This window comes from Geobacter sp. AOG1 (genome assembly GCF_019972315.1).
Classification (GTDB): Bacteria; Desulfobacterota; Desulfuromonadia; order Geobacterales; family Geobacteraceae; genus Geomobilimonas.
In genome coordinates this window covers 2,748,207-2,863,549 of record NZ_BLIZ01000001.1, presented here as the reverse complement: position 1 = coordinate 2,863,549, position 115,343 = coordinate 2,748,207, and the positions used below count along the sequence as shown (strand labels likewise).

The window sequence follows — 115,343 nt, the reverse complement described above, 5'->3', positions numbered from 1 at the left end:
TGCTATATACATACTTGGGGGAATCGGGACGTTCGGCGGTCTGGCACTCATTGCCTTCATGGATGGCAGGGACCTGTTCGGCCTGGGGGACGGGCGGAGCATAGGCTATGTTTTTCTCTGTGTCGGCCTGGTCTTTTCGGTGCTGGGAGTCCTGTGCATGCGCATATTCCGCAACCGGAAACTGGTATGAAGGACAGGGATATCTCTGCTGCCATGACCATTCTTGGCGAGGCGGTCAGGAAATGGCAGACGCCGGCGGTCACTATCGTATCCCAGCGGGGAGGGGATCCGTTCAAGGTGCTCATCTCCTGCATCCTGTCACTCAGGACCCAGGACCGAACCACCGGTCCCGCATCGGAGAGGCTCTTCGCTCTCGCGGACACACCGGCAAAGATGGTTGAACTCCCTGCGGAAGTGATAGAGCACGCCATCTACCCTGTTGGTTTCTATCACCAGAAGGCACTCCAGATACGAGAAATCTGCCGTCTCCTTAACGAGCGTTACAACGGGCAGGTGCCGGATGAGTTGGACGAACTTCTTAAATTCAAGGGGGTGGGGCGCAAGACTGCCAATCTGACCATTACCCTCGGGTTCGGCAAGCCGGGTATCTGTGTGGATACCCATGTCCACAGGATCTGTAACCGCTGGGGGTATGTGTGCACCAGAACCCCGGAAGAAACCGAGTTTGCCCTGCGGGCCAAACTGCCTAGTGAGTACTGGCTTGTAATAAACGACCTGCTGGTTACCTTTGGCCAGAATCAGTGTCATCCCGTTTCCCCCCGCTGCTCTTCCTGCCCCCTTGCGCACCTGTGCGAACGGCGTGGTGTGACACGTTCTCGCTGACGGATTGCAGTGTAATACGTTGTTTGAGAGCAGAAGCGTTGATGCGAATTCAACACCACCTTCCCGTCGATTCTCCCCGGTTGCATACAACATTAAATTCATTATAATCTTGTTTCAAGGGTAAAGAGGTTGTAGTATTATCCAGACGATATGTCATGATGTGCTGTTATTTTTTCATACAGGGAGGACGATTATGCTGAAAAATATCGGTTTTTTGGGGTTGGGAACGGTTGGTCGGCACATGGCTGCCAATCTTACGAAGGGGCATTATCGGCTGACGGTCTATGATTCGGACCCGGATGTAGTCAACGAACTGGTCAAGCTTGGTGCCGTTGGGGCATCAACTCCCCGGGATGCTGCCAAGGGGAATGATCTGGTTATACTCATCCGGCCCGAAAAAGAGCGCCTGCGTCCAGACATCTACGGCCCCGACGGGATTTTTGCCGGTATCGACGCAGGTACCATCCTGGTGGATATGGGGACCCACTCCCTCGAAAGCACGCTAGAGATGGCGGATGAAGCTGCAAAACATCGAGTCATGTTCTTGGACGCGCCGGTCTGGGGAACCAAGGAGCATGCAGCCAACGGCCTGTTGACCATCCTCACCGGTGGTGACCAGTCCCTGGTCGGCCGTTGTCGGGAGCTCTTCTCCTATTTCGGTCTCAATATCATCCATGTGGGGGGGGTTGGTGACGCCACCAAGATGAAATTCGTCGTCAACCTCGTCCAGGCCGAGCTGATGCAGTCCTTGGCAGAGGGGCTCGTCTTTGGGGAAAAGATGGGATTCAATCCCGACAAAATCCTCGAAGTACTCGATTCGGGCGGGGTTGCATCGCCACTGTTTCACTCAAAGGGGCGCTCCATTGCGCGGGGCGACTTTAGCCGAAACCTTGCGCTAGTCTACGTCCACGAGCACCTGCAACTGGTCATGGAAGCGGCCAAGAAACTCAATCTCGACCTTCCCGCCGCCGAGGTGGCGTGCAAAATTTATGAGCAGGGTGTCAAGGATGGTCGTGGCGAAGAGGACTACTCGGCGGTTATAAAAGTACTGCGAAAGTAGGATGGATGCAGCAGAAGGTACAAGTGGGGCGTCTCATCCGGGGCGCCCTTTTTGTAGGTGCATGTTATCCCCGGCGACTCAGGAAAGGATTGTCCATGTCTCCTTCATTCCGCCCGCGTAAACCCCAGCCGGGTAAAGTCAAAACCCAGGAAGAACTGGACGCCCTGGTTCGCAGGATGAAGGCGGAACAGGCCGCACCCGACAACTATCGGCAGCGCTCCCTCAAGATACATGGCTGGATCTGTGCAAAATGCGGCCGGGAGTTCGAGCTCGACAACCTCCACCTTCTCACCGTACATCACCGGGACGGCAATCACCATAACAATCCCCCGGACGGGAGCAACTGGGAAAATCTCTGTGTCTACTGCCACGACGACGAGCACAGCCGGGCAATCCTGGCCGATTATCTGCGGGGGAGCGAAAAAAAAGAGTGACGAGTTCCGTCAGGCCTTGAGGAGAAGTGCCATGTTTTCCACGTGGGGGGTCTGGGGAAACATGTCCACCGGCTGGACCTGGACGGTCCGGTAACCGAGGCCGACGAGGATGTCCAAATCCCGTGCCAAGGTAGAAGGTGAACAGGAGACGTAGATCATACGGTCCGGGGCGAGGGCAGCAGCCTCCTGCAGCACCTGTTCATCACACCCCTTGCGGGGAGGGTTGAGAACAAGGAGATCGACCCGTTCCTGTTTCTGTCGCAACTCCGTCAGCAATCCCCCCGCGTCACCCGCCTCGAATGTACAGTTGCCTATTCCATTCAACCGGGCGTTAAGTTCTGCATCGGCAACAGCCGCTTCCACCACCTCGATCCCCAGGACCTTCTTCGCTGACGGGGCCAGAAAAAGAGATATCCCCCCGATCCCGCAGTAGAGATCCACCACGAATTCCCTTCCCGTCAGATTTGCCCATTCGCGTACTTTTCTGTAGATGATCTCTGCACTGCCGCTGTTTACCTGGAAGAAAGAGCGCGGAGAAATGGTGAACCTCGTCTCGCCAATACTGGCGTGCAGGGTTCGCTCCCGGGTGATGAAATGATCCCGGTCGCCAAGAATGATGTTCCCCGCTGAAGCGTTGACATTCTGGGCAACTACGGCCACCTGCGGTACGACGGACTGCAGGTGCTTGGCAAGATGATGAATTTCGTTGAAGCTTCGCTCGGCGGTAACGAAGACCACCATGGCGCGGTTCTCGGTTTCTGCCACCCGGATGACCAGATAGCGCAAAAGACCGCGACCGTTGCGGGGTGAGTAGATAGGAACCTTACCTTTTTTGATTCCCTCTCTCACGGCGGCAACAATGGTGTTTATGAGCGGGTTGTGAAGGGGGCAGTCACCTATTTCCAGCACCTCATGAGAGTTACGGCGATAGATGCCGATTACGGGCGAGGCAGATTTTCCGGAGATGACGAGTTTGGCTGAGTTGCGGTAATGGAGTGGCCGGGGAGAGGGGAGGACATCATGAAGCGTCAGTTCCTGGAGGGACCGATAGCGGGTGAGAGTTTTTTCCACCAGATCCCGTTTCCATGCCAGCTGGGCAGGGTATTTCATGAACATGAGGGGGCAGCCGTCGCAGTGGCCGAGCTTTTCGCAGGGGGACGACATGAGCCTCTGGGGAGCATGGCGAAGAATTCTGACTACCGTGGCGAAACATTCCCGTCGGCCGACGAACGTTATCCGTACTTGTGCCTGTTCGCCCGGCAGCACGCCGGAAACAAGGAGAGGCTTGGTGCCGGTTGTCGCCAGACCGAATCCATCTTCATTGAGGGTAGTGATGGTGACGTCAATGAGTTGGCCGACCCTGACATCTTCTTTCCCGGCCGGTCTTGTCGTGGTCGATGGTTGTTTTTTCATGTCTGCAACTAAACAGGAAAACGGCCTGCATGTCAACGGTACTTTTTACGCAGTCGCATTCGCCAGAGTATAAAATATCATTAATTGTGTATATTTTTTAGTCAAAAATGTAATCTGACGAAACGCCTCTTGTCTGGCAAAGCATAAAAAATATGCATGTATACAGCTATTTGCGTAATAAATGTGCGCCTGTGGTTAAAAACGGTGCATGTTGTGCATTATTTGTGCGCACGCAATGAAGGTTGTTGGTAGTGGTGCGTAATGGGTGAACATTTTGCTGTACTAATTTCATAATGGGGAGGCTGTATGACGACGAAGCTCGACGAAAAATTGCAAGGTATTTATCAGGACGTTCTGAAAAGAAATCCGGGTGAGGTTGAGTTCCATCAGGCCGTCGCGGAGGTTCTTGAGTCACTCGGACCGGTCGTGACCAAGCACCCGGAATATCTCGAGCGGAAAATCATCGAGCGGATCTGCGAGCCTGAGCGGCAGATTATCTTCCGGGTACCCTGGCAGGACGACAATGGTCAGGTCCACATCAACCGTGGTTTCAGGGTCGAGTTTAACAGTTCACTCGGTCCTTACAAGGGGGGGCTCCGTTTCCACCCGTCCGTATACTTGGGCATTATCAAGTTCCTTGGTTTCGAGCAGATCTTCAAGAACTCCCTCACCGGCATGCCGATCGGTGGTGGTAAGGGGGGTTCTGACTTCGACCCGAAAGGGAAGAGCGATGATGAAGTCATGCGCTTCTGTCAGAGCTTCATGACGGAACTCTATCGCCACATCGGCGAGCATACCGACGTTCCCGCTGGCGACATCGGTGTAGGTGGCCGCGAGATCGGCTACATGTTCGGCCAGTACAAGCGGATCACCAACCGCTGGGAGGCCGGTGTGCTGACTGGCAAGGGTCTCAAGTGGGGCGGATCGCTGGTCCGGACCGAGGCAACTGGCTATGGTGCCACTTTCTTCATCAATGAGGCACTCAAAGTCCGCAAGGAATCCTTCGACGGCAAGACCTGCCTGGTGTCCGGTTCCGGCAATGTTGCCATCTACACCATTGAGAAAATTCACCAACTCGGCGGTAAATGCGTGGCCTGCTCCGACTCCAACGGTGTCATCTATCACGAGAAGGGGCTTGATCTCGACCTGATCAAGCAGCTCAAGGAAGTGGAGCGGAGCCGGATCGAGGAGTATGCCAAGAAGCATAAAGATGCCAAGTACATCCCCAACGGCAACATCTGGGAGATCCCTTGCCACGTGGCCATGCCCTCCGCAACCCAGAACGAGATCAACGGCAAGGACGCCAAGACCCTGGTGAAAAATGGCTGCTTCGCCGTCGGCGAAGGAGCCAACATGCCGACCACGCCGGAAGGGGTCAAGGTTTTCCTCGACGCCAAGATCGCTTACGGTCCGGGGAAGGCCGCCAATGCCGGCGGGGTAGCGACCTCTGCCCTCGAAATGCAGCAGAATGCCGGTCGCGATTCCTGGAAGTTCGACTTCACCGAGAAGAAGCTGGAAGACATCATGGTCCGTATCCACAACAACTGCTATACCACAGCCGAAGAGTACGGCGCACCGGGCAACTATGTTCTTGGCGCCAACATCTGCGGATTTATCAAGGTGGCGGACGCCATGGTAGCGCACGGCCTCGTCTAGAAGGAGAAGCACGGCCTGTCCGCAATCATTGCGTTGATTATTGGGGGGTCTTGTACGGCGTACCCTTGGTACGCCTCTGAGTACTTCCTCGATCGCCTCGGCCTTGCGCATAAGTGAATTTCCGTTCTAAGTTGTGAAAAGCCGTCCGGTGGAAACCGGGCGGCTTTTTTCGCCCGAGCTGCCTTGACTTTTCCACGGTTAATCCGCTATTATTGCCCGCTATGAAAAAGACGACGCGACAGATTCAGGTTGGGAATGTGAAGATCGGCGGGGGGGCTCCCTGTTCGGTGCAGTCCATGTGCACTACCGATACCCGTGATGTGAGAGCGACGCTTGCCCAAGTTAAAGCGTTGGCCGACGCCGGCTGCGAACTGGTGCGTTGTGCGGTGCTCGATATGGATGCGGCGCTGGCCCTCGGACGCATCAAGGCCGAGAGTCCACTTCCCGTTATTGCCGACATTCATTTCGACTATAAGCTGGCGCTCAAGGTGTTGGAGGGCGGAATCGACGGCCTGCGGCTCAACCCCGGTAATATCGGCGAACGCTGGAAGGTAGCCGAAGTGGTGACGGCAGCCAAGGAACGCCTGGTCCCGATTCGTATCGGCGTCAATGCGGGCTCCCTGGAGAAGGAGTTGCTCGCAACGTACGGTCACCCGACGGCGGAAGCGATGGTGGAATCGGCCCTTGGGCATGTGCGGATACTGGAGGAACTTGGGTACGACCAGATCAAGATTTCGTTGAAAGCATCGGACGTGGTCAAAACGGTCGAGGCGTATCGACTTCTTTCCCAAAAGGTAGACTATCCGCTGCACATCGGCATTACGGAGGCGGGAACGATCTTTTCCGGCACCATCAAGTCGGCGGTTGGCCTTGGTATTCTGCTGTCTGACGGCATCGGCGACACCATGCGAGTGTCCCTCACCGGTGATCCGGTGGATGAGATCCGGGTCGGTTTCGAGATTCTGAAGGCGCTGGGACTGCGCCGGCGCGGTATCAACTTTGTTTCCTGTCCCACCTGCGGACGCTGCCAGATCGACCTGATCGGCGTGGCCAACGAGGTGGAGGAGCGTCTCAAAACCGTCGATGCGCCGCTTACCGTTGCAGTGATGGGGTGCGTCGTGAACGGACCCGGGGAAGCGCGGGAAGCGGATGTGGGCATAGCCGGGGGACGGGGAGAAGGTCTTCTGTTTCGCCACGGCGAGGTGGTCCGCAAGGTTAAAGAGAACGAAATGGCCGATGCCCTCGTTGCGCTCGTTGAAGAAATGGCCAGGGAACGATAGGCGCTCGACAGTAATGGTTACTATCGAATGCGAACTGAATTTACGTATAATCAAATAGATAAAGAGGCTTAATTCATGCGTTACTCCCAATATTTCATCCCCACCGTGAAGGAAACACCGGCTGATGCAGAAGTGATCTCCCATCAGCTGATGCTACGGGCCGGAATGATCCGGAAACTTGCCGCTGGCATCTACAACTATCTTCCCCTCGGGCTTCGCTCCATCCGCAAAGTGGAACAGATCGTTCGTGAGGAGATGAACCGGGCGGGGGCCATCGAACTCCTCATGCCGACGGTCCAACCGGCCGAGCTCTGGCAGGAGTCGGGGCGGTGGGAGCAGTATGGCAAGGAACTCCTCCGTATCAAGGACCGCAAGGATGCAGAATTTTGCCTCGGACCCACCCATGAGGAGGTGATTACCGATCTGGTGCGTCGGGAAGTGAAAAGTTACCGGCAGATGCCCCTGAACCTCTACCAGATCCAGGGAAAGTTCCGCGACGAGATCCGCCCCCGTTTCGGCCTCATGCGCGGCCGCGAATTCATCATGAAGGATGCCTACTCCTTTGACGTGGACAGCAACGCCGCCGACCTCTCCTACGACAAGATGTACCAGGCGTACCGCCGCATTTTCAAGCGCTGCGGCCTCAATTTCCGTGCGGTTGAGGCGGATACGGGCTCCATCGGTGGGACTGCATCCCACGAATTCATGGTGCTGGCCGAATCGGGAGAAGATGCCATCGTTTCCTGTTCCGCCTGCGAGTACGCTGCCAACGTGGAGAAAGCCGAAGCCCGCGTAGTCGAGGCGGTTGAACATGCGGAGCCGCGCCCGCTGGAAAAAGTTGCCACCCCCGGCAAAAAGACGATTGACGATGTCTGCGCGTTTCTTGATGCTCCCGCCGCATCGTCGGTCAAGATGCTGATTCTCATGGCCGACGGGAAACCGGTTGCGGCAATTCTCCGTGGCGACCATGAACTGAACGAGATCAAGCTGAAGAACTATCTGGGATGCGATACCCTGGAAATGGCTCCCGATGAGATCATTACGAAGGCGACCGGCGCTCCTGTCGGCTTTCTCGGCCCCGTTGGCGCCACCATCCGCATCGTTGCCGATCTGGCGGTTAAGGGGCTGAGGAACTTCGTCGCCGGTGCCAACGAGGTCGACTATCACTTCAAGAATGTCAATCTGGGGCGCGACTGCACCATCGGCGAGTTTGTCGATATTCGCAATGTGGCACATGGCGATCCCTGCCCCCGTTGCAGCGGCGGTACCCTGGAGATGTGGCGGGGCATCGAGGTGGGGCATGTATTCAAGCTCGGCATCAAGTATTCCAAGGCGCTCAAGGCGACCTTCCTGGATGCGGAAGGGAAGGAACAGACCATCTTCATGGGGTGTTACGGCATCGGCATCGGTCGTACCGTGGCCGCCTGCATCGAGCAGAACCACGACGGGAACGGCATTATCTTTCCGCTCCCCATTGCACCCTTTCACTGCATCATCTCGGCCCTCAACATCAAGGAGGAGCCGGTGCGGGTGGCCGCCGAAGCGATCTACGAAGAACTTCAGCAGGCCGGTGTCGAGGTGCTCCTGGACGACAGGGATGAGCGGCCGGGCTTCAAGTTCAAGGACGCCGATCTGATCGGCATCCCGCTCCGCATCGTCGTGGGAAGCAAGAATCTGGCAGAGGGGAACGTCGAGTTGAAGGATCGCAAAACCGGCTTGGTGGAACTTCTCCCGATCGCTGAAGCGGTTACGAAGGTGCAGACGCAGGTGCGCGAGGCGCTGAACCGCTGATTATACAGGCGCAACCCTCCGTGGTCGACCACGAAGAGCAGCCCTCACTCGATACATGAAGGAAGCAAAATAACATGACCAGAGATGAAGCACGTTCCAAGATACTGTTTGCACTCGACGTGGAGAGCTTTGCCGATGCCAAGCACTGGGTGTCGGTGCTCTCCGGCCACGTGGGGATGTTCAAGGTGGGGAAGCAGCTGTTTACGAGCCATGGACCCGACGTCGTCCGGATGGTGGAGAATTTCGGCGGCCAGGTGTTCCTCGACCTGAAATACCACGACATCCCCAACACCGTTGCCATGGCTTCGGTGGAGGCGGCCCGTCTCGGGGTCAAGCTCTTCAATCTCCATGCCCTCGGTGGCTACGAGATGATGGCGCGGACGGTTGAAGCCCTCGATAAGGAGTTTTCGGGAAAGGAGAGGGCCAAGGTATTGGCGGTAACCATCCTGACCTCGTCTACCGAAGAGACCCTGCGACAGGTGGGGATCGAGTATCCGGTGCGGGAGATGGTGGTACGGTTGGCGCAGCTGGCGCAGAAAGCCGGGATCGACGGGGTCGTTGCCTCCCCCCAGGAGGTGGAACTGATACGGGCAGCCTGTGGCAGCGATTTTCTGGTGGTGACGCCGGGTGTCCGTCCCGCGTTGGCTGCCACCGATGACCAGAAGCGGATCATGACGCCGGCCGAGGCGGTGCGTGCCGGAGCAGATTACCTGGTCATCGGTCGCCCCATCAGTGCAGCTGCTGATCCTCTCAGGGCTGCGGAAGCGATTGTCGAGGAGATCATGTCGGCATAAAACCTGCCTCAGCGTCATGGAGAAATCTTTTATCATGAATGATGAACTGATCTACGGCATGAACCCCGTTCTGGAGGCTCTCCGCGGCAGCAGGAGGGCCTTCGAACTTTTTGTGGCCGTCGGTGCAAACGACCGGCGTCTGGAAAAACTGTTGAAACTCGCCGCGGAAAAGGGGGTCCCGGTCCGGCAGCGCGATAAGCGGGACATCGCCCGCCTCTGTGGAACCGAACACCACCAAGGGGTTGCGCTTCGGGTCGAAGGGTTCGCCTATGCGGATCTGACGGATCTGCTCGTTACCGGCACGAATGGACTCGTGCTGGTGCTCGACGGCATACAAGACCCCCACAACCTGGGGGCACTGATCCGCACCGCTGCCTGTGCGGGGGCCAACGGTGTCATAATCCCCAAGGACCGCGCAGCAGCGGTTACCCCGACTGTGGAGAAATCGTCTGCCGGGGCGGTGGAGACGATCCCCATCGTCCAGGTTACCAATATCGCCCAGACCCTGGCAGAGTTGAAGGAAGCGGGTTTCTGGATCTACGGGGCGGTGGGTGAGGCGGCCGAACCTGTCTATCGCCAGGACATGACAGGTAACGTGGTGCTGGTCATCGGTTCGGAAGGGGAAGGGCTCCGGCCATTGGTGCGGAAAATGTGTGACCTCCTCGTCGCGATACCGCTCCAAGGGGGGGTTTCATCCCTCAACGCCTCGGTGGCTGGTGGGGTGCTCATGTTCGAGGTGGTGCGCCAGCGTCTGGAGGCGGCACAAAAAAAGGCCTGACGGAGAACCGTCAAGCCTGATTTTGTACGTGGTACCGAAGGCCGGACTCGAACCGGCATGCCCTCGCGGACGGCAGATTTTGAGTCTGCTGCGTCTACCAATTTCGCCACTTCGGCAAGCTCACGGATTATAGCCAAAGCCCCCGTGGGCGTCAAGGAAGAATTCCCTACAACCATAAAAAAGTGTTGACACCCTCGGGAGCATCTGGTATAAACGGGATTCTTGAATGGGGCTGTAGCTCAGTTGGGAGAGCGCTTGAATGGCATTCAAGAGGTCGTCAGTTCGATCCTGATCAGCTCCACCATAAAAATTGAAAGGCCGGCGAATATCGCCGGCCTTTTTTCGTTCTGGCCTTTCCTTGGGCCACATTTTTTCGTGACATTCCCTGTTCAGCGGATCATTTAAACGGCAATATGAGCAGGCGGGGGAGGGTAAGCGCGCGGGGGTCGCGAAACTCCTTGAGCCCGATGGTCATTCCTTCATGGCCCCCGTCAGGTTGGTCGCGATAGGTGCCGCAGAGCCGGTCCCACCACGGAAGATTGAAGCCATAGTTGGAGTTGGTTTCACGGGGAATTATTGAGTGGTGGACGCGGTGCATGTCCGGCGTTACCACGAGTTTGCGGAGCCAGTGGTCAACTGGTTGCGGAATCGTGATATTGCCGTGGTTGAACATTGATGTGGCATTGAGGATGATCTCGAAGGCGAGAACGGCGAGAGCCGGAGCTCCTGTCAGTAGAATGGCCGCCAGTTTGATTCCCAGAGAGATGATAATCTCAAGGGGATGGAAGCGGTTGCCACTGGTTACGTCCAGGTCGAGATCGGTGTGGTGCATGCGGTGAATGCGCCACAGTAACGGCAAGTTGTGAAAGAGGACATGCTGGAGGTAAATGACGAAATCGAGCAGCACCACACCCGCGATAACCCTGGTGCCAAGGGGGATACCCGTGATGTTGAGGATCCCCCATCCACGCTGCTCGGCGAGAAGGGCGATTCCGACCGGGAGGGTCGGAAAAAGGAGTCTGACAATGGCCGTATCAAGGCCGACCATCACCAGATTGGCGAACCAGCGCGCCCCTTTGCAGGTGGTCAGCCTCCGGCGGGGGGCGACGAGTTCCCACAGGGCGATTACGACAAAGACCCCGCAGAAAAAGGTGAGACGTATGCTGGTTTCATGACCCATAGAGATGCCGTTACCAGTAAAAAAAGCCGCCCCTAACGGGCGGCTTTTTCAGTTTGCGTAACCGTACAGATATTATGCCTTACCTTTTGGTGTCGCCTTGGCTTTGACTGTTTTCGTGGCCTTGGGCGCAGTCTTGGCCTTGGGCGCTGCTTTTGCTTTCGGTTCTGCCTTGGCGGGAGGGGACTGTTTTGCCTTCAGCTTGGCGGCCCGCACTTCCCGAGCCTTTGCCAGGTTGTCGGCCAGCCCGCGATCCTGGGCCATCTTCCGACGTGCCTCGGAAAAGTTCTTGGCGGTCAGCGACTGTCCGCTGGGAATGCCGAACTGCTTCCGGTAAGCACCCGGTTTCAGGTTGTGGACCTGGGCGAGATGGCGGGTCAGGGTTTTCATTCCCCCCTTGCCACAGATCATGCAGACAACCTGGTCAGCCTGGAACGCCTTTTTCAGGGTGATGGTCGGTTTTGACTCTTCGGCAGGAGCCCCTTCGGTACCTACTACTTCAAGTTTCTGCAGTGCAGCATGTACCTTTTGAAGTTCCAGCAACAATTCTTCACCGCTCATCTCGGTGACTGACGCGTGTGAAGATACAATGCTGGCAGTCAATTCCAGAATCGTCGATGCCATGTTACTCCTCCTTGAATGTAAACAAAATGTTATTACTGAATATTGAATTCTATTTAACGATAATATTTCATAAAATCAAGTACAAAATGTTTTTATCCAGTCAAAAAGAATTGACTGAGTTATGCATTTTTTGTTAGGTTGTAGATGTAGAGTGCTTCAGCAAGTTGCTTTTATTCAGAAGGGAAGCCTTCATGGCGAAGATCGTAATTGATGAAATACGCTGTAAGGGGTGCGGACTCTGCACGCTCGCCTGTCACGGCAAGTTGCTGTCCCTCAGCGAAAAGATAAATATTCAAGGATATACTCCCGCAGCCATAACTTTTCCGGAAAAATGTACCGGCTGTGCACTATGTGCGGAAATGTGTCCCGATGTTGCAATCACTGTCTTCAAGTAGATCATGTATCCTTCCGCATACAATTCAGAGTGATCATACTAATTTACTTAAATCCTGCTCATACATTTACACAGTAGTATTGTTCCTGTGAGCCAGGTGACTGTGTATTCAGTCAGACTTCATGGAGGACGATTTTGACGAAGCGCTTGTTCGTGAAGGGGAATGAAGCTGTAGCGATGGCTGCGATCGAAGCGGGGTGCCGTTACTATTTCGGATATCCCATTACCCCCCAGAGCGATATCCCCGAATACCTGTCGCGAGAACTGCCGCGTCTCAACGGTGAGTTCATCCAGGCGGAAAGCGAGATCGCGTCCATAAACATGCTCCTCGGGGCTTCAGCAACCGGCGTTCGTGCTATGACCTCTTCGTCCAGCCCCGGTATATCCCTCAAGCAGGAGGGGATTTCCTACATGGCAGGCTCGGAGCTTCCCGGCGTGATTGTCAATATTTCCCGTTCCGGCCCCGGCCTCGGCGGTATCGATGCTTCCCAGTCCGATTATTTCCAAGCGGTCAAGGGGGGCGGACACGGGGGGTATCATATCGTCGTGCTTGCCCCCTCGTCGGTGCAGGAGATGTATGACCTCACCATGCTGGCCTTCGATCTGGCGGACATCTACCGGATGCCGGCAATGGTGCTGGCCGATTCGGTAGTCGGGCAGATGAAAGAGCCGCTGGTGCCCAACAAGCGTCCCGCTGCCGACCTCCCGGACAAAGACTGGGCGGTGAGGGGAAAAGGGGACGGCGAACAGCGCGTGGTAAAGTCACTTTTTCTCGGGGATGGCGAGCTTGAGGCCCACAACTGGAAGCTCTATCGGAAATATCAGGAACTGAAGGCTCGTGAGTGCCGCTGGGAAGCATGTCAGACCGATGATGCCGACCTGCTGGTTGCGGCTTTCGGTTCCACTGCCAGGATCGCCAAGACCGCCATCATGATGGCGCGGGAAGAAGGATTGAAGGTTGGTCTGCTGCGGCCTATAACCTTGTTCCCCTTTCCGGAGCGGGCGTTTCTGGAAGCTACCGAACGGACCAAAAAGGTGCTGGTGGTTGAGCTCAATACCGGCCAGATGGTTGAAGACGTCCGGCTTTCCGTGGCGCGGGATGCGGAGGTGGCCTTTTACGGCCGTCCTCCCGGGGCCGGCTCCCTCCCCACACCGGAGGAACTGCTGGAACAGATTCGGCAACATTACTAGATAGGAAATTTCCCATGCAACAGGTTTTCAAACGGCCCATAAGTCTCAAAGACGTCCAGACCCATTTCTGTCCCGGATGCCACCATGGCACCATTCACCGGCTCGTGGCCGAGGCCTTGGATGAATTCGGCGTGCAGGGTCGGACTATCGGCGTTGCGTCGGTCGGATGCTCGGTTTTTCTCTACGGATACTTCGACATCGATGTTGTCGAGGCCCCCCATGGCCGGGCATCGGCCGTGGCCACCGGCGTCAAGCGCGCCAGGCCCGACAACTTTGTTTTCACCTACCAGGGAGACGGCGATCTTGCGGCCATCGGTACCGCCGAGATCATCCATGCTGCCAATAGGGGCGAAGACATCACCGTTATTTTCGTCAACAACACGACTTACGGCATGACTGGTGGTCAGATGGCGCCGACCACACTGGTCGGTCAGAAAACCTCCACTTCGCCCTACGGAAGAAACCAGCACAAGGATGGAGCCCCCATCAGGATGGCGGAGCTTCTTGCCCAGTTGGAGGGGGTGGCCTTTTCCGCCCGGGTCGCGGTCAACAATCCAAAAAACATCATCGATGCCAAACGGCAGTTCAAGAAGGCGTTCCGCTATCAGGTGGAGGGGAAGGGGTTCTCTTTCATCGAGGCCCTTTCTGCCTGTCCTACCAACTGGGGGATGAATGCAATCGCCGCAAATGAGCGGGTAGGTTCGGAGATGGCGGATTATTTCAAGCTGGGTGTGTTCAAGAACACTGACAACATGTGAAAAGTACCTTTCACTTTTCACCTTTCATGGGGTTATAAATGCGTCACGATCTGTTCATAGCCGGTTTCGGCGGCCAAGGGGTGCTGCTGGCCGGCAATCTCCTTTCCTACGCCGCCATCATCGAAGGGAAAAACGTATCGTTCTTCCCTTCCTACGGGGTGGAAAAAAGGGGAGGGGCAGCCATGTGCACGGTTGTCATCGCCGACGGCGATGTAGGATCGCCGGTTATCGGTAACCCGTCTGTCACGATTGCCCTCAACCAGACATCACTCGACAAGTTCGGATCAAAGGTCAAGCCGGGAGGAATTTGCATCGTCAACACCTCCCTGGTCAATCTGGAAGCCTTTGGCCGTCGCGACATCGAGATCATCAGGGTGCCGATGAATGACATAGCCATGGGACTGGGGGATGCCCGCATGGTCAACATGGTGGCGGTGGGTGTGTATGTGGCCAAAACCGGCGCGGTGAATTCCGCAACCCTCGAAGAAGCCCTGAAAAGCGCACTGCCGGAGCGCAACCATTCATTCATTCCCGCCAACATGAAGGCTATCGAAGCCGGCGCTGAATTTGCTAGAGCGAAAACCTCTTGACGTAATCTTCCTTTTCTGTTATTTATTCCCGTCTATTGGGGTGTCGCCAAGCGGTAAGGCACCAGACTCTGACTCTGGCATCCCGAGGTTCGAATCCTCGCACCCCAGCCATACACATACTTTACTGGACTGACTTCGAGTGTCCATTAGCGGTTTTCTGGTCCCATCGTCTAGCGGTTAGGACACCGGCCTTTCACGTCGGTAACAGGGGTTCAAGTCCCCTTGGGATCACCATTAACCCATCTGAACAGTGATTCTTATCCACAAGAGTTGCTGTTTTTTTTTTTGAGCGATGGGATATCTAGTCAGAGGTGGCATCGGATGCTCGCTGCGGTCATTTTCGATTTCGATGGCATTATTGTGGACACGGAGCCACTGCACTACAAGGCCTTCCAAGAGGTCCTCGTCCCCCTCGGGTTGGGGTATGGCTGGGATGAATACCTGGGGCATTATATCGGCTTTGACGACCGTGACGCGTTTCGTGAAGCGTTCCGAAGGAACGGCAGGGGGCTGTCTGCCGATGACCTGTACCGGTTGATCGGGGAGAAGGCCGAGGCGTTCCAGAAGATCATTGCAACGGGTGTCGAACCGTACCCCGGCGTGGTGGAAGTGATTTCCTCCCTTTCCGGAAAATTTCCCGTGGGACTCTGCAGTGGCGCCCTGCGCAGCGATATCGATCCGATCCTGGCGCAACTCGGGCTGGGGAGTGCCTTCGACTGCATGGTCACCGCTGATGAGGTTTCGGCGAGCAAGCCGGACCCGGAAAGTTATGCCCTTGCCGTACGAAGATTGTCTGAAGTATTCCCGGGGCGTTCCATCGCCGCTGCAGCCTGCCTTGCCATCGAGGATACGCCGGCCGGCATCGCTTCGGCAACCGGTGCCGGCCTCAAGGTGCTGGCCGTCAGCAACAGCTATCCAGCTGGGCGACTTGCCGGCGCGCTGAAAGTCGTCGAATCCCTCGTGGGAGTCGATATTCAAAGCCTGTCGAGCCTGTTCTAGGCCCCCTGCATGTCCACCCTTCCTATCGACGAGATCATTCCCCCGTTCCTCACAACCCTTCGGGACAATCCTGCCGTTGTCCTCCAGGCCCCCCCCGGTGCCGGCAAGACCACCCGCATACCCCTTGCACTTCTCGCTGCGGAATGGCTTTCCGGCCGGAAAATAGTCATGCTCGAACCGCGCCGCCTGGCGGCTACCAACGCTGCCCGTTGGATGGCATCCTGTCTGGGGGAAGAGGTTGGCCACCGAGTCGGCTATCAGATCCGTTACGATCGGAAGATCGGGGCGGCAACCCGCATCGAGGTGGTCACCGAAGGGGTCCTGACCCGCCGCCTGCAGCATGACCCTCTTCTGGAAGGCGTTGGGGTGGTAATTCTCGACGAATTTCACGAGCGAAGCCTCCATGCCGATCTGGCCCTTGCCCTGTGCCGCGATATCCAGACGGGGCTGCGGGACGATCTCAGGCTGGTGGTGATGTCGGCAACCCTGGATACGGCGCCGGTAGCAGCCCTGTTGGGGGATGCGCCGGTGCTGACGTGCGCGGGAAGGAGCTTTCCGGTCGATATTCGGTATGCGGAACGGGAAGACAGCGGCGAGATTACCGGTGTGGTTGTCCGCACCGTGCAGCATGTCCTTCGCGAGACGACGGGGGATCTTCTGGTGTTTCTCCCCGGCACCAGGGAGATCAGGCGCTGCGAGAGATTGCTGGAACAGTCACTGCCGGATTCCGGTTCGCTGATGATTGTTCCCCTCTACGGCGATCTTCCGTTCTCTGCCCAGGAACGCGCCATTCTCCCTGCCGAGCGGCGCAAGGTCGTGCTGGCCACCAATATCGCCGAAACCAGCCTTACCATTGAAGGGGTTACGGTGGTCATCGACAGCGGGTGGAGCCGACAGCTCCGTTTCGACCCTGCATCGGGGATCGAGCGTCTGGTCACCGCCCGCGTTTCGGCTGCGTCGGCCGATCAGCGTGCCGGTCGGGCAGGTCGTCTCGGACCGGGCACCTGTTATCGCCTCTGGACTGAGCACCAACAGCGCTCCCTTCTGCCGGCTACGACACCGGAAATCCTGGCGACCGATCTTGCACCGCTGGTTCTGGAGCTGGCGGTCTGGGGCGTTTCCGACCCCGCGCAGCTCCCCTGGCTCGATTCACCCCCTGCACCGGCCGTGGCCGAAGGCCGCAGGCTCCTGCAACTCATGGAAGCGCTTGACGACAAAGGTCGGCTCACCCCCCACGGGAAAGAGATGGCGGCATTTCCCCTCCACCCCCGTCTTGCCCATCTGCTCCTGAAGGCCCGGGAGCGCGGTCTTGTTTCTGCTGCCTGCGATCTGGCCGCCATTCTTTCGGAACGGGATATGCTTCGTCGCTCCCCGACCGCGGTGAGGGAGAAGAGCCCGAGCGATCTCCTGGACCGCTGCCAGCTTCTCGCCGGATGGCGTTCCCGTGCTCCCCATGCCGGTCTAGGTGCGCCGGTTGACCTGCAGAGCTGTCAGGCTGTGGATCGGGCGGCCCGCCAGCTGCGAAAATTCCTGAATGTGGGGACGACTGTAGGGAACTTCGATGCGGCATCGGTCGGACTCATGCTGGCCTGGGCCTTTCCCGACCGTATCGCCCGGCAGCGTTCCCCCGGCGCGGATCGCTACCTCCTGGCCAACGGAAAGGGTGGCCGGCTTTCGGACCGGAGCGCCGTGCACGACGAACCGCTCCTGGTCGCGGTCAACTGCGAAGGTGGCGACGGTGGTGACGGTGTCATTCATCTGGCGAGCGCCTTGGCGGTGGAAGTTCTACGGCGTGAATTTACGTCTATGCTTGTCCGGAAACGGGTGGTGGAGTGGGATGACCGGCAGGGAAGGGTGGTTGCCGCAGAGGAAGAGCGGTTCGGCGCCATTATTCTGGAGAGTTGGCAGGTAAAACCCGCTCCTGAGGATTTGCAGGCCGCACTCCTCCAGGGGCTTATCCGGAAGGGTGGGGTATCTGCACTTCCCTGGACACCCGCAGCCCGGGAGTTCCAGGCACGCGTCATGTTCCTGGCTCGGGAGTTTCCCGGCGAAGGGTGGCCCGACCTCTCCGAAAATTGTCTTCATGCGTCTCTGGCTGAGTGGCTCGGAGGGTGGCTCGGGGGGCTAAAAAGCATGGTCGACGTGGGACGTCTCGACATCCTCCCCCCCTTACGGTCGCTCCTCGACAGGGAACAGATGCGGCGGCTCGACGCGGAAGCTCCTCCCGACATCATCGTGCCGAGCGGCTCCCGGATTCGGTTCCACTATCCGGCTGACGGCCCACCCGTTCTGGCGGTGAAATTGCAGGAGTTGTTCGGGCTGGCGGCAACGCCGGTCGTGGCACGGGGGAGAGTGCCGGTCGTCCTCCACCTCCTTTCCCCGGCGGGTCGACCCATCCAGGTCACCCGGGACCTTCGCAATTTCTGGGACACCGTCTATCCCGAAGTAAAAAAAGAGTTAAAGGGGCGGTATCCGAAACACCCGTGGCCCGATGATCCCTGGAATGCCGAACCGACCAGGCATACGAAAAAGCGCCTCGACGGGAAACGGTAGGTTACGTGAGGGGGACGTGTTCAGGGTATGTTGGTGAAGAGGATGGAGCCGTCGGCCTGGATGGCCGTGCGGATGTTGTCGTGGTGGGATGGAGCGTATGCGCGCCCTTCGGCAGCGGAAGCCACGAAGCTATCCGTAAGATTTTCCCCACCTTTCCATGCCTCGAAGTGGAGATGGGGACCGGTTGAACGTCCGGTGGAGCCGGACAGGGCGATGGTGGTGCCGTCGGTCACCTGCGTGCCGACCCCCGCAAGATTGGTGGAGTTGTGGGCGTAGAGGGTGAGCATGCCGTCGCCGTGCTCAATGATGATCATGTAACCGTAACCGCCGCGGGCACCGCTGTAGACGACGACTCCGGGGGCAACCGGATGAACGGGTGTTCCCGTGGGGACGGCGATGTCAACTCCCTGGTGGTTGCGTAGCGTGCCGTCGATGGGATCGCGGCGCAGACCGGCGGGGGAGGTTATCCGGCCTTGAACGGGAAGGACTGTCGGTGTGGCCGGGGCGCTGTCGGTGGGAGGCGAAGTGGTGTTGTCCGTTTTTTCGGCAATGCCAGTGGCCTGAAGGTGTCCCGGTACGCTCCGTTTCGTTACCGGCGCAGGTTTCGGCTTTTCCGCCATGATGCGGGTCGCTCCGTTCCGCAGGGGGGCGTCGGTGAAGCACTCGATCCCCTCCTCATTCACGTAGCGGTAAATATCGGCACGGGCAGCGTGGCTGTTCGCCAGCAACGTTGCTGCACTGAGTAATGGTACGATAACGACTGTCGTCATGGTGCGGAGCCGGTCGATCATGGCGACTACTATAGCGAGTAACGCTGTATTTTACAAGGTAAAGTCCCGTGCGGTTTCCAGTCGGGGACGTAGCGGACGATACGAGTGGAGTGATGAATATGCGTATTGCCGTTGTTGGTGCAGGTGCTCTCGGTCTTTACTATGGAGCCGTGCTGCAGCGCGCAGGGGAGGATGTGGCTTTTCTCCTGCGCCGCGATTACGAGGCCATAATGGCAACGGGTCTGACAGTCCGTTCCATCAATGGCGATTTCCATCTGGCATCGGTTCGGGGTGCCCGCCGTCCGGAGGAGATCGGTCCTGTGGATCTGGTGATCGTCGGTCTCAAGACCTTTGCCAATGAGCATTTCTCCGACCTGATTACGCCTCTGGTTGGTGCGGGAACCTACATTCTGACCCTGCAGAACGGGCTCGGCAACGAAGAGGCTCTGGCGGACCTATTCGGCGCCGAACGTATCATGGGTGGCGTGGCATTTCTCTGTGCCAATCGGGACGAACCGGGGACCGTCCACCACCTCGGCGCGGGCAGAATCGAATTGGGGGCATTTGCCGGTGCACTTGCCGACCGAGTTGCTGAGGTGGCTGCCTCGTTCGTGCGGGGAGGGATCGATTGCCGCGTCGTTAACGACCTCCGGGCTGCCCGCTGGCGAAAGCTGGTCTGGAACATACCCTATAACGGCCTCTGTGCCCTTCTCGACCAGTCGGTCGATCGGCTCCAGGCGTTTTACCCTACCCGCGAACTGGTACGGGCTATCATGGGAGAGGTCATTGCCGCCGCCAATGCCCAGGGACTCAATTCCCCGATCGAAGCTGATTTCGCGGATAGAATGCTGCTCTTCACCGACGACATGGGGGTCTATCGACCCTCCATGCAGCTTGACCGGACGGCGGGGCGCCCCCTTGAAATCGACGCCATTCTTGCCCGGCCACTGGCGGCGGGGACCGTCCAAGGGATAGACATGCCCCGGGTGAGGATGCTTTTTGCGCTGCTATCCTGTGTCGTCAAGGATGGCACAGGTGGGAATTCCGTGGTTGCCTAAAGTGTGGGCACGGCATGTTTGAACTGTTTAAATATTATGCTACGATTCTAACTGTTCCCTTCCCTCGGGCTTCTCTCCTTTTCTAAGTTGCAGAAATTGCAGATTAAAATATTTGTTATTTTTTGGTAAGCAACTTGCAAAAGGCTTTACGACGTCTCGTTTTGTGTGAATCGCACAGCTCTTTTTTCGGGCGAATGATGTCTCCAACAGCATTTAAACTTGTGTATTGCAGTCAGGCCACATATAATCCGACATTTCAAATCCAGAGCGGGGGGTGATGATTCTTGAAAAAAGTTGAAGCGATTATAAAACCGTTCAAGCTTGACGAAGTCAAAGAGGCTCTCAATGAAATTGGCATCCAGGGGATTACGGTTTCAGAAGTGAAGGGATTCGGGCGGCAGAAGGGGCATACGGAGCTATACCGCGGGGCCGAATATGTGGTCGATTTTATTCCCAAGATCAAGATGGAAATTATCGTCAGCGACGACGTCGTGAGCAAGGTTGTGGATACCATCGAGCAGGCTGCCAAGACGGGCCGTATCGGTGACGGCAAAATTTTTGTCACCACGGTGGAGGAAGTAGTAAGGATCAGGACCGGCGAACGGGGCGAAGACGCCCTTTGATTCTGAAGTATAAAATTTGAAAGGAGATAGTAGATGACACCGAAACAAGTAGTTGAGTTTGCCAAAGAGAATGGCGCCCTGATGGTAGATTTCAAGTTTATGGATTTCGTCGGAATCTGGCAGCATTTTTCCGTCCCCATGAGTGAGTTCGACGAAGACACCTTTGAAGAGGGGCAGGGTTTTGACGGGTCCTCGATCCGTGGCTGGCAGCCGATTCATGCCTCGGACATGATCATTGTCCCTGATCCCAAATCCGCCAAGATGGATCCGTTTGTCGCAGTGCCGACCCTTTCCCTGATCTGCAACATATTCGATCCTATCACCAAGGAAGGTTACACCCGTGACCCGCGCAACATCGCACTCAAGGCTGAATCCTACCTCAAGTCCACTGGTATCGGCGACACCGCATACTTCGGACCTGAAGCAGAATTTTTCATCTTTGACGACGTCCGTTACGACTCTAGCTCCAATCAGTCCTTCTATGCGGTTGATTCTGTAGAGGGAACATGGAACACCGGTCGTGAAGAGTTCCCGAACCTCGGCTACAAACCGCGCCATAAAGAGGGTTATTTCCCGGTTTCCCCGACCGACTCCCAGAACGATTTGCGTAACGAGATGGTCCTGGAGCTTCAGAAAGTCGGTATCCGCGTTGAGTGCCAGCACCACGAGGTTGCCACCGGCGGCCAGGCCGAGATCGACATGCGTTTCAACTCTCTCGTCGATATGGCTGATGATCTGCAGTGGTTCAAGTATGTCATCAAGAATGTTGCCTACCGCAACAACAAGACCGTAACATTCATGCCGAAGCCGCTCTACGGTGACAACGGTTCCGGTATGCACTGCCATCAGTCCATCTGGAAAAACGGCACCAACCTGTTTGCCGGAGACAAATACGGCGGACTCTCACAGATGGCTCTCTGGTACATCGGCGGTATCATCAAGCACGCCAAAGCTCTCTGTGCCTTCACCAACCCGACCACCAACTCCTACAAACGTCTCGTGCCGGGCTTCGAAGCGCCGGTTAACATGGCTTATTCGGCACGTAACCGTTCGGCTTCCATCCGTATCCCGATGTTCTCGAGCAATCCGAAAGCCAAACGTATCGAATACCGTACTCCGGACCCTTCATGCAACGGTTACCTTGCATTCGCAGCCATGCTGATGGCCGGTCTCGACGGCATCGAGAACAAGATCGATCCGGGCCAGCCACTCGACAAGGACATCTACGGACTTTCTCCCGAGGAGCTCAAGGATATCCCCTCTGCTCCGGGTACCCTGGAAGAGGCGCTCAACTGCCTCAATGAAGATCACGAGTTCCTCCTCAAAGGGGATGTATTCACCCCTGACGTCATCGAGAAGTGGATAGAGTACAAAACCGAGGCCGAGGTTAATCCGGTTCGGATGCGTCCGGTTCCCCTTGAGTTCGCCCTCTATTTCGACATCTAGAAGGTGCGGCGGTATAGGTAGGAGAAAGAGGCGGGGGGAAACCCCCGCCTCTTTCATTTTTGTCAGCATTACCCGCTGCGTGCACAGAACTGCACCTCCTGCGACCCGACGTTCATTGACTTTCCACCCGCAATCTGCTAGAAAAAGAAGATTTTATCGCACGTTTCTCCGGGAGTTCCATGGAACAATTTTTTCTCAAACTGTCGATCATGCTGGTTCCCGCCCTCATGGCCATAACCTGCCACGAGGTCTCCCATGGCTACATCGCGGACAAGTTCGGCGACAATACCGCCCGCTCCATGGGGCGGCTCACTCTCAACCCCCTCAAACACCTAGATATCTTCGGCACCCTTATGGTCTTCATCGTCGGCATTGGTTGGGCAAAGCCGGTACCGGTGAATTTCAACAACCTGCGGCACCCGAAGCGTGACATGATCTGGGTTGCCGCGGCAGGGCCGATTACCAACTTCACGCTTGCCGCCCTGTCGGCTTTTGCCATGCGCGGGGTGGCTGCCTTTATGGAGCGGGCATCCGAACCGTCCTGGTTACAGATGTTTCTTGACCCCATAACCTTGATGCTTGCCTTTTCCGTCTACATCAATCTGCTTCTCGCCATATTCAACTTAATTCCGGTCCCCCCACTGGATGGCGGACGGGTGGCAGTGGGGCTGCTCCCCTATCGTCAGGCCGAGTCCTATGCGCGCATCGAACCCTATGGCATGATAATCATCATCGTACTGGTTTTCTTCACGAATCTGTTCAGTTACGTCATCACCCCCGTTCTCAACCTCGGGGTCCATCTGCTGGCTGGCCCCCAGAGCACCCTGGTGTTCAGCGTTACCCAGCTGTTGATGCGTTGAGGCGGGTTAGGCTAGTTGCACACACCCGCAGGGAAACTGGCAAAGGAGTATCATCATGAGCAACAATCGTATCGTCAGCGGCATGCGGCCGACCGGCAAACTGCACCTGGGGCATTTCCACGGTGTACTGGCCAACTGGCTTGAGCTGCAGGAAAACTTCGAATGCTTCTTTTTTGCCGCCGACTGGCACTCCCTCACCACGGAGTACGACAATACGGGGGCGATCAGGGACAATGTGGCGGAGATGGTGCTCGACTGGCTCGCCTTCGGCATCGATCCGGAGAAAAGCACGATCTTTGTCCAGAGCAGGGTCCCCCAGCATGCCGAGCTCAGCCTGATCCTTTCCATGATCACGCCGGTTTCCTGGCTTGAGCGGAACCCGACGTACAAGGAGATGCAGGAAAACCTCTCCGCCAAGGACCTTTCCACCTTCGGCTTCCTCGGTTATCCGGTCCTGATGGCCTCCGACATCATCGTCTACAAGGCGGGGAGGGTGCCGGTGGGACACGACCAGCTTCCCCACCTGGAAATCACCCGCGAGATCGCGCGCCGTTTCAACTATCTTTACGGCGAGGTCTTTCCGGAGCCGGTGGCGCTTTTGACCGAAACACCCAAGGTGCTCGGTCTGGACGGCCGCAAGATGAGCAAGTCCTACGGCAACGCCATTTTTCTTTCGGAGAGCGGTGAGGAGACCCGGAAAAAGGTCATGTCCATGGTGACCGACGTGCAGCGCCCCCGCCGAGCCGATCCCGGTGAGCCGGACCGCTGCGTTGCCTATTCCCTCAACCATATGTATCTTCCCGAGGAGAAAAAAGCCGAGATCGTTACCGCTTGCCGCGGCGCCCAGATCGGCTGCGTGGACTGCAAGAAGATCCAGGCGGAGTACCTGGTGGAAACCCTTGCCCCGTTCCGTGCCAGGCGGGAAGAGCTGACCGCCCGGCCCGGGCTGGTGGGGGAAATCCTCGATGTGGGCAATCGCCGTGCGGCGGCGGAGGCTGCCAGAACCATGGTGGACGTTATGAACGCCATCAAGCTGTGAACCTGTGCGACAGAATCGAAATATGAACTGGTCAGGAGTCCAGGAGTGACCAACCCTCAGCAAGAGAGCGCCAATCTCTTCGACGACAGCCATGGGGCCGGCTACAATGTACGTGTAGAGGCCTTCGAGGGGCCGCTCGATCTTCTTCTCCATCTCATCCGGAAAAACGAGGTGGATATCTACGATATCCCCATTGCCGCCATCACTCGTCAGTATTTGGAATACCTGGAGCTCATGAAGGAGCTCAACCTCGATGTCGCCGGGGATTTCCTGGTGATGGCTTCTACGCTCCTGCAGATCAAGTCCCGACTGCTTCTGCCGGTGCAGGCGGACGAGGAGGGGGGTGAGGAGGAGGAAGAGGATCCACGGGCCGAACTGGTGCGGCGGCTCATCGAATACCAGAAATACAAGGAAGCGGCCCAGCAGCTGGAAGTACTCCCGCTCCTGGGGCGCGATGCCTTTATCCGTTCCTGCGAACTACCGGATCTCAAAGAACTGCAGCCTGTCGATGACACCTCCGACGTGGAACTGTTCGAACTGGTAGAGGCTTTCCGGCGTGTGCTGGCCAGCATTCCCGTCCAGACTTTTCACGAGGTCGGCTCTGAGCAGATCACCATAGCCGACAGGATTAATGATATACTGTCACTGTTGCAGGAACGGGACGGTGTGACCTTCGAGGAACTCTTTTCGGAAGGGACGACCCGCGACTATCTCATCGCCACCTTTCTCGCCGTTCTGGAGATCTGCAAATTGAAAATGGTGAAACTCACCCAGAATAGCAGTTTCGGCACAATCTGGATCACCAGGGCGGTCCTGGACGCTGTCGACGCACGCGAAGGAGAGGAATCACCATGACCGGCAACCTTAAGTCGGTGGTTGAAAGCCTCATCTTCGTGGCGGAAACGCCCCTCTCGCTGGATCGCCTTGTCTCGATCCTTGAGGAGCATGAGCGGAGCGATATCCGCGCTGCGCTGGAGGAACTTCTGGCCGACTACGAGCAGTCCGGACGAGGGATCGTTCTCGTCGAAGTGGCGGGGGGGTACCAGTTCCGCAGTCGGCCTGAACATGCCGACTACCTCAAGCGCCTCTCCAAGACACGTCCCCCCAAATTCGGCCAGTCGTCCCTGGAGACCCTGGCGATCATCGCCTACCGCCAGCCCATAACCCGTGCCGAAATCGAATACCTGCGAGGGGTGGATTGCGGGGGGATACTCAAGACGCTCCTGGAAAAGAAACTCATCAAGATCCTCGGTAAGAAGGACGTCCCCGGCCGGCCTCTCATCTACGGCACCACGCGGGAATTTCTGGAGCTCTTCAGCCTCAAGAACCTGGCGAGCCTGCCGACGCTCAAGGAGATCCAGGATCTGGCCCAGCCGCCGGTTTTCGAGGAACAGGGAGAACTTCCGCTGGCCGTTGCGACGGGTGGAGGGGATACGGGGGAGTAGGGGGCGGTTCCGTCTGCCTCTCTGCCGACAAGGAGGGTGTATGCTGCGCCAACCCGCCGTTGCAGGTCAGTTCTACACGGACAATCCCCGACAGCTGCGTGCCGACCTGGAACGACTGGTCGTTCCGGCTGCCGTGAAGGAACGCCCCCTGGGGGTCATTTCGCCCCATGCGGGCTACATGTATTCCGGCACCGTCGCCGGCGAGCTGTACGGTGCGGTCGAAGTGCCTGCCACCGTCATCATACTTGGCCCCAACCACCACGGTGCCGGGCGCCGGGTGGCCCTCTCCCCGGCCGAGCAGTGGCAGACCCCCCTCGGCGCCGTAGTCGTCAACTCCCGCCTTTCCTCGCTGGTCCGCCAGCACGCCCCCCTCGTGGAAGAGGATGCGGCCGCCCATCTGTACGAGCATTCCCTCGAAGTGCAGGTTCCCTTTCTCCAGTACGTCCGTCCCGACGTATCCATCGTCCCGCTCTGTCTCGGTTTCGGTGATTTTGCCAGCTGCCGGGCTTTGGGCGAAGGGATTGCTGCGGCTATCCGGGAGTACGGCGAGGATGTCCTGATCGTAGCCAGCTCCGACATGACCCACTATGAATCGGCTGCGGCGGCGCGCCGCAAGGACGAACAGGCCATGGCCGCGGTTACGGCGCTCGACCCGCCGGGACTTCTCCGGGTCTGCCACCAGGAAGGGATAACCATGTGCGGAGTTGTACCGGCGACGGTCATGCTCGTGGCAGCCCTGGAGCTCGGGGCCACCCGGGCGCGCCTGGTCTGTTACGCCACCAGTGGCGACGTGACGGGCGACAACCGACAGGTGGTAGCCTATGCGGCATTTACGGTGATCTGATGGACGTCATTACCACCCATGTAAACGCCGATTTCGACTGCCTGGGGGCGATGGTGGCCGCCCGCAAACTCTACCCCGGCGCGCGCCTGGTTTTTTCCGGTTCCCAGGAAAAGAGCATGCGCGACTTCTTCCTCAAATCCACCAGTTACGCCCTCGATTTCACCCGCCTGAAGGACCTTGAGTTCGACAAAATCACCCGTCTTATTCTCGTCGACTGCCAGCACTCCTCCCGCATCGGCCGTTTCGCCGAGATACTTGCCCGGCCGGGAGTGGAGGTCCATATCTACGACCACCATCCCGAATCGTCGGGGGACATCGCTCCTGCCGGCGGCATCATTCGCGACAGCGGTTCCACCTGTACCATTCTGACCACTCTGCTGCGTGAGCGGAGTATGGAGGTGAATGCCACCGAGGCGACCCTCATGATGCTCGGCATCTACGAGGACACGGGGAGTCTCACCTTTCCGTCAACCACGAGTGAAGATTATCAGGCGGCCGCGTGGCTTCTGGGACGGGGGGCCAACCTCAACACGGTGGCCGATTTCATGACCCAGGAACTGACCGCCGAGCAGGTTTCGCTCCTGAACGACTTGCTCAAATCCCTCAAGACCACCACCCTTAACGGGATAGACATCTCCATAACCCATGCATCGGTGGACTATTATATCGGCGATATTGCCGTGCTGGCCCACATGATGCGGGATATGGAAAACCTGGAAGCCCTGTTTCTCGTGGTCGGGATGGGGAACCGTGTCTATATCGTCGCTCGCAGCCGCATTCCCGAAGTGAACGTTGGAGATATCCTTCGCGAACTGGGAGGGGGCGGGCATGCCACAGCTGCGTCGGCGACCATCAGGGATATGACGCTCATCCAGGTGCTCGACCGCCTTGAAATTATTCTCCGGAACAGGGTAAATCCGCGTCGGGTGGCCCGGGACATCATGTCCGCACCGGTCAAGACAATGCCGGCCGGGACAACCATAACGGAGGCGCGCGAACTGCTGACCCGCTACAATGTGAATGCCATGCCGGTCCTCGACGGAGAACGGATGGTCGGCATCATATCCCGGCGGATCGTGGAGAAGGCACTCTACCACGGACTCGGCAGCCTGCCGGTGAGCGAGTACATGCATACGGAATACATGAAGGGGACACCGGATATGCCGGTCGCCGTTATACAGGAGTACATCGTAGGTCAGAACCGTCGCCTCGTGCCGATTTTTGACGGGGACGAACTCTGCGCGGTCATTACCCGCACCGATCTGCTCCGCTCCATGTATGCCGGCGAAGCGCTCTATGACCTTGCCCGTGACAATCTGCCGATACGGAGCCGGGAGGTGATGCGTTTAATCGACAAGCAGCTTGCCCCAGGTATGGTTCACATGCTCAGGGACCTGGGGCAGGTGGGGGAAGAGCTGGACCTGCCGGTCTTCGCGGTGGGGGGATTTGTGCGCGACCTCCTTCTCGGCATCGAGAACTGCGATATCGACGTGACCGTCGAAGGGGACGGCATCCTTTTTGCGACGACCTTTGCCGCAAAATTTGGCTGCCGGGTCAAGAGCCACATTAAGTTCGGCACCGCGGTCATCGTCTTTCCGGATAGCACCAAAATAGACGTGGCGAGTACCCGGCTGGAATACTATGCCTCTCCTGGTGCGCTTCCCACGGTGGAGCGTTCATCACTCAAGATGGACCTCTATCGCCGCGACTTCACCATAAATACCCTGGCCATACGTCTCAACAGCCCGGATTTCGGTGTCCTCATCGATTACTTCGGTGCACAGCGCGACCTGCAGGAACGCGTTCTCAGGGTCCTCCACAACCTTTCGTTCGTCGAGGACCCGACGCGGGTGTTCCGCGCCATCCGTTTCGAACAACGCCTCGATTTTCATATCGCCAAACATACCGAGAATCTTATAAAGAACGCGGTCAAGATGAATTTTCTCGACAAGCTGGGTGGAAAGCGTCTCCTGGCTGAACTGGTTCACATCCTGACGGAAAACGATCCTCTCCGGGCAGTGGATCGGCTTGCCTCCCTTGGGCTGCTTCGCTTCATCCATCCCGACCTTCAACTGACAAAGCAGGTCCGACGTCACATGGAAGAGGCAGTCCGCATCGTCTCCTGGTTCGAACTCCTTTTTCTCGAGCGGCGTTACGAAAAATGGGCGGTCTATTTTCTCACCCTTACCAGCATGCTCTCCAATGACGAGTTTCTGGTCACCTGCAACCGTCTGGCAGTGAACGAGCATTACCGGGAAAAGCTCTTCGAGTCGCGCAGGCAAGCGAGTACGATTCTGGAGATCATGCAGAGGAAAGTGGGACGCGGCGTCCCGGTTCGGCGGAGCGACATCTACTTCTGGCTCAAGGAACTGCCGGTGGAGCTTCTCCTTTCCATGATGGCCCGCACCCCCAGCGCTGACGTAAAGAAATTCATTTCACTCTACATAACCCAGCTCCAGAACGTGCGGACCATTCTCAACGGCAACGACATCCAGCGGCTCGGCGTGCCGGCAGGTCCCCGGATGCGTGAACTGTTGGACCTTCTCCTTATGGCACGCCTCAACAACGAAGTGCAGAGCCGTGAAGATGAAGAATGTCTGGTCAGGAAGCGAGTGGAGAAGGTGTTGTGATTCTGCAACACTACCGCGAAACGACCGAATGGGGATAACATCCCGAAAACACAGTACAAAAAAGCTTGTCGGGTGATTTGCCAGGCGAAAAGACGTGTGAACACGACGTTGCCCGGAACGGCTGAATCGGGCGCGCAGACATCTCATGAAAAAACTTGCGTAACGTCAAGTGGTTATGGCACTGTAATATTTTTGGATGTTTTTTGGCCCCGGATTTGCATAAACCCAATCGAATAGAGCGAGCCAGGGGGTACCTATGAAGGGATTCAAGCGCGTGGTATTGGTCATTGTTTCAGTACTTCTGCTCACCAGCTGGAGTATCCCGTGTCACGCTTCTGACAACGCTTTCCGGGACATTTTTGAAAACGCCTTCTACGGTGGGCTGGCCGGTACCTTGGTGGGTGGGGCGCTTCTCGTGTTCACTCATAGACCATCCGACCATCTAGATTACCTCTCCGTAGGTGCTGCCAGCGGTGTTCTTGCCGGTGCCGCCTATGGCCTGGCCAAGTCCTCCCGGGCTTTTGCCGAAATTGACAATGGCAAGGTGAAGCTTGCCATGCCGACCATCATGCCCGAGTTCCAGGACGCAAACGCAAAGGGGTCATCGACGGTCATGCTGAAGGCCGAACTGATCAGGGGTAAATTCTAGGCCGCAGGTCTGTATCACGCACGTTATGAAGGGGTGTCTGTCGAAAACAGACACCCCTTTTTTTATGCGTCCGGGGTGGTAATGCTACGGATGGATACCTCGATGCCGTCCATGAGGAGCTTCAGTTCGGCGAGGGTGATGGCGAGGGGAGGGAAGACCACGATGGTGTTGCCAAGCGGCCTCAGGAGCAGGCCGTGTTTTTTTGCCTCCTGGCAGACCTGCATGCCGACCCGCTCTTCCCACGGGTAAGGCTCCTTGCTGACCCTGTTCCGGACCAGCTCGATCCCTCCCAGCAGGCCACGTTGCCGGACGTTTCCCACCTGTGACAGCTCTTCCAATGCATTAAGTCTTGTTTGCAAGTATTCAATTTTGGGTGGTAAAGACTCGAGCAGGCGGTCTGTTTCGAACAGGTCGAGACTTGCCAGCGCCGTCGCACAGGCAATGGGGTTGCCCGTGAAGGTGTGGCCGTGGAAAAAGGTCTTCAGTTCGCGGTAGTCGCCAAGGAAGGCATCGTAGACCTTTTGGGTGGCCATCGTTGCCGCCAGCGGAAGGTAGCCGGCGGTAATCCCCTTGGAGAGCGCCATGATGTCGGGCGTTACTCCTTCCTGCTGGCAGGCGAACATGGTCCCGGTCCGACCGAAACCGACCGCCACCTCGTCTGCTATCATGAGGATGTCATGGCGGTCGCACAACTCCCGCACCCGTTTCAGAAAGCCGGGAGGATGGACGATCATGCCACCGGCCCCCTGGACGAGGGGCTCGATCACCAGGCCGGCGGTTTCGTCGGCATGGGTCGCCATGAGCCGTTCCAGCTCCGCAAGGCAGAGACGGCTGCACCGCTCCGAATCCTGCTCCGGGCAGAGTTCGCAGCGATAACAGTAGGGAGAAGGGGCCTGGATGGTCGGAAAGAGGAGGGGGCGGAACACGCCATGGAACAGGTCGATGCCGCCGACGCTCACCGCGCCTAGGGTATCTCCGTGATAGGCATTTCTGAAGGAGATGAATCTGGTTTTTCGGGCGGCATCGCCTCCCCGGTGCTGCTGGTACTGGAACGCCATCTTGATGCCGATCTCCACGGCGGTGGAGCCGTTGTCGGAGTAGAAGACCTTGCAGAGGCCGGTCGGGGCGATCTCCACCAGACGTTTGGCGAGGATGGCCGCCTGATCGTTGGCGAGACCCAACTGGGTCGAGTGTTCAAGCCGGTCGACCTGTTTCTTGATTGCGTCATTGATCTCCCGGCGACAGTGGCCGTGGACATTGGTCCAGACCGATGCGACACCGTCCAGGTAGCGGTTGCCGTCGCTGTCGATGAGATAGCACCCCTCTCCCCGGGTAATGACGGTGGGGGGCTCCGCTTCCCAGTCACGCATCTGGGTGAAGGGGTGCCAGACATAGTTCTGATCGTATTCCTGCAGGGTTTTCGTGGTTAGTTCAGGCAATGTCTATCTCCTTCAGCAGAAAAGGTGTGAGGATATGGTTGCCGACCGCCTCAACGAGCTCCGTAACGAGCAACTGCTGGTCTGCCGCTTTCATTGCCGGAAAAACGCCGAGGATGGGTGTGCCGCAGAGGGAGCCGAGGAGGTGGGGGGCGTACTCTTCGGCCGGGTCCGGCTGAGCCGGATAGTTGTTGATGACGACCCCTTTGACGGTGAGTCCCATCTGCCGGGCGGCAAACGTGGTAAGAAGGGTGTGGTTGATCGTCCCCAGGTTCGGCCGGGTGACGACAAGGAGCGGCAGCGACAGCTGCGCTGCCAGATCGGCCATGAGGAGGCCGCCGGCCAGCGGAACCATGAGGCCGCCGGCCCCTTCGACGATGACAAAGTCGTGGCGGGCGGACAGACGGTCGTGAGCACCTTTGATGGCAGTGAAGTCGATCCGTACCCCATCCCGTTCGGCCGCCATGGAGGGGGCGAGAGGTTCGCGCAGCAGGTAGGGGGTTGTGTCCCGGTCGCACACGTCGGTGCCGGCTGCCCAGCAGAGGAGTTCCGCATCGTCCGAAACGAGCCGACCATGTACTTCGCGACACCCGCTGGTGACCGGCTTCATCACCCCGACATCTATTCCCCGCTCCCGCAGCAGGCGGGCGATCACCGCCGACACGACAGTCTTGCCGACCCCGGTGTCGGTGCCGGTTATGAAGATACCTTTAGCTGACATAACTAACATTCCTAAGCAGTGGATAGAATTAACAGGGATAGCCAGGATGGTCAGGATAAAACCTAGACAAATTAAAAGGGTTAGAATCTATAAGCCTTTAATCCTGAATATCCTGTACATCCCTGTTAATCAGGTTCTGGGTTATTGCGGCAGCTTGTTCATTCGCAGCACTTGGCAACGTCGAGTTCCAGGTCCGTGAGCATCTGCCAGTCCTGCTCCGGCGCGCGGCCGGTGGTGGTGAGGTAGTTGCCGACCATGGTGCCGCTGGCGCCGGCCAGGAACATCCACGACTGGAGATCGCGCAGGTTCTGTTCCCGGCCACCGCAAACGGAGATCTTCCGGTCAGGCAGGATGAACCGGAACAGGGCGATGGTATGGAGGCATTCCATGGGGGTGATGTTGCTGGCCCCTGCGAGGCGGGTCCCTTCGATGGGGTTGAGGAAATTGAGCGGTACCGAGTCGACTGCCAGCTCCCGCAGGGTCAGGGCCAGTTCGACCCGCTGCCGGGCGTTTTCCCCAAGGCCGAAGATTCCGCCGCAGCAGACCTTCAGTCCGGCCCGCTTGGCGACCTGCACCGTCTCCACGTCCTGTTCGTAGTCGTGGGTAGTGCAGACGCTGGGGAAGAAGCTGCGTGAGGTCTCCAGGTTGTGGTGGTAGGTTTCAACGCCCGCCTTTTTGAGAGCCGTTGCCGTCTCGTAGTCGATGATGCCGAGGGAGCAGGAGGGGGTGATGCCGGTTTCCCGCCGGATCCGCTCCACGGAGCGACAGACCCGTGCCAGTTCGTCTCCTTTGCCGATGCTGGTGCCGCTGGTTATTATGCCGTAGCAGCTGGAACCGTTCTGTTCCGCCTCTTTGGCACAGGACACGATCCTTTCCTCATCCACCAGGGGGTATACGGGGGCGGCGGTTTTGTGATGGGCCGACTGGGCGCAGAAACTGCAGTTTTCCGGACAGCGCCCCGACTTCGCGTTGATGATCGAGCAGAGAAAGACGTCGTTCCCCACAAACCGTTCCTTGATCCGACTTGCGGCGCCGAACAGGGTGTAAAGGCTTGTACCGGTTACATCACAGAGGTCGAGGGCTTCGGACTCGGCAATCTGTTCTCCGGCTAGTATGCGATCGGTCAAGGCATTGATAGTAGCGTACATGGCATTCCTCCGTTGATTCACTTACCATACAACGGAGATGCTTGTCAACCGATAGCATGATTGTGGTTAACGATAGATTGCCGACAATAGAATCATCACTGCGGGGAGGGGAGAAATGTCATGCGAAGCCATCAGGCCGGGGAATGGGAAAGACCGGTAACTTTGTTCAGTGCCTTGAGGCGGTGCTGCTCGTCACTGGGGAGTTCGACTTCGTCCATCATGAAGCCGACATGCTCGGAGAAGACGACGGCGTCATGGACGATCCTTCTGCAGTTGGATTCGTCGGTCGGTTGGAAGCTGGGGGCGTAGACCATGACCTGCTTGTCTTCGGAGAGCTGGAGGACTACGTATACCTTCCAGGCGGTGCCTTTATGGAGCGCGCAGAGGAACGCCGTGCACTTCTGGGCCGGAAAGCCTTCCGGCGTGATCCTGGCATTGTTGATGGATTTATAGAGTGTGGTGATTTCAGCCGGAGAGGTGAATGATATGCAGTTCTGGGAGCGATCCACCTTGAATGTTGTAATGGGGTCTGTTGCCTGGCCGAAGAAATCGGCATCACTCCCCTCGGTGGAGGAAAACTGTTCGAAACCGGTATTGCCCGAAAGGGCTTCGATGGTAGCTTGGCGCCGCTGTTCTGCTTCTGCAGCAGCAATCGGGTCGAAATCGGCTTCCTGTTCAATGGACGCAGCCCGATCCTCAGACCTCGCCTCTTCATCGGCCTTTTTCGCCGCCTCCCACTCCGCCAACTGACGCTCCCATGCCGCCTTTTTGTCGGCCTTGAGTTTTTCTTCAGCAGACTGTGCGGCCTCCTGCCGTTCTTCCTTGGCCTTCCCGATGGCCTTGTGTTCCCGTTCGGCCTCCGCCAGATCAGCCTCGGCCTTTTCGATTTCAGCCTGCTCAGCTGCGGCTTTGTCTGCTGCCGCTTTGTCAGCTGATCGGCGTTTTTCTTCGATTTTTGCCAGAGACAGCCGTTCCTGCTCCCTGCGTTCCGACTCCCCTTGACTGGCAATCTTCTCGGCATCTGCGGCAGGTGACAATTCCTTGCCGGGCCCGGTCTTCACCGAAGGCCTGTCCGACCGGACAGCGATCGGGGGAATCTCGGGTTCCAGGGTTTCGATCTCGAGCAATTCCGTTACTTCCTCCGCAGCCTGCCTGGCGTCCGCCCTGACATCCGTCGTGGGGCTGCTTTCCATCCGTCCGGACAGAATGGCCATGATTGCCGACTGCTCTTCGGTCGCCCGGTGTGCAGCCAGACGCGATTTTTCCGCCCATGCGGACGCAAGGTCTGCCATCTGCGTCTTCGTCGCAGCCAGTTCTTCCGCCGCCGAACGGACAGCCACCATCTTTTCGTCGATGAGACGTTCCTGCTCCTCCGTTTCGGCGAGCAACTGTTCCCGAAGTGCACGTGTCTCCTGAAGCTCCACCGCAGTGGAACCTTCCAGGGCGATGCTCTGATCCAGGAATTGCTGATTCTCGACAAGTTGCGCACCCAGTCGTTCAATCTCCGCCGTGAGCTCGGCAAGATCACGGCGAGCCGCCTCGTCTGCAGCCGCCTTTTCTCGCCCCAGTTGCTCCACTTCTGAATTTTCGGCGGACAACCGTTCGATTTCGGCACGCACCTCGGCAACCTGTTCGAAGATGGCCTGTTCTGCGGAAGATGTGTCGTGAAACGATTGCTCATGGTCAGCGGTTTCAGCAAGCAACCGTTCCAGTTCGGCGGTGATTGCCGCGAACTCCTCGGCGGCAACCTGTTCCGCCGCTGCTTTTTCCGCAGCCAGTTGCTCCATCTCCCTCAGTTCCACCGTACGGTGTTTCAGGTCGGTGCGGGCAGCGGCAAGTTTCTCGGCCAGTTGCTGCTCGGCAATCTCGCGTTCGGAGATGAGACGTTGCTGTTCCGCTGTTGCAGCCAGCAGGCGGTCGAGTTCGGCTGTAATGGCTGCCAGTTCTTGCGAAGCAGCCTTCTCCGCAGACGCCATCTCTTTCATGTGGCGATTGTGGTCGGCGCCGATCGCCGACAATCCGGTGACATCTGCCTGGGCCAGTTTCAGCCGTTCCGTCGTGGAGGCAATGGCAGCCTGGACAGCAGTTAGGTCTCTGGCCTGCTCAATCGCGGCTTTTTCCCGCTCGGCCTCGGCGGCTGCCAACTCGGCTGCGGCTCTTTCCAGCTCCTTTTTTTCTTCCTCGATGCGTTTCTTTTCAGCCTCGGCAGCCTTCTTGTCCGCTGCAAGCTTTTCCTGCCGGATCTTCTCCGCATCACTTTGCTCAGGCTGGGCCGGTTTCTCGGCAGGTTTGGGCGTGCTTTTGGGAATTGAGCCGGGGCGGGCAAGGATGCGAACGTCCTTGATGATTACCTCGCGCAGGGCCTTGCTGTAGTTGAGGTTTATCTCATGCAGCTTGAATCCCATCTCCTCGACATCGGCGGTGACTTCCTTAAGGGTTTTGGCGTATGCCGTCATATTTTCCGGCTGTTTCGCCGGAGTGTAGATGAATATCTTGTTATCCTTTGAGACGAGTCCCACGTAGATGCGGGGGAGCTCATCCTCCCTGACGCCGCAGAGGAACGCGGTGCACGGCTGCTTGGACAGACCCTCGGGGGAAGGTATTGCGGCCGTAGAGCGGTGGACTTCCAGCACATCGGCTTCAGCGACTTCGATTACTTGCAGCGTTTTGTCGAGGGTAAGCATGGTTTCACTCTTTTGGGACGATTTGACGATCCTGTGTCAACGTCCTCGGATTTTAGGGATATCGGCAAAAACGATATGTATCAGGTGCAGTAATTACAGGAAAAATAGCAAAGTGATGGTGGCAAGTCAATTCGATATTCCCGTGCGCAGGCTTTTCACTAGCAATTTATCGGCCAACCAGCTCCAAACCCCCCGAGGCGCTCAATGGTCTGGCGATCTGTACAGGCCGAATTTGCGCTTGCATCCGGCCGGAGCTGCTGATATTTTGGCCCGACACTATCCAAGGAGGATTCGAGATACATGAGCAACGACGGGAACAAGGTCATTTACTCCATGATCGGCGTGAGCAAGTTCTATGATAAAAAACCGGTCCTGAAGGATATCTATCTTTCCTATTTTTATGGCGCCAAGATCGGTGTGCTGGGCCTCAACGGGTCCGGGAAGAGTTCGCTCCTCAGGATTCTCGCCGGCGTGGACACGGAGTACAACGGCAAGGCGGTCCTTTCGGCCGGGTACACGGTCGGATTCCTCCCCCAGGAGCCGCTGCTGGACGAGAACCGGACTGTCCGGTCGGTTGTGGAGGAGGGGGTGCAGGAGACCGTCGACCTGGTGAACGAGTTCAACGAGATCAATGCCCGTTTCGCCGAGCCCATGTCCGACGACGAGATGGCCAAGCTGTGCGACCGGCAGGCGGCGGTGCAGGAGAAGCTCGACCACCTGGACGCGTGGGACCTGGATGCGCGGCTGGAAATGGCGATGGATGCCCTCCGCTGCCCGCCGGGGGACACGCCGATAAACGTCCTCTCCGGCGGCGAAAAGCGGCGGGTCGCCCTCTGCCGGCTCCTCCTCCAGAAACCCGACATACTCCTCCTGGACGAGCCGACCAACCACCTGGACGCCGAATCGGTGGCATGGCTGGAGCACCACCTGCAACGCTACGAGGGGACTATCATCGCCGTCACCCATGACCGCTACTTCCTGGACAACGTGGCGGGGTGGATTCTGGAGCTGGACCGGGGGCAGGGGATACCGTGGCAGGGGAACTACTCATCCTGGCTGGAGCAGAAACAGGCGCGGCTGGCCCAGGAGGAAAAGGCGGAGAGCGAGCGGCAGAAGACGCTGGCCCGGGAGCTGGAGTGGATCAGGATGTCCCCCAAGGGGCGCCACGCCAAGGGAAAGGCCCGTATCACCTCCTACGAGCAACTCCTTACCCAGGAAAGCGAACGGCATGCGAAAGACCTGGAAATCTATATTCCACCCGGGCCGCGGCTGGGGGATGTGGTCATCGAGGCGGACAACGTGGCCAAGGGGTATAACGACCGTCTCCTGTTCGAAGGGCTCTCCTTCCGGCTCCCCCCCGGCGGCATCGTCGGAGTCATAGGCCCCAACGGCGCCGGCAAGACCACCCTGTTCCGGATGATCACCGGTCAGGAACAAGCCGATTCCGGTACCTTCAAGATCGGCGAGACCGTGAAACTCGCCTGCGTGGACCAGAGCCGCGACCTCCTCGATCCGGAGAAATCCATCTGGGAGGAGATATCCGGCGGTCAGGACATGCTCCAACTGGGGAAGCAGCAGGTCAACTCCCGCGCCTACGTGTCCCGCTTCAACTTCTCCGGCGCCGACCAGCAGAAGAGGGTGGGGATGCTCTCCGGCGGCGAGCGGAACCGGGTCCATCTGGCCAAGATGCTCAAGGAGGGAGGGAATGTCATCCTCCTGGACGAACCGACCAATGACCTGGACGTGAACACCATGCGGGCACTGGAGGAGGCACTGGAGAACTTCGCCGGCTGCGCCGTGGTCATCTCCCACGACCGCTGGTTTCTGGACCGTATCGCCACGCACATTCTCGCCTTCGAAGGGGAGAGCAGGGTGGTCTGGTTCGACGGCAACTACTCGGAGTACGAGGAAGACCGCCGGCAGCGCCTCGGCGCCGCTGCCGACCAGCCCCATCGGATCAAGTACCGGCAGTTGACGCGGGGGTAACTGGAACGAGTGGGGATACCGTAGATACTCACATTTTAGCTGTCGGTGGTTGGAATTCCAAGATCCCATGAGCAGACTTCCGAACAAATACTGGTTCATCTATGTCACCGTCGTCATCGCCGTGTTGTTTTCTTTCGGTCACGGCATGGCTGCATCCGGCACTCTCCACGCCGCATCGTTGGCGTCGCTCGAGAAGCGAATTGCCGCGGCAAACGTCGATGACTGGCGCTTTGTTTTTTTGGGAGACAGCCGCGGAAACGATGAAAAATTCAAAGAGGCGCTTCGACGTGCAGCAGAGTTTGATCCTCTCTTCATCCTTCATGGTGGAGACATAGCGGAAAAAGGGACCGCTGCAGAATTGCTCCACTTCATGAAGGTGGTGCATGAAGTGTCAGGCTTACCGCCGCTCTTTATCGTACGGGGCAACCATGAAACAGACGTCGGGCTGTATGAAAAAATCATTGGCCCTCTAAACTTTACCCTCGACAGCCAACGACTAGGCTTTCGGCTGGTTGCAGTTGATAATGCAGGCTACGCCCTGAAGGAAAAGGAACTCGCCTATCTCGCCACGATGCTGGATCAGAGCCGACCGATCCAGGTTGTATCGATGCACATTCCTCCCCTGACCGACCGCTGGAGCAAGCATTCATTTACGGAAGGGAAGAATGAACTCGTCAGCCTGATGGCGGATCGGAAGGTGAGACTTGGGCTGTTTTCCCATATTCACCAGTTCGACAACGACGTGATCAAGGGGATACCCTGCATCGTCAGTGGTGGTGCGGGGGCGTCCTTGACCTGGTTCGGTTATTCAGGCGAGGCGGCCTATCATATCGTGGTCGTGGAAGTAAAAATGGGGAAAGTTTCCTATCGCGTGGTCCGCCTATGATTCACCCCCCTTTAAGCATACTGTAACCCTCTATTCATCCGCCGCCCTTGCTGCATCGGCAACCGCTATGGCAGCGTCGACGTTCTATCTTCCCGCCGCTCTGACCTTATCGCTTTATCCTCATTAAAACAGCACCGACAAACCTCTCTGCCATTGCTCCCATGCTTGCCGGCAATCTATCCCTGGTAATAACCACTGCACTCCAATACCTCTTTTGGAAAGGCCCACCAAGATGGGGTCAATTGTGCTCGTACCATTCGAGGGCGAAGGATTCTGTCAGTGTAACGAAATTTAAAACAGAGAACCAATTACACCTGTTAACATAGTCACCATGTTGGCGCGGTACGAGGAATATATATGTACTTTTGTCTGCGAATAAAATTGATTTCTATGTTCTACATAAACTAATGTTTTATTTATATTGACATGCTGTGAAACACAATTGTATAAAGGATCTAAGTTTTACTCTCCGAAAAGAGCAAAGCCGGGGCAACCCGGCGGCGCAGAGTCACGGGTTCCGTTAAGGGACGGCCGGGCCGCCGAAGAGGGTGATTTTTACACTGCAGGTGTATCCTGCAGCGAAACGCCCCTATTCGGTCGACCGAATAGGGGCGTCGTTGTTTTCAGGGGAAACCAGGGTTGACGTACCTCCACGCTTCATGATGACCTGCCGACACAAGGGGGAGGGAAAAGATGCGTGCAGCGGTGAGATCCGGACGGGCTGGTGGCATGGTCACGAGAGTGGCGAGAATGGTGGCGACCGTTCTTGTAGCAACGCTCGTCGCCCTCGGTGCGCATCAAGCAGCAGACGCAGTATTCCATGCCGGCTGGACCGGCAACTGCGACGGCTGCCATGGCTCTTCTTCTCCCGTCGACGGGACGAGCGTCGGGCTGAGCCTCACTCCGAGCGAGATATGTCTGCGCTGTCACGCGGCTGCAAAGCCGACCGACCACCAGGTCGCGACCCATCCACCACCGCCGCCAGGCGTACCCCCTGCCGCTCTGACGCCGGGGGGAGACTTTGCCTATCTGCAGAAACTGTATTACTGGACCGACTCTGCCGCCGGCAGCTCGTTCAGTCCGGGAGAGCGGCATGGTCACAATATCGTCGCTCCTGCATATGGTTACGTTGCTGACGTAACATTCTCCGCCTCTCCGGGCGGGACCTACCCCTCCGCGGTACTTTCCTGCATCAGTTGCCATGACCCCCACGGCAACTACCGACTTCTCGACTCCGCCGGCACGATTGTCCGAAGCGGCAATCCCATTATCGATTCCGGATCATACGGCACCCCACCCACGGCGACGGAAGCTGTCGGAACCTACCGGTTGCTGGCAGGCAAGGGATACGGCACCAAATCTGCCGCTCACACCTTCCAGTACGATCCGCCGATTGCCGTCGTGCCGCGAAATTACAACAGGGCTGAGGTCGATGTGGATACCAGGGTCGCCTATGGGAAGGGGACCAGCGAATGGTGCCTGAACTGCCACGAGGTTTTTGCGAACCGGGGAGGCGGCAAAAGCCATATGCACGCGGCCGGTGCGGAACTTGGCGGTACGATTGCCGGAAATTACAATCACTATGTCAAAACCGGCGATCTCAACGGCAGTCAGTCCACCGCTTTTACTTCCCTGGTGCCTTTCCAGAGCGGGGAGGTGGGGAATGTGCAGCAACTTGCCGCAGTGGCAATGTCCTTCGACGGGGCACGGCCGGAGGACAAAATCATGTGTCTTACCTGTCACCGGGCACACGCGTCGGCCTGGCACGGCATGACCCGCTGGAACACCAAGGGGAGCTTTTTACTCGTTAATGGGGATTATCCCGGCATAGATGCCACCGGCAAAGGGGGGGACGGCACGAACGCTGGGGGTAAAACCAGGGCCGAGTACAAAAAGGCGATGTACGATCGGGATCCGTCACGATTTGCCTTTTTCCAGCGGTCACTCTGCAACAAATGCCATGCCAAAGACTGAGCGTGCGATGTGCATAATCAGGCACGACTTTCATCATGAGCGGTACTGGCGACGTACTGGTCTATCTTATGGTGATCCCCCCGCGTCAAGCCGGTGAACTGGACCCCGTATTTATATCCGCCATCCATCGTTCTTTCGTAGCGCATCACCTCGCCCCTTGTCTCAATCGAGCCAAAATCCGGGAGTGAAAAGTAGCAGGTGATCTGCTCGCGGAGCTCGATCTTCTCTTCGGTTTCAAGCAGAATACCGGTGACACTGACATCATGGGAGACGCCGTAGAATCCGACCCCGTCCCGGATGGTTTTTACCCGTACACGCAGGGGGACGCGCTTCTCCCTGAGCATCTTGGCAGAAGCGAAGTCACCAACAGCCTTAAGCAGCTGCACCGGTCGGACAGGCTTGGTAATACAATAGTTTGCCGTGCTTTTTTCGACGCGTTCTATGTCAGCAGGGATGTCACGACAGACCATGATAAAGGAGAAATCACCCCGACCGGGTGACTGCCGAAGGAGGGTACAGAGCTCATCGCCACCCATGTCGTCAAGTTGTAGTTCGCTGATAACAATGTCGACAGGATTATTCTGGTGATGGTGGAGAGCTTCTGTACCGGATGCAACAGCGGTTATCTGGAAATCGGACCTGATGAGGAGGTGGGCATTTCTTTCCCGAAAGCTCTCTGATGGGCTGACAAGCAGAATATTCTTCATGAGAACGGATTCTACCGGGATTCCCGGCGTTTGTAAAGAAGGCATTGGCCCTTGTCGCTCTGTCGGGCCCGGTTCACCTTCAGGGAGAGGGTGATTACTGCCACCCCGCCAGAAGGGCACCTGCCTCAAAAGTAAACACGGCATCATGAGGATAGTTGATGGTGAAACGTGTATCCACAAGCCATGTGGATAAAACCTCCCTAGCTGTGGATAAGTTGCAAAAATGCAATGTTACAACGAGTGCTTTTGCATTTTGCACAGCAGATAGGCAGCCTGTCTAACTACTTGTAATAACGTGTCAATAGTTATTTTTGTATTCAGTGCATTTATTGCAGATAGACATCAATCTGAACACCGGTAAAACGATGGAACCACCGCGCGTTCGTTCAATTGAGAATGGCGGCTATGGTGATACTATATAGAGGGGTTTTTGACCAGATTTCATGCCGGGTTATAGGCAATTCCCGTCGACTGATCGCGTGGAAGGCAACGATGCCAATCCTTTCCGAAGAACATAAAGTGGCGACTCTCCTCTACGTAGAGGATGACGAATCGACGCGGGAGGCGACCACCCTCGTTTTACGCCGGATGTTCCCCCAGCTTGCCATCTACCTGGCGGAGAACGGTCGTAAGGGGCTTGAACTCTTCACGATCCATCATCCCGAGATAGTTTTGACCGACATCACCATGCCTGACATGGACGGCATCAGCATGTCCCGGGAGATCAAGGCGCTCGACAATGGCGCCCGGATCATCGTCCTGACGGCAACCAGCAACACCGACAGCATTATCGAAGCCATCGACATTGGCATCCGTCACTATGTGCTGAAACCGGTCAAGATGGAGAAGCTCGTCTCCGCAATCGAGCAGTGCCTCGTCGGCATAGGACTGGAGAAACAACTCCGTCTGCAGCAACACTATATCCGGCATATTGCCTACCATGATACCCTGACGGGCCTCCCCAACCGGGAGCTTTTCAATGAGCTTCTCCACCTGGCGCTCTCCCAGGCCCAGCGCCACGGCAACAACCGGCTCCTTGCGGTGCTCTTCCTCGACCTCGACCGGTTCAAGGTCATCAATGACACCCTCGGCCACGGCGTCGGCGACCAGCTGCTGCAGGCAGTGGCCCAGCGTCTGAAGGAGTGCTGCCGGCGTCACGGGGACATAGTCGCCCGCCGGGGAGGCGACGAGTTCATCGTCCTCCTGCCAGAGCTCGATACCGCTCAGGAAGCGGCCAAGGTTGCCCAGAAGATCATCGACGCCTTCTCCCGAGCCTTCGTTCTCCACGAACACGAGCTGTTCATAAGCACGTGCATCGGCATCAGCATCTTTCCCGGCGATGGTGACGATGCAGATGCCCTCATCAGCAATGCCGATATGGCCATGTACCGTGCCAAGGAACACGGCAGAAACCAGTACCACCTCTACAACCTGTCCATGAACGCCCAGACCTCCAAGCGGCTTGCCATGGAAACAAACCTCCGCAAGGCGATGGAGAGACAGGAATTTTTCCTCAACTATCAGCCCAAGGTAAACGTCAAAACGGGGCGGGTGGTCAGTTTCGAGGCGCTGATCCGTTGGCGGAACCCGGAATTGGGGCTGGTCGAGCCGAAACAGTTCATCCCCCTGGCGGAAGAAACGGGATTGATCGTTCAGCTCGGCGAATGGGTACTGCGGACCGCATGTGCCCAGAACCGGGCCTGGCAGGATGCAAACTACCCCTCCATGCGCGTGGCGGTCAATTTTTCACCGCGGCAGTTCCAGATCCTCCGCCTGGCCGACATGGTGGAAAAGGTCCTCGCCGAGACGAATCTTGCCCCCTGCTGGCTCGAACTTGAAGTGACCGAGGGGATCATGCTTCAGAATATGGAGAACACCATCACGACGCTTCGTCGCCTGAGCGACCTGGGTGTGCACATTTCCATCGACGATTTCGGTACCGGTTACTCATCCCTCTCCTACATCAAGAAACTCCCGATAAATACCCTCAAGATCGACCAATCCTTCGTGAACGACATCACCATCAACCCGGACGACGCGGCGATTGCCACGGCGGTGATTACCCTGGCACAGAGCCTCAGGCTGAACGTGATTGCCGAAGGGGTCGAGGACGAAGGGCAGGCACGGCTCCTCGATTCGCTCGACTGTTCTGAAATGCAGGGATATTTTTTCAGCCGCCCCCTTAACGCCGCAGAATTCCCCTTTCAGATGAACAAACTCCACTGGCGGTGCGACATCCCCCCCACTATGTCAATCCATTAAGGCCCACGAAGACTCCCGAGCAGCCGGCACTAAGAAACCGGGCACTTTTCCAGGGTGAGCCGGTTTTCTAACGAAAATGGAGCACCCCGCGTTTCCGGTGTGTCCTCGAACACGTACCCGCCACGCAGTTACATATCCGTATCAACCAGGCAACACAAGATTAGAGTAAATTATCTTTCATAAATACTTGACATTACAGAGTAATTATGGTAGAAAAAGCCACTACTTTTCCCTTGGGGACTCATTATGATGCGTTCATTTTATGTTATGTCACTCCTTGCCTGCTGCCTGTTCGTAAGCGGCTGCGCCACCTACTCCGACCTTCCCGCCGGTACCCATAAGTCCATCGTTGACCAGTCAGCCGATGCCTCCGCCGCCGTGGTGGAGCGGGAGAGCGTGGCGGTGCCGACCGTGCCGGCCGATCCGCCACCCTCCACCGACTACGTCATCGGCGCCAACGACGTCCTGTTCATCAATATCAGCGGCAAGCCCGAATTCATCGTCACGTCCGGCAACTCAAGCAGTAAGGTCCAGGGGAGCCGGGTGGACGGCAACGGCCGGGTCAGCCTCCCGCTGGTCGGTCCGGTGCAGGTGGCCGGGCTTACCCTCTCCCAGGCCCAGGCCCATATCCAGGAGGCACTGCGCAAATACCTCAATGACCCGTGGGTGGTGGTGGAGGTGGCCGAGTACAAGAGCCAGCCCCTCTACCTCCTCGGCCAGTTCCGGGCCGCCGGTACCTACTACATGGATCGCCCCCTCACGCTGGTCCAGGGGGTCGCCCTCGGCAGCGGTTTCGACGCCGCCGCCAACCTGCGGGGTGCCCGGTTGACCCGCGATCGCAAGATCGTGCCGGTGGACGTCTACGACCTCCTCACCCGGGGGGAGACGGGGCAGAACGTCTGGCTCAAGGCGGGGGATACGATCTACATCCCCGACAACAAGACCCAGCAGGTCTTCATCTTCGGCGCGGTCAAGAAGCCGGGCCCGGTCCCCATGCCCACCTCGGGGCTCAACCTGGCCCAGGCCATCGCCAGTGCCGAGCTGCGGGAGATCGGCTACGACTTCCGCCACGTCCGGATCATCCGCTCCCTCTCCACCACCCGGGGTGAACTGCTGGTGGTGGATTTCGACCAGGTGCTCCGGGGGGATGCTCTCCCGATCCAGCTCCAGGAAGGGGACATCGTCTACGTCCCCAAGAGCGCCCTGGGGAACTGGAACGACGCCATCAACGAGATCCTCCCGTCACTGCAGGCCATCAGCGCTATCCTGCAACCATTCGTCCAGGTCAAGTTTTTGTCGCAACACTGACGCTGACGCGCAAAGCGTGTCAGGTTCAACGTTCAAGGTTGAATACATTGGGTTGAGATATGAGAATTGAGCGTTTCGAGGATATAGAAGCCTGGAAGGAAGCACGTCTTCTGGTTAAGAATGTATACACCCGGTTTGCCGAATGCAGGGATTATGGTTTCAGGGACCAGATTCAGCGTGCTGCAGTTTCGACAATGGCAAATATCGCAGAAGGTTTTGACAGGGGCAGCAACAAGGAGTTTATCCAATTTCTGATCATTTCCCGTGGTTCAGTTTCCGAAGTGCGAAGCCTCACTTATGCAGCTCAGGATATTGGCTACCTGGACAGCGAACAATGCAATGCTATCCAGGAACAATCCACCAGACTGAGCAACCTCCTGAACGGTTTCATCCGCTACCTTAGGAATTCTGAAAGAATAAAATAACCTTGAACTTTGAACCTTGAACGTTGAAAAATAACCTAGAATATTGAACCTTGAACATTGAACTGGAATTTTATGAACCCCATAGTCCAACCCCCGGCCCCCCAGCCCAACCAGCCCCAGGAAGTCCACCTTTCCGATTACATCAACGTCATCATGCGCCGGCGGCGAACCTTCCTCGTCGCTTTCTGCGCGGTGTTTATCGGCGTCGCCCTCTATACCTTCGCCATGCGCCCCATCTACGAGGCGACCGCCACCCTCTATGTCAAGGACGACAAGGCGAAGAGCGGCGTGCTGGGTGAGCTCTCCCTCCTGGCCAGCAACAACCCCATCGACGCGGAGATCGAGATCCTCAAATCCCGCACCATCGCCGAACAGGTGGTACGAAGACTCCACCTGGACTGGCGGGTGGAAGATGCCGCTCCCGAGCTTTCCCACAAGGTCCTTGAGTTCGCTACAACGGCGAAGCGCCCCTCCTGCACCGTCACCCTCACCGGCCCCGACAGTTACACGGTCAAGGACGCCGACGGCAAGGCCGTCGGCAGCGGCAAAAGCGGCGTGCTCTTCCAGTCACCGAGGCTGACCCTCCTGGTCCAGGTCAAGGGGAAAGAGGGGGACAGCTTCCAGCTGAGCCAGCTCAACTTCAACGGAACGGTCGCCGGCCTGCGGAGCGGCATCAAGGCGACGGAGGTGGGGAAGAAGACCAACATCATCCGGATCGCCTACAGCAACACCGACCCCGCTCTTGCCCGGGACATCGTCAATACCCTGGTCCAGTCCTACCTGGATCAGAGCATCGCCTTCAAGACCGAAGAGGCGAGCCGTACCGTCAACTTCGTCGAAGAACAGCTGACCGGGATCAAGGACGAACTGGGGAAGGCAGAGTCGGACCTCCAGCAGTACAAGAGCTCGGCCGGGGTAGTGCAGCTGGACACCGAGGCGCAGGCCCTCATCAACAAGTTCTCCGACGTGGAAAAGGAGCGGGCGGGGATCAGCATCCAGAAAAAGCAGCTGGAGTTCGCCCTGGCCTCCCTCAAGGAGAGCATGTCCCGGGGGAGGACCTATTCGCCGGCGGTCTTGAAGGACGACCCCCTGGTGGCAGGGATGGCCTCCCGGCTGGCCGAACTGGAGGTGCAGAAGCGGGCGCTCCTGGAGGATTACACGAAGGACCACCCTGCCGTCAAGACCGTCCAGGGGCAGATCGACGAGCTGCTGCGGAAGATCCAGGCCACCTACGAGACCGGCCTGAAGAACCTGACCCGGCAGGAGTCGGACGTCACCAGGCGGCTGGCCGGTTACGAGGGGACCCTGCGCCAGCTCCCGGCCGCCGAGCGCGACCTGGCCCGCTACATGCGGCTTGCCAAGGTGAACGCCGACATCTACACCTTCCTCCTCCAGAAGCATGAGGAGGCCCGCATCGCCAAGGCCTCCACCATCAGCAACATCAACATCGTCGACCCGGCCATCGCCCCCGACCTCCCCATCAAGCCCCAGAAGAAGAAAAACCTCCTCCTCGGCCTCCTGGTCGGCTGCATGCTCGGGGTCGGCCTCGCCTTCTTTCAGGAGTATCTGGACGACACCATCAAGGAGGCCGAAGAGGCGAAGCGGATCCTCGGATTCGCCCACCTGGGGACCATCCCCCACATCGGCAAGGTCGATGCTGAGAGCACCGGCACCGAGGCCATCGTCAGCCATACCGACCCGCGGTCGTCCGTGGCCGAGGCGTTTCGCAGCCTCCGGACCGGCATCCACTTCTCCGCCATCAACCGGGACAAGCGGGTGCTCGTCATTACCAGCTCCTTCCCCGGTGAGGGGAAATCCACCGTCTCCGCCAACCTGGCCATAACCATCGCCCAGACCGGTACCCGGGTCCTTCTCATCGACTGCGACATGCGCCGCTCCTCCCTCCACGACAAGCTGCGGGTCGAGAAGATTCCGGGGCTCTCCGAGGTCCTGGCGAAGGACACCCCCTTCGCCGCCGCCGTCCACACCACCGAGATCCCCAACCTCCACCTGCTTGCCGCCGGCACCACCCCCCCCAACCCCTCCGAGCTCCTCGGCTCCGTTGCCATGCGCGACCTGCTCGACGCACTCCGGGAAGAGTACGACCAGATCGTCATCGACGCCCCCCCGGTCCTCGCCGTCACCGACGCGCCGGTCCTCACCACCCTGGCCGACATGGTCCTGGTGGTTCTGGAAACCGGCCGCATCCCCGCCAAGGCTGCCATCCGCATGCGCGAACTCCTCGGCGCCGTCCAGGCCCCCGTAGCCGGACTCGTCATCAACGACAAAACCGGCCGCGGCATGGCCTACGGCGGCTACTACGGCTACAAATACGGATATGGTTACGGGTATGGGTATTATGGGGATGACGAAAAAGCGCCTGCCAAGGCGAAGCCTTGGTGGAGGCGGTTTTTCTAGTTCGAAGGGAAAGAAACGAAACCATTATTTTTAGCCTCATGATTACCTCAAGATTTCTCATGATGAAGGCAACAAATCTTTAAGGTTTGGAATCATGAGTAATCGAGAAGCAATTAAGGGTGAGGTTTTTTGGAGTTTTTAGCCTCATGATTACCTCAAGATTTCTCATGATGAAGGCAACAAATCTTTAAGGTTTAGAATCATGAGTAATCGAGAAGCAAAAATAGGTTTAAGGCATGATTACCCCAAGATTTTTCGTGATTAAGGCAAAAATACTTCAAGGTTTTAAAATCATGAGTAATCGAGAAGCAAATTAAGGGTGAGGTTTTTTGGAGAAAGGCAACATGAAGGCTCTATCGTCAGATCTATTAACCGAGCAAATTATCAACTGTGCCTTTGAAGTCCATTCGGTTCTTGGAAGTGGTTTTCTTGAAAAAGTCTATGAGAACGCATTCTTTGAAGAGTTAAAAAATCGTGGACTGAAGGTCGAAGCTCAAAAACCAATCGCTGTCAAATACAAAGGTAATGTCGTTGGGGAATATTTCGCCGATCTTCTTGTCGAAGATTCAGTAATTTTGGAGTTAAAGGCTCTAGAAAAATTGACTGATGTCCATGAATTGCAGGTCAAGAATTATCTAAAAGCAACTGGTATAGAACTGGGACTGTTAATTAATTTTGGTAAGAGTGTAGAGATAAAGAGGAAGTACGTAAAATCAGGCTCTTAAACTCTAATTATTTGTGTTTATAAATCATGAGTAATCGTGAAGCAAAATGATTTTAAGCCATTCTTAGCACATGATTACCTCAAGATTTCTTATGATGAAGGCAACAAAGCTTTAAGGTTTTAAATCATGAGTAATCGTGAAGCTAAACCATTCTTTGGCGATAGAGTAAGTTTGACAACTCAAAACTCAAAACTCAAAACTCAAAACTCAGCAACAGATTGGCATTGCCATCTGTTGCCATCACTCGATGACGGTCCCTCCACCATGGCCGAATCGATAGAGATGGCGCGGTTGCTGCGGGATGCGGGATATGAGACGGTGCATTGCACCCCCCACCTGATCAAGGGGGTCTACGACGCGGGAAACGAGGCGGTGCGGAGCGGGGTAGGGGAGTTGCAGACGGCGCTGGACCGGGAGGGGATCGAGCTGAAACTTCACGCGGGGCGGGAATACTACCTGGACGAATTCCTCCCCCACTATCTGCAGGATCCCCTGCCGCTGGGTGATACACAATTCATCCTCGTGGAGATCCCCCACCACGCGCCGGTGGAGCTGGTCAAAGAAACCCTGTACCGCATCCGCCAGAAGGGATATATCCCCCTCATCGCCCACCCCGAGCGCTGCAAGCTCTTTGCACTCCCTCTCCCCACCAAACAGGGGGTGTGGGAGTGGTTCAAGGTTCAAGGTTCAAGGTTTCAAGACGGCGACTTGCTTGACTCACAAACGTTGAACGTTGAACATAGAACGTTGAACGGTCAATCCAATAGTCTTCTGGACTATTTGATTGACCTCGACTGCCAGTTCCAGGGCAACCTGGGGAGCTTCGCCGGTTACTACGGTGACCGGGCACGGGCCAGTGCCGGGCGGATGCGGGAGATGGGGCTCTATAGCTGCTTCGGGAGCGATGGGCATAATGTAGAAGGGTTAAGGGAAATCTTGGTTCAAGGTGCCCCCTCGCCCTGAGGACCCACAGCGCCTAAAGGAGATGGTAAGATTCAATACCTTCTCCTTGGGGAGAAGGTGCCCGAAGGGCGGATGAGGGAGTGAGAGGTGGATAGAAGAATGTGCTGGTTTACCCCCTCACCCGGTGCTTTGCACCACCCTCTCCCCTAGAGAGAGGGTAAGACTTTTATCCCCTCGCCCTAGGGGAGAGGGGCAGGGGTGAGGGGATAAGAGAAGAGACATGCCGATCCCGCCGCACATCCTCGCCAATGCCCGTTCGCTGCGTGGGCAACTGACCGATGCCGAACAGCTCCTCTGGCATCTGTTGCGCGACCGTCGTTTCTGCGGCGTGAAGTTTCGTCGCCAGCATCCGTGTGGCGGGTATATTCTGGATTTCTACTGTCATGATGCCCATCTGGCGGTCGAACTGGACGGCGGCGGCCATGGGGATGAGGAACAGAAGGCGTATGACGAGGAGCGGACGAGGATTCTGGTAGGAGCGGGGATCAAGGTACTGAGATTCTGGAATCATGAGGTGCTGCACGATCTGGATTGCGTGTTAGAAAGGTTGCACGGAGAACTTTTCCCTTAGTCCGGCATTCCCCCCTGAGCCGACAGTAACCCTCACCCTGAAGACCCACAGCGCCTAAAGGAGAGGGTAAGATTCAATACCTTCTCCTTGGGGAGAAGGTGCCCGAAGGGCGGATGAGGGAGTAAGAGGTGGATGGAAGAAGGTGCTGGTTTACCCCCTCGCCCTGAGGACCCACAGGACCCAAGGTTCCGGGTTCGAGGTTTTGCCAGTCCCGTGTCCCTGATTTTAAAGGAGTTTATACATTGGCACATAACCGCACTATCTCCGTCATCGGTCTGGGTTACGTCGGTCTTCCCGTTGCCGTGGCTTTCGGCAAGGTTCGCCGGACCGTCGGCTTCGACATCAATGCTTCTCGCATCTCCGAATTGAAGGCGGGGCATGACCGGACCGGCGAGGTGGCCCCTGACGACCTGGCCGTAGCTAACATTCTCTTTACCGACCGGACCGACGAACTGGCACTGGCGGATTTTCATATCGTTGCTGTTCCGACTCCGGTAACCGAAGCCAACCAGCCTGACCTGACTCCCATGCTGCGGGCCTCCGAGACTGTCGGGAAGGCTTTGAAGAAAGGGGACATCGTCGTCTACGAATCGACGGTCTATCCCGGTGTGACCGAGGACGAGTGCGTGCCAATTCTGGAAAGGGTGTCCGGGCTTGCCTGCGGCCGGGATTTTACCGTCGGCTACTCGCCGGAACGGATCAACCCCGGCGACAGGGAGCATACCTTCACAAAGATCAGGAAGGTGGTGTCTGGCCAGAATGCGGAGACATTGGAGATCGTGGCCAAGGTCTATGAATCGGTGGTCACTGCCGGTGTGCACCGCGCCTCCTCCATCAAGGTGGCCGAGGCGGCCAAGGTGATCGAGAACACGCAGCGGGACCTGAACATTGCCTTGATGAACGAACTGGCCCTCATCTTCGACCGGATGGGCATCGATACGAATGACGTACTGGCAGCCGCCGGCACCAAGTGGAACTTCCTGAAATTCACGCCGGGACTCGTGGGGGGGCACTGCATCGGCGTCGATCCCTACTACCTGACCCACAAGGCGGAGAAGATCGGCTACATCCCCCAGGTCATTCTGGCTGGCCGGAGGATCAACGACGGCATGGGAAGTTTCATTGCCCAGCGTACGGTCAAGGAGATGATCCTTGCCGGACACGCCATCCATGGCGCAACCGTCACCGTCCTGGGACTCACCTTCAAGGAAGACTGCCCCGACCTGCGTAACTCCAAGGTGATCGACATCATCCGTGAACTGCAGGATTATGGCATCAACGTCCAAGTCCATGATTCCCTGGCTGACTCCGCTGAGGCAGAGCATGAATACGGCGTCAAGCTCACGAAACTTCAGGATTTGAAACCTGCCGCAGCACTGGTTGTGGCGGTTGCGCACAAGGAATACTGCGCGTTCTCCGTGGAACACCTCAAGGGGCTTATGGGTGAAAAACCGGTGCTGACCGATGTGAAATGCATTTACGATCAGCAGGCAATAACCGACGCCGGCATCCGCCTCTGGCGGTTATAAAGAAATAGACAAAAAACATGGAACCGCCGATGGACGCAGATACACGCAGATAAAAGCGGAAGAAGCAAAAGATGAAGATTGTTGGTTTACCCCAAAAAAGTTTTTGTCTTACTCGGCGTACATCCGCCTTTATCGGCGGTTAACGATTAAAATGAATGGAACGCAAATGAACGAAGAGTGCCGCCGGGAAAGACTTGATCAAATTACCGAGAAAATTATCGGTTGTGCGTATGCAGTGATTTCGTCACTTGGAAGCGGTTTTCTCGAAAAAGTGTATGAAAATGCTCTGGCGCATGAAATTAAAAAAACTGGGTTGCATGTGTCTCAGCAACATTCCATCAAGGTCCACTATGACGGTATTGAAATAGGTGATTATGTCGCCGACATTCTTGTTGAAGAGCAGGTTCTCGTTGAACTCAAAGCAGTCAAGACTCTTGATAATATTCATCGCGCCCAATGCTTAAATTATCTCAAAGCGACCGGGAATTCCGTTTGCTTGTTGATCAACTTCGGTACACCCAGCCTTGAGATAAAGAGAATAGTTCTTGAGTATTAAACCTGAAAACCGCCGATGGACTCAGATACACGCAGATAAAGACGGAAACAACAAAACAAAAGGTGCTTGTTTAACGCAAAAAGATTTGCCTTACTCGGCGTACATCCGTATTTATCGGCGGTTAAAATAGATTCTTAAGGTGGGAATTTACAGATGTCATCTGTTTACGAAGTATTGAAACAGGAATTGAAGAGCAACCCCAAAACCTGGCTTGTCACAGGCTGTGCCGGGTTCATCGGGTCGAATCTGCTGGAGCAGTTGCTTAAGCTGGATCAGGCTGTTGTCGGACTGGATAATTTTGTTACCGGGAAGCGGCGTAACCTGGACGAAGTTGCGTCTCTCGTGAGCAAAGAACAGTGGGCTCGATTCCGCTTCATCGAAGGGGATATCCGCGACCTTGCGACCTGCCGAGAAGCCTGTTCTGGTGTTGACTATGTTCTTCACCAGGCGGCGCTTGGTTCGGTGCCGCGATCTATCGATGATCCGATTACCTCCAATGCTAGCAACGTGACCGGCTTTCTGAATATGCTGGTCGCTGCCAAGGATGCAGGGATCAAGCGGTTTGTTTATGCGGCGAGCAGTTCTACGTATGGCGATCATCCCGGCCTGCCCAAGGTTGAGGATACTATCGGTCGACCGCTTTCGCCGTATGCTGTTACCAAGTATGTCAACGAACTGTATGCCGATGTGTTTGCGCGCTGTTACGGTATGGAGTCGATTGGTCTGCGCTATTTTAACGTCTTCGGCCCGAGGCAGGATCCGGATGGCGCCTATGCGGCGGTGATTCCCAAGTGGATCGCTTCGCTTCTGCGTGGTGAACCGGTGTACATCAATGGGACGGGAGAGACCAGTCGGGATTTCTGTTTTGTGCAGAACGCGGTGCAGGCCAATCTGCTTGCGGCGACCGTCGATAACGCCGAGGCGGTCAACCAGGTGTACAATGTGGCGGTTAATGCGCGCACCAGTCTGGTCGAACTTTTTAACCTGCTGCGCGACGGGCTTGCGGAGAGGCGCCCTGCTCTGAAAGAGTGCCAGCCGGTCTTCCGGGATTTTAGGGCTGGGGATGTGTTGCATTCCCAGGCGGATATAGGGAAGGCAGGAAGGTTGCTTGGGTATGCGCCGACGCATACGATTGGGCGTGGGTTGGATGAGGCGCTGGGATGGTATATAAATGCTAGGTAGTCAGCAAAACTTCAGCACACCGCAAGGGACGCGTATAATGCGACGTTTGTTTCTTATACTCCTTGTTGTGGCAGGACTGGCATCTTTCTGGTCTGCTACGCTCCATGCTGCGCCACAAAAGAGCACTATCCCAACTCGTCTTGCGGCAGACGGCAAAGCCCTTATGCCCGTGGTTATCTCGTGGGACGCTTCCGACCGGGTGCAGCGTGCCGCACAGCAGCTGGCGGATTACCTGGGTAAAATTAGTGGCGCTCACTTCGAGGTGGTCGCAGGTGACGGGACGTCCGGCATAGCTGTCGGCCTCCCCGGCCAGTTTCCCAAAGTCCCGTCCGGTGGACTGGGCGACATCCATGACCCGACCAGGCAGGAAGATTATCTACTCCGCTCTCATGCAAAGGGAATCCACGTCATCGGCGCAAGTGAGCTGGCGGTAGAGGATGCTGTATGGGACCTGCTCTACCGAATTGGCTATCGCCAGTTTTTCCCCGGCCCGGTTTGGGAAGTGATCCCCCGGGTGCGTGCATTATCCGCTGCCGTTGATGTAACGGAGCATCCTGCGTATTACGCGCGTCGCATCTGGTATGGTTTTGGCGCAGGTCCATGGTCAACAGATGCGTACGCACAATGGTGCGAGCGCAACCGCGCCGTAAACGGCATTGCCATCAACAGCGGTCATGCTTACGAAGGCATCATCAAGCGAAACAAGGCCGCGTTCGACATGCATCCGGAATATCTGGGACTCGTCAACGGCAAAAGGAGTTCCTCAAAATTCTGCATCTCCAACCCCGGCTTGCGTCGTCTGGTCGTCCAGGATGCTCTGGCCCAGTTCGTTGCCAATCCTGACCTGCAGAGCGTGTCGGTCGAACCGAGCGACGGGGGGGGCTGGTGCGAGTGCGACGACTGCAAAAAACTCGGCAGCATCAGCGACCGTGCCGTCATGCTGGCCAACGAGGTTGCGACCGCGGTGGAGGCTAAGTACCCCGGTAGATTCGTCGGGATGTACGCCTATAATCAGCATTCCCCTCCGCCCACGATTCGCGTCCACCCACGGGTGGTCATCTCGGTCGCGACAGCCTTCCTGAAGGGAGGGTATACGGTGGACCAACTCCTTGCCGGTTGGCAGAAGCAAGGGGCAACCATTGGCATGCGCGAGTACTACAGCGTGAACGTCTGGGATCGTGATCTGCCGGGCCGCGCGCGGGGGGCGAATCTTAGCTACCTCACGACCACTATCCCTCATTATTACGAAAAAGGGGCTCGATTCCTTTCAGCTGAATCCAGCGACAACTGGGGCTGCAACGGCCTTGGCTACTACCTCGCAGCCCGGATGCTCTGGGATGTCCGGGAAGCGGGACGGATTGAGGAGTTGAAGGCTGACTTCCTCGACAAGTCCTTCGGCCCGGCCCGTGTGCCTATGGCAGAGTTCTACGGGTTGATCGACGGCAGCAACAAGCCCCTGTTATCAGACGATCTGCTCGGGCGGATGTACCGCCAACTTGCACAGGCGCGGAAGCTGACCAATGACCCGGCAATCCTCGCGCGGCTTGACGACCTGGTGCTCTATACCCGCTATGTGGAGCTCTGGTCCGATTACGCAAATGCGGCTGGTGTGGGGAAGCAGCAGGCGTTCGAACGGCTGATCCGCCATGCCTATCGAATCAGGAAGACCATGATGGTGCATACGGCTGGACTTGTACGTGATCTGCCTGATCGGGACAAAACCGTCGTCCTGCCCAAAGAGGCCGGCTACACCGTCCCGGAAGAGAAGAACATCTGGATCAACAATGAACCGTTTTCGCGCACGCAAATCGAGAACCTGATGAAGAACGGCATGGTGACGCGGCAATTACTTGACTTTAAGCCGGTCTCTTACAGTACCGATCTGGTTCCCGCAACCCCCCTGAAGCTGCCGCCGGTGCCGACCGGCACCATGGGCAGTTTCAGTCGCGGGACGCGAGTCTACCACACCTGGGTTGACAAGGCTCCGGTTTCTTTGGCCTTCACCGTGACCGCCGGTTATATTTACGGTAATTTTGGGGATGCGAAGCTCAGCCTCTACCCCTCGGCGGAGACGAAAGGGGAGGCGGTGGCGAAGGCGAGTGTCGCTCCGGACAAACAGCCCCACAATATACTGTTAAAGACTGCTTTTACGGGGGCTCACCGCTTGGAAGTTCAGGATGCTTCGGCCGGTACTGGTGTTCAATGGCCGGATGGCCTGCCGATGACCGTACAATCCAGTCGCGATAGTCCGGAAGAATTTGCGTTGCGCTGGAGCCTTTACTTTTATGTTCCCAAGGGAACGAAGGAAGTTGGCGGCTACACGTCTGGACCAGGTGTTCTGCTGGATGGGCACGGGAAGCAGGTATATGTTTTTGATAAAAATCCTGGTTACTTCAAAGTGCCGGTACTTCGAGAAGAATCCGGCAGATTGTGGAAATTTGAGCAATGTGCAGGACTAAAATTGCTTATGACCGTTCCACCCTATCTGGCACGAAATGAAAAAGAGTTGTTGTTACCAGTCGAAGTGGTTGAAATTGACGCGCCAAAGACCAAGTAAATAGACTCTAGCTACAATAAATCAAGGAGTTGGAATAATGTCGACATTCATCCATGAGCTATCTGAAGTTCAAAGCAACAAAATCGGTGCCGGCACAAAAATATGGCAATACGTTGTTGTTTTAGAGAATGCAGTGATCGGTGAAGACTGCAATATATGTTCACATTGTTTAATTGAAAATGATGTTGTGATTGGCGATCGCGTTACCATCAAGTGTGGTGTGCAGATATGGGATGGGTTGCGCATTGAGGATGATGTTTTCATTGGACCAAATGCTACGTTCACGAATGACTTGTTTCCTCGCAGTAAACAAGACTTTACCTTGTTACAGACATTTATAAAAAATGGTGCAACTATTGGAGCAAACGCAACAATATTACCAGGCATAACCATTGGAGAAAACTCCATGGTTGGCGCTGGGTCTGTTGTTACCAAAGATGTACCACCTAATGTTCTTGTTATTGGTAATCCCGCCAGAATTATAAAAAAACTTGAGGTCTGATTTCATGCCAATTAAAGACTGCAAAATCATTGATCTCCCTAAAATTTCTGATCCACGCGGCAACTTGACCTTTGTAGAAGGCAACAACCACATACCTTTTGATATTTGCCGTGTTTATTATCTGTATGACGTCCCTGGGGGGGCTGAGCGTGGAGGGCATGCCCATAAAGGTCTACATCAACTCATTATTGCCATGTCGGGAAGTTTTGATGTCGTACTGGATGATGGCAAGGAGAAGAAACGCATCCACCTAAATCGTTCATATAATGGACTTTATGTCTGCCCGATGATCTGGCGCGAATTGGATAATTTCTCCTCCGGTTCTGTATGTATGGTTCTTGCTTCCAATACTTATGATGAGAATGATTATTATCGGGATTACAGCGAATACCTTTCCGCTCTCGAGGGGCAAAAATGAAAGTTCCTTTCCTCGATCTCACATCGCCCTATCTCGAACTTAAAGACGAACTTGACGCCGCCTACCAGCGAGTGATGGAATCCGGTTGGTACATCCTCGGCAAGGAAGTAGATGCGTTCGAGTCGGAGTTTGCCGCATATTGTGAAACAAAGTATTGCATCGGCGTCGGCAACGGTCTTGAAGCTCTCCACCTGATTGTCCGCGCCTACGGAATAGGTCCGGGGGACGAGGTGATAGTTCCCTCCAACACCTACATTGCGACTTGGCTTGCGGTGACCCATGCCGGAGCGACTCCCGTTCCCGTTGAGCCGGTTGAGAGCACTTATAATATTGACCCTTCGCTGATTGAACAAGCCATCACTCCAAGAACGAAGGCAATCCTGGTCGTCCACCTCTACGGTCAAACGGCAGATATGGACCCGATTAATGCTCTGGCACGGAAACATGGGCTTAAGGTTATCGAAGACTGTGCCCAGGCCCACGGGGCGCGCTACAAGGGGCGAAGGGCAGGGGGACTTGGCGATGCAGCCGGGTTCAGTTTTTACCCCGGCAAGAATCTCGGTGCACTTGGTGATGGTGGGGCTGTGACTACCAACGATCCCGAACTGGCGGAGCGCATCCGGGTTTTGCGTAACTATGGTTCACAGATCAAGTATCACAACGAAGTCGTTGGGTACAATTCGCGCCTGGATGAATTGCAGGCGGCTCTGTTGCGGGTAAAGTTGAGCAGGCTGGATGAATGGAACGACCGGCGCAGGCAGGTTGCCGCGCAGTATATGCGAGAGCTTGCAGGTCAACAGCATCTGACTTTGCCCAATGTGCCGGAGTGGGCTGAACCGGTCTGGCATCTCTTTGTAGTGCGTCATGCCCAACGCGACGCTCTGCAAAAAGCCCTCAATGAAGCGGGAATCGGCACTATGATCCATTATCCGATTCCGCCGCATTTGCAGCCCGCCTATGCAGACCACAATTTGAACGAAGGGAATTTCCCGATTTCCGAGCTGATGGCAAAAGAAGTTCTGAGTCTGCCGATGGGGCCGCATCTTGGCGGCGAGGATATCCCTACTGTTATTGGGTGTGTCAAAATAGCCTGTGACAAAAAGTCAAAGGACTTGCGGTCTATTTGATGAGTGAGTCCCGCAGTAGCTACCGCCAGATTCTCAAGTCATCGTCCATCATCGGCGGTGCATCGGTAGTCAATATTGTTGTAGGACTTGTCCGAACCAAAGTTTTGGCAGTGCTGCTTGGCCCTGCCGGTGTTGGTCTGGCTGGACTTCTGACCAGTATCATGGGGACCGCATCGACCGTGGCCGGCATGGGTATGTGCACAAGCGGCGTGCGCCAGGTTGCTGAGGCTGCAAGTCGTGATGATGTTGCCAGGATGGTAGTGGTGCGCCGTGCCCTGTGGTTTGCGACTCTGGTCCTGGGTGCCCTTGGTTCGCTGATATTATGGTTGATGCGCGAACCTGTGGCACAAGGGATATTCGGTACTGCGGAAAAGAGTAGCGCTGTCGGCTGGTTGGCCTTTGGCGTCTTTTTTACGGTTGTCGGCGGTTCGCAGGGGGCCATGCTGCAGGGGATGCGGCGGATTGCCGATATGGCCTCTGCCGGGATTATCGGTTCGATTGTCGGCACGATTATGGCGGTCGGGTGTGTCCTTACTTGGGGTGTGCGCGGAATAGTCGCTTACATTATTGTTGCTCCTCTGAGCAGTTTTGTTATTGCAGCTCTCTTTTTGCGACGCATTCCACGTGTTGACGGCATTGCTCCGTGGTCCGAAGTGAAAGGGGAGATCGCACCTCTGTTGCGCCTTGGCGCAATGCTCATGCTTTCGGGGTTGATGTCCACGGTGACGCAACTGCTGGTGCGAACGATCATCAACCGTGAGTTGGGTATGGAGGCCAACGGCCTTTTCCAGGCGGCATGGACCATTTCCATGACCTACATTGGGTTTGTGCTTGGTTCAATGGCTGCGGATTATTACCCGAGACTAACCGCTGCTATTCACGATAAAGCGCAGGCTAATCAACTGGTAAACGAGCAGATCCATGTTGCCCTGCTTCTGGCCGGGCCAGTGTTGGTAGGGATGTTGTCACTGGCCCCCCTGGTCATCAATATTCTCTACGCAAAGGCATTTTCTGGGGCAGTTGATATTTTGCGCTGGCAAATAATAGGTGATCTGTTCAAGATCATTGCATGGCCTCTCGGTTTCATTATTTTGGCATCAGGCGCTGGTAAAATTTACTTTTTAACTGAAACATCCTGGAACGTTTTTTACATGGGGATTGTCTGGAGTGGTATTAAAACTGTTGGTTTGGTTGTAACAGGAATGAGTTTTTTCCTGTCTTATTCTATGTATTTGATTATTTGTTGGTTTGTTGCACGTCGGCTTATAGGTTTTTCGTTTGATAAAAATAATTTTCACCTTGTTATAAAATACATAGGAATTGTTAGCAGTGTTTTTGTATCCGGATTATTCTGGCCAAAGCTGACAATGGTGTTGGGTAGTATGTTAACGGTCGTGCTATTTATATACTCCTTCAACCAACTGGCTGATATGACCGGTGTTAAAGGACCTGTTGCTGCGATTGCACGTAAAACGAGAGAGTTTGTCGGAGGGCGTTTGCGGTGAGTGAAACAGATAAACCACTCGTAACATTTGCACTGTTTGCGTATAACCAGGAGCGGTTTATTCGTGAAGCGGTGGAAGGGGCGTTTGCACAGACCTACTCACCATTACAGATAATTCTTTCAGATGATTGTTCCTCTGACCGCACTTTTGAGATCATGCAGGAGATGGTGAAGGATTACAGTGGGCCGCATATCATTCTTTTGAATCGTAATGCGCAAAATCTCGGTTTAGGAGGTCATGTAAACCGAGTGATGGAACTGGCAGAGGGGGAATTGATTATTGCTTCTGCTGGGGATGACATATCTTTACCTCATAGAGCCAGATCATTAACAAATCTATTTATGAATAGCTATGAAAAGGTATATTCCGTCTGGTCCTCGGCAGAATATATTAATTCAGAAGGGAAAGCCCTTAAACAAATATTCCCGGGATGGCCTTACGGATATACGGAAAAATCAATGACAAAAAATGAAAATCCTGTGATTGGCGCTACTCATGCTTGGCGCCGAGACGTGTTTGATATTTTTGGACCTTTGAATGAAGACATTATGTTCGAAGATAACGCGATATCTTTTAGAAGTTATTTGTTAGGAGCTATTCTATACACAAATGAGATCTTGGTAAAATATCGAGTTCATAAAGACAACATTACAAACTTTCAACAAAATATAGATTATTTCAAATTATATAAAAATGCCGAACGTCGCGAGTCCTTTGCTCAGGCAGGCTTTAGGCAGAGGTTAAATGACATTGAAAAAATTAAAGCTGAAAATCTAGTATGCGAAAGAAATTTGCAGTATATAGAGAATGAGATAAAAAATGAGATAATTAATTCCAAAAAACGTCGTGAATCTTATTCAATCTACCCAAAGATAACATATTCACAAATTGTCAATAGTCTAAAAGACAATCGAATAATGAAGACAACAATTAGAGCTATGATTCAGAATATAATTAGAAAGTACGTAGCATGAATGTATTGTTTGTCACTTGGGATGGTCCACAGGTCACTTATCTTGAAAGTCTGTTTCTGCCAATTTTCAAGAGACTGGCAAAAAGCGGCATAAATTTTCATATCTTGCAGTTTACTTGGGGTGATGCCCAACGTGTCAAGATCATCCGTCAGGCTTGCATTGATGCCGATTTTACCTATCAAGCAGAGACCATCTGGCGTCACCCTGTTGCTGCCGGTGGTTTGTTGACAGCACTAAACGGTGCTCGGCTGATTCGCAAGTCTGTTCATGACCATCGCATCGATGCCGTGATGCCTCGTAGTACTTTGCCGGCCCTGGCAACGCTACTTGCTCTTCACGGCAGATCGCTGCCGATGATTTTCGATGCAGACGGTTTGCCACTGGATGAGCGGGTAGATTTTTCTGGTCAATCGTCATCAGGTTTGTTTTACCGTTTGCTCCGCGATATAGAGTCCCAAGCTGTTAGACGCGCTGATGTTGTTCTCACTCGATCAAGAAAAGCAGTTGAGATTCTTCGTGCGCGCGCCGGAGCAGGTACGGCATTTGACAAATATCACGTCGTTAGTAATGGGCGTGACTCCAAGGTGTTTAAGCCAGCCGATTCAGTCGAATACAGCGATATGCGCAAAAAATGCAATGTTAATTTACATGCACCTTTTGTAATTTATTCAGGTTCCCTTGGGGGGAAATACTGCCTGACCGAAATGTTACATCTTTTTAGTTTTATTAGAATGCGACGAGGGGACGCTAAATTTCTTATCCTAACTGGTACACCGGATATTGCCAATAATATAATTAATCAGTTTCCCCATCTTAAAGAATCAGTAAATACTCTTGCGGTGTCAAGCAACATGGTTTCACAATATCTCTCTTGCGCCGATCTTGGCCTCTCCTTGATTCGCCCCAGTTATTCAATGCAAGGAGCTGCTGCAATAAAAACTGGTGAGTATCTACTCTCTGGGCTTCCAATTGTCGCCACTCCAGGGATTGGTGACAGCAAAGAAATTTCATCAGAAGTGGGTTATCTACTTGAGAATATGGGAGAAAGAGATTTAAAAGCGGCTGCAAACTGGTTTATTGATGTAGTACTACCAAATCGTGAAGCTTTCCGCACCAATTGCAGGGGAATAGGGGAGACTAATTATTCACTCGATGCTAGTACAAATGCTTATGTAGACGCTCTTTTAAGAGTTAATAAATGAAAATCCTTTTGCTTACAAAATACTCACGCAAGGGGGCCAGCAGTCGGCTTCGTTCGTTTCAGTATGTAACATATATTGAAGCTAACGGGTTTGAGATCACCATACAGAGCCTTTTTGACGATGGTTATTTAAGTAGCGTTTATAACAGGGGTAAACGGTCCGCAACAACAATTGCTAGATTATATAGCCAAAGACTTGTCGTTCTACTAAGTATTTTTAAATATGACTTGATTTGGATAGAAAAGGAAATTTTCCCTTTTTTGCCTGCTTTTGCCGAAAGATTATTACTACTATTGGGTAAAGCCTATATTGTGGATTATGACGATGCAGTATTTCACAACTACGATTTATCCAGGTTCCCCGTTGTTCGGCAACTGCTTGGGCGCAAGATTGATAAGGTGATGGCCTATGCGAACATGGTAGTTTGTGGGAATAACTATATTGCAGAGCGTGCAAGCCAGGCGGGGGCAAAGCATATAGAAATACTGCCGACTGTCGTTGATACATTGCGCTACATGCCTAGAGTTGCGCGCGAGAATCAATGTCCCGTGATTGGATGGATTGGCTCACCCTCCACTCAAAAATATGTTCAAGACATGTTGCCGGTCCTTCAGCGAGTGTGCAGGAACGGTCGTGCACGTTTGGTCCTGGTTGGTGCGCAACCGGAATTAGTTTCGGGGTTGCATGACGTACCTGTTGAATTTGTTGCCTGGAAGGAGGAAACAGAGTCGGAGAAGATTGCCTGTTTTGACATCGGCATCATGCCTTTACCTAATGGGCCTTGGGAAAGAGGGAAGTGCGGCTATAAGCTAATTCAGTACATGGCCTGTGGTCTGCCGGTGGTTGCCTCCCCGGTGGGGGTGAACCGTCAGATTGTTGAACATGGGGTGAACGGTTTTTTGGCTGATACCCCAGAGGAGTGGGAGAGTGCCTTGATGACACTGGTCAATAACCCGGGGTCTTGTCTACGTATGGGGCAGGCCGGGCGGCAGCGAGTGGAGGAACGTTATTCCCTCCAAGCAACATCATCACGATTGTTGGATTTGATAAATTTCGCAGTTCGTTGACTGGTTACAACGGCTCTACGGAGCTAAAGCAAACGTTTTTTGAGCTTTTGCAAACGCATCTATATTCAAATATATGTTCTCGAGGAACTTTCTGTATAAATTATTGAGAGACAACAAAAGATAATGACAACTTTTCCTGATCTACTCCTGCTGGTGATCATACTGGGTGTTTCTGCTTATGGGGCCTGCCTGATTGGAAAGATGCTTGGGCTAAGGACTCGTTTGTCGGTAGGGCTATTTCTGTGGCATACGCTCTTTTGCATTGCTTACTGGTTTTTCGTAGAAATACGTGGGGGGGATTCAAATAACTATTTTAAAATTGCACTTTTAGGGCAGTATGACTGGCGACCCGGCACTAGGTTTGTTGAGTCTTTCACAGCCTTATTTGCTAGTGTTCTTGAGTTTGATAAATTAAATACCTTTTTGGTTTACAACATGTTCGGTGTCGCTGGTTTGCTGCTGCTGGCCAGTTTAGTGATCTCGAACTGGCCTGCCTGTCTAGGATTGCGCAAATATATTCCTTATTTAATATTGATCATGCCGGGGCTCAGTTTCTGGAGTTCCGCAATTGGCAAGGACGCTCCGGCTTTCTTCGCATCCTGCCTTGCCTCCTATGCTTTTCTTGATGTCAGGCGTCGACAAATACTGTTTGCAGTGGCCATTCTAGTGATGTTCGTTGTTCGCCCTCATGTCGCAGGTTTTATGATATTGGCGGCAGGCATCACTATGGTTACCGGCAGGCAAATTAATATGATTAACCGGATTGTAATTATCATTTTTCTGAGCGCTGCAAGCATCGCCGCCTTGCCCTTTATTGTCAGTTATGTGGGCTTAGAGGGTGAGCTTTCACCTCAAGGTGTCGAAGAATATATTGAAACAAGGCAAGATTACAATTTGGGTAGCGGCGGTTCAGTCGATATTTCTTCTATGTCCTTACCTTTGAAAATAGGGACTTATCTTTTCAGACCCTTGTTGATTGATGCTTCAGGGTTATTGGGAATGGCCGCTTCAGTGGAAAATCTTTTTCTATTGGCGCTTTTTCTGGCCTTTTTTATAAGGGGTTTTTTGCTTTTGTCGAGCGAAAATAATGTATCTGTGCGGTACAATTTGATTTTTTTCGTAATTAGCGTATTAGTCTTTTCCATGACCACCTCCAACCTTGGTATTGCTGTCCGTCAGAAAACCATGATCTTACCGGCTATCTTTTTTCTAATTGCACTCTCGTCAAGTAAATTATATGAAAAACGCCATAACAAACAGAATGTGACAACACTTTCTTGAGTGCCAGCAACGGATTGTGCTCTGGAGCCTATAAATGATCCAAACAAAGAAACTGTAATGGCCAATATTTTAATAATAGGCGCACTGTCGAAATCTCTCATAAATTTTAGAGGCGAACTTCTTAATAACTTGGTGACCTCAGGTCATAAGGTAACGGCAATGGGGGCAGAAAATGACCCGTTGGTTATCGAGCGACTTAGCAGTATGGGGATCGATTTCAAGTCCTATCCTATACAGAGAAGTGGCATGGATCCCAGCAGTGATCTACTGACCTTTTTTGCCTTACGCGAGGTTTTTTATGAGATTAAACCCGATATGGTCCTAGCATACACAATCAAGCCTATCATCTGGGGTGGCTTGGCTATACGCAGCTTGGGTACGACCGCACGATTTTATGCCCTGATAACTGGTCTTGGCTTCGCTTTTCAACCGGGCGGCATAAAACAAAATATATTATCCGGCTTGGTCACTCGCCTGTACCGGTGGGCACTTGCTCATGCTGAAAAGGTGATCTTTCAGAATAAGGATAACCTTCAGGTCTTTGTAAAACGCCAGATTGTGGATACTCAACGGTGCGTTGTTGTGAATGGTTCGGGCGTAAATCTGAACCACTTTGTTGTCTCGCCTTTCCCACAGAGTAATCCGGTCTTTTTAACGATTGCACGTCTGTTGGGCGATAAGGGACTGAGGGAGTATGCCAAAGCTGCACAGGTCATAAAGAATCGATACCCGAATATCATTTTTTACCTGGTTGGCCCCGAAGATCCCTCACCAGATGGTATTCCTCTATCCGAAGTGAAGAGTTGGCAAACATCTGGAGCTTTGCAGTATCTGGGCGCAACAAGTGATGTTCGGCCTTTCATTGGACAAAGCCACGTCTATGTCTTACCGTCTTATCACGAGGGAATGCCTCGGACGGTTCTGGAGGCAATGGCAATGGGGAGGCCAGTTATTACGACCGACGCGCCCGGCTGCCGTGATACGGTTGTGGATGGTGATAACGGATTTCTGGTGCCGATAAAGGACGCGCAGGCCCTTGCGCATGCCATGGAACAGTTCATCCTGCATCCGGAACTCATAGAAAAAATGGGACGCCGCAGTCGAGAGATAGCAGAAGAACGGTTTGATGTGCACAAGGTTAACAATCAGATTCTGCTGACCATGGGGCTGATATGAAGCGTCTGTTTGATCTGGCCGCAACTTTACTCGGTCTGCTACTGATCTGGCCAGATGAAGGCAATTTTAAATTTTGGATTTTGGATTTTGAATTGACCCCTTTGAGTGTTATATCGTGAAGCGCACTTTTGACTTTTTTTCAGTTCTTGCCGGTTTATGTATTCTTGCTCCGGCTTTGCTGGTTATCTCACTGCTGGTCCGCCTCAAACACGGCTCCCCGGTCCTTTTCCGCCAGACCCGCCCCGGCCTCCACGGCAAGCCATTCCACATGTACAAATTCCGCACTATGACCAACGAACGGGACACAGAAGGCAATTTGCTCCCAGACGCCCAACGCCTGACCAGCTTCGGAAGATTCCTCCGGAGCAGCAGCCTGGACGAACTACCGGAACTGCTGAACGTGCTCAAGGGCGACATGAGCCTGGTCGGCCCCCGGCCGCTCCTGATGGAATACCTACCGCTCTACTCTCAGCAGCAGGCTCGTCGTCACGAAGTGCGGCCCGGCATCACCGGCTGGGCCCAGGTGAATGGCCGCAATTCCATTAGTTGGGAAGAGAAATTCAAGCTGGATGTGTGGTATGTGGACAATCAGTCCTTCTGGCTCGACCTGAAAATTCTTTGGATGACCCTTGCCAAGGTGTTCAAGCGGGAGGGGATCAGCCAGGAGGGACAGGCAACGATGGAGAAGTTTAAAGGCTCAATCTAGCTCACACAAAGCCACAAACTCTGTTCTCACGCAAAGACGCGGAGACGCAAAGAAAGGTATCCTATGAGTGATACTGGAATTACCGAAAATGATATGTTGATACACAAACTCGGCGTTCTGGGCTCTGGAACAATGGGCAAACAGATTGCCTTGTTGTGTGCTTCACACGGTTATCCCGTCATTATTTGGAATCACATAGCTAGAGACAACTTTTTTCAGGACTTAGAGAAACTGTGCTTGTTACAGGCTAGACTCGGCCTTATTCAAAAAGACGCTATATCGCCTATTATGTCATTGATATCATACACATCTGACATTACTCAGCTGTGCGACTGCGATTTTATTATTGAGACAGTGAAAGAAAGTAGTAGCGTAAAAACTTCAGTATTACAGATGTTGGGTAATATAGTTACTGAAAATACTATATTTGCAACTAATTCATCAACATTTAGTACTACAGAACTGGCAAGTATTACTAAAAATCCACAACAATTCATTGGTATTCATTTTTTTAACCCCCCAATGTCAATGAAACTCATTGAAGTTATCAAAGGCGAATTGACCAATGACTACACAGTTAGCAAGGCGCTTGATCTGCTATCTAGACTTGAGAAGCACCCTGTGGTTTTGCCTGAAACACCGGGTTTTGTTGTGAATCGACTCCTTTTCCCAATGATAAATGAAGCGATATTCCTTCTTTCTGAAGGGATAGCGGATGAGAAAACAATCGACAGTTGCATGAAGATGGGGGCTAACCATCCCATGGGGCCGCTAGAACTGGCTGATTTCATCGGATTGGATGTATGCCTAAGCATCCTGGAAACACTTGTCCACGAAACTGGTGATGCCAAATACAGACCGGCTCATCTGTTAAAAAAATATGTTCGGGCAGGAAAACTTGGGAAGAAAGCAGGGATTGGATTTTACACATATAGAAAGAAGGGATGATTATGTCCGGACAAAAATTGATAATCATCGGTGGTGGAGGATTTGCCCGCGAAGTGATCTGGCTTGCGCGTGACTGTGGGGAGATTTGGACTCCTTATGCGATACTGGATGACAACCTTTCGACACATGGACAAAGCTTTTGCGATGTGCCAGTAATTGGCGCTATTGATTCATGGCATGAATATATGGATGCATATTTTGTTGTTGCCGTTGGTTCTCCACGGACACGACGAAAAATTGTCAAACGTATGGCAGCTAACGGGACCCCTCGATTTGCAACACTGGTACATCCATCGGTCATGAAATCGCGTTATGTTTCTCTGGGAGAGGGCAGCATTGTTTGTGCTGGATGCATCCTGACAACACAGGTTTCAATTGGTAAACATGCTATAGTCAATCTGGCTTCTACTATCGGTCACGATGTATCTATGGGTGATTTTTGTACGATAGCACCACAAGTGGCCATTTCCGGCAATGTCTCTCTCGGGGATGGTGTGGAGGTTGGAACCTGCGCAACTGTGATTCAAGGCAATAAATTGGGAGATGGGTGTTTTGTAGGAGCAGGTGCGGTTGTCTCCAAGGAAGTAGCGCCCAACTCGCTTGTTGTTGGTACTCCTGCTCGCCACGTTAAATCGCTGGATGCATTCACCCTAAAGGAATTGTAAGATGCAAAATTTGATTGCCATTGACGGCGGACAGCCGGTCCGTACCACCCTTTTTGCCCCTTGGCCCTTCTTTGACGCCGACGAGATAGCTGCCGCATCAGCCCCCTTGCAGTCCGGCAAGGTCAATTACTGGACCGGGGCGGAAGGGCGGGAGTTCGAGCGGGAGTTTGCTGCGTTTACCGGTTGCAGTCATGCCATTGCCTTGGCCAACGGCACGGTGGCGCTGGAGCTTGCCCTGTATGCTTTAGGGATCGGTCCCGGCGATGAAGTGATCACCACCAGCCGCACCTTCATCGCCTCAGCCAGTTGCATCGTCATGCGCGGTGCAACGCCGGTCATTGCAGACGTGGACCCGGTCACCCAGAACATCACCGCCGATACCATCCGCCCCCACATCACCCCTCGCACCAAGGCCATCATCGCTGTTCATCTGGCCGGCTGGCCCTGCGACATGGGCTCGATCATGGAACTGGCCCGGGAGCATGGGCTGAAGGTCATCGAAGACTGCGCCCAGTGCCATGGTGCCACCTACAAGGGGCGTCCGGTGGGGTCGCTGGGTAACGTAGCTGCCTTCTCCTTCTGCCAGGACAAGATCATGACCACGGGAGGGGAGGGGGGGATGCTGACCACCAATGACCCGCACCTGTGGGAACGGGCCTGGGCCTTCAAGGACCACGGCAAGAGCTTCGACGCGGTATACAACCGCCAACATGCTCCCGGTTTCCGCTGGCTCCACGAATCCTTCGGTACCAACTGGCGAATGACGGAGATGCAATCGGCCATCGGCCGGGTGCAGCTGCGCAAGCTGCCTGAATGGACGGCCGCACGACAACGCCACGCCGCTATCCTCACCGAAGGATTATCGCAAATACCGGCCCTGCGGCTCACTATTCCCCCACCGGAAATCGGCCACGCCTACTACAAGTACTACATCTTTGTCCGCCCGGAAATGCTAAAGGACGACTGGGACCGGGACAGGATCATGAATGCCGTTGCCGCGGAAGGTATACCCTGCTTCAGCGGCAGCTGCAGCGAGATATACCGGGAGAAGGCATTTGACGGTCTGCGACCGGCCGAGCGTCTTGCCGTGGCCAAGGAACTTGGGGAGACGAGTTTGATGTTTCTAGTGCATCCGACATTGTGCGATGAGGATATGCGGGATACGGTTCGGGCGGTGGAGAAGGTTTTTAATCAAGCCGCGACGAAAGACTTGTGAAACCTTAAAAATCGCCTCACGCAGAGGCGCAAAGACGCAGAGGAAACCAATGTGCCTTCAAGGTTTAAGGTTTTACTAGTCCTTTAGGCCCGTTTCTTGGGTCCGGGTCACGGGTCCTTTAGACCCGCATTTGGGGTCCGGCCTTACAGGTCCCGAGTTCATTGACAAACCGCTCTGTTGATAGTACTATTCATCGCACGGTAACAATCCTTGTCGGAGGTGCGGTGTGAAGACGATTGCTGCGAACGATTTGAAAACCAAAGGTGTCTCTTCCATCGAGAAGGCCCTTGAGGACAGTGGCGAGGCTATCATTTCGGTGCGTGGCCAGGACCGCTACGTGGTCATGGACATGGAAGAGTACAACCGGTTGCGGGTCTGCGAACTGGAAGCCGCTCTTTACGAAACCCGCCAGCAACTTGCTGCCGGTGAGTTTGTGGAGGAGAGCGTCGATGAGCATATAGCGCGGATCAGGAATACCGCGAAATGAGCTTTCGGATCATCTATACGCACAGTTATCTGAAGCGCGCCGCCAAGTTCATCAAGCGTCACCCGGAACTCCTTCCCCAGTACGAAAAAACCCTGAAACTGCTGGAACTCAATCCGATGCATCCTTCCTTGCGGCTGCATCGCCTGGGTGGCCCCCTGCGGGACCTCCATTCCGTGTCGATCAACATCAGCTATCGCATCACCCTGGAGTTTGTGCTCGAAGACGGGAAGATCGTCCCCGTGAACGTCGGCAGCCATGATGAGGTGTATTGAAAAGGCAATTATGAGTTATGACCCAAAGTGCGGGCCTAAACCAAAATCGCCTCACGCCGCAAAGACGCAAAGAGAGGCTTAGAATCTATATTTCATGGTTTAACACCAAAAAGGCTTCAGGTTTCCTTTGCGACTTTGCGTCTTTAGAGAGCGAAGCGAACGGGCGTGAAATTAAGGCTTTTTACGTTGTTTAACGGCACACGTTTTCATGGCAAGTGCCTACTTACACTTCTCAGTAATATTTCCTGTTATAAAACAGTCCCTTATAATTACTGGTATTTTTCTCACTTTTGGTGTAAGTATTGCTTGTTTTACTCTGATTTAATTTCCAAGCAATATTGGACAGTGGCCCATGCCCCCAACATCCCCCGATCCCGACAAATATACCTTCATTGCCCCCGACCAATGGATCGACAAACTGATCCGCCCCTCGGCACTCAAGCGCTTCATCTTCTTTTTCCTGGGGGATGCGCTGATTGTCGCGCTATCCCTCTATCTGGCCTTCTACCTCCGCTTCGACACACGGATAAAACCCGAATACATTACACTTATTGGCGAAGCGCTCCCCCTCTTTATCATCGTAAAACTCACTCTGTTCGCCGTCTTCAAGGTCTACAGGATGACCTGGCGTTTCGTCGGCCTGACCGAGCTGTACAATATCGGGCTTGCCACCATGGCAGCGGAAGCGTTTCTCATGGTGCTGCTGCTCACCACACCTCTCCCGTTTCTCCAACTGCATGACTATGGCGTGCACTCCCCCCGGAGCATCTTCATCATCGACGGTCTCATCTCGTTCCTCCTCGTCTGTGGCCTGCGCATCTCCCGCCGGGGCTACCTGGAGGTGGTCCGGAACAAGAGGAACTTCGCCCAGGGGAAGCGGACCCTGATCGTGGGGGCCGGCTTGACGGGGGAACTGGTGCTGCGGGACATGGCCCAGCGGGACTTCGCCGAGTATTACCCCGTTGGCTTCCTGGACGACAACCCCATGAAGGTGGGGTCCTACATCCATGGGGTGCGGGTGCTCGGCGTGACGGACCGGCTGGCGGAGGCGGTGCGGAAGCGTGACGTGGAGGTGGTGATCATCGCCATCCCCTCGACCCACTTCAAGGCGCTGCGCAAGATTCACCACGCCGCCCGGGAGGCGGGGATAAGCCGGATCAAGATCGTCCCCCAGATGTACAAGCACCATGCCCGCTTCGAGGTGCACCTGAAGGATCTGAGCGAAATCAGCATCGAGGACCTGATCGGCCGGCAGGCGGTGGAGGTGGAGTACGACCGGATCGAAGAGCTTCTCACCGGCAAGGCGATCATGGTGACCGGTGCCTGCGGCTCCATCGGCGCGGAGATCGTCCGGCAGGTCTGCGGCTTCAAGCCGGCCAGCCTGGTCCTGTTCGAGATCGACGAAACGGAACTGCACAACCTGCGCCTGCAGCTCAACCGGGCCTTTCCGGAGATGGCCGACCGGCTCCACTACGTGGTGGGGGATGTGCGGGACGCCGAGCGGGTAGGGGGGGTGATCGAGACCCATCGTCCCCAGCTGGTGTTCCACGCCGCCGCCTACAAGCACGTGCCGATGATGGAGGACAACGCGTCGGAGGCGGTGAAGGTGAACATCTTCGGCACCCGCAACCTGGCACGGGCCTGCCTGCAGTACGGGGTGGAGCGGTTCGTGATGATCTCCACCGACAAGGCGGTGATGCCGACGAGCGTCATGGGGGCGACCAAGCGGGTGGCGGAGTACATCTGCACCGCCTACAGCCGCGAGGGGGGGACGGAGTACACCTCGGTCCGGTTCGGCAACGTGCTGGGGAGCCGGGGGAGCGTGTTGCCGCTGTTCATGGAGCAGCTGAAGCGGGGCGGCCCCCTTACGGTGACCGACAAGGAGATGCAGCGCTACTTCATGACCATTCCCGAGGCGGTGTCGCTGGTGCTCCAGGCGGCGGTGCTCGGCAACAACGGCGAGGTACTGGTGCTGGACATGGGGGAACCGGTGAAGGTGGTGGAGCTGGCGGAGGAGCTGATCCGCCTGCACGGGCTGAAGCCGTACGACGACATCCCCATCGAATTCGTGGGGTTGCGGCCGGGGGAAAAGCTGTTCGAGGAGATCCTTACCGCCGAAGAGGGGACGGAGGCGACCCGCCACCAGAAGGTCTTCGTGGCGCGGAACAGCGCCGCCCACACCCCCGCCGAGATCGACCGGATGCTGGCGGAATTCGCCGCCCTGCCCGACGTGGCGCCGGGGATGCACAACCGGCAGGTGGTGAAGGACCTGCTGATGCGGCATGTGCAGCATTATAAGCGGTGAAAGGCCGTAAGCCGGGACTCGGACCCAAGAAGCGGGCCTAAAGGACCCGGGATCCGTAAAACCATATACGTTCCTGCTTTGAGCAGTTTAGCACTTACCGTCCCGGCTTTTCGAGTCCCGAGTCCCGAGTCCCGGATTACAGTTTTTGCTTTACGGATCCCGGATCCCGAGTCCCGGTTTTTCTTGGATTAATGAGATATTTTGTGGTAATGTACGCCGGTCGGTTGCTTTCCAGCGAAACCTGCCGTTATTGATTTGTAATGCGATTACACAGAGGAGGTACTATGTCCCAGAGATTTTTTGTGCTGCTGGCACTGCTCGTGACTCTGGCGCTGGCCATGCCGGCCGCCGCCGCCATCAAGGGGGGGGAAGTTGCCCTTACCGTGGGGGCGGGAGGCTACGTCTTCGACGGCCAGGAGCACCTGGACGCCGGGCCGGAACTGCTGGTCCGCCTCGGCTACGACATCACGGAGTATGTGGGAGTCGAAGGCTCCTTCGGCTATGTGGATACGAAATCGACCCTGCGGAAGCCATCGAGCGCCTCGAACCGGCAGGCCGAAGCCTACCTCTACCGGGCCGACGCACTCCTTTACCTCATGCCCCGCTCGACGTTCGTCCCGTTCCTGGTGGCGGGGGGGGGCGTGAAGCAGGAGATCGGCTCTGCCACGTACCGGAACCGGACCAGCGCCCTCCTGAACGCGGGACTCGGCGCCAAGCTCTTCGTAGCCGACAACGTGGCACTGCGGGGCGAGGTGCGGCAGATCGGTACCATCGATTACGCCAAGCACCTAAACTACGAGGCGGCGGTGGGACTTACCTGGTATTTCGGCCGGGAGAACCGGCCAGCCGCTGCTGCCGTCCCCCCGGCGAAGGAGTGGGTAGTGACGGCCCCGCCGGAGCACGTCGCCGCGAAACACCCAGCACCTGCACCCGCCCCCGCCATCGAGCCGGCTCCCGTTGCGGCACCTGCCGCGCTGGCAGAGACGACGGAGGCGGGACCGGTCACACTAACGGGCACAGGGAGAGAGAACGCGCCGGCGGGAAAAATCATGGTTACCGGGATATCCATCGACCAGGATGCCCTGGAGATAACCGCAACCGGGCGGATTACCAATTACAAGACCTTCACCCTGTCCCAGCCTTCCCGGCTGGTCATCGACATCAACAACGCGGTCAACGGCCTGGGAGCGTCCAGGGTACCGGTCCATAAATTCGGCATCCTCGCCGTCCGCTTCGGGAATCATCCCAACTTCCTCCGGATCGTTCTCGATGCGGCCCAAGGGAAACTCCTCCCCTACCGGATCACCGAAACCGACAACGGGCTGAAGGTTATCATGTCGGCTCCTTAGGTCGACGGGTTCTTACATACTGCAGGACAAAAAAACCGGGGCATCTCTGCCCCGGTTTTTTTATGGGTGTGATCACCTCTGGGCAAGCCGGCATCAGTTTGCGTAAAAGGATGCCTTGAGCATCTTGTGCATGGGGTGGTTGTCCAAGAGGCGCAGTTCGTAAAGTTTTTTCCGCATAGTCAGGTCGATCAACTGGTCAGTCTGGTACAGGGAAACGTCGGTGGCGAGGGCGGCCAGCTTCGCCGCGTCGGCCAGGCCATTGCCATCCCCCGCGTTTCGCGGTGACTGCTGGTAAGCTGTGCACGAGCCGAGCAGCTCAGCATTGATCTTCTCCGCTTCGTCTTTTTTCGCCAGCAGACGGTCGTCGGCACCGGGAGCTGTTGCAAAGCCAACCCCTTCGGCTATGCTCCTTACGAGTTGTTTACGGGCTTCCGCCACGAGCGTTGCCTGTTGTTCGGCAACGGCGAGGTAGCGCTCCGCGAGCCGGTACATCCGCTGATTTCCACTGGTGGTGTCGCGACCGGCGGTATTCGCCTTTTGAGGTGCCATCTGGCCGGCATCGGCCGCACGTGTGTCCGGGCCGGGTGCGGGGGTTCCCTCCTGCACGTTGCGGACCAGGGCCTTCAGTTCCTCAAGCCGGTCAATGTCGGTTCTTCCGGACAGGTTGTTCTTTGCCTTGTACATATTCCATTCGATGGTCTGCGTGAGGCTGCGGTCACAGAAGCCTCGGGAACTGTCGAGACATTTGGCGGTGACCGGGTTGGCGACCATCCTGCTCAGGACGTTATCCAGCGACCGGTTGACGAGAGGGGTGTTGATGTTCTTGCTCATCACCGCATAGACGTTGATGCTGTCGTCGTACGGATACACTTCGATCGCCTTTAGCAGGTAGGTGATGGACTGGTTGTGCAGTTCGATTTTGTTGTTGTAGGCGTACTCGATGCGCTTCAACTGCGCCAGCATTTTCAGGCACTCCGCAGCGGCGAAGTAGGCCGAATCAGGCATGATTTCCCGGTGGCCATTGGCCGTGAACTCGTCGAACAGCTTTACGTAGCGCAGCAGCGCCCGTTCCGCGGGCTCGGCGTTGTCCATGACGCTCTGGAAATCTTCCTTGTCCATCCGTTGCAGGTAGTAGTCACCGACAAGGACCGTATTCCGCCGCAGTGCGTTCCAGAGCTTCTGGGAACTGTCGATGTAGGACTTGCGGCTTACGAAGCGCAGCTGGTCCCACCCCTCGTTTTCCCGGGCAGCCATTTCGTGATACAGGACGACCGCAGTATCGGCGTTGGCTTTGCCCGGGCTTGTCGCCAGAGCCGCATAGGCAGTAGGGGGAAGCATGTCTTTCATCCGCGCCTGCGCCAGGTTGATGAGCTCCAGATAGTTCGTGACGGCCGTGGCCCTGCCCTGGCCGGTTTCCGCCCATTCATAGGCGAGCCGCAGGTATTTCCGGGCTTCGTTGAAGAGCTTTTCGGCGGCTGCGCCCCCTTCATTCGTATCGAGTGCACGGATGAGGAGGGCGTAGCGGCGCATCCCTTCGCGCATTGCAACCGCATAGTTCAGGCGGAAATTGTCGGAGTCGGGTCCGGTCAGGTACCTGCGCACATCGGTGAGGAGCAGCGCCAGCTCTCTCTCCGGCCCGCTGCCGGCCGGTGCTTCGTTACGGTAACCGAGCAGCCAGATGGCCGAGCCGAGGGATTCAAGGCCGCTCATGCGTCCTTCCATGATCGCCCTGACAAGGACAACATCGGCGAGGTTCCAGCCGTAGTGACGTCGCTCCAGCTCGGCAGGACCGGACTTCGCTGCGGCCGTTGGCTCTCCCCCCAGGACGGCATCGTTCAGCAGCGCATAGGCGTCGTACTTCAGCGCGACCTCATTGCCGGTCTGCACGTCGTCCAGCATCCGCGGGTAGTAGTACCAGAACGCAAAGTCGGTGTACATGAGCTTGTCTTCGAATTTTTCGCTGAGGGCGATCCCCGTCGCAAGGGTCTTGGTGTCTCCCGTGCGCAGGTACTGGACCGTTCTGGCAGCAACCACCCGCCGGTAGGTTTCGTCCTTCTGGATGACGCACTTGAAGTTGTGTGCCATTTCCTCCGGGAACGTCTCGCTGAGGAGGCTTTTGTTGATGCAGACGCGGTTTTGCGCATCGTTGTGCTCGGAGACGAGGCTTCTGGTTGTAAAGGAGAGCCGTACTCCCGTGAAGCGCTCCGCAGTGTAGAGAGATTCCTCCCGCACGATCCGGGTCAGCTCGCCGGGGAGAAGTTGTGCCGCTTTTTCCAGCGCGGCCCCCGTTGCACCGGCAGTTGCACTCGTGGCACCGCTTTGCCCCGGGGGAAGGGGGGGCGGGGCGGATGCAGTGATGGCCTGCTGCGCTTCCGGCGAGAGCTTGTCGAAGAGCAGGCGCGCCACCGGCTCGTTTCGCTCCCGCAGTAGGTGAACAAGTTTCCGGATGTCGAGGAAGTCGGCGGCGCAGTAGGTGAGCGGTCCGCAGGAGTCCCCCGTCCTTTTCTTGTCGGTATAGGCGATCGGGACAGCCAGGCGCTGTTCCCAGGCGGTTATGTAGCCGGGGAGGTCCTGCTTGATGCGTGCCTCGTGCTGTTGCAGTTCGGCATTCAGCTCGGCCCGGCCGTGCCAGGTAGAGGCGCTGATTCTGTCGAGAACCGCATCCCACTCGTGCGCCGGCGAGGTTTCACCAGCGGAGGCGGCAAAGGGGAGGGAGCATGACAGCAGCGCGCCCAGGAGCAGACTTCGGATAACTCGCATAAAAGGTCCTCGCGTCATCATATCGGGTCGTGTGAAGCAGAAAACAGGGGGGGCTACAGCCTTCCGCCGAGTCGGTTCGCATCTTTCAGCAGCCGGGTATAGGGGGTGGCTTTGCCCATTTCTTCCACGTAAAAGTCTTTCAGGAGCTTGTGCACCGGATGGTCCGGCTTGCGTTGCAACTCTTCCCGCAACCGCTGGAACGGTGTGGCGTCGGCGATTCGGCCGGCACTGCTCCTGCCGCCGGGATCGGCAAACACCCGGTCGATGGTGCCGGCGTATGCACGAACTGCCGCCGCCGTGTCGCTGTTCTGGCCCTCCAGCCACTTCTGCACCGCGGCTGACTGTTTGAAGCGGTCCGCCAAGGGGAGGAAGTAATCGAGGAAGAGATTGTAGCGGCCGTCGCGCTGGAGCACGGCTGCGGACTGGGCTATTTCCCGTGGTGCCAGGGGAAAGAGTTCTGCTGCCTGCAGACGGTGGACGAACCAGAGGTTGTAACTGGCACTGTCCGTGCTGTAGGTGTAGGTGCGCAGGTAGGCATGGGCGAGCTTTTCCGCCGCCTCGGCGGCTCCGAAGCAGGCGGAGTCGGGGACGACCTCCGGAAAGGCAGTGCTCGTCTGGGCGGCAAAAAAGTCGAGGTAGGAATTGAGAACCGCCTGCATCGGAGCAGCGACGGCGAAAATGGTCCGGGGATCGGTGGCTTCGTCGAGCTTCAGCTGGTAGAAGTCGCCCGTCCAGAGGGCGAGTTCCATGATGGTCCGCCAGAGCCGGTGGGTTGCCTTCAGATAGAGTTCGCGGTTTGCGTAGCCCGCTTTTTCCCAGCCGCCGTTGGTATAAGCGGCTAGGTCGTTGAAGATGTCCATCGCCTTGAGGAGGGTGGATGAACCGTCGTGGGCGGGGAGCATGGCAAAGAAGGGGTAGGCGGGCGCTTTACCGTTGTCGGCCAGGCGCTGGATGGCGAAGCTCGTAATATCCAGGTAGTCGGCAATCGCCAGCGCTGCCCCGCTGCTCCGGTGGGAGGAGGCCCATTTGAGCGCATAATCGTCGAAGAGTCGCGACTGCTCGAAAACCCGTTGCGCTTCGTCGGTCATCCCCTGGGTATCGAGCTTGGCGGTGGCAATCTTCTGCAGCCGCTGCGCCTCGGTGACCGCCACGGTGAAGTTGAGCCGGTAACGGTCGGCATCGGGGGCCGCGAAGCCGTCCGCGATACGCCGGACCAGCGACGTCATGTATTGCCCTTCGTCGGCTTTTTCCGCCAGGTCCCGGTCCCGCAGCATGAGGAAGAGCGGCCCCAGGGCGTTGAGATCTCGCATTTTCCGTTCGATGATCGCCTGGTTGACCACCAGATTGACAATGTTGCGGTAGAGGTAGGGGGCGCTCTTGCCGCTGGGCGTTCTTGGCGCAGTGCCGGCAGTTCCCTGCTCGATGTACATGACGGCGTTGTTCCAGATATCGAAGACCCGGGCGACGAACTGTGGGGAGTCGTTCACCTCCATCGCCTGCAGCGCCTTGACGAACCCGGTCCAGAACGCCACCTCCGGCATCGTCGCCTTCTCCTTCAGTTTGTCGAGGATCTGTTCGGCGCTGTTCAGACTCTCCAGGTTCTCGCTCTGGAGGTAATCGACGGTCAGGGCGATGGCCAGCCGCAGGTAATCGCGCTCCCGGTATATCGGCAGCCGGTTGTCCACCCTGTCGGCGCCGGTGCTGTCGGCAGAATCCGCCAGCTTGCCGTTCCACTCCGTGATGTAGGCTGCGAGCGTCTCCCCGATCTGCCGCTCGCTTTTTTCACGCCATTCCCTGATTTCGGTCCTGTCCCAGTAGGTGAGTTCGTAAGCCACGTCGAGATACGGCCCCCACTCCCTGATCGGCACGGCCGCAGGCTGCGGCCGTTCGGCCTTTATTGCCGTGGAGGACTTCGCCGCGGTCCCGGTTTTCTTCTTTTTCGTTTCGGCCGCGTGCGCCGCCGTCGCTCCCACCAGCAGACTGAGCAGGACCACAAGCGGGAAAACGACCCGTAGGTCAACGGGCTTCAAGGCACCTGTACGCATTTTCCAGTTCCTCGCATCTGTTGGTTGGTTTACGTCCCTTGGCGGGGAAAATAATGAGATTGAACGACGAAATTCGCCGGGTCCCCGTGAACCGGTACTCGCCCGACCCGTTCCGGCAACTCTGCCGGCCGCCGACGACCCCCAGTACCGCCGTAATCTTTTCTTCCTCTTCCCGGGGGCTGGCGCATATCTCCAGGCTCGCGAACGATACTCCCCGGGCGGGGGAGAGGGACGAGCTTCCCTTCTCGTCGCCAGCCACCCCAGCCGTCCGCTCCCGTGCAGCCATCACCTGCTGTGTGCTCCCCGCAATAGTCCCCGACGTGCGTTCTTTGCGGGTGATCGGTCGAAGTTCCGGTTCCGATGCCGACGGCGTTCCTTCTGCTCCCCTTGCCCGCCGCAGGGGGGCAATCCGTTCCGTGGCAGCAGGCGCCTCGGCTGTGGAGGCGCCCCGGCTCCGCGTGATGGTCGTCCGTTCGGCCGCTGTTTCGTTCATGGCGGCACCCCGCCGCACCTGGGGCGCTGCCGACGCTCCGACGTCGGTGACTGCAGACGCCCTTTCCCGGGCAATGCGCGGCTGGTACTCTATGGCCTCGGGAGCGCGCTGAGCGGGCCGGTTAATGGTGGGGGGCAGATCCTCCTGCGGTCGTTCCTGAGGTTTTTGCTCGCTCTGCAGCGGCGCCGGCGGTTGTGGTTCGGCCGGCATGACATGCGGTGGTTCGGGTAGAGCGGGGGGTGGCATCAGCTCCAGCCGGCTCGTGTCGATGGCTGTCGTCTGATGCGGGATGGTATGAACTGCGTAACGGCTGAACAGGACTAGGGCAACGATCCAGGAAACCAGCAACAAAAGCTGCAGCCAACGCGGCATGGGCTTTGTTTCAGCAGGAGAAGCGGTGACGAGGATGCGCTCCAATCTGGTCCCGCCGTGGCCATAGGCCATGCGAATCAGACGGCTCATCGTTTTCCTTCGTTCTCCAGGTGGACCACAGCGCTCTCCTTTACGTTCCAGAGCTTGCTGACGAGCGCTGCCGCCTGAAGGAGGTCACTGCTGAAGGATTCGGGGAGCGGGACGACTACGGGGCGCGGGGTACCGCTCCGCTCGCGGTAAACCACATGCAGGGCCGAGGCCAGTTCCGCGAACGTCATGGGTTCGCTCCGCGACACCTCCTTCCCGCTGACGATGCGAGTCAACCGGTACGGCCGCTCGGAATGTTTCTCGATGAGCACCTGCTGGTACTCTTTATAGGTTTTCAGTGCCGTCAGTTCCGGGTTCTTCGCCACGACCGGGGCCGGTAGCTGCATTTCCGCCACGGGGGTTGCGGCCGTATTCAGCCGCGCGACCTGGGTCCACACCAGCAGGAGCAGGAAGGCGACATCCGTGAAGGAAAAAAGCCAGGTGTGACGTGCGATACGTTTCATGGCCATCGATCGTCCCTCCTTACAGTTTCACCCTCAGCCCGCGGTCGATGCTTTTTCTCGAATGCATGGTCAGGAAGAGGCAGATCGACTCGAGAATGACGTAATACATCAGGGCCAGGAACGTCGACCAGAGCTTGGTGCCGATGGCTCCCTTGTTGAGGGCGTTGGTGGGATCGCCGGTATAGAGGAAGATCACGATCATGCCGGCAACGGTTCCCCACAGGCCGATGGGGGGAAGGAGGTTGGCGCACATGTAGATCTTGTTGACATAGCGGCCGTCGTAGCCGTTTTCCGCCACTTGGCGTGTGGCATCCTGAAGGAACGCCTGGGGCGCCCCGTGCCCCCTCTGCTCCTCGTCACGTGCCGTGGACCAGAGCATCTTCGCGACGCTCTCAGCCAGACCGTCGGTCGGCGACATCGCCTGGCTCTTGACCCGGTCGAGATGGGCAGGATCGCCCCCTCTGGCGTGGAGAAAGGCGCGTATGGCCATGATGACCCCGAGGAAGAAGATGGACGTGGTCAGCGACATGGATATCCGCAGCGACCAGACGTTGAAGCTCTCAGGATTTATCGTGATGATGCCAAAAAACTCCATAATCAGCGCACTCCTTTATTTTCGCTCGGTAGTGACGGCCTTCGCCAGTTCCTCGTCGAGCAGCCGTATCCCTTCGTCCAGCGTGGTGGTCTTGCCGGGAAGCTCGACCGACATCTTCTGGTAGGAGCCGAACTGGTTCTTCATCTCAGCAACGACGCTCCTGGCGGCGTCACCCCGGTTCAGGTACAGGAAAACGCGCGCCTTGATGAACATGATTTCCGCCGTCAGCCGAATGGTTTCAAGGGTCGCAAGCTGCATACTCTGGGCCAGGAGATTATCAACATGCTTTTTCAGGAAATCGTCCACGGGGTACTGGAGTTGGGCGAGCGCCTTGGAATCGCCGTTGCTGCGGAAATTCTCCGCGAAGATCCGGAAGGCCTCGATATCCCGCTTGGCGGTCTGGAGGCGGCGCGTGAGTACGGCCTGGTCCTCTTGCGACGGTGGCAGGAGCAGGGCCTGGTTATTTTCCCGGCTGGTTCCCCCATAGGCAAACCCGCAGGAAGTGAGCAGGATGAGTGCCATGAGAAAAAGCGTTGTCTGTGCCCGTACTGCCTCAATTACCCGTTTATTCATAGTGACACCCCTCTGCGCATGTCGATGAGCTGTCTGCGGCGTAAACCAGCAGACGACGACCCACCTCGCCAATCCTCTTTGTACCCGCCGCATGAAAAAAAGGCCGCAGCACCGGTCGGTAACCGGCACAAACGGCCCTTGTTTGTTTCTCGTTTTTCCAATCGAACAAAACTGCACCTCAAACGTTGTATGAACCGAACTTATCACTGTTTACATACACTGACCGACCCCTGTTAGGCAAGAAATAAAAGAGCCGCCAGAGCTATTAATTAAATGGTAAAAGCACGGATACGTTACAAGCCGCGTCGGTCTTGTTTTTACCTTTACAGAAGCCCTTGAGTGGGCTAAAAATATGAAGGCCATTATGGATTAACGGCTCGTTCCGGGTTTTAGAGGTTACCGGTCCCGGGTTCCGAGTCCCGGGTTCTTTAGGTCCCGGCCTTTAAGAAAGGAATATTACTCCATGAGTACTGAACTTATTCTGGTCACCGGCGGTGCCGGCTATATCGGCAGCCACGTGGTGCGGCAGCTCTCCGAGGCCGGGCACCGGGTCATTGTGTACGATAACCTCTCCACCGGGAGCCCGGACGCCCTCGTTCATGGCGAGAAACTGGTGGTGGGTGAACTGGAGGATACGGAGAGGCTGGACGAGCTGTTCCGTTCCCATGCCATCACGTCGGTGCTTCATTTTGCCGCCGCCATCGTGGCACCCGAATCGGTGACGGTCCCCCTGAAATACTACTCCAACAACACGGCCAATACCCTGCGCCTGCTCCAGGCTTGCGTCCGGCACGGTGTGGAGCGGTTCATCTTCTCCAGCACCGCGGCGGTGTACGGTCTCCCCGAAGGGGGAGTGGCGGCGGAGTCGAGCCCGACTCTCCCCATCAACCCCTACGGCACCTCCAAGCTGATGAGCGAGTGGATGCTGCGGGACACGGCCCTGGCCCACGGTCTGCGCTATGTTGCGCTCCGCTACTTCAATGTCGCGGGGGCCGATCCCTTGTCCCGGATGGGGCAGCGGACCCCGGAGGCGACCCACCTCATCAAGGTGAGCTGCCAGGCGGCCCTGGGGATGCGACAGGGGGTGAGCATCTTCGGCACCGATTACCCGACGACCGACGGGACCGGCATCCGCGACTACATCCACGTGGAAGATCTCGCCTCGGCCCACCTGGCAGCCCTCGCCCATCTGAAAAGGGGAGGGGGGTCGGATACCTTCAATGTCGGCTACGGCAGGGGGAGCAGCGTCCGGGAGGTAATCCGGGTGGTTAAAGAGGTGAGCGGCATCGACTTCCCCGTTGCTGAGGCGCCGCGCCGGCCGGGGGATCCGGCGGAGCTCGTCGCCGGTGCCGACCGAATCCGGAGCATGCTCGGCTGGGAGCCGCAATTCGACGATCTGGAAACCATCGTGGCCGACGCCTGGCGCTGGGAGCAGAAGCTGGCAGGGAAGTAGCCAGATGCTTAAAGTCCGGGGTTCGGACCCAGCAGGCGGACTAAAGGACTCGGAACGAGTAACATCTGAAAACCACCTGCCGTTGCAAGTCCCGAGTCACAGGGTCTTGCTTGACCTTACACATATGATGGTGTAGATTCATGTGTAAAGGAGTGTGTTGATATGGCGACCAATCTTGCACTTGACGATAAACTTCTCGAAGAGGCACGGGTTATAGGCAACAAGTCGACCAAAAAGGCTGTCGTGACCGAAGCTCTGGAGGAATACATCCAGCGCCGCAAGCAGATGCGGATACTGGAACTGTTTCATGGCGTCGACTTCGATCCTGACTACGACTATAAAAGCCAGCGGAAACGGCAATGAAGGTTTTGGTAGATACATGCGTCTGGTCTCTGGCACTCCGTCGTAATGATGGCAAGGATTTGCCTGCTGTGCTTGAACTCAGGGAACTTATCAAGGAATTCAGGGTGCAGATGACAGGGCCAATTCGCCAGGAACTCCTGTCCGGAATCAAGGATACCATCCGCTATTCGCAACTGCGTGAACACTTACGGGCCTTTGCGGATCTGCCGGCCACTACCGCCGATTACGAACTGGCTGCTGAGTTTTTCAACCTCAGTCGTGGGAAGGGCATTCAGGGCTCGAATACTGATTTTCTTCTCTGTGCTCTATCGGTTCGAAACGATCTGCCAATTTTTACGACAGATAATGATTTCATGCTGTATCAGCAACAGCTCCCCATAAAACTTCACGCGGTACGCGCAGATTTTCCCTAGATAGTCATTATTCTGAGGGGCGTCTGATAATGCGGTTAACGGCTATCGGGTCGAGTAATCAAAACTATCAATCAAAGGACACCATTATGTATAAACTGAAAATCCTCACCTCCTTCGCCGCCGCCCACAACCTGGTCCACTACCAGGGGGATTGCGAAAATCTCCATGGCCACAACTGGAAGGTGGAGGTGACGGTCACCGCCCGGGAACTGGACAAGTCGGGGCTCGGCATCGACTTCAAGATCCTCAAGTCGGAGACCAACACCCTCCTCAAGACCCTCGATCACAAGTACCTGAACGAGCTTTCCCCCTTCGTCGGACTTTCCCCTTCGTCGGAGAACATCTCCCGTTACGTGTACGACGAACTCTCCCGCCGCCTCAACACCGACAATATCAAGGTGGTGATGGTGACGGTGTGGGAATCGGACATGGCCTGCGCGTCGTACTATGAAGAGTGAAGATGCGAGGTTGTCCATGAGCAATCGAACCGCCGACTGCATCGAGCTCTTCTCCTCCATACAGGGGGAGGGGATGATGGTGGGGCTGCGGCAGGTGTTTCTCCGCTTCCACGGCTGCAACCTCTCCTGCGACTACTGCGATACCGTCAACCCAGCCCCCCCTGCGGTCTGCCAGCTGGAGGGGACACCGGGGCGGCGTGATTTTCATCCGGCCGACAACCCCGTTTCCCTTGACCGGATCGTTGGCATCCTGGAAGGGTGGCAACGGGGATGGCCGGGTCTCCACCATTCACTCAGCCTCACGGGGGGGGAACCGCTCCTCAACCACGAGACCCTGCAGGAATGGCTGCCGGCCCTCCGCCGGCACCTCCCCATCTACCTGGAAACCAACGGCGTCCTCCACAGCGCCCTGGACAGCGTCATCCACCAGATCGACCACATCAGCATGGATATCAAGCTTCCCTCCACTTCCAACTGCGGCGACCTGTGGGACCGCCATCGCGAGTTCCTCCGGGTCGCCCGCGGCAAGAAACTCTTCGTCAAGACGGTAATCGGCTCCTGCACCGAGGAGTGGGAGATCGCCCGCACCTGCGAGACCATCGCCGCCATTGACCGGACCATCCCCCTCATCCTCCAGCCGGTGACGGACCGGGAAGGGGGGGTGACCATACCCCCCAAACTGGTGCTGGAACTGCAGGAACTTGCCTGCAGGCAGTTAGCTGAGGTAAGGGTAATACCACAGACCCACCGGTTCATGGGACAGCTGTAGAGGCCGGGACCCATAAAGAGCCGTGATCCGGGACTCGGGACCGGGGACCCGCAACTTCAAAAACTTAACAACCAACATATGGGTTTTACGGGTCCCGGATCCCGAGTCCCGGCCTCCAGGAGTGAAAGATGATTATCGAAGAGATGACCATGACGGAGTTTGCGGCGGGGGTGGAGCGGACCCGGACGGTCTTTATCCCCTTCGGCTCGGTGGAGGAGCATGGAAGCCATCTGCCGCTCTCTACCGACACCATTCAGGCATACGAAGTGGGAAAAAAGGCGGCGCTCCAGATACCGCTCTTCGTGGCCCCACCGATTCACTATGGCAACTGTCGCTCCACCACTCGACACCCTGGCACTATTTCCATTACCACTTCTACCTTAAAGTATTTATTGAAAGATATTGTTACATCTCTTCGTAATCACGGGCTATTTAATTTCATCGTCCTTACCGGCCATGCCGGTGGCGCACACCGAATGGCACTCCAGGATGCCGGGGAAGAGCTGATCGCTGAGTTTACCGACATCCGGATGGCGGTGGTGACCGAGTACGAGCTGGCCAGCAGGGAAGGCGCTCCCATCGTGGAGACCGACGGTGATTCCCATGCAGGCGAGATCGAAACCTCCCGCATTCTCCACACCCATCCGCACTTGGTCAAGGGGACCGGTACCCGGGAATTCCCCCATTTCCCGCCAGGTGGGATCCTGGTGCGGGACAAGAAGAAATATTGGCCGGGAGGGGTCTGGGGTGATCCGACCAAGGCGACGGCCGATAAGGGACGCCGTCTCGAGGAGTTGGTGGTGGCCAAGGTCGTGGAGCTCGCACGGAAGCTTGAGGCGTTTGATTGGTAAGAATACAGCCAAGCTGAGGTTATCGAATGACAGCTCGAAACTACGTGCGCAAAATCGCTTCCATTCGCCCTGTGGCCCGCTTCGTTGGCATCTCCCTGCGCGATCTTACGGTAACGGCAGGCCCTTTGATTCTCCTCACCATCGTTGCAATTGCGGCTGCCTATTGGATCATGCGCCCTGCGCCACCTGACACTATAACCATCACCAGCGGTCCGGCCGGCAGTACGTTTCAGCTCACGGCCGAGAAGTATCGCAAGATACTGGCGCGCAACGGCGTCAAACTGCGTATCTTGCCATCTGAAGGGTCGCTGGAGAACCTTAAACGACTGAATGACCCGAAGTATCGCGTCGATGTCGGCTTTGTTCAAGGTGGATTGACTGCCGGGGTGACGGTGGACAAGCTGGTTTCTCTGGGGAGCGTATTTCATGAGCCGCTCGCGCTCTTTTACCGGGGGGAGGCACCCGTAACCTGGCTTTCCGAGCTGAGCGGCAAACGTCTTGCGATCGGACCGGAGGGAAGCGGGACGCACGCCTTGGCCTTGATTCTGCTCAAGGCCAATGGGATCGAACCTGGTGGCGCTACGGAACTCCTGAACCTGGGGGGAGAAGACGCGGCTCAGGCCCTGATCGGGAACAAAGTCGATGCCGCGTTTCTCATGGGTGATTCGGCTACGCCGCCAATCATGCGCACGCTTTTGTGGACACCCGGCATCCGGCTCCTCAATTTCGCGCAGGCTGATGCATATGCACGCCGTTTTCCCTATCTGTCCAAACTCGATCTTCCCATGGGAGCATTCGATTTTGGCAAGAACATTCCCCCCCAGGACATCCATCTGATCGGACCTACCGTCGAACTCGTTGCTCGCGATAATCTGCATCCCGCGCTTTCTGACATGCTGATCGAAGCAGCGCGGGAAGTCCATAGCGGCGCCAAACTGTTGCAGAATGCGGGAGAGTTTCCCGCGCCACTGGAGCATGAATATCGTATCAGCGATGACGCACGGCGCTACTACACATCGGGCAAGAGCTTCCTCTATCGAAACCTGCCGTTCTGGCTGGCTAGCCTGGTGGACCGTCTGCTGGTGGTCGTGGTGCCGATCATCGTGCTGCTGATCCCCGGGTTGAAGCTGGTGCCGTCGATTTACAGCTGGCGCATCAGATCGCGCATCTACCGGTGGTATGGCATCCTAATCACACTCGAACGAAACATGCTTGCACAGCCGGAGCCGGCGGAGCGGAAAGAACTGCTCAAGCGGCTCGACGACATCGAGGCCGAAGTAAATAAAATGAAAATGCCACTTGCCTACGCTGAGCAATTCTATGTGCTCCGGGACCACATAAGTTTCGTGCGCAACAGGTACGCGAACAGCAAGATGGAGGCTGAGCATGATTCAGCGTGATTGGCGCGGCAACTGCCTTAACCGGTGCGAATACGTAGTAATCGAGATGGTCGGGTACCGGGTGGCGAAATAGACGGCTTCCAAATTTGCGTTCTGAGCGGTTTTTGGCGGACACTGCAGCTCCTGGTATGTCCTTGTGGGGGTGAGACAAGAATTCTTCCGCGCAGTGAGTGTCGATAACATACTGGACCGGGGATTACAATTTGAGGGTAAAGGACCGTATTACTAGCCGGTCCTTTTTTGCCGTCAGGATCTGGAACAGAAAAATTGGAGTTCTCCTGGAACAACGACTGGAGGCGGTCAAATTGTTCCGGCGTCCAATGCGAAACGCAAAACGCTTCCTGAACGTCGCCGGTGCCGTGATGCATGGAGGTGATTTGCAGCTCAACGTGTTTCTTGGAACAAGCAGCAGGGCCAGAGCAGCCGCTGGCGGGGTTTTTCGTGCACTTTGTCATAATAGACCTCCGAGATTTTACGTCCCATAAGATATATTATGTAAAGTACGTTACAAGTTGATATATGCAGGTTCTGATTTGCCCCCTCCTGTATCCCGTTTCGTCGATTGAGTCGGAACACCTGCAACCGACGAAACGGGACTAATTTAAATAACGTTACATCATCATGATGTCCCACACACCCATCATACCGATATCCTCGTGCTCGACAATGTGGCAGTGGAACATGGTCATTCCGTCGTAATCCGTGACCGGCACGAGCATGGTGACGCTCCCCATTTTCGGGACAGTGACCACGTCCTTCCAGGCGGGTATGGTCGTATAGAGCGAGGCATAGCTGCTGTCGCCACCGGAAATGGAGAGGACCTGGCACGAGTTGACATGCTGATGGAACGGGTGATCCATGTTGCTCTGGTTGACTATCTGCCAGACCTCGTACGTACCGAGTTTGGACATGATCGTATAGGCTTTGTCCATCCCCGTGAACGAGATGCCATTGATATACCCCTTTCCCATCATCATGCTCAGGGTTATCTGCCGTCGCGGCAGGAGGGAGAAGTTCATGTTCAGTCTTGTAGCTGCCGGATTTACCGTTAGGGGAAGGGTGTCGCTGGCTGAAATTCCGCTATAGGCAAGGGTCAGGAGCGTAATCTGCTGCAGAGAGCTCATCCCTCTGTCGTACGGGAGCGACAGGAATTTGAAGGACCCGCCCGCCTGGTCCGCCTTGACCAGGACATCGATCCGTTCTCCCGGCGCAAGGAGTATAGTGGATAGCTGGTACGGCTTGTCCAGGAGTCCGCCGTCGGTCCCGACCAGCCAGAGGGAATGCCTGTCGAGGGAAAGCTTCAGGAAGCGGGCGTTGCAGGCGTTGACGATCTGCCACCGCTGCACCTGCCCCGGCCGGATCGACAGAACCGGGTTCACCCGCCCGTTCACCATCACCAGGTTCCCCTCCTTCCCCCGCATGTACTGGGAGGTAGAGGTGTACGGCTCCGGAAGACCGCTGCTGATGGTGATATCCTTGATGAGCATGACATGGGTCTCGTAACCGCCAAGGGGCCCGGCCCCCCTCCCCTCCTTGTCCTCGATCACCAGCGGACCGGCGAGCCCTCCCCAGTACTGCTCGGCAACCGTGCCATGCACGTGGGGATGATAGAAATTCAGGTGCCCCGGTTCCTCAAAGGCGAGATCGTATTCGTAATCGAGTGCCTCGCCCGGCGCCGCCATCATCATCATGTTGTCCGCCATTCCCGATGGCGAGACGTGGAGGCCGTGGGTGTGGAGGTTGGTGATATTGCGCCGATGTCCAAGGATGTTGGTGGCGGTCGTTTTCGGCAGCCCGTTGACCATGCGCACCTTGAGCATGTCACCCTTGGCCGCCCGGATGACCGGGCCCGGGTACATGCCGTTGTAGGTGAGGAGGGTCACCGGGGTACCGTTCAGCCGGAGCTTCGCTTCCTGCACCAGCAGTTCGTAGGCCCCCGCGCTGTTTTTAGTGGCGTCGGGAATGTCGAAGAACGCCGCTCCCGGCGGGGGATCGATAATCGTCGTCGTCCCGCCCATGCCGCCCCCCATACCTCCGCCCCCCATACCGCCACTTCCCATCATGGCCCGGGCCAGGCTGGCGTGAAGACCGACATAGACACCGGCAACCCCAGCAGATGTCGCGGCGATGAACTTCCTCCGGCTGATTCCCTTTGTCTTCATGATTTCCTCCTTTCGTAGTGGTAATTACATAAAAGAAATTGTGTCACAATGTATGCGTAAATAATGACCGGGTAGATGAAACCCGCCCCGGAGGGCGGGCTCAGGCTCATGTGCGTTGGCCGGTTATCTCCCTGTTAGGGGGGGGTACCGGTGACAGGGTAATAGGTTACGTGGGGATTGCGCCCTTCGAGTTTCCTCGTATGGCAGACAGAGCAATCGCCGAGAGCGGTTGGAGCATGCTGCAGCTTCACGGTCTGGGTGTTGTCGGCCCACATCTTTGACGGCCACCAGGCATGGGGGCTGTTGTGGCAGGCTGCGCACATGAGCCCGCCGTGCCCCCTCGCATGGCGATAGAGGTCCTGGCCGGTCGCGACGTTGCTCCCGTGGCACTGTTCGCACGTCGGCTCCTGGAGCCACGGCTCCCTGCCCTCCTTGCCGATGGAGTCGGCAATCTGCTGCATGCCGCCATGGCAGAGACCGGTCTGGCACGACGGCGTTTCGCCAAGGTAGCCCATCCCTTTGATGCCGGTCCTCAGGCACTGAGTATTCTGGCCGGGATGGCAGGAGTAGCAACCGGCAGTCGGATCATTAAGACGGGTGGCATGCCAGCCATGAATCGCCTGGGAGAGCGGTTTGGACGTCCCGTCCCCCGGTTTGCCGAGGGCTGGGTCGGCATGGCACGAGGCGCACAGGACCGGTCTCTCCAACATCAGATCGGGGCCGGTGGTTGTGACACCTTTGGAGCCGTGGTAGTAATCGTGGACCATCAGAATGTTGACATCCACGGAATCGGTGCCGTCGTTGGGGAGATTCACCGTGGCGTCCATACCCTGGGCATGGCACGAGGCGCAATTCAGCTCATCGGATACCGGGAGGACGACCTGGATTTTGCGCGGAATCCCGCTGCCGGCCACCCTCATCTTCACTGTGGCGATCTGGTAGGGGTTCCAGTTCATGTTGTCGTCATAGGGGAGCACCGGGATCCCGGTCGCCTCGAAGTGGTTGCCCATAGGCTTCATCGTTCCCGACAGGCCGTTGTTGGTCAGGCCGATCCCCTCCGGCAGGTCGACGCCGAAAAGCTGCTTGGCGTGCTGCCAGAAATCGGTCTTGTTGATCACCGTAGTGTTGTTGACGATCGAGTATTCCAACGTTATCCCCGACGTCACGATTACCGGCGGGTCTCCCCGCTTGATGACCTGGACCCAGAGATTGTTGTACGGAGGGAGGATCGCCAGGTCCTTGAAACTCGGATTGATGCAGTGCATGCCGAGATCGTTCCAGCCGATGACGACATAATCGCCGCCCGGAACGGGTGGCTTGACGGGGGTATCTTTGGCGGCCTCCCCCTGCACCGCTAAAAGACCGCAACCGACTATCAGTGCCAGGAGCCACCGCACCGAGCGCAGGAACCTTTTCACGGACATCGGCACCGGGATACATTTTGTGACATTCACGTGTGTCAGTCTCATGTGTCACTCCTTGCCCGTTCCGGGCTCTCACAGTCAGAGAAGTTCTGCATCGGTAACTAGCCGGGGGGGGGTGCGTCAGCGAGCGGTCACGCACAAATGCATCAGCGCTATACATGTCTGTTTCTGTGTAAATTTTAACTATCTGGTTTCTAGGGGAAAGTGGGGGAATGTCTGATTTTGTCCTAAGATATACGGACTAAATAGAGGTATTGCATACGCAGATTAACTAATTCTTAGTCCTACAAGAGTACAGCATAGAGCTATGTTGCCGTTGGTTACAGCTTGCTCGACACCCATTACTACTACCATTTCCCTATAATCGGAGTCGAACCCGTGAGGCCGAAATTGGCAGTGGTGTCCAGGGGTTGTCCTTCCCAGAAGCCGTTACCATTGTAGTCCAGGTACCATGTGGCAGTGGCAGAATCATAGACGCCGATCTTGGTGGTACCGCTGCCGTTCCAATCTCCGGTTACGGGTTTGACACCTGCAAAACCGAAGACGTAGGACTTGTCGGTCGACGTGCCGCTCCACTGTCCATCACCGTTGTAATCCAGATACCATCTGGCGGTAGCAGGGTCGTAGATGCCGATCTTGGCAGGACCGCTACCGTTCCAATCTCCGGTAACAGGAATGGCTCCTGAAATACCGAACCAGTATGATTTGTCGGTCGGCGTGCCGGTCCACTGTCCATCGCCGTTGTAGTCCAGATACCAAATAGTCGTAGCGGGGTCATAGACGCCTATCTTGGTGCTGCCACTCCCGTTCCAATCTCCAGTTACGGGAATGCTACCGGGAATACCGAACCAGTATGATTTGTCGGTCGCGCCATTCCACTGCCCATCGCCGTTGTAATCCAGATACCAGGTGGTCGTAGCAGGATCATAGACGCCGAACTTGGTGGTCCCGGAACCGTTCCAGTCACCGACAACGGGGATTGCTCCGGCAATACCAAGGCCGAAAATGCCGAGGACATCTGCAGGGGTGCCGTCCCACACCCCGCTCCGGTTCGTATCGAGATACCAGTACCCCTCACTAAAGACACCTATCTTGGCAGGTTGTGCAAGTGTACGGACTAATGTCGGGGAACGACGCTGTGTGGTCGTTCCGTCACCGACTTGGCCATAATAGTTATCCCCCCAGGCCCAGGCCGTCCCGTCGCTTTTCAGGGCAACGGTATGAAAATCTCCCGCAACAACGGCGATTACCCCATCAAGACCCGTCACGCGGGTCGGAGCATCACTTTCTGCAGTCGTCCCGTTGCCGAGCTGGCCAGAACTGTTATCTCCCCAGCTCCAGACCGACCCGTCGTTTTTCAGGGCTACCGTATGGACTCCCCCCGCCACAACTTTGATGACATCGGCAATGCCCGTTACCTGGACCGGAGTATGGCTCTCCGTGGTCGTTCCGTCACCGAGCTGGCCATAATAGTTGTCCCCCCAGGCCCAGACCGTCCCGTCGTTTCTCTGAGCAACCGTATGAGACCATCCCGCTTCAATGGCAGTCACCCCGGCTAGGCCCGTCACCTGGACCGGGGCGTGGCGTTCAAGGGTCTTTCCATCGCCAAGCTGTCCGTAAGAGTTGATACCCCAGGCCCAGACCGTCCCGTCGTTTCTCAGGGCAACCGTATAGCAATATCCCGCGGCAATGGCGATAATCCCAGCAAGACCCGTCACCTGGACTGGAGTATGGCGCTCCGTGACCGTGCGGTCGCCGAGTTGGCCGTAATAATTGTCACCCCAGGCCCAGACCGTTCCGTCGTTTCTCAGGGCGATGGTATGCGCATCCCCTCCGGCTATGGCCGTCACCCCGGCAAGGCCCGTCACCTGGACCGGTGATTGGCGCTCCGTAGTCGTACCGTCACCGAGTTGGCCACAGTAGTTGTCCCCCCAGCTCCAGACCGTCCCGTCGTTTCTCAGGGCAACGGTATGATAATCCCCTGCAGCAATTGCGGTTATCCCGGCAAGGCCCGTCACCTGGACCGGAGTATGGCGCTCCGTGACCGTGCCGTCGCCGAGCTGGCCAAAATAGTTATCCCCCCATGCCCAGACCGTCCCGTTGTTTTTCAGGACAACCGTGTGGGCGGAGCCGGCGGCCATTGCCTGAATATCGCCGGATGCGGCAGCCGAACTCACGGCTGCCACCAGGAGAATAAACGCAGAAAGAATCGCTCTCACCAATGCCTCCGTATATGTCACCCTCTTCGACCTGGAAGCGGAGTGTGTCGAACGGCGACCACACCATGGCGTATTTTCAGCTGTTGGTCTCAGGCGGTTGCTGTTCGGTTCCCTTGGGGTCGGCAGCCTTTTCGATGGAGATGAGTTCCACCTCGAAGATCAGGGTGCTGTTGGGTGGAATGCGGCCGAATTGCCGCTTACCGTAGGCAAGCTCAGCGGGGACAACGAGTTGCCACTTCGCACCCGTTTTCATGAGCTGGAGCGCTTCGGTCCACCCCTTGATGACGTCATCGACCCTGACTATCGCCGGCCCGCTCGGGCCGAAAGAAGTATCGAATTCGGTGCCGTTTACCAGCGTTCCACGGTAGTTGACCTTTACCCGGTCCGACAATTGCGGGCGGGGACCCTCCCCCTCTTTCAGCACCGTATACTGCAGACCGCTGGGGAGGGTAATGACGCCTGCTTTCGACTTGTTGGCGGCCAGAAACTTCGCTCCTTCCTCTATGTTTTTCGCGGACTGACCATTAATGCGCAGGTTGTAGCGGATCAGCACCTCCTTGCGCAGCTGCTTCAGGTTGTCCCGCATGTCATCGATTTTCATCGCAGGCGCCTTACCTTCGAGCGCCTCACGGATGGCGGCAATCAGCAGGTTCACATCCAGATCCACTTCCTGTGTCCTGAGGTTGTTGCCGAAATCATAACCGAGGCTGTAGCTGTCCTTTGCCTTCTTGTTGTCCAAGGGAGATATTTCTTCCGCCCGGCAGATAGAAATCGTTAACACCAACATCGCCAGAAACGTACTCAGTCTTATCATCTGCATTCTCCGTCAGGATTTTGATGTGAATCACTATCAGCCGGTAAAAAGAGGGCCGCTTGGTGCGGCCCTCTTCCTTGAGGCAGTCGGAAATTACTTAGTGACCTTGTATGGCCGCATCATATCCTGGTCCTCGTGATCCACGATGTGGCAGTGCCAGACATAACCGGGACCTGCGGTAGGATCGAAGGGATATAGGTTTTGTCCCGTCGTCGAGGTGGAGGTCGCCGGAACGGAAGTGGGCGTAAACCTGATCAGGAATCGCAGAACCTGGCCCGGATACGCCTTTGCCGTGTCTTTCCAGCCGGATTCTTCCGGAGCCGGCGGTGTAGCAGCCCCAACCAGGTAAGGACTTACTGCAGGATTGCCACCCAGGGCGCCGTCGGCGTTGGGGATTTCGTACCGAAGCGGCGGACCGTAGCCGGGGCAGAACTGACCGGCCGTGCAGCCGTTGAACAGCGGAGCCATCGTCGAGTCGGTGCCAAATGCCGCGTTCCAGGCGCCCAGGTACCCACCCGGTATCTGGGACCCCATGGTTCCGTCAATGTCGTACGCTTGACGGTTCAGGATCTGGAACTGTGCCAGATGGGTATGCATGGGATGCGCATCCATCGTCAGGTTGATGATCTCCCACTCCTCGATGGACCCTTGCTGCGGCAGTTCGGTGACGCCACCCGTGATGGGGTCTTCCCCGAAGACGCTCTTATCGATGCCGGGGGACATGGTACCCATGAACTGGGTATTGTTGACGAACACCATGAGCGGTCCGCCGGGGCCTTCGAACTCCTTCAGGATGAGCTGTCTCTTCTTGTCGATTTTGACGTTACCGGCCACATTCCCCTTGCCGTCAGTCAGCCTGACCATCGGTATCGGCCGGCGGCAGTCGATTCGCGGATCGCAACTATGGTCCTTGGAAGAGAGAGGCTTGTCGACCACGATCTGCATGATGCTCGCCATCTGCGGTTGGTCGGCGGGGCAGATATGGGTAACAGGATCGCAGGCCGGGTTCAGGGGATCGACATACGGCACAGGGGAAAGCCCGGACGGGAACGGGACCGGCGCATCGTTGGTGACCGTGATTGTCTGACCAGCCAGTCTCGTGAAGTCGACGATCACGTCGGCGCGCTCGCCGGGAGCGAGGAATATCGTGCCGTTCGAGGGGCTGACCGGTTTGTTGAAATAGCTGTCGTCAGCACCTGCCACGTATACCGTAGCGGGACCGAACTTGAGGTTGTACATGCGGGCGTTGGAGCCGTCCAGGAGATGGAAACGGTAACGCCGCGGTTCCACACTGAGCTTCGGCCAGGGGGCGCCGTTCACGATGGCCACATCACCGGCGAATTCCGGGATCCAGAACGGGTGGTTCAATGGATTGGGAGGGCCGCCGTTCAGGCAGGGATCGCCCGGCTGACCGGTACCGCACAAGGTAGCGTTACCGTTGCCTTCAGGGAAGCCGTCGGGGAAGAACAGCTGGGCTTTGGTGTCGAACTGCCGGTCCTGGATGGCCATCTCGATTTCAAAGGGGCCGTCCGGCAGCCGCATGGGCTCGTTCGACGGGTCGTGCAGGAAGTAGAACGCCGCCATGCCGCTGTAGACGTTAGTCCGGGTCTGCCCCATGACATGATCGTGGAACCAGAGTGTACCTGGCTCCTGGGCATTGTCATAGGTGAAGACGGCTGTGCCGGTCCCGGCATTGAATTGGGTATAGTAGTTGGACCCCTTATGACCATCCGGGGTGAACCATTGCAGTGGGCCGCCATCTACAAACGACGAGCTCTCTCCGCCATGCAGGTGGGCAACGGCCGGGGGGGAACCCTGGTACGGTGTGTTGCAGTAAGGGTTCAGATTGGCATTAGTGGTAAAGACGTTGTTCGGGTCCTGCGGGAAGTTCGTGCAGCCGTTCAACGCCGCTTCGCCGAGCGGGTCGGCCCAGTCGATGGTCTGGTCGACCGTCACCAACCCCTGGACAAGGCCGGTGGTGTCGGCACCGTTAATGGTAACCGGCTCGCCGAATTTGGGAAGCACGTTCTTGAAGGTAAGAGTCGTCGGGGTTCTGCGCTTCGCTTCCACCGTTACCGCCGGCCAGTTGGCGGGAGCGAGCGTCTTGCCGGTATGGGTGTCAGATATTCCGTAGGCCCAGACCCGGGTCGGCTGGATAGTGAGATCTGCGGGAGCCGGGCAGTTGAGAAACGCAGCGGCGAACGGGTCATAGTATTGCGCATTGTAGAGAGACGTGTCGGTCGGCAGTACCGCCTGCGCGGTCTCTTCCATGGTGACCGTTATGTCCTTGTGTTTCAAGGCATCCACCCGTGGGATGGGGCCAGCCGGGCCGAATACCGGCAGGTTTACGGCAAACTGCGGGATGCACCCCCCCGGCAGGGCGGTCTGTGGCACCAGGGTGCTGGCGCCGGCAGTTCCGACAATTCCGGCGGCGAGTAGCGCCAGAAGACCGGATACAGATAACCACTTAGTTTGTTTGCGCATAGTTTGTGTTCTCCTTTCGAAAAAGTTCACTCCACTGTGGCGAGTATGGCCGGCGGTTTCCCTCACCAGGCAGAGTTGCCTGGTGAAAAGCCTTTATATTTTTTGTACTTACGATCAACTTTACTCGAATCTACACGTTCGTCTATTCAGTGAATATCTGTTAATTCGCTAAGTGATTTCTATACATTTGCCTAGGAAAATGAAGGTGTGAAATACAGAGTTTGGCCTACAGATGGCAGTAAAGCAGTTGTCACGCCCATGTAGCCCTGTTTCCCCCTCATCGTCGCTGGAAATAATAATAAATATTGATAAAACGTCAGTTAATAGTTCGATTTTTAAAGGTTATTTCTGCAAGAAGTGTAAAAGGTATTGAACCAATGACAAGGGGAATTATTGCTTTATGTTAGTGAAAACTTGCTTTTTAATTAAGTTCGCAACCAGCTTTTGATAAAATTTAAAAAAACATAAATACTATACTTATTAATAACTATATTAATATAGCAGGCACAAACAACTGTTTGTGCTGTTATAAGATTAATATTTGTACAATAATAATTTTATTATTTGCAATTTGTGACAGTATGTTTGTGCATTTTAAGGTATAATAGCAACCACATAAATATAAGTTAGCAATATTAGCAAAATTAATAGCAATAACCTCCTAGCAAATCCTTTAATTACGACTATATTTGGAACAACATCACAACCACCAATCATGGAGGTTCAGTTAATAGATACGTACATAGTGAATGTTAAACCAGCCACCTGCTCGCACCAGTGCAGTCGCTCGACAAGAATGCCTTGCCGGCTCCCTTTCCTGATTACCTGACAATCCTCACACTTTCCCCTGCGGTACTTATTCTTCTGCTGTCGGCACCATGAGAGCATGACGTTACGACCAGTTCTCTGTGCAACCGTCGCACTACAAAAGGAGGTGAGTCCAGTGGGTCACACAATCGGCATCAATTGAGCTCGTTACGATCGCAACCGTCAAAAGGAGAAATAATCATGAAAAAAGCATCTTTGGTATTCTGTTGCATCCTGGCGCTGGCCGCCTGGATGTCGTGGGTGCCTAACGCAAATGCATTTTCGGGTTTCTACACTACCAACTGTGCCGGCTGTCATGGCGCGACTGCCACCTGCAATGGCTGCCACGCCCACGGCGTTCACACGGACAGCACAAAAAGCGACATAAATGTCGCGGGCACGACCGACAAACAGACTTATGCGCCCGGCGAAACGGTGAGCGTCAACATTACCGGCGGCTACCGGACAGGATGGATTCGCGCGATCCTTTATGACCAGAACATGGTTGAACTGGCAAGAAGTACCGGCCCGGCCGGTATTGGTGGCGGCCCCGGTTACCCGATCACCCTGACAGCACCGGCACCTGCGGCTGCGGGAACGTACACCTGGAATGTCGCCTGGTACGGCAACCAGTTCGACGCCAGCGGCGCCTTCTTCGGCCCGCGCTGGACACCCGATCCGAACAACCCAGAACACGGCCAGGAAATCGTCAGTACCAACTCCTTTACGGTCGCGGTAACCCCGGTACCGACGCCGAGTATCGCTCTTAATCCGGCATCGCTGAATTTCGGCTCCATCCTCACCGGCGGGTCCGCAACCCTGACAACCCTGGTGCAAAACACGGGCACCGCAGATCTCAGCATAACCGCCATCGCCCTCTGCACCGGGACCAGCACGGAGTTTACCTGGTCGCCACCGGCGCCGTTCACGGTCACCCCGGGAAGCAGCCAGACCCTGTCGGTAGCCTACGCGCCAGTGGATACGGGGACCGATACCGGCTGCCTGAACATCACCAGCAACGACCCGGTCACCAACCCGGCCGTTTTGAATCTGACAGGGAGCGGCGTCACCACTCCACCACTTACCGAGTTCGACTTCGACATCCAGAAGTTTATGGCAACAAAAGAGATCAAACTGAAGGAAAAGGGTAAGGCGAACTCGGTCAATTTCCACCTCTTGCTCTTCAACGAGGGGACCGGGCCTGGAACTTCCACGGCAACCCTGGTCGGCATGCAGAACGGCAACCAGGTCTACAGCGAGACCATCAACGTCTCCGTGCCGCCGGCCGAAACGGTCATGTTCAAATTCCCGCCGTTCAGACCTACCGTATTGGGGGATATAACCTGGACTGTCACCGTTGTTGACAATGATGCGGACGTCGACCAGGCAACGGCGGTAACTACTGTGCGGCAATGATCGACTGCGCTTCGTAGGGAAGGACCGAGGGGAGGGGTTTAGCCCTCCCCTCTTTTTAGTGGGTGAGAAGAGATCAGTAGAGGCGGGAACGCCGGTATGCCGATGGGGAGACGCCGATAATGCTCTTGAACTGCCGGGTGAATTCGCTCTGGTCGTTGAATCCGAGATTATAGGCCACGGTCGAAATCGTGACATCGGCCTGCAGCAGCAGGGCTTCCGCCTTCCTGATCTTGACCATGTTCACAAATCGCATCGGGCTTACCCCGATATAATGCTTGAAGTTACGACAGAAGTGAAATTTGCTGAGATGGGCTGCCCGAGCCAGGTCATCGAGATAAAGAGTACCGTTGAAATTGTCATGGATATGCATGACCGCACGGCTGATTGCAGAGGGAAGGTTGGGAGGGAGGTTGCCCGGCATCCCGGTGAAATCTGGAGCGAACTCTTTCAGGGAACCCCTGCTTTCCCGCCCTCCCCTGCGAAGAAAAAGGATACGCTCAACCGTCTGTTGGAGTTCGAGCAGATCGACCGGTTTGCGGAAATACTCCCGGGCTCCCCCCTTGAATGCCTTGAGGACAGTTTCCTCGGAACTGGCATCGGTCAGGAAGATAACCGGCAGGTCGTTACGCAGAGTTTTGAGTTCTTGGAGAATGGTTATCCCGCCATTGGCGTCAGCGCCGCAGTCCAGGATGACGATGTCGGGTTCGTTGGGCTCCATGGCGGCGATGAGCTCAGATCCGCCCGCATGCAAATGCACGATGCGCGCGTTATCGATCGTCAGAGGGCTCAACAGGTCGGCGTACTTACGGTCGGAAACAATAACTATGGATTGGGTATGTGACATACCTCCACCTGCCGTATAGAGCTATTAGAGCAACTTGTTTTCTATGACGAACCGGGTGAGTTCCGCGTTGTTTTTCATGTTCAGCTTGCGAAGAATGTGGGCACGGTAGGTACTGACGGTCTTGACGCTCAGTGACAGTTCGACGGCGATCTTGCCGACCGGCTTGCCGGAAGCGATCAGGCTCATCACTTGGTATTCCCGGTTGGAGAGACTGTGGATAAGATCTTGCTGATTGTTCTCGCTGAGTCCGTTGACGAGCGATTCCGCCAGGGCGGAACTCACGTATTTTTTCCCCAGCGAAATTTTCTGCAGCGCATCGATGAGGTCGTGGGAGGGACTACCCTTGGTCAGGTAGCCGGATGCTCCCGATTTGTAGGCGCGGAGCGCATACTGCTCCTCGGGGTGCATGCTCATGACGAGGACCGGTAGTTTTGGCTTTATGTTTTTCATCTCCACAAGGACATCGAGCCCGTTCCTGCCGGGCATGGAAATATCGAGGATCACCAGGTCGTACTCGTTGCTCTGTATCTTGTTCAGAAGCTCCTGGCCATTGATCGCCTCGTCGACAACGGTCATGTCGACTGTGGAGCCGATAACCTGCTTGAGTCCTTCCCTGAAGATGGCGTGATCATCTGCCACAAGTATCCTGGTGGGCATGCAGTTACTCCTTCCCTGGTAACGGAATTCTTGCAAACACTGCGGTCCCCCGTTGCGGAGAGCCGCAGACTCTCAACTTTCCTCCGTACGCCTCGGCGCGCTCCCGCATCCCGGCGACGCCAAAGGACTGCACGTCTTTCTTCTCCCTTTCGGTAATTCCTCGACCATCGTCGCGTACCGTCAGCGTCAGACACCCCTTCCGTTCCACCAGGTTCACCTGGACACTGGTGGCACCCGAGTGGCGAATGACGTTGCTCAACGCTTCCTGGAATATCCGGTAGACCGCCGTAGACACGTCGCGGTCCAGCTTCTTCTCTGCGAGGAGAACGATGGATTTGCAGGGAATCCCGCTCCTCTTCTGGAATTCTTTGGCCTGCCACTCAATGGCATCGGCAAGCCCCAGTATATCGAGCATTACCGGTCGCAGTTCCGAGGAGATCCGCTGGACGGTCATGATGGAGGCGGTGATCAGGTTTTCCATCGCTTTAGTCCTGGCGACAAGCTGTGCGTGGTCACGGTATTCCTGTGCCATGAGCGACACGTTCAACTGGAGGGCCGCCAGCATCTGGCCCAGTTCGTCGTGGATTTCCCGGGCAACCGCCGTTCGCTCTTCCTCCCGGACGGACATGAGATGGGACGCGAGTTTCCGCTGTTGACTCAGGGAAACGTTCAGTGTCTCCTCCCATTGTTTATGCCTGAAGATCTCCTGGTGATGCTCCCGGTTTGCACGGGCCAACTCTCCGGACAACTCCTGCAGACGCTGCTTCTGATTGCCCATTTCTGACAATTTCCGGTCGGTGATGTCGATCATTGCGATGCGACACTCGTCCTCAACCGCATGACAAACCCCCTCGAAAAGGATAATAGACCGATTCCCCTCTCGCGAGCGTTCAACTTCGCAGGTAGCTTTCTGCCCCCCCGTGAGCATGTTCCCGAGAAATTCCGTGAAGATCGAACGTGCGGAATCCGGGATAAAATGTTCTAACCGTCGGCCAATCAGGTCGGATCGTCCGCCCCCCAGAATTTGGGCACCAACATGATTGACGGTGCGAATCATTCCGTTTCGCCCCATGATAACGCCGCCAACCGGTGCATTATCGAACAGGTCACTGTATTTTTGCAGGACCTTCTCTGTTTCGTTCATGGCCTGGAGAAGCTCGGCATTTCGCATCTCCAGTTCGATCCTCTGCGCTTCAAGTTCATGCAACTGCATCTGGGTCTCGTCCTCTGTCCGAGGAGAAGACAGTGCCGGCAGGGGGAGGACAGGGCGCTTTCCCTTCGGGAACTTCATTTCGGTGCCGGTGGTTGACACGTCTCTCTCACTGTCCGTAACCAATGTTCACCTCGCATACCTGCTGCGCACACACATGCACAACGTCTAAGTATACCGGATGGCAGCCCGTTTGTCCCCTGACAATGCTGTATCGTCCGCCCGGTGTCTTCATAAGGGCAGGCAAAGGAGCTCTCCGTCTTGTCGTTCCCGCAATGGTTTTCGCGGGAATCTGGTTTGTATGCAAATCTTTCCTTAGGGATAATAACAGGCTGTTTCCGGGGACGATATGTGCAGGTGTCCGTTTTTTTACTAGGATAGTCTGCCAGTGCCTCATAGGTACTAATGCTGATTATGCTACGAGTTTGTCCTATCAATCACGCTATATGCTCTACCCTTGCATCCGACGACGCAATCTTTATACTAGACAGTAGGACAAACTAGGTATTCTGCAGCTCACAAATACCTATGAGGCTGTATCTTGAACACTTATGAAAAATACGGATAACCGCCGAATTTACGAACGATGGTTTTCGCGTATAGTTACTACAATTACAAAATATAAACAGGTGCTGTTCCCCCCTGTTTCCTGTACCAAACAACTTTTCCCACGTTTACACGAGCAAGCTCCGACGGGTTCTGGGAGGAATTCCGCAATGAAATTCGTCATCCCCTGCCTCGCTTCATTTCTGCTCACTGCCATCATCACGCCGCGTGTCATCCGTTGCGCAACGGCTTGCAGGTGCCTGGATGTACCTGGAGAGCGGCGACTGCATGACAAGACAACTCCCCGGTGGGGAGGGGTGGCTTTTTTTGCCGGTGTGCTCCCCTTTCTATTCATCGAAAACGGGAGCAACACCCTGACGCCATTCATTGTCGCGTCGTTCCTTCTGATCGCCATGGGAATAATGGATGACCTCATCTCACTTGGCTGGAAAATGAAATTTGCCGTTATGGCGGTAGCCGCCACGATAGTCATATTCGGCGGAGATATCACCATTCACCACATTGGCTTCTACGGATCACTGGGGCGGGTGGACCTCGGGTTGCTCAGCATTCCCTTCACCTATGTCAGCATCATTGGCATCACCAACGCGATTAATCTCCTCGACGGTCTCGACGGACTTGCCGGTGGCGTTTCGCTCCTGGGTTTCCTGTTCTTGGGGATTGCCGCTCTCCTTGCAGGCAACGTCATGGTCGCAGTCATCTGCTTCGCCTTTGTGGGAGCCTTGAGTGCCTTTCTCCTGTACAACTTCCCCCGGGCCAGAATCTTCATGGGGGACACGGGGAGTCTTTTCCTCGGCTTCTCTCTTTCCTTCGTGGCCGTGCGACTGACACAGGATGCGACCTCATCGGTGGATTCGATGTTCCCGGTGCTGGTGCTCCTCCTTCCCATATTCGATACGCTCCGGGTGCTGCTGGTGCGGCTCCTGAATGGAAAAAATCCGTTCCAGGCGGACAATCTTCACCTGCATTACCTGATGGTGCGCAACAACATTTCATCGATGAACGTGACGCTCCTGTTCTGGTCGGTTACGGCGGCATTCGGCTGTATTGCGCTTTTCCTGACAAACCGGACATCGGCGTCGTATCTATCCGTCGTGCTGTACACCTCGTCATTCCTGTGCCTGTTCGCTTCAAGCCTAACACAGCGAGTCGCGGTACGAGAAGGCGGTCCAGATCTACCACTTCCGGCCAGCACGGGAACGGATGCGGTTGGATTTGCCCGCTATGGCACAGCCAGACCTGATTTTGCCCGCAAAGGAGTGACAATGCCCCTGAAATGGATGGTAGTTCTTGGCGTCGTGCTGCTGGCCGCGCAAGTATTGGCCGAGGAGCCGACGGTTCTCAAGACTGTGCAAGACAAGGTGAATTACAGTATCGGGGTCAATGTGGTGAGGAACTTCAAACAGCAGGGAACCGAGATCGATCTGGACATCTTGACTCAAGGCATGAAAGATGCGCTCGCTGGCGGCAAGCTCCTTATGACCGAAGAAGAACTTCGCAAAACAATGGCCGCCGTTCAGACCGAGGTGATACGAAAACAGAAGGTGGCCCCGATAGTGGCGGCTAAGGAGGGGCAGGCGTTCCTGGCGGAAAACAAAACGAAGGAAGGGGTGGTGACACTGCCGAGCGGTCTGCAGTATAAGGTACTCAAGGCAGGTTCTGGCAAGATGCCCACGGATGGTGACTTCGTTCTGTGCAACTACCGCGGTACCCTTCTGAATGGTGCTGAATTCGATCGATCCTATCCCGAACGACCGGTAACCTTTAGCGTCCGGGAAGGGGGCGGCATCCCCGGTTTGAGTGAAGCGTTAAAACTTATGCCGGTGGGCTCCATGTGGCAGCTCTACATCCCTCCCCGACTTGGGTACGGGGAACGGGGACGGACCAGCCTCATCGGGTCGCCTGTCGGTCCGAATGAAACGATCGTCGTCGAGGTGGAACTCCTCGCCATCAAGTGAATGTCAACGGGATTGTAGGTTGCTCGCTACACTTGCACACTGAAAGGAGAAAAGAACATGGGAAAATTAATGGCATTGGCAACCGGGACAGTTCTCTCGGTTCTGCTGGTTGCAACGGTAAATGCAGGACCGAACCACGCTTCCGGGACCCCGCAGAAGAAACTGATCGAGCAGGACAAACGGAGCACCAACCAGGCGCCGAAGAAGACCGTATTGTCCAAACGCAATCAGGCAAAGATCGAAGTTGAAGAAATGAAGAAAATCAGACAACAGGCGCAGACCGACGGTACGAACTAGGGAAACGGAACATGCACACGCAATTCAAAGGAGGATTCATGGACAGACAACGATTTTCAATCATTATGAGCCTGGTACTGGCGCTAGCTGCCCTTTCCTTGGGGGTTATGCCGGTCCAGGCGGGACCGGGGACCAGGGCGACGCCGCCGCCGCCCGACTACCCGGCATCCGCGACGCCCAGCGGAGGTACATTCTACGCCAACAGCCCGGCAGGTAACTGGAAGTACGTCAACGCTCTCGGCAACTACAGCAGCGCTTCCAGCAATTCCGGCACACCACTCAGGAAGTTCGTTGACGCGCTGCCAGGTCTGGGGGCCGGTGCACGACCAGCCGGCACCGCCCTGGGTGCAAACAACTTGGGGCAGTACATCCCCATTGCAACGCCGGACACCGCTTTGTATTCTGGGTCCGATTATTACGAGATTGGACTGAAGGACTACCGGGCACGGATGCACTCGGACCTCCCCCTCACAACTGATACATTGGGAACCGGCACCAAGCTCAGGGGGTATTACCAGAAAAATGGTACGGACCATTCATCGCATTACCTGGGACCTCTGATCCTTGCCACGAAGAACAAGCCGGTACGTATCAAGTTCTTCAACGAACTTGGCGCTAACGGTGCGGGCGACCTCTTCATACCGGTGGACACCACGTACATGGGGGCAGGGATGGGCCCCGACGGGACGAATGCCTACACGCAGAACCGGGCAGATCTCCATCTTCATGGTGGGCACACTCCGTGGATCAGCGACGGGACTCCTCACCAGTGGATTACACCAGCAGGAGAAACGTCTACTACCTACCTCAAAGGTGACAGTCTGCATAACGTTCCCGACATGGACGGTGGGATCGAGCCGGCCGGTGTATCAACGTATTACTACACCAACAACCAGAGCGGCAGGCTGATGTTCTACCACGACCATTCCTATGGGATCACGCGCCTCAATGTCTATGCCGGCGAGGCAGCAGGTTATGTTATCGTAGATCCGACGGAAGAAGCCTCGCTGAAGACTGCCGGTGTGCCGGGAACTATCAGCAACCCGGCCACTTTGACTGACCCGGCAAATGATCTTGCTCACCTCATCCCCCTGATCATCCAGGACAAGACCTTCGTCCCCCAGGACGTGGCCGTCCAGGATGCGAAGTGGACCAACCCCAAATGGGGCGTGTATGGCGATCTCTGGTTCCCCCATGTGTACGAGACCAACCAGTGGCCGACCAACCCGGACCTGACTGGCGCGAACAATTATGGCCGGTGGGATTACGGCCCCTGGTTCTGGCCGGTGTTCCCCGTCCAGTTCCCCGGACTGCCGACATTTAACGTGTCCGGCGTGCCTGAAAGTTTCATGGACACGGCTGTCGTCAACGGCACGGCCTATCCGTATCTCGACGTGCAACCGCAGGCATATCGTTTGCGGATCCTGAACGCAGCCAACGACCGGATGTTCAACCTGTCGTTATTTACCGCCGACCCTACCCTTACCCCGTTTGATCCCGTGACCGGCCTGCCGAATCCCGGGTATCAAAAGGAAGTCAAGATGGTTCCGGCAGTCCCTCGACCGGCCTGCAGTGCAACCGTCACGACAAACTGCACCTGCACCGGAGCCCCCGGAACACCGGTTGGCTGTTTCCCTCCAACCTGGCCCACGGATTCAAGGGCTGGAGGTGTGCCCGATCCAGCGACGGCTGGCCCGTCGATGATCCAGATAGGCACCGAAGGCGGTCTTTTGCCGGCGCCTGCCGTGATCGATCCCCAGCCGGTCAACTATGAATATAATCGCAGGAACATCGTGGTACTGAATGTGCTGGACAAGGCGCTCTTCCTGGGTCCGGCTGAGCGGGCCGACGTCATCGTCGACTTCTCCGCCTATGCCGGCAAGACCGTCATCCTGTACAACGACGCCCCCGCGCCGGTGCCGGCGTTCGACCCGCGCATCGACTACTACACGGGCAGCCCGGACAATACCTGGATGGGTGGCGCACCTTCGACAAAGGCCGGCTACGGCCCCAATACCCGTACCATCATGCAGTTCCGGGTAGCGGCAGCTACTCCGGTGCCCTTCAATTCGGCACCGTTAACCGCGGCGCTACCGACGATCTATGCGGCGTCGCAGCCCGCGCCGGTGGTTCCGCAGACGGGTTACCCCGGGGCGTATCACGCAGCTACTGACACGTATTCAACAATCTCGGCCACTTCCCTGACCTTCACTCCGGTCGGCGCAACCGCACCGGTAACGATGCCGATGCAGCCGAAGGCCATTCAGGAACTCTTCACCCCGGATTATGGACGGATGAATGCCACACTGGGGGTTGAACTGCCATTTACCAGTGCCCTGATCCAGACGACGATCCCCCTGGGGTACATAGACCCTCCTACCGAGCACCTCGCCAATGGCAAGCCCCAGCTTTGGAAAATCACCCATAACGGCGTGGACACCCATGCCATCCACTTCCACCTGACCGATGTACAGATAATCAACCGGGTCGGCTGGGACGGTGCCATAAGACCCCCCGATGCCAACGAACTGGGGTGGAAAGACACCGTCAGGATGCATCCGCTGGAAGACATCGTAGTTGCCTTGAGACCGAAGACAGCGCCGGTACCCTTCCCGCTTCCTGACAGCGTCCGACCGCTTGACGTGACCATGCCGCTGGGTACCACAACGCAATTCACCGGCGTTGACCCCTTGACTGGTACCCCGATGACTGTCACCAACCAAATTGCCAGCTTCGGACACGAGTATGTTTGGCACTGCCACCTCCTGGGCCATGAAGAGAACGACATGATGCGGCCGGTTGTCTTCAAGCCCAATGACCGTGTTGGCGTATTCCTTAACGGTCAGTGGTATCTCGATGCAACGGGCAATAGCACATGGGATCCAGCTATTGACAAGTTCTATACTTTCGGCACAACTGGTGACATTCCGGTAAGCGGTGACTGGAATGGCAGCGGTAGCACCAAGATCGGCGTGTACAATAACGGTACCTGGATACTCGACATGGCCGGAAACGGCACCTTGGGTACCAGTAACACAACCTACAGTTTCGGTGTCGGTATCGCAGGTGCCATACCGGTCACCGGAGACTGGACCGGGAACGGAACCACGAAGATCGGCGTGTATGGCAACGGACTGTGGTATCTTGACCTGAACGGCAACGGAGTATGGGACGGAACGCCAACAGACGGCATCTACGCTTTTGGCACCGGTCTCACGGGAGTCGTACCGGTGACTGGCGACTGGACAGGAACGGGAACCACGAAGATTGGCCTATATGCCAACGGGACCTGGTATCTTGACTTGAACGGCAACGGAGCATGGGACGGAACGCCAACTGACGGTGCCTATACTTTTGGCGCCGGTCTCACGGGAGCCGTACCGGTGACTGGTGACTGGACAGGAACGGGAACCACGAAGATCGGCATGTTTGCCAATCAAACCTGGTATCTCGACTTGAACGGCAACGGAGTATGGAACGGCACGCCTACCGATGGCAGCTATACATTCGGAGCTGGTTTGGCCGGAGCTGCACCGATCATCGGCAAATGGTAGCATCTGGTTGTATGCAGTAAACGTGAAAAGGGTGCGTCTCCAGCGGGACGCACCCTTTTCACAATCATGCCGCCAGACCCTGACAAACACAACTATCAAAGGAGTGAAAACATGCACAGACTCATCGTTACCGTCCTGATAGCCCTGCTCTCTTCTCCCGCTTTTGCCGGGGAACCGCCTAAGATGGACGTGGAGAAAACCCTCTATGCCGTCGGTCTGACCGTAGCCCGTCAGTTGGCGGTATTCAACCTCACTCCTGCCGAGCTGGAGGTCGTGAAACGAGGTGTAACCGACGGCGTCACGGGCACGAAACCCGAAGTTGAACTCAGTGCCTACAGCGAAAAGGTTCAGGAACTGGCCCGTACACGCATCAAGGCCCAGGCGGAGAAAATGGCCCCGCTGAACAAGGAATTCCTAGAGAAAGCCGCCAAGGAAAAGGGCGCGGTGAAAACCGATTCCGGGCTGATCTACCTTTCGCTTGCCGAGGGGAGCGGAACATCGCCAGGACCGACCGACACGGTAAAGGTTAACTACCGTGGCATGCTCCCGGATGGGAAAGAGTTCGATAGTTCCTATAAGCGTGGCACCCCGACGGAGTTCAGGTTGGACGGCGTAATTGCCTGCTGGAAGGAAGGGCTGCAGAAAATGAAACCGGGCGGTAAAGCCAAGCTGGTATGCCCGGCAACGCTCGCCTATGGTGAAACCGGTGTGGGCAGCGTCATCCCGCCGGGATCTCCCTTGGCATTCGATGTGGAGCTTCTTGAGGTTAAGAAATAGTTATAGGACAAAGCCCTTCTTGTTTATGGGAAATTCCCTATAAAATAAATAGACATACACCAAATATGCAAAATTAAATGCCCAAATATACTTTGTCTATCAGTGAGTTATCGCACTTCGGCTGAATCAAGCCGCAGACCACTTTGTGTTCAGCATAATGTACAAACTGCAAGACTGTCAGGCGTTGAGGAGACACCCATGAAAACAATCATCGTGGCCGTGATGGTTTTACTGCCTCAACTGCTCTTTGCAGATACCGACTGTTGGGTTAAAGAATATCCGGATCATTACCTGGCGGTATGTACCGGAGATGAAAAACTCGAACCTGCCCCGCACCAGCCCTCGGCTACGGACCAACCGACGGCCTCTACAGAACCGGCATCTCCGCGCCAGACTGCACTACAGAATCATCCTGCGGATACAGCCAATACACCCAGATTCGGCCGCATGTCCAGATCGCGTGTCAAGGCTGCAATTATCGTTCGAAACAAGCTGTTGCAGGAGAATGGATCGACACGGGAAGGGCAATAACTGTTGATGCTTCTGACACATATAATTTGAGGAGGGACTCTGCATGATCCGCTATTATCATCGGGGATGGAACCTGAATACTCAGATCCCGTGGGAAGAGACTGACGCCAAACATGCCGACTCGTACCAGGCAGGGAAAAGCGACAGAAAAAGGTGCGTATTGCTCGGAATTTTGGGATTGATTCTGGTGCCCTGCGCAGTATCGGCCGCCGACAGGCAAGAGCTCAAGGGGGAGACAGGTAAAATCAACTACAGCGTCGGTTACCAGATTGGCGGCGACTTCAGGTCACAGGGCGTGGAGCTCGATCCCGAGGCCTTGGTGCAGGGTGTCCAGGACGCTCTCAAGCAACATGAGCCTTCGTTGTCCAAAGACGAGATGAACAACACTCTGAGAGAACTGAAAAAGAAAATAGTGGCTGCTGATCAGGCAAGCGCCCGACAAAAGACCGCGGAGTATCGTCAGGCAAGCGCGGCCTTTTTGAAGGAAAACGCCGGACGGGAGGGGGTGAAGAGCCTGCCGGACGGCGTGCAGTACAAGATAATCCGCGAGGGGAGCGGCAAAAAACCCACCCTTAAAGATGATGTCAAGGTCAATTATCGCATCTCACGGGTAGACGGCAAGGAGCTCGGCAATACGTACGACAGTGGCATCCCGAGAACCGTCTCCCTGGCCAAGGCGCTTCCGGCTCTACAGGAGGTCCTGCCACTCATGCCTGAAGGATCGAAATGGCAGATCGTCATTCCGCCCGGCACTGCTTCCGGAGCCCGTGACACCATGGATGAGCAGGGGGTCGTGATCTATGAATTGGAACTGCTTTCTGCCATACCTACCAAATGAACTACATATCTGGAGCAGAAGGGTTGACACGGTTTGTTCGCTTCATTCCGGTAAAGCTACGCCGGAATGGTGATAATTGGGTATCAAGACATCATTTTTAAAGGAGGTAGTACATGGAAGAATATCCACGATGGTACGAAAGATTCAGGGCCATTGCCGTTCTTGCCGTCATAGGCCTGAGCACCGCTTCCATCGCTTACGCCGTGCCGGTACCGGGTGGCACCGTCGACCCGACGAGCATCCCCAAGTACGTGACGCCGCTGGTTATCCCGCCGGTGATGCCCACGAGCGACGATTCACCGGCCCCTGCCGCCAATTATGATATCGCTGTCCGCCAGTTCAAACAGCAGATTCTGCCGGGGGGCATCTGGGGAAGCAGCTTCCCAAATCCATTGGGGACGGCGCCGGCGACAGTAGGCCCCTTCCCGGCGTCCACTGTCTGGAGTTACGGCCGGGCTGCGGACCCGCAACCAGATTCAACGGCGATTCCGGGAGGAGCGGCAGGGGTCGCGCCGGCCGCCAACTCGTCCTTCAACTATCCTGCCTTTACCGTGGAAAACACCTCGAACATTGCCACCTCGGTGCGCTGGATCAACGACCTGGTCGCCGATCCGGTCGCCTGTGCGGCATCTCCCAGCAAGACCATCGCGGCCTGTAATTTCCTCCCGCACCTGTTCAGTGTCGACCAGACTGTGCATTGGGCAAACCCGACCGGCATAGGCTGTACCATGCCGATGACCCCCAACATGACCGACTGCCATACCTTGAATGCCGCTCCCTACACCGGCCCGGTCCCGATGGTAACCCATGTCCACGGAGCCCATGTGTTGCCGCACAGCGACGGCTATCCCGAGGCCTGGTGGCTGCCCGGAACTCCCGGCACCAAGGGAATCCCGGCAAACTACGTCGAGCGCGGTTCTGTCTATACCCAGGCCAACAACAGCAATTCCATTCCCGGCTCGGCGTATTACAGCTATCTCAACAGCCAGCCAGCCACGACGATCTGGTATCATGACCATACCCTCGGCATGACCCGTCTGAACGTTTATGCCGGTCCGGCCGGTTTCTGGCTGATCCGGGGAGGCGCGAACGACACGGCAACTGGCGTCCTGCCCGGCCCTGCGCCAACCGCTGGACAGGATCCGAACCTGACCCCCGCAACCCGCAACGTCATCCGCGAGATTCCGATCGCTATTCAGGACCGTTCCTTCGATTGGGCTGATGCCCTGGGGAATACGCTGCCGACTTCGACGGGAGCAACCCAGGCCAAGCTTTTCTATCCGTCCACCCGAGCCTTCTTCGACGGCTTTACCGGGCCGTATATCGGCGGCACCGGTACGCCGGCCGGTCCCTCTGACATCTCCGGCATCGCCAATCCCGAAGCATTCTTCAACACCATGGTGGTCAACGGCACGACCTGGCCGCAACTCACCGTGGCCCCGACCAAATACCGTTTCCGCCTTCTGGACGGCTGCGACTCGCGGACGCTCAACCTCTCGATGTTCGTCGTGACTGCCGGTCCGGACGGCAAATGGGGTACGGCAGACGACGTCACGACCACCACTGAAGTCCCCTTCTACCAGATCGGCGGCGATCAGGGCTTCCTCCCCAAGGTTGTCAAGATCACCAAAGGTTTCACGGCAACTTATCCGGGAGGCGGAGGTGCCATTTCGGCGCCCGTGGCTGCCCCCTCAACGGAACAGGGCCTGCTATTGGGTCCGGCCGAACGAGCCGACGTAATTGTCGATTTTACCGGTCTGGCCAACGGTACTCATGTTCGCCTACTCAACACGGCGCCCGACTCCCCCTTCCAGGGTTTCCCGGCCAATCTTGCGCTCTACGTACCGGCCGACCCGCTCACCTCTGGCCAGGTGATGGACTTCATCGTGGATAGCACCGTCGTTCCGGTTTTGCCAAGCGATGGAACCACTACAGCGGTGCAGAACCTGGTCCTCCCGGCCGAAACCGCACTCGGTGCTTCGGTGCCCAAACCCCGCAAGGTGTCCCTCAATGAACTGGACTCAACCCAAGTTTGCGTAGAAGTCGACCCGCTCACCGGGGCGATCGCCGGCACACTCTTCAGCACCGTCGCCGGGGATCCCAATTTCGCGAGCAACTGTGCTCTGGCAGCGGTTGTCACGGCAGGCAACATCGCCATACCGGTTGGCCCCCGCCAACCGCTGCTGGGGACACTGTCTGCCAACAGCCTCGTCTCCTTGCCGATGACGTGGTCTGACCCGCTTACCGAGCTGCCACTACTGAACAGTACCGAAACCTGGGAAATCTACAATACCACCGCAGATGCCCATCCGGTCCATGTGCATCTGGTACGCTTCGAAGTGGTCAATCGGCAGAACCTCATCCCCGGCACCCTGGTGCCTGATCCAACTGTGGGAATGACGACCACGCCGCAGCCCAACGAAATGGGCTACAAAGACACCGTGCTCGCCCTCCCCGGCCAGGTCACTCGGATCAAGGCCCAGTTTAATATCGCGGGAACGTATGTCTGGCATTGCCACATCATCGAGCATGAAGACAACGAGATGATGCGGCCTTACCGGGTTGTTGCGCCGGCTAAAATTGGCACGTTCAAAGGTACTGACTGGTATCTGGATGTCTCTGGCAACAAGGCATGGGACGGAACCCCCACCGACAAGACCCTCTTTTTCGGTACGCCGGGCGACATCCCGGTCGCGGGAGACTGGAACGGCAGCGGTGTCACCCAGGTTGGCACCTATAACCCGGCTACTTTCACCTGGTATCTGGATATGAGCGGTGATAGCGCCTGGAGTGGCACAACAGCAGACAGGATATATTACTTCGGTGTCACCGGCTCCATACCTGTATCAGGAAACTGGAGCGGCCTCGGCAGCATAACCAGGATCGGCGTGTATGATCCCGTCACCTTCAAGTGGTATCTGGACGCTAACGGTGATGGTGTCTGGAACAATGATCCGATGAAAGATTATCTGTATACCTTCGGAGCTCCGGGCGTCATCCCGGTCACAGGGGATTGGAACGGCGACGGTAGAACCAAGGTCGGATACTACGACCCCGCCACCTTCACCTGGCACCTGGATTATGACGGCGATGGCGTCTGGAATCCGGCAATCGATAAACTGTATACCTTCGGCTTTGCCGGCGTCAAACCGGTAACCGGCGATTGGGATGGCAGCGGGAAAACAAAGATCGGTGTCTACGACCCATCCAATTCGATCTGGTATATGGATACGGACGGTAATGGCGCATGGAATCCCCCTGCGGATACCAATGCCATCTTTGGAATTACCGGGTCGACCCCGGTCACGGGTAATTGGCAATAAGGCCACGTAGCCCTGATTGAACACATTTATACAGCCCCGCTCCGCAACAGGAGCGGGGCTTTTTGTGGCAGAGGCCACACTAATGCGCCAGTTCTTCCGAAACAAACTCGATTTAATACATTCGCACACTTGGATAAGGTTGTTTTTTTAAATTCATTAAGTATACTGATACCGGATATCCTACTAGGATAAAATAACTGCTATGGGACTGGATCTACGCCTCTATGAGAAGACAACGCAAACTGGTCGTCAGAGTATTCGCCCTATTCGCCCTCACTTCGTTTTTGCACTGCATACCTTTTGCCATAGCTGGGTATGGTCCTGCGTTTCCAACTCCGTCGACATCGTCTGCCTCACAATCAAGCGGTCAGCAAAAATCGGCAGCCCCCTTGGTCGCTATTGAGCAACCACCGGCTTTACAGCATGAAAAAGGATTTGAAAACACTTCTGGTACAGAGTCCCCGGAGAAAAAAGCACCGTCTGAATTTGAGAAGTACGTCTCCGGGAAGGCTACGGCGTCTGCATCCCTTGACATCAAGCAGTTTGGTTATGAACTCTTCGAGAAGCCCCCTTCTACCTTTGCGCCGCTTCTGAATGTGCCGGTAGGGCCGGATTATGTCGTTGGCCCTGGCGACGCGATCAAGATCGATGTGTGGGGAAAGTTCGAGGGGAGTTGGAATGTCGTTGTTAACAACGACGGCAACATCAGCCTGCCGAAGGTCGGAGTGTTTGGTGTCACCGGGCTTTCCTTCCGGGAGTTGAAAGAGCTCCTGCACAAAAATTTTTCGAAATACTATACCGGCTTCGAGATGAACGTCAGCATGGGTCCTCTCAGGACCATTCATGTTTATGTTGTGGGCAATGCTCAGCGGCCGGGGGCGTACACCATATCTTCGTTCTCGACCATTATCAACGCCCTGTTCGAGGGGGGCGGGCCATCCAAGACCGGCTCTATGCGGAACATCCAGGTCAAAAGGAACGGCAAGACCGTGGTTACCTTCGATCTCTATGACTTCCTGTTACAGGGGGACAAGACCAAAGATATCCGGCTCATGCCGGAAGACGTTATCTTCATCGCGCCGGTCGGGCCACTCGTGGGAATAGCGGGAAACGTCAAGACCCCCGCGATTTACGAACTGAAAGGCGAAACCCGCCTTCTTGATCTTATCGAAATGGCCGGCGGCATCACCGGCATTGCCTTTAAAGGTCGGGTACAGGTGCAGCGAATCGAGGATCACCATGCCAGGATGATGTTCGAGGGCGACCTTATCGACATAGAAAAAAAACCTGAAAAGAACTTTATTCTCCAAGATGGTGACCTGGCAAAGATATTCGCGGTCGCCGATACCGCCAAGACCGTTACCATTACCGGTGCGGTCGCCCATCCCGGTGAATATGGCGTCGTCCCCGGCGTGACAAAAGTCAGTGACATCCTCTCCCTGACAGGTGGAATGCTTTACTATACATCCAGCCAGGCGGAGGTGACACGGGTAACGGTGACTCAGTCAGGGCCAAAGACCGAGATCTTCGTTATCGACCTTGTCAAGGCGATGCAGGGCGACCCCCAGCACGATGTGACTCTGCAGATGAACGATTACCTGCTGGTGCGTACCGTCCCCGAATGGAACCTCTACCGGACCGTGACGCTCAACGGGGAAGTCAGGTATCCCGGAACCTATACGTTCAAACAGGGCGAAACATTGTCATCAGTCATCGAGAGAGCCGGCGGTTACACCGGGCGCGCGTATTTGCGCGGTGCCATGTTTACCCGGGAAAGAGTTCGAGAACAGCAGCAACGGCAGATACAGGAGATGGTGGAACGCCTTGAGCGAGAACTGAGCGGTTCTGGAACTGCCCAGGTTGCTACTGCATCCTCCCCGGACGATGCACGCATGGTCCAACTGGAACTGGAACAAAAACGGCAGTTCATTGCACAGCTCAAGAACGTCAGAGCCAAGGGGCGGATTGCCCTGAACATCACGGAAATGGCAACGTTCCGGGGATCAGCGTACGACATCGAACTCGAACAGGGTGATATCATTACCGTCCCGTCGGATCCCAAAACCGTCCAGGTAATCGGCTCGGTCTACAACCAGAGCGCCTTTGTCTATGAGCAAAGCAAGGAATACGACTACTATGTGAATCTCGCCGGCGGTTGCACCTCGAATGCGGACAAGGGAAACACCTTTATCCTGCAGGCGAACGGGACCGCGATCAAGGCGGGAGGGAGCTTCCTCGGTTTCGGTGAACACCTGGGCTCCGGAGACACTGTCGTTGTTCCCGAGCAGATCGAACGGGTCGCCTGGATGCGCAATTTCAAAGATATAACGCAGATCCTGTACCAGATCGCCGTGACCGCCGGCGTCCTGATTGTCGTGTTTTAACAAGGAGAGCAGATGCCGGAAGAAGAAGCTGTGCAGCAGCCGAATGTCACGATCTTGGACTATCTCATTGTCCTGCTGAAATGGAAACGGCTTATCGTGTGGACCACCGTGGCAGCAGTAGTGCTGTCGGCGATCGTAAGCCTGTTGATACCCAAGATTTACAAGGCCGAAGCGAGGATATTGCCGCCCCAGCAGGCTTCTGGAGGAGCAGCGTCACAGTTGCTGAACCAGCTAGGAGGTCTCGGCGTTTCGCCAGGTCTCGTCGGGATGAAAACCACGAATGATCTCTACATCGGCCTGCTAAAGAGCAGGACTGTCCTCGACCGGATGGTTGACAGGTTTAATTTGCTTGTTGTGTACAATGTCAAATATCGTGAAGATGCTCGTCGCGAATTCTCGAAGGCCTTAAAAATCAAGGACGACAAGAAAAGTAGCATTATCGCTCTAGGAGTTGAAGATAGGGACCCTAAACGGTCCGCGGATATGACTAACGCCCTTATCGAGGAGTTGAAAGATGTAACGCAGAACATCGCGCTAACCGAAGCATCGCAACGAAGGCTTTTCTTCGAGGAGCAGCTTAAGAACGTAAAAACAGCGCTCACACGTTCCGAAGAATCTTTGAAAGGTTATCAGGAGCAGACGGGCGTAATTGAGATAAAAGAGCAGGCAAAAGCCTTAATCGATTCAATTGCCCGTTTACATGCTCAGATTGCGGCAAAAGAGGTTGAACTCAAAGTACTGAAGACCCACGCTACGCAGCGAAATCCCGATCGGCAGCAAGTAGAAGAGGAGCTTCGCGGCCTGCAAGAACAGCTTGCAAAACTGCAATCGAAAAAGGGAAGCAACTCCGACACGCTCGTGCCAACGGGTAAAATGCCTGAAGCAGGGGCCGGATCCCTACGGAAAATAAGGGATGTCAAATACAACGAAACCCTTTATGAACTCCTGGCAAAGCAGTACGAAATTGCCAAAATTGACGAGGCAAGAGATGCGGCAATAATACAGGTTCTGGATAAGGCCCTGCCTCCGGAGAAAAAGGTAAAA

At 56.1% G+C, this 115,343-nt stretch carries 96 protein-coding genes, 4 tRNA genes and 1 riboswitch (2 of these 101 cut by a window edge); of the genes, 76 read left to right on the top strand and 24 right to left on the bottom strand.

The genetic code is table 11. The features are described from left to right. The 4 genes from LDN04_RS13020 to LDN04_RS13005 all read left to right on the top strand — a co-directional run. Positions 1-190: the 3' portion of a hypothetical protein gene (locus LDN04_RS13020; protein ID WP_223911297.1), read on the top strand. It extends 41 nt beyond the left edge of the window; only the last 190 of its 231 coding nucleotides appear in the window; its start codon lies beyond the left edge, outside the window; the stop codon is at positions 188-190. Then, a complete protein-coding gene (gene nth, locus LDN04_RS13015; RefSeq protein WP_223911294.1) occupies positions 187-843 on the top strand; it encodes an endonuclease III in 657 nt (218 codons plus the stop codon). Before LDN04_RS13020 ends, nth begins: the two co-directional genes overlap by 4 nt. Before the next feature lie 193 nt (positions 844-1,036). Continuing rightward, positions 1,037-1,903 (top strand): NAD(P)-dependent oxidoreductase, encoded by an 867-nt coding sequence (locus tag LDN04_RS13010; RefSeq protein WP_223911292.1) that lies wholly within the window; start codon positions 1,037-1,039, stop codon positions 1,901-1,903. 95 nt (positions 1,904-1,998) lie between these two features. Beyond that, the gene (locus LDN04_RS13005) at positions 1,999-2,337 is read left to right on the top strand and encodes a YajD family HNH nuclease (protein ID WP_255573417.1); all 339 of its coding nucleotides are present in this window, start codon (positions 1,999-2,001) and stop codon (positions 2,335-2,337) included. 9 nt (positions 2,338-2,346) lie between these two features. On the opposite strand, the gene rlmD is transcribed toward LDN04_RS13005, so the two are convergent. Next, a complete protein-coding gene (gene rlmD / locus LDN04_RS13000; protein WP_308464662.1) occupies positions 2,347-3,750 on the bottom strand; it encodes a 23S rRNA (uracil(1939)-C(5))-methyltransferase RlmD in 1,404 nt (467 codons plus the stop codon). 306 nt (positions 3,751-4,056) lie between these two features. Here rlmD and gdhA point away from each other — a divergent pair, with 306 nt between their 5' ends. From gdhA to rlmB, 5 genes are all read left to right on the top strand, one after another. Then, complete coding sequence (gene gdhA / locus LDN04_RS12995) at positions 4,057-5,406, top strand: NADP-specific glutamate dehydrogenase (RefSeq protein WP_223911289.1); 1,350 nt, start codon at positions 4,057-4,059, stop codon at positions 5,404-5,406. 221 nt (positions 5,407-5,627) lie between these two features. Beyond that, positions 5,628-6,686 (top strand): flavodoxin-dependent (E)-4-hydroxy-3-methylbut-2-enyl-diphosphate synthase, encoded by a 1,059-nt coding sequence (ispG, locus tag LDN04_RS12990; protein WP_223911286.1) that lies wholly within the window; start codon positions 5,628-5,630, stop codon positions 6,684-6,686. Positions 6,687-6,761: 75 nt separating this feature from the next. Continuing rightward, positions 6,762-8,477: a proline--tRNA ligase gene (locus LDN04_RS12985; protein ID WP_223911282.1), complete on the top strand. Its 1,716-nt coding sequence runs from the start codon at positions 6,762-6,764 to the stop codon at positions 8,475-8,477. A 74-nt stretch (positions 8,478-8,551) separates the two neighbouring features. Continuing rightward, positions 8,552-9,271 (top strand): orotidine-5'-phosphate decarboxylase, encoded by a 720-nt coding sequence (gene pyrF / locus LDN04_RS12980; RefSeq protein ID WP_223911279.1) that lies wholly within the window; start codon positions 8,552-8,554, stop codon positions 9,269-9,271. 34 nt (positions 9,272-9,305) lie between these two features. Then, positions 9,306-10,049 carry a 23S rRNA (guanosine(2251)-2'-O)-methyltransferase RlmB gene (gene rlmB, locus LDN04_RS12975; protein ID WP_223911269.1) on the top strand — a complete coding sequence of 248 codons (744 nt, stop codon included), beginning with the start codon at positions 9,306-9,308 and terminating at the stop codon, positions 10,047-10,049. Positions 10,050-10,078: 29 nt separating this feature from the next. On the opposite strand, the gene LDN04_RS12970 is transcribed toward rlmB, so the two are convergent. Continuing rightward, positions 10,079-10,165, bottom strand: a tRNA-Leu gene (locus LDN04_RS12970). Positions 10,166-10,277: 112 nt separating this feature from the next. Here LDN04_RS12970 and LDN04_RS12965 point away from each other — a divergent pair. Next, positions 10,278-10,353, top strand: a tRNA-Ala gene (locus LDN04_RS12965). Between the two features lie 93 nt (positions 10,354-10,446). Here the strand turns inward: LDN04_RS12965 and LDN04_RS12960 are convergent. Both LDN04_RS12960 and LDN04_RS12955 read right to left on the bottom strand, forming a co-directional pair. Next, positions 10,447-11,229, bottom strand: coding sequence for a sterol desaturase family protein (locus LDN04_RS12960; RefSeq protein WP_223911266.1), 783 nt, complete (start codon positions 11,227-11,229; stop codon positions 10,447-10,449). A gap of 72 nt (positions 11,230-11,301) precedes the next feature. After that, the gene (locus LDN04_RS12955) at positions 11,302-11,850 is read right to left on the bottom strand and encodes a MucR family transcriptional regulator (protein ID WP_223911264.1); all 549 of its coding nucleotides are present in this window, start codon (positions 11,848-11,850) and stop codon (positions 11,302-11,304) included. 191 nt (positions 11,851-12,041) lie between these two features. Here LDN04_RS12955 and LDN04_RS12950 point away from each other — a divergent pair, with 191 nt between their 5' ends. From LDN04_RS12950 to hrpB, 8 genes are all read left to right on the top strand, one after another. Further along, a complete protein-coding gene (locus LDN04_RS12950) occupies positions 12,042-12,245 on the top strand; it encodes an ATP-binding protein (RefSeq protein ID WP_223911262.1) in 204 nt (67 codons plus the stop codon). 134 nt (positions 12,246-12,379) lie between these two features. Next, positions 12,380-13,435: a 3-methyl-2-oxobutanoate dehydrogenase subunit VorB gene (locus LDN04_RS12945; protein WP_223911259.1), complete on the top strand. Its 1,056-nt coding sequence runs from the start codon at positions 12,380-12,382 to the stop codon at positions 13,433-13,435. A 14-nt stretch (positions 13,436-13,449) separates the two neighbouring features. After that, positions 13,450-14,193, top strand: coding sequence for a thiamine pyrophosphate-dependent enzyme (locus LDN04_RS12940; protein WP_223911255.1), 744 nt, complete (start codon positions 13,450-13,452; stop codon positions 14,191-14,193). Between the two features lie 38 nt (positions 14,194-14,231). Continuing rightward, a complete protein-coding gene (locus LDN04_RS12935) occupies positions 14,232-14,783 on the top strand; it encodes a 2-oxoacid:acceptor oxidoreductase family protein (protein ID WP_223911252.1) in 552 nt (183 codons plus the stop codon). A 36-nt stretch (positions 14,784-14,819) separates the two neighbouring features. After that, a tRNA-Gln gene (locus LDN04_RS12930) sits at positions 14,820-14,894 on the top strand. Between the two features lie 48 nt (positions 14,895-14,942). Continuing rightward, a tRNA-Glu gene (locus LDN04_RS12925) sits at positions 14,943-15,017 on the top strand. 87 nt (positions 15,018-15,104) lie between these two features. Beyond that, a complete protein-coding gene (locus LDN04_RS12920) occupies positions 15,105-15,782 on the top strand; it encodes an HAD family phosphatase (protein ID WP_223911249.1) in 678 nt (225 codons plus the stop codon). A 9-nt stretch (positions 15,783-15,791) separates the two neighbouring features. Continuing rightward, positions 15,792-18,335: an ATP-dependent helicase HrpB gene (gene hrpB / locus LDN04_RS12915; protein ID WP_223911247.1), complete on the top strand. Its 2,544-nt coding sequence runs from the start codon at positions 15,792-15,794 to the stop codon at positions 18,333-18,335. A 20-nt stretch (positions 18,336-18,355) separates the two neighbouring features. Here the strand turns inward: hrpB and LDN04_RS12910 are convergent, their stop codons facing one another. Beyond that, entirely contained in the window at positions 18,356-19,126 is a 771-nt protein-coding gene (locus LDN04_RS12910) for a M23 family metallopeptidase (protein WP_223911244.1), read from the bottom strand. Between the two features lie 98 nt (positions 19,127-19,224). On the opposite strand from LDN04_RS12910, the gene LDN04_RS12905 reads away from it, so the two are divergent. The 10 genes from LDN04_RS12905 (at position 19,225) to LDN04_RS12860 (ending at position 29,699) form a co-directional block, all read left to right on the top strand. Beyond that, positions 19,225-20,163, top strand: a complete 939-nt coding sequence (locus LDN04_RS12905) for a putative 2-dehydropantoate 2-reductase (protein WP_223911241.1) — start codon at positions 19,225-19,227, stop codon at positions 20,161-20,163. A gap of 284 nt (positions 20,164-20,447) precedes the next feature. Continuing rightward, positions 20,448-20,786 carry a P-II family nitrogen regulator gene (locus LDN04_RS12900; RefSeq protein ID WP_223911238.1) on the top strand — a complete coding sequence of 113 codons (339 nt, stop codon included), beginning with the start codon at positions 20,448-20,450 and terminating at the stop codon, positions 20,784-20,786. A 33-nt stretch (positions 20,787-20,819) separates the two neighbouring features. After that, complete coding sequence (glnA, locus tag LDN04_RS12895) at positions 20,820-22,232, top strand: type I glutamate--ammonia ligase (RefSeq protein WP_223911234.1); 1,413 nt, start codon at positions 20,820-20,822, stop codon at positions 22,230-22,232. 179 nt (positions 22,233-22,411) lie between these two features. Further along, on the top strand, positions 22,412-23,092 hold the full coding sequence (locus LDN04_RS12890) for a site-2 protease family protein (RefSeq protein WP_223911230.1): 681 nt from the start codon (positions 22,412-22,414) through the stop codon (positions 23,090-23,092). Positions 23,093-23,147: 55 nt separating this feature from the next. Next, positions 23,148-24,131, top strand: coding sequence for a tryptophan--tRNA ligase (gene trpS, locus LDN04_RS12885; protein WP_223911227.1), 984 nt, complete (start codon positions 23,148-23,150; stop codon positions 24,129-24,131). A 45-nt stretch (positions 24,132-24,176) separates the two neighbouring features. Beyond that, the gene (locus LDN04_RS12880; RefSeq protein WP_223911224.1) at positions 24,177-24,986 is read left to right on the top strand and encodes a ScpA family protein; all 810 of its coding nucleotides are present in this window, start codon (positions 24,177-24,179) and stop codon (positions 24,984-24,986) included. After that, on the top strand, positions 24,983-25,576 hold the full coding sequence (gene scpB / locus LDN04_RS12875; RefSeq protein WP_223911221.1) for an SMC-Scp complex subunit ScpB: 594 nt from the start codon (positions 24,983-24,985) through the stop codon (positions 25,574-25,576). The genes LDN04_RS12880 and scpB overlap by 4 nt, the downstream gene beginning before the upstream one ends. A 40-nt stretch (positions 25,577-25,616) precedes the next feature. After that, positions 25,617-26,420, top strand: coding sequence for an AmmeMemoRadiSam system protein B (gene amrB, locus LDN04_RS12870; RefSeq protein WP_223911218.1), 804 nt, complete (start codon positions 25,617-25,619; stop codon positions 26,418-26,420). Further along, the gene (locus tag LDN04_RS12865) at positions 26,420-29,050 is read left to right on the top strand and encodes an A-adding tRNA nucleotidyltransferase (protein WP_223911215.1); all 2,631 of its coding nucleotides are present in this window, start codon (positions 26,420-26,422) and stop codon (positions 29,048-29,050) included. Before amrB ends, LDN04_RS12865 begins: the two co-directional genes overlap by 1 nt. A 256-nt stretch (positions 29,051-29,306) precedes the next feature. Beyond that, a complete protein-coding gene (locus tag LDN04_RS12860) occupies positions 29,307-29,699 on the top strand; it encodes a hypothetical protein (protein ID WP_223911206.1) in 393 nt (130 codons plus the stop codon). Positions 29,700-29,761: 62 nt separating this feature from the next. Here LDN04_RS12860 and bioA read toward each other — a convergent pair whose 3' ends face one another. From bioA to LDN04_RS12840, 4 genes are all read right to left on the bottom strand, one after another. Next, a complete protein-coding gene (bioA, locus tag LDN04_RS12855; RefSeq protein ID WP_223911204.1) occupies positions 29,762-31,138 on the bottom strand; it encodes an adenosylmethionine--8-amino-7-oxononanoate transaminase in 1,377 nt (458 codons plus the stop codon). After that, positions 31,131-31,856 (bottom strand): dethiobiotin synthase, encoded by a 726-nt coding sequence (bioD, locus tag LDN04_RS12850; protein ID WP_223911201.1) that lies wholly within the window; start codon positions 31,854-31,856, stop codon positions 31,131-31,133. Before bioD ends, bioA begins: the two co-directional genes overlap by 8 nt. Positions 31,857-32,014: 158 nt before the next feature. Then, complete coding sequence (gene bioB / locus LDN04_RS12845; RefSeq protein ID WP_223911199.1) at positions 32,015-33,004, bottom strand: biotin synthase BioB; 990 nt, start codon at positions 33,002-33,004, stop codon at positions 32,015-32,017. A 131-nt stretch (positions 33,005-33,135) separates the two neighbouring features. After that, positions 33,136-35,688 carry a hypothetical protein gene (locus tag LDN04_RS12840; RefSeq protein ID WP_223911197.1) on the bottom strand — a complete coding sequence of 851 codons (2,553 nt, stop codon included), beginning with the start codon at positions 35,686-35,688 and terminating at the stop codon, positions 33,136-33,138. A gap of 300 nt (positions 35,689-35,988) precedes the next feature. Between LDN04_RS12840 and ettA the strand changes: the two genes are divergently transcribed. From ettA to LDN04_RS12825, 3 genes are all read left to right on the top strand, one after another. After that, the gene (gene ettA / locus LDN04_RS12835) at positions 35,989-37,674 is read left to right on the top strand and encodes an energy-dependent translational throttle protein EttA (protein ID WP_223911195.1); all 1,686 of its coding nucleotides are present in this window, start codon (positions 35,989-35,991) and stop codon (positions 37,672-37,674) included. A gap of 67 nt (positions 37,675-37,741) precedes the next feature. Beyond that, positions 37,742-38,560 (top strand): metallophosphoesterase, encoded by an 819-nt coding sequence (locus LDN04_RS12830; RefSeq protein ID WP_223911192.1) that lies wholly within the window; start codon positions 37,742-37,744, stop codon positions 38,558-38,560. Between the two features lie 467 nt (positions 38,561-39,027). Further along, a riboswitch (cyclic di-GMP riboswitch) is annotated at positions 39,028-39,104 on the top strand. Between the two features lie 149 nt (positions 39,105-39,253). After that, positions 39,254-40,534, top strand: coding sequence for a hypothetical protein (locus tag LDN04_RS12825; protein WP_223911189.1), 1,281 nt, complete (start codon positions 39,254-39,256; stop codon positions 40,532-40,534). Between the two features lie 17 nt (positions 40,535-40,551). Here LDN04_RS12825 and LDN04_RS12820 read toward each other — a convergent pair whose 3' ends face one another. Then, complete coding sequence (locus tag LDN04_RS12820; protein WP_223911186.1) at positions 40,552-41,241, bottom strand: PilZ domain-containing protein; 690 nt, start codon at positions 41,239-41,241, stop codon at positions 40,552-40,554. 492 nt (positions 41,242-41,733) lie between these two features. On the opposite strand from LDN04_RS12820, the gene LDN04_RS12815 reads away from it, so the two are divergent. From LDN04_RS12815 to LDN04_RS12680, 28 genes are all read left to right on the top strand, one after another. Further along, complete coding sequence (locus tag LDN04_RS12815) at positions 41,734-43,503, top strand: EAL domain-containing protein (RefSeq protein WP_223911179.1); 1,770 nt, start codon at positions 41,734-41,736, stop codon at positions 43,501-43,503. Between the two features lie 246 nt (positions 43,504-43,749). Next, complete coding sequence (locus LDN04_RS12810) at positions 43,750-44,811, top strand: polysaccharide biosynthesis/export family protein (RefSeq protein ID WP_223911177.1); 1,062 nt, start codon at positions 43,750-43,752, stop codon at positions 44,809-44,811. A 59-nt stretch (positions 44,812-44,870) separates the two neighbouring features. Continuing rightward, positions 44,871-45,236, top strand: coding sequence for a four helix bundle protein (locus LDN04_RS12805; RefSeq protein WP_223911175.1), 366 nt, complete (start codon positions 44,871-44,873; stop codon positions 45,234-45,236). A 72-nt stretch (positions 45,237-45,308) separates the two neighbouring features. Then, positions 45,309-47,654, top strand: a complete 2,346-nt coding sequence (locus LDN04_RS12800) for a polysaccharide biosynthesis tyrosine autokinase (protein ID WP_223911173.1) — start codon at positions 45,309-45,311, stop codon at positions 47,652-47,654. Between the two features lie 344 nt (positions 47,655-47,998). Next, positions 47,999-48,379, top strand: coding sequence for a GxxExxY protein (locus LDN04_RS12795; RefSeq protein WP_223911169.1), 381 nt, complete (start codon positions 47,999-48,001; stop codon positions 48,377-48,379). Between the two features lie 126 nt (positions 48,380-48,505). Next, positions 48,506-49,342, top strand: a complete 837-nt coding sequence (locus tag LDN04_RS12790; protein ID WP_223911166.1) for a tyrosine-protein phosphatase — start codon at positions 48,506-48,508, stop codon at positions 49,340-49,342. 220 nt (positions 49,343-49,562) lie between these two features. Further along, positions 49,563-49,913, top strand: a complete 351-nt coding sequence (locus LDN04_RS12785) for an endonuclease domain-containing protein (protein WP_223911163.1) — start codon at positions 49,563-49,565, stop codon at positions 49,911-49,913. A 242-nt stretch (positions 49,914-50,155) separates the two neighbouring features. Then, positions 50,156-51,442 carry a nucleotide sugar dehydrogenase gene (locus tag LDN04_RS12780; RefSeq protein ID WP_223911160.1) on the top strand — a complete coding sequence of 429 codons (1,287 nt, stop codon included), beginning with the start codon at positions 50,156-50,158 and terminating at the stop codon, positions 51,440-51,442. A 166-nt stretch (positions 51,443-51,608) separates the two neighbouring features. Continuing rightward, the gene (locus LDN04_RS12775) at positions 51,609-51,998 is read left to right on the top strand and encodes a GxxExxY protein (protein ID WP_223911157.1); all 390 of its coding nucleotides are present in this window, start codon (positions 51,609-51,611) and stop codon (positions 51,996-51,998) included. A gap of 153 nt (positions 51,999-52,151) precedes the next feature. Beyond that, positions 52,152-53,180, top strand: coding sequence for an SDR family oxidoreductase (locus LDN04_RS12770; RefSeq protein ID WP_223911154.1), 1,029 nt, complete (start codon positions 52,152-52,154; stop codon positions 53,178-53,180). A 163-nt stretch (positions 53,181-53,343) separates the two neighbouring features. Continuing rightward, positions 53,344-55,737, top strand: a complete 2,394-nt coding sequence (locus LDN04_RS12765; protein WP_223911151.1) for a DUF4838 domain-containing protein — start codon at positions 53,344-53,346, stop codon at positions 55,735-55,737. 37 nt (positions 55,738-55,774) lie between these two features. Further along, complete coding sequence (locus tag LDN04_RS12760) at positions 55,775-56,239, top strand: acyltransferase (protein ID WP_223911149.1); 465 nt, start codon at positions 55,775-55,777, stop codon at positions 56,237-56,239. Positions 56,240-56,243: 4 nt separating this feature from the next. Beyond that, complete coding sequence (locus LDN04_RS12755; RefSeq protein ID WP_223911146.1) at positions 56,244-56,657, top strand: FdtA/QdtA family cupin domain-containing protein; 414 nt, start codon at positions 56,244-56,246, stop codon at positions 56,655-56,657. Continuing rightward, on the top strand, positions 56,654-57,784 hold the full coding sequence (locus LDN04_RS12750; protein WP_223911143.1) for a DegT/DnrJ/EryC1/StrS aminotransferase family protein: 1,131 nt from the start codon (positions 56,654-56,656) through the stop codon (positions 57,782-57,784). The genes LDN04_RS12755 and LDN04_RS12750 overlap by 4 nt, the downstream gene beginning before the upstream one ends. Next, positions 57,784-59,289: an O-antigen translocase gene (locus LDN04_RS12745; RefSeq protein ID WP_223911140.1), complete on the top strand. Its 1,506-nt coding sequence runs from the start codon at positions 57,784-57,786 to the stop codon at positions 59,287-59,289. Before LDN04_RS12750 ends, LDN04_RS12745 begins: the two co-directional genes overlap by 1 nt. Further along, a complete protein-coding gene (locus tag LDN04_RS12740) occupies positions 59,286-60,263 on the top strand; it encodes a glycosyltransferase (protein ID WP_223911137.1) in 978 nt (325 codons plus the stop codon). The genes LDN04_RS12745 and LDN04_RS12740 overlap by 4 nt, the downstream gene beginning before the upstream one ends. Next, positions 60,260-61,465, top strand: coding sequence for a glycosyltransferase (locus LDN04_RS12735; RefSeq protein ID WP_223911134.1), 1,206 nt, complete (start codon positions 60,260-60,262; stop codon positions 61,463-61,465). Before LDN04_RS12740 ends, LDN04_RS12735 begins: the two co-directional genes overlap by 4 nt. Beyond that, positions 61,462-62,532, top strand: coding sequence for a glycosyltransferase family 4 protein (locus tag LDN04_RS12730; protein WP_223911131.1), 1,071 nt, complete (start codon positions 61,462-61,464; stop codon positions 62,530-62,532). Before LDN04_RS12735 ends, LDN04_RS12730 begins: the two co-directional genes overlap by 4 nt. Before the next feature lie 123 nt (positions 62,533-62,655). Then, positions 62,656-63,813, top strand: a complete 1,158-nt coding sequence (locus tag LDN04_RS12725; protein WP_223911128.1) for a hypothetical protein — start codon at positions 62,656-62,658, stop codon at positions 63,811-63,813. Between the two features lie 57 nt (positions 63,814-63,870). Beyond that, positions 63,871-64,989 (top strand): glycosyltransferase family 4 protein, encoded by a 1,119-nt coding sequence (locus LDN04_RS12720; RefSeq protein ID WP_223911125.1) that lies wholly within the window; start codon positions 63,871-63,873, stop codon positions 64,987-64,989. A gap of 115 nt (positions 64,990-65,104) precedes the next feature. Then, entirely contained in the window at positions 65,105-65,695 is a 591-nt protein-coding gene (locus LDN04_RS12715) for a sugar transferase (protein WP_276572190.1), read from the top strand. A 63-nt stretch (positions 65,696-65,758) separates the two neighbouring features. Then, positions 65,759-66,643: a 3-hydroxyacyl-CoA dehydrogenase family protein gene (locus LDN04_RS12710; protein WP_223911121.1), complete on the top strand. Its 885-nt coding sequence runs from the start codon at positions 65,759-65,761 to the stop codon at positions 66,641-66,643. Beyond that, on the top strand, positions 66,640-67,308 hold the full coding sequence (locus LDN04_RS12705; protein ID WP_223911119.1) for an acetyltransferase: 669 nt from the start codon (positions 66,640-66,642) through the stop codon (positions 67,306-67,308). The genes LDN04_RS12710 and LDN04_RS12705 overlap by 4 nt, the downstream gene beginning before the upstream one ends. A 1-nt stretch (position 67,309) precedes the next feature. Further along, a complete protein-coding gene (locus LDN04_RS12700) occupies positions 67,310-68,524 on the top strand; it encodes a DegT/DnrJ/EryC1/StrS aminotransferase family protein (RefSeq protein ID WP_223911116.1) in 1,215 nt (404 codons plus the stop codon). Positions 68,525-68,750: 226 nt separating this feature from the next. After that, entirely contained in the window at positions 68,751-69,011 is a 261-nt protein-coding gene (locus LDN04_RS12695; RefSeq protein WP_223911113.1) for a type II toxin-antitoxin system Phd/YefM family antitoxin, read from the top strand. Next, entirely contained in the window at positions 69,008-69,283 is a 276-nt protein-coding gene (locus LDN04_RS12690; protein ID WP_223911110.1) for a plasmid stabilization protein, read from the top strand. The genes LDN04_RS12695 and LDN04_RS12690 overlap by 4 nt, the downstream gene beginning before the upstream one ends. Positions 69,284-69,635: 352 nt before the next feature. Further along, complete coding sequence (locus tag LDN04_RS12685; protein WP_223911106.1) at positions 69,636-71,588, top strand: nucleoside-diphosphate sugar epimerase/dehydratase; 1,953 nt, start codon at positions 69,636-69,638, stop codon at positions 71,586-71,588. A gap of 284 nt (positions 71,589-71,872) precedes the next feature. Next, a complete protein-coding gene (locus LDN04_RS12680; protein WP_223911103.1) occupies positions 71,873-72,937 on the top strand; it encodes an outer membrane beta-barrel protein in 1,065 nt (354 codons plus the stop codon). Between the two features lie 93 nt (positions 72,938-73,030). Here the strand turns inward: LDN04_RS12680 and LDN04_RS12675 are convergent, their stop codons facing one another. The 6 genes from LDN04_RS12675 to LDN04_RS12650 are packed head-to-tail and all read right to left on the bottom strand — an operon-like array spanning position 73,031 to position 80,326. Then, positions 73,031-75,697 (bottom strand): hypothetical protein, encoded by a 2,667-nt coding sequence (locus tag LDN04_RS12675; RefSeq protein WP_223911100.1) that lies wholly within the window; start codon positions 75,695-75,697, stop codon positions 73,031-73,033. A gap of 53 nt (positions 75,698-75,750) precedes the next feature. Then, a complete protein-coding gene (locus tag LDN04_RS12670; protein ID WP_223911097.1) occupies positions 75,751-77,742 on the bottom strand; it encodes a hypothetical protein in 1,992 nt (663 codons plus the stop codon). Further along, positions 77,714-78,697, bottom strand: coding sequence for a hypothetical protein (locus LDN04_RS12665; protein ID WP_223911094.1), 984 nt, complete (start codon positions 78,695-78,697; stop codon positions 77,714-77,716). Before LDN04_RS12665 ends, LDN04_RS12670 begins: the two co-directional genes overlap by 29 nt. Further along, complete coding sequence (locus LDN04_RS12660; protein WP_223911091.1) at positions 78,694-79,164, bottom strand: hypothetical protein; 471 nt, start codon at positions 79,162-79,164, stop codon at positions 78,694-78,696. The genes LDN04_RS12665 and LDN04_RS12660 overlap by 4 nt, the downstream gene beginning before the upstream one ends. A 13-nt stretch (positions 79,165-79,177) precedes the next feature. Beyond that, entirely contained in the window at positions 79,178-79,753 is a 576-nt protein-coding gene (locus LDN04_RS12655; protein WP_223911088.1) for a MotA/TolQ/ExbB proton channel family protein, read from the bottom strand. A gap of 15 nt (positions 79,754-79,768) precedes the next feature. Further along, positions 79,769-80,326, bottom strand: coding sequence for a hypothetical protein (locus LDN04_RS12650; protein ID WP_223911086.1), 558 nt, complete (start codon positions 80,324-80,326; stop codon positions 79,769-79,771). Positions 80,327-80,789: 463 nt separating this feature from the next. Here LDN04_RS12650 and galE point away from each other — a divergent pair, with 463 nt between their 5' ends. The 7 genes from galE (at position 80,790) to LDN04_RS12615 (ending at position 86,033) form a co-directional block, all read left to right on the top strand. Next, on the top strand, positions 80,790-81,779 hold the full coding sequence (galE, locus tag LDN04_RS12645) for a UDP-glucose 4-epimerase GalE (RefSeq protein ID WP_223911082.1): 990 nt from the start codon (positions 80,790-80,792) through the stop codon (positions 81,777-81,779). A 162-nt stretch (positions 81,780-81,941) separates the two neighbouring features. Next, positions 81,942-82,142: a type II toxin-antitoxin system VapB family antitoxin gene (locus tag LDN04_RS12640; protein ID WP_223911080.1), complete on the top strand. Its 201-nt coding sequence runs from the start codon at positions 81,942-81,944 to the stop codon at positions 82,140-82,142. Beyond that, on the top strand, positions 82,139-82,555 hold the full coding sequence (locus LDN04_RS12635; RefSeq protein ID WP_223911077.1) for a PIN domain-containing protein: 417 nt from the start codon (positions 82,139-82,141) through the stop codon (positions 82,553-82,555). The genes LDN04_RS12640 and LDN04_RS12635 overlap by 4 nt, the downstream gene beginning before the upstream one ends. Before the next feature lie 86 nt (positions 82,556-82,641). Further along, entirely contained in the window at positions 82,642-83,013 is a 372-nt protein-coding gene (queD, locus tag LDN04_RS12630) for a 6-carboxytetrahydropterin synthase QueD (RefSeq protein WP_223911074.1), read from the top strand. A gap of 16 nt (positions 83,014-83,029) precedes the next feature. Then, entirely contained in the window at positions 83,030-83,782 is a 753-nt protein-coding gene (locus LDN04_RS12625) for a 7-carboxy-7-deazaguanine synthase QueE (protein ID WP_223911072.1), read from the top strand. Positions 83,783-83,910: 128 nt separating this feature from the next. After that, positions 83,911-84,633 (top strand): creatininase family protein, encoded by a 723-nt coding sequence (locus LDN04_RS12620; RefSeq protein ID WP_223911069.1) that lies wholly within the window; start codon positions 83,911-83,913, stop codon positions 84,631-84,633. A 44-nt stretch (positions 84,634-84,677) separates the two neighbouring features. Further along, a complete protein-coding gene (locus LDN04_RS12615; protein WP_223911065.1) occupies positions 84,678-86,033 on the top strand; it encodes a TAXI family TRAP transporter solute-binding subunit in 1,356 nt (451 codons plus the stop codon). 611 nt (positions 86,034-86,644) lie between these two features. Here the strand turns inward: LDN04_RS12615 and LDN04_RS12610 are convergent. From LDN04_RS12610 to LDN04_RS16900, 5 genes are all read right to left on the bottom strand, one after another. Next, the gene (locus LDN04_RS12610) at positions 86,645-88,195 is read right to left on the bottom strand and encodes a multicopper oxidase family protein (protein ID WP_223911063.1); all 1,551 of its coding nucleotides are present in this window, start codon (positions 88,193-88,195) and stop codon (positions 86,645-86,647) included. Positions 88,196-88,329: 134 nt separating this feature from the next. Beyond that, positions 88,330-89,664 (bottom strand): hypothetical protein, encoded by a 1,335-nt coding sequence (locus LDN04_RS12605; RefSeq protein ID WP_223911060.1) that lies wholly within the window; start codon positions 89,662-89,664, stop codon positions 88,330-88,332. A gap of 302 nt (positions 89,665-89,966) precedes the next feature. Then, positions 89,967-91,838 (bottom strand): hypothetical protein, encoded by a 1,872-nt coding sequence (locus tag LDN04_RS12600; protein ID WP_223911057.1) that lies wholly within the window; start codon positions 91,836-91,838, stop codon positions 89,967-89,969. Between the two features lie 76 nt (positions 91,839-91,914). Beyond that, positions 91,915-92,652 (bottom strand): FKBP-type peptidyl-prolyl cis-trans isomerase, encoded by a 738-nt coding sequence (locus LDN04_RS12595; RefSeq protein ID WP_223911054.1) that lies wholly within the window; start codon positions 92,650-92,652, stop codon positions 91,915-91,917. A gap of 93 nt (positions 92,653-92,745) precedes the next feature. Further along, a complete protein-coding gene (locus tag LDN04_RS16900) occupies positions 92,746-95,136 on the bottom strand; it encodes a multicopper oxidase domain-containing protein (protein WP_276572189.1) in 2,391 nt (796 codons plus the stop codon). Between the two features lie 1,008 nt (positions 95,137-96,144). Here LDN04_RS16900 and LDN04_RS12580 point away from each other — a divergent pair. Continuing rightward, positions 96,145-97,359 carry a choice-of-anchor D domain-containing protein gene (locus tag LDN04_RS12580; protein WP_223911052.1) on the top strand — a complete coding sequence of 405 codons (1,215 nt, stop codon included), beginning with the start codon at positions 96,145-96,147 and terminating at the stop codon, positions 97,357-97,359. A gap of 73 nt (positions 97,360-97,432) precedes the next feature. Here the strand turns inward: LDN04_RS12580 and LDN04_RS12575 are convergent, their stop codons facing one another. Genes LDN04_RS12575 through LDN04_RS12565 form a run of 3 tightly spaced genes read right to left on the bottom strand, consistent with a single transcriptional unit; the run spans position 97,433 to position 100,172 of the window. Next, positions 97,433-98,203: an AraC family transcriptional regulator gene (locus LDN04_RS12575; protein ID WP_223911049.1), complete on the bottom strand. Its 771-nt coding sequence runs from the start codon at positions 98,201-98,203 to the stop codon at positions 97,433-97,435. Positions 98,204-98,227: 24 nt separating this feature from the next. Continuing rightward, positions 98,228-98,860 (bottom strand): response regulator transcription factor, encoded by a 633-nt coding sequence (locus LDN04_RS12570; protein ID WP_223911047.1) that lies wholly within the window; start codon positions 98,858-98,860, stop codon positions 98,228-98,230. A 4-nt stretch (positions 98,861-98,864) separates the two neighbouring features. After that, positions 98,865-100,172 (bottom strand): PAS domain-containing sensor histidine kinase, encoded by a 1,308-nt coding sequence (locus tag LDN04_RS12565; RefSeq protein ID WP_223911044.1) that lies wholly within the window; start codon positions 100,170-100,172, stop codon positions 98,865-98,867. Positions 100,173-100,786: 614 nt separating this feature from the next. Here LDN04_RS12565 and LDN04_RS12560 point away from each other — a divergent pair. The 9 genes from LDN04_RS12560 to LDN04_RS12520 all read left to right on the top strand — a co-directional run. Further along, entirely contained in the window at positions 100,787-102,595 is a 1,809-nt protein-coding gene (locus LDN04_RS12560) for an FKBP-type peptidyl-prolyl cis-trans isomerase N-terminal domain-containing protein (protein WP_223911042.1), read from the top strand. Positions 102,596-102,652: 57 nt separating this feature from the next. Then, on the top strand, positions 102,653-102,892 hold the full coding sequence (locus LDN04_RS12555) for a hypothetical protein (RefSeq protein WP_223911039.1): 240 nt from the start codon (positions 102,653-102,655) through the stop codon (positions 102,890-102,892). Positions 102,893-102,930: 38 nt separating this feature from the next. Further along, positions 102,931-106,446: a multicopper oxidase family protein gene (locus LDN04_RS12550; protein ID WP_223911036.1), complete on the top strand. Its 3,516-nt coding sequence runs from the start codon at positions 102,931-102,933 to the stop codon at positions 106,444-106,446. Positions 106,447-106,557: 111 nt separating this feature from the next. After that, positions 106,558-107,223 carry an FKBP-type peptidyl-prolyl cis-trans isomerase gene (locus LDN04_RS12545; RefSeq protein WP_223911034.1) on the top strand — a complete coding sequence of 222 codons (666 nt, stop codon included), beginning with the start codon at positions 106,558-106,560 and terminating at the stop codon, positions 107,221-107,223. A 198-nt stretch (positions 107,224-107,421) separates the two neighbouring features. Continuing rightward, on the top strand, positions 107,422-107,754 hold the full coding sequence (locus LDN04_RS12540) for a hypothetical protein (protein ID WP_223911032.1): 333 nt from the start codon (positions 107,422-107,424) through the stop codon (positions 107,752-107,754). Positions 107,755-107,797: 43 nt separating this feature from the next. Next, positions 107,798-108,592 (top strand): FKBP-type peptidyl-prolyl cis-trans isomerase N-terminal domain-containing protein, encoded by a 795-nt coding sequence (locus tag LDN04_RS12535; RefSeq protein WP_223911029.1) that lies wholly within the window; start codon positions 107,798-107,800, stop codon positions 108,590-108,592. A gap of 113 nt (positions 108,593-108,705) precedes the next feature. Continuing rightward, the gene (locus tag LDN04_RS12530; protein WP_223911027.1) at positions 108,706-111,915 is read left to right on the top strand and encodes a multicopper oxidase domain-containing protein; all 3,210 of its coding nucleotides are present in this window, start codon (positions 108,706-108,708) and stop codon (positions 111,913-111,915) included. Between the two features lie 596 nt (positions 111,916-112,511). After that, a complete protein-coding gene (locus LDN04_RS12525) occupies positions 112,512-114,299 on the top strand; it encodes an SLBB domain-containing protein (protein WP_223911024.1) in 1,788 nt (595 codons plus the stop codon). Between the two features lie 12 nt (positions 114,300-114,311). Continuing rightward, positions 114,312-115,343 carry the 5' portion of a Wzz/FepE/Etk N-terminal domain-containing protein gene (locus LDN04_RS12520; protein WP_223911022.1) on the top strand. It continues 147 nt past the right edge of the window, so the window shows 1,032 of its 1,179 coding nt (coding positions 1-1,032); its start codon is at positions 114,312-114,314; its stop codon lies off the right edge, out of view.

What these genes read in the sequence shown, in the direction of transcription:
- LDN04_RS12710 (WP_223911121.1), top strand. Translation starts at nt 65,759, where the DNA reads ATGAGTGATACTGGAATTACCGAAAATGATATGTTGATACACAAACTC.
- LDN04_RS12670 (WP_223911097.1), bottom strand. Translation starts at nt 77,742, where the DNA reads ATGCGTACAGGTGCCTTGAAGCCCGTTGACCTACGGGTCGTTTTCCCG.
- LDN04_RS12790 (WP_223911166.1), top strand. Translation starts at nt 48,506, where the DNA reads ATGAGTAATCGTGAAGCTAAACCATTCTTTGGCGATAGAGTAAGTTTG.
- LDN04_RS12720 (WP_223911125.1), top strand. Translation starts at nt 63,871, where the DNA reads ATGGCCAATATTTTAATAATAGGCGCACTGTCGAAATCTCTCATAAAT.
- ispG (WP_223911286.1), top strand. Translation starts at nt 5,628, where the DNA reads ATGAAAAAGACGACGCGACAGATTCAGGTTGGGAATGTGAAGATCGGC.
- LDN04_RS12545 (WP_223911034.1), top strand. Translation starts at nt 106,558, where the DNA reads ATGCACAGACTCATCGTTACCGTCCTGATAGCCCTGCTCTCTTCTCCC.
- trpS (WP_223911227.1), top strand. Translation starts at nt 23,148, where the DNA reads ATGAGCAACAATCGTATCGTCAGCGGCATGCGGCCGACCGGCAAACTG.
- LDN04_RS16900 (WP_276572189.1), bottom strand. Translation starts at nt 95,136, where the DNA reads ATGCGCAAACAAACTAAGTGGTTATCTGTATCCGGTCTTCTGGCGCTA.
- LDN04_RS12650 (WP_223911086.1), bottom strand. Translation starts at nt 80,326, where the DNA reads ATGAATAAACGGGTAATTGAGGCAGTACGGGCACAGACAACGCTTTTT.
- LDN04_RS12700 (WP_223911116.1), top strand. Translation starts at nt 67,310, where the DNA reads ATGCAAAATTTGATTGCCATTGACGGCGGACAGCCGGTCCGTACCACC.
- LDN04_RS12665 (WP_223911094.1), bottom strand. Translation starts at nt 78,697, where the DNA reads ATGAGCCGTCTGATTCGCATGGCCTATGGCCACGGCGGGACCAGATTG.
- LDN04_RS13005 (WP_255573417.1), top strand. Translation starts at nt 1,999, where the DNA reads ATGTCTCCTTCATTCCGCCCGCGTAAACCCCAGCCGGGTAAAGTCAAA.
- LDN04_RS12935 (WP_223911252.1), top strand. Translation starts at nt 14,232, where the DNA reads ATGCGTCACGATCTGTTCATAGCCGGTTTCGGCGGCCAAGGGGTGCTG.
- LDN04_RS12675 (WP_223911100.1), bottom strand. Translation starts at nt 75,697, where the DNA reads ATGCGAGTTATCCGAAGTCTGCTCCTGGGCGCGCTGCTGTCATGCTCC.
- LDN04_RS12940 (WP_223911255.1), top strand. Translation starts at nt 13,450, where the DNA reads ATGCAACAGGTTTTCAAACGGCCCATAAGTCTCAAAGACGTCCAGACC.
- LDN04_RS12635 (WP_223911077.1), top strand. Translation starts at nt 82,139, where the DNA reads ATGAAGGTTTTGGTAGATACATGCGTCTGGTCTCTGGCACTCCGTCGT.
- LDN04_RS12735 (WP_223911134.1), top strand. Translation starts at nt 60,260, where the DNA reads ATGAATGTATTGTTTGTCACTTGGGATGGTCCACAGGTCACTTATCTT.
- LDN04_RS12820 (WP_223911186.1), bottom strand. Translation starts at nt 41,241, where the DNA reads ATGAAGAATATTCTGCTTGTCAGCCCATCAGAGAGCTTTCGGGAAAGA.
- LDN04_RS12775 (WP_223911157.1), top strand. Translation starts at nt 51,609, where the DNA reads ATGAACGAAGAGTGCCGCCGGGAAAGACTTGATCAAATTACCGAGAAA.
- rlmB (WP_223911269.1), top strand. Translation starts at nt 9,306, where the DNA reads ATGAATGATGAACTGATCTACGGCATGAACCCCGTTCTGGAGGCTCTC.
- LDN04_RS12905 (WP_223911241.1), top strand. Translation starts at nt 19,225, where the DNA reads ATGCGTATTGCCGTTGTTGGTGCAGGTGCTCTCGGTCTTTACTATGGA.
- LDN04_RS12620 (WP_223911069.1), top strand. Translation starts at nt 83,911, where the DNA reads ATGATTATCGAAGAGATGACCATGACGGAGTTTGCGGCGGGGGTGGAG.
- LDN04_RS12680 (WP_223911103.1), top strand. Translation starts at nt 71,873, where the DNA reads ATGTCCCAGAGATTTTTTGTGCTGCTGGCACTGCTCGTGACTCTGGCG.
- LDN04_RS12575 (WP_223911049.1), bottom strand. Translation starts at nt 98,203, where the DNA reads ATGTCACATACCCAATCCATAGTTATTGTTTCCGACCGTAAGTACGCC.
- LDN04_RS12535 (WP_223911029.1), top strand. Translation starts at nt 107,798, where the DNA reads ATGATCCGCTATTATCATCGGGGATGGAACCTGAATACTCAGATCCCG.
- LDN04_RS12540 (WP_223911032.1), top strand. Translation starts at nt 107,422, where the DNA reads ATGAAAACAATCATCGTGGCCGTGATGGTTTTACTGCCTCAACTGCTC.
- ettA (WP_223911195.1), top strand. Translation starts at nt 35,989, where the DNA reads ATGAGCAACGACGGGAACAAGGTCATTTACTCCATGATCGGCGTGAGC.
- LDN04_RS12825 (WP_223911189.1), top strand. Translation starts at nt 39,254, where the DNA reads ATGCGTGCAGCGGTGAGATCCGGACGGGCTGGTGGCATGGTCACGAGA.
- LDN04_RS12890 (WP_223911230.1), top strand. Translation starts at nt 22,412, where the DNA reads ATGGAACAATTTTTTCTCAAACTGTCGATCATGCTGGTTCCCGCCCTC.
- LDN04_RS12765 (WP_223911151.1), top strand. Translation starts at nt 53,344, where the DNA reads ATGCCCGTGGTTATCTCGTGGGACGCTTCCGACCGGGTGCAGCGTGCC.
- LDN04_RS12560 (WP_223911042.1), top strand. Translation starts at nt 100,787, where the DNA reads ATGAAATTCGTCATCCCCTGCCTCGCTTCATTTCTGCTCACTGCCATC.
- LDN04_RS12920 (WP_223911249.1), top strand. Translation starts at nt 15,105, where the DNA reads ATGCTCGCTGCGGTCATTTTCGATTTCGATGGCATTATTGTGGACACG.
- bioD (WP_223911201.1), bottom strand. Translation starts at nt 31,856, where the DNA reads ATGTCAGCTAAAGGTATCTTCATAACCGGCACCGACACCGGGGTCGGC.
- LDN04_RS12830 (WP_223911192.1), top strand. Translation starts at nt 37,742, where the DNA reads ATGAGCAGACTTCCGAACAAATACTGGTTCATCTATGTCACCGTCGTC.
- glnA (WP_223911234.1), top strand. Translation starts at nt 20,820, where the DNA reads ATGACACCGAAACAAGTAGTTGAGTTTGCCAAAGAGAATGGCGCCCTG.
- LDN04_RS12555 (WP_223911039.1), top strand. Translation starts at nt 102,653, where the DNA reads ATGGGAAAATTAATGGCATTGGCAACCGGGACAGTTCTCTCGGTTCTG.
- LDN04_RS12625 (WP_223911072.1), top strand. Translation starts at nt 83,030, where the DNA reads ATGAGCAATCGAACCGCCGACTGCATCGAGCTCTTCTCCTCCATACAG.
- LDN04_RS12705 (WP_223911119.1), top strand. Translation starts at nt 66,640, where the DNA reads ATGATTATGTCCGGACAAAAATTGATAATCATCGGTGGTGGAGGATTT.
- LDN04_RS12955 (WP_223911264.1), bottom strand. Translation starts at nt 11,850, where the DNA reads ATGGCATCGACGATTCTGGAATTGACTGCCAGCATTGTATCTTCACAC.
- LDN04_RS12960 (WP_223911266.1), bottom strand. Translation starts at nt 11,229, where the DNA reads ATGGGTCATGAAACCAGCATACGTCTCACCTTTTTCTGCGGGGTCTTT.
- LDN04_RS12745 (WP_223911140.1), top strand. Translation starts at nt 57,784, where the DNA reads ATGAGTGAGTCCCGCAGTAGCTACCGCCAGATTCTCAAGTCATCGTCC.
- rlmD (WP_308464662.1), bottom strand. Translation starts at nt 3,750, where the DNA reads ATGAAAAAACAACCATCGACCACGACAAGACCGGCCGGGAAAGAAGAT.
- LDN04_RS12795 (WP_223911169.1), top strand. Translation starts at nt 47,999, where the DNA reads ATGAAGGCTCTATCGTCAGATCTATTAACCGAGCAAATTATCAACTGT.
- LDN04_RS12755 (WP_223911146.1), top strand. Translation starts at nt 56,244, where the DNA reads ATGCCAATTAAAGACTGCAAAATCATTGATCTCCCTAAAATTTCTGAT.
- LDN04_RS12550 (WP_223911036.1), top strand. Translation starts at nt 102,931, where the DNA reads ATGGACAGACAACGATTTTCAATCATTATGAGCCTGGTACTGGCGCTA.
- LDN04_RS12985 (WP_223911282.1), top strand. Translation starts at nt 6,762, where the DNA reads ATGCGTTACTCCCAATATTTCATCCCCACCGTGAAGGAAACACCGGCT.
- LDN04_RS12570 (WP_223911047.1), bottom strand. Translation starts at nt 98,860, where the DNA reads ATGCCCACCAGGATACTTGTGGCAGATGATCACGCCATCTTCAGGGAA.
- LDN04_RS12660 (WP_223911091.1), bottom strand. Translation starts at nt 79,164, where the DNA reads ATGGCCATGAAACGTATCGCACGTCACACCTGGCTTTTTTCCTTCACG.
- gdhA (WP_223911289.1), top strand. Translation starts at nt 4,057, where the DNA reads ATGACGACGAAGCTCGACGAAAAATTGCAAGGTATTTATCAGGACGTT.
- LDN04_RS12655 (WP_223911088.1), bottom strand. Translation starts at nt 79,753, where the DNA reads ATGGAGTTTTTTGGCATCATCACGATAAATCCTGAGAGCTTCAACGTC.
- LDN04_RS12640 (WP_223911080.1), top strand. Translation starts at nt 81,942, where the DNA reads ATGGCGACCAATCTTGCACTTGACGATAAACTTCTCGAAGAGGCACGG.
- bioB (WP_223911199.1), bottom strand. Translation starts at nt 33,004, where the DNA reads ATGTACGCTACTATCAATGCCTTGACCGATCGCATACTAGCCGGAGAA.
- LDN04_RS12770 (WP_223911154.1), top strand. Translation starts at nt 52,152, where the DNA reads ATGTCATCTGTTTACGAAGTATTGAAACAGGAATTGAAGAGCAACCCC.
- scpB (WP_223911221.1), top strand. Translation starts at nt 24,983, where the DNA reads ATGACCGGCAACCTTAAGTCGGTGGTTGAAAGCCTCATCTTCGTGGCG.
- galE (WP_223911082.1), top strand. Translation starts at nt 80,790, where the DNA reads ATGAGTACTGAACTTATTCTGGTCACCGGCGGTGCCGGCTATATCGGC.
- LDN04_RS12800 (WP_223911173.1), top strand. Translation starts at nt 45,309, where the DNA reads ATGAACCCCATAGTCCAACCCCCGGCCCCCCAGCCCAACCAGCCCCAG.
- LDN04_RS12865 (WP_223911215.1), top strand. Translation starts at nt 26,420, where the DNA reads ATGGACGTCATTACCACCCATGTAAACGCCGATTTCGACTGCCTGGGG.
- LDN04_RS12785 (WP_223911163.1), top strand. Translation starts at nt 49,563, where the DNA reads ATGCCGATCCCGCCGCACATCCTCGCCAATGCCCGTTCGCTGCGTGGG.
- LDN04_RS12910 (WP_223911244.1), bottom strand. Translation starts at nt 19,126, where the DNA reads ATGATCGACCGGCTCCGCACCATGACGACAGTCGTTATCGTACCATTA.
- LDN04_RS13010 (WP_223911292.1), top strand. Translation starts at nt 1,037, where the DNA reads ATGCTGAAAAATATCGGTTTTTTGGGGTTGGGAACGGTTGGTCGGCAC.
- hrpB (WP_223911247.1), top strand. Translation starts at nt 15,792, where the DNA reads ATGTCCACCCTTCCTATCGACGAGATCATTCCCCCGTTCCTCACAACC.
- LDN04_RS12805 (WP_223911175.1), top strand. Translation starts at nt 44,871, where the DNA reads ATGAGAATTGAGCGTTTCGAGGATATAGAAGCCTGGAAGGAAGCACGT.
- LDN04_RS12595 (WP_223911054.1), bottom strand. Translation starts at nt 92,652, where the DNA reads ATGATAAGACTGAGTACGTTTCTGGCGATGTTGGTGTTAACGATTTCT.
- LDN04_RS12750 (WP_223911143.1), top strand. Translation starts at nt 56,654, where the DNA reads ATGAAAGTTCCTTTCCTCGATCTCACATCGCCCTATCTCGAACTTAAA.
- pyrF (WP_223911279.1), top strand. Translation starts at nt 8,552, where the DNA reads ATGACCAGAGATGAAGCACGTTCCAAGATACTGTTTGCACTCGACGTG.
- LDN04_RS12685 (WP_223911106.1), top strand. Translation starts at nt 69,636, where the DNA reads ATGCCCCCAACATCCCCCGATCCCGACAAATATACCTTCATTGCCCCC.
- LDN04_RS12690 (WP_223911110.1), top strand. Translation starts at nt 69,008, where the DNA reads ATGAGCTTTCGGATCATCTATACGCACAGTTATCTGAAGCGCGCCGCC.
- amrB (WP_223911218.1), top strand. Translation starts at nt 25,617, where the DNA reads ATGCTGCGCCAACCCGCCGTTGCAGGTCAGTTCTACACGGACAATCCC.
- LDN04_RS12725 (WP_223911128.1), top strand. Translation starts at nt 62,656, where the DNA reads ATGACAACTTTTCCTGATCTACTCCTGCTGGTGATCATACTGGGTGTT.
- LDN04_RS12610 (WP_223911063.1), bottom strand. Translation starts at nt 88,195, where the DNA reads ATGAAGACAAAGGGAATCAGCCGGAGGAAGTTCATCGCCGCGACATCT.
- LDN04_RS12950 (WP_223911262.1), top strand. Translation starts at nt 12,042, where the DNA reads ATGGCGAAGATCGTAATTGATGAAATACGCTGTAAGGGGTGCGGACTC.
- LDN04_RS12605 (WP_223911060.1), bottom strand. Translation starts at nt 89,664, where the DNA reads ATGAGACTGACACACGTGAATGTCACAAAATGTATCCCGGTGCCGATG.
- queD (WP_223911074.1), top strand. Translation starts at nt 82,642, where the DNA reads ATGTATAAACTGAAAATCCTCACCTCCTTCGCCGCCGCCCACAACCTG.
- LDN04_RS12860 (WP_223911206.1), top strand. Translation starts at nt 29,307, where the DNA reads ATGAAGGGATTCAAGCGCGTGGTATTGGTCATTGTTTCAGTACTTCTG.
- LDN04_RS12580 (WP_223911052.1), top strand. Translation starts at nt 96,145, where the DNA reads ATGAAAAAAGCATCTTTGGTATTCTGTTGCATCCTGGCGCTGGCCGCC.
- nth (WP_223911294.1), top strand. Translation starts at nt 187, where the DNA reads ATGAAGGACAGGGATATCTCTGCTGCCATGACCATTCTTGGCGAGGCG.
- LDN04_RS12840 (WP_223911197.1), bottom strand. Translation starts at nt 35,688, where the DNA reads ATGCTTACCCTCGACAAAACGCTGCAAGTAATCGAAGTCGCTGAAGCC.
- LDN04_RS12815 (WP_223911179.1), top strand. Translation starts at nt 41,734, where the DNA reads ATGCCAATCCTTTCCGAAGAACATAAAGTGGCGACTCTCCTCTACGTA.
- LDN04_RS12810 (WP_223911177.1), top strand. Translation starts at nt 43,750, where the DNA reads ATGATGCGTTCATTTTATGTTATGTCACTCCTTGCCTGCTGCCTGTTC.
- LDN04_RS12730 (WP_223911131.1), top strand. Translation starts at nt 61,462, where the DNA reads ATGAAAATCCTTTTGCTTACAAAATACTCACGCAAGGGGGCCAGCAGT.
- LDN04_RS12530 (WP_223911027.1), top strand. Translation starts at nt 108,706, where the DNA reads ATGGAAGAATATCCACGATGGTACGAAAGATTCAGGGCCATTGCCGTT.
- LDN04_RS12760 (WP_223911149.1), top strand. Translation starts at nt 55,775, where the DNA reads ATGTCGACATTCATCCATGAGCTATCTGAAGTTCAAAGCAACAAAATC.